108 protein-coding genes, 1 tRNA gene and 2 pseudogenes are annotated in these 111,446 nt (G+C 71.8%); 48 read left to right on the top strand and 63 right to left on the bottom strand.

What is annotated here, in order from left to right; all coding sequences use genetic code 11:
* Positions 1-114: 114 nt before the first annotated feature.
* The 3 genes from ACFYNU_RS08845 (at position 115) to ACFYNU_RS08835 (ending at position 1,554) form a co-directional block, all read left to right on the top strand.
* The gene (locus ACFYNU_RS08845; RefSeq protein WP_356584405.1) at positions 115-1,026 is read left to right on the top strand and encodes a DUF4184 family protein; all 912 of its coding nucleotides are present in this window, start codon (positions 115-117) and stop codon (positions 1,024-1,026) included.
* Positions 1,027-1,094: 68 nt separating this feature from the next.
* Entirely contained in the window at positions 1,095-1,361 is a 267-nt protein-coding gene (locus ACFYNU_RS08840; protein ID WP_356584403.1) for a DUF6400 family protein, read from the top strand.
* Positions 1,345-1,554 carry a hypothetical protein gene (locus ACFYNU_RS08835; RefSeq protein WP_079128281.1) on the top strand — a complete coding sequence of 70 codons (210 nt, stop codon included), beginning with the start codon at positions 1,345-1,347 and terminating at the stop codon, positions 1,552-1,554. Before ACFYNU_RS08840 ends, ACFYNU_RS08835 begins: the two co-directional genes overlap by 17 nt.
* Positions 1,555-1,585: 31 nt before the next feature.
* Here the strand turns inward: ACFYNU_RS08835 and ACFYNU_RS08830 are convergent, their stop codons facing one another.
* The 3 genes from ACFYNU_RS08830 to ACFYNU_RS08820 all read right to left on the bottom strand — a co-directional run bounded on the left by ACFYNU_RS08830 (position 1,586) and on the right by ACFYNU_RS08820 (position 3,975).
* Positions 1,586-2,206: an MBL fold metallo-hydrolase gene (locus tag ACFYNU_RS08830; protein WP_356584401.1), complete on the bottom strand. Its 621-nt coding sequence runs from the start codon at positions 2,204-2,206 to the stop codon at positions 1,586-1,588.
* An 808-nt stretch (positions 2,207-3,014) separates the two neighbouring features.
* A complete protein-coding gene (locus ACFYNU_RS08825) occupies positions 3,015-3,560 on the bottom strand; it encodes a YciI family protein (protein WP_356584399.1) in 546 nt (181 codons plus the stop codon).
* Positions 3,561-3,603: 43 nt separating this feature from the next.
* Positions 3,604-3,975: a nuclear transport factor 2 family protein gene (locus tag ACFYNU_RS08820; protein ID WP_356584397.1), complete on the bottom strand. Its 372-nt coding sequence runs from the start codon at positions 3,973-3,975 to the stop codon at positions 3,604-3,606.
* An 88-nt stretch (positions 3,976-4,063) separates the two neighbouring features.
* Here ACFYNU_RS08820 and ACFYNU_RS08815 point away from each other — a divergent pair, with 88 nt between their 5' ends.
* From ACFYNU_RS08815 to ACFYNU_RS08805, 3 genes are read left to right on the top strand one after another with little or no spacing between them, the layout of a single operon-like run.
* A complete protein-coding gene (locus tag ACFYNU_RS08815) occupies positions 4,064-4,972 on the top strand; it encodes a helix-turn-helix transcriptional regulator (protein WP_356584395.1) in 909 nt (302 codons plus the stop codon).
* Positions 4,917-5,573, top strand: coding sequence for a DinB family protein (locus ACFYNU_RS08810; protein ID WP_356584393.1), 657 nt, complete (start codon positions 4,917-4,919; stop codon positions 5,571-5,573). The genes ACFYNU_RS08815 and ACFYNU_RS08810 overlap by 56 nt, the downstream gene beginning before the upstream one ends.
* Positions 5,570-6,103, top strand: coding sequence for a hypothetical protein (locus ACFYNU_RS08805; RefSeq protein WP_356584391.1), 534 nt, complete (start codon positions 5,570-5,572; stop codon positions 6,101-6,103). Before ACFYNU_RS08810 ends, ACFYNU_RS08805 begins: the two co-directional genes overlap by 4 nt.
* Positions 6,104-6,195: 92 nt before the next feature.
* Here ACFYNU_RS08805 and ACFYNU_RS08800 read toward each other — a convergent pair whose 3' ends face one another.
* Positions 6,196-6,897 carry an alpha/beta hydrolase gene (locus tag ACFYNU_RS08800; protein WP_356584389.1) on the bottom strand — a complete coding sequence of 234 codons (702 nt, stop codon included), beginning with the start codon at positions 6,895-6,897 and terminating at the stop codon, positions 6,196-6,198.
* 177 nt (positions 6,898-7,074) lie between these two features.
* Positions 7,075-7,893 carry an alpha/beta fold hydrolase gene (locus tag ACFYNU_RS08795; RefSeq protein WP_356584387.1) on the bottom strand — a complete coding sequence of 273 codons (819 nt, stop codon included), beginning with the start codon at positions 7,891-7,893 and terminating at the stop codon, positions 7,075-7,077.
* A 243-nt stretch (positions 7,894-8,136) separates the two neighbouring features.
* Between ACFYNU_RS08795 and ACFYNU_RS08790 the strand changes: the two genes are divergently transcribed.
* From ACFYNU_RS08790 to ACFYNU_RS08780, 3 genes are all read left to right on the top strand, one after another.
* Positions 8,137-9,339 carry a helix-turn-helix transcriptional regulator gene (locus ACFYNU_RS08790; RefSeq protein ID WP_356584385.1) on the top strand — a complete coding sequence of 401 codons (1,203 nt, stop codon included), beginning with the start codon at positions 8,137-8,139 and terminating at the stop codon, positions 9,337-9,339.
* 79 nt (positions 9,340-9,418) lie between these two features.
* Positions 9,419-10,216, top strand: a complete 798-nt coding sequence (locus tag ACFYNU_RS08785; RefSeq protein WP_356584383.1) for a hypothetical protein — start codon at positions 9,419-9,421, stop codon at positions 10,214-10,216.
* Between the two features lie 12 nt (positions 10,217-10,228).
* Positions 10,229-10,765: a GNAT family N-acetyltransferase gene (locus ACFYNU_RS08780; protein ID WP_356584381.1), complete on the top strand. Its 537-nt coding sequence runs from the start codon at positions 10,229-10,231 to the stop codon at positions 10,763-10,765.
* A gap of 14 nt (positions 10,766-10,779) precedes the next feature.
* On the opposite strand, the gene ACFYNU_RS08775 is transcribed toward ACFYNU_RS08780, so the two are convergent.
* From ACFYNU_RS08775 to rsmI, 7 genes are all read right to left on the bottom strand, one after another.
* Positions 10,780-11,559, bottom strand: a complete 780-nt coding sequence (locus ACFYNU_RS08775) for a hypothetical protein (protein WP_356584379.1) — start codon at positions 11,557-11,559, stop codon at positions 10,780-10,782.
* Positions 11,556-12,452, bottom strand: coding sequence for a 4-(cytidine 5'-diphospho)-2-C-methyl-D-erythritol kinase (locus ACFYNU_RS08770; protein WP_356584572.1), 897 nt, complete (start codon positions 12,450-12,452; stop codon positions 11,556-11,558). The genes ACFYNU_RS08775 and ACFYNU_RS08770 overlap by 4 nt, the downstream gene beginning before the upstream one ends.
* A gap of 59 nt (positions 12,453-12,511) precedes the next feature.
* A complete protein-coding gene (rsmA, locus tag ACFYNU_RS08765; RefSeq protein WP_356584571.1) occupies positions 12,512-13,339 on the bottom strand; it encodes a 16S rRNA (adenine(1518)-N(6)/adenine(1519)-N(6))-dimethyltransferase RsmA in 828 nt (275 codons plus the stop codon).
* A gap of 143 nt (positions 13,340-13,482) precedes the next feature.
* Positions 13,483-14,775 (bottom strand): ubiquitin-like domain-containing protein, encoded by a 1,293-nt coding sequence (locus ACFYNU_RS08760; protein WP_356584377.1) that lies wholly within the window; start codon positions 14,773-14,775, stop codon positions 13,483-13,485.
* A gap of 167 nt (positions 14,776-14,942) precedes the next feature.
* Complete coding sequence (locus tag ACFYNU_RS08755; protein ID WP_356584375.1) at positions 14,943-15,932, bottom strand: TatD family hydrolase; 990 nt, start codon at positions 15,930-15,932, stop codon at positions 14,943-14,945.
* 42 nt (positions 15,933-15,974) lie between these two features.
* A complete protein-coding gene (locus tag ACFYNU_RS08750; RefSeq protein WP_356584373.1) occupies positions 15,975-16,448 on the bottom strand; it encodes a hypothetical protein in 474 nt (157 codons plus the stop codon).
* Between the two features lie 128 nt (positions 16,449-16,576).
* Positions 16,577-17,491: a 16S rRNA (cytidine(1402)-2'-O)-methyltransferase gene (rsmI, locus tag ACFYNU_RS08745; protein ID WP_356584371.1), complete on the bottom strand. Its 915-nt coding sequence runs from the start codon at positions 17,489-17,491 to the stop codon at positions 16,577-16,579.
* A gap of 97 nt (positions 17,492-17,588) precedes the next feature.
* On the opposite strand from rsmI, the gene ACFYNU_RS08740 reads away from it, so the two are divergent.
* Together ACFYNU_RS08740 and ACFYNU_RS08735 are read left to right on the top strand one after the other, a co-directional pair.
* Positions 17,589-19,310, top strand: a complete 1,722-nt coding sequence (locus tag ACFYNU_RS08740; protein WP_356584369.1) for a phospholipid carrier-dependent glycosyltransferase — start codon at positions 17,589-17,591, stop codon at positions 19,308-19,310.
* A 233-nt stretch (positions 19,311-19,543) separates the two neighbouring features.
* On the top strand, positions 19,544-21,166 hold the full coding sequence (locus tag ACFYNU_RS08735) for a penicillin-binding transpeptidase domain-containing protein (protein ID WP_356584367.1): 1,623 nt from the start codon (positions 19,544-19,546) through the stop codon (positions 21,164-21,166).
* Between the two features lie 126 nt (positions 21,167-21,292).
* Here ACFYNU_RS08735 and ACFYNU_RS08730 read toward each other — a convergent pair whose 3' ends face one another.
* The gene (locus ACFYNU_RS08730; RefSeq protein ID WP_356584365.1) at positions 21,293-21,754 is read right to left on the bottom strand and encodes a VOC family protein; all 462 of its coding nucleotides are present in this window, start codon (positions 21,752-21,754) and stop codon (positions 21,293-21,295) included.
* On the bottom strand, positions 21,751-22,338 hold the full coding sequence (locus ACFYNU_RS08725) for a DinB family protein (RefSeq protein ID WP_356584363.1): 588 nt from the start codon (positions 22,336-22,338) through the stop codon (positions 21,751-21,753). Before ACFYNU_RS08725 ends, ACFYNU_RS08730 begins: the two co-directional genes overlap by 4 nt.
* Positions 22,339-22,398: 60 nt before the next feature.
* On the opposite strand from ACFYNU_RS08725, the gene ACFYNU_RS08720 reads away from it, so the two are divergent.
* From ACFYNU_RS08720 to ACFYNU_RS08700, 5 genes and pseudogenes are all read left to right on the top strand, one after another.
* On the top strand, positions 22,399-23,469 hold the full coding sequence (locus tag ACFYNU_RS08720) for a WYL domain-containing protein (RefSeq protein WP_356584361.1): 1,071 nt from the start codon (positions 22,399-22,401) through the stop codon (positions 23,467-23,469).
* Positions 23,470-23,512: 43 nt separating this feature from the next.
* On the top strand, positions 23,513-24,022 hold the full coding sequence (locus tag ACFYNU_RS08715) for a YbaK/EbsC family protein (protein ID WP_356584359.1): 510 nt from the start codon (positions 23,513-23,515) through the stop codon (positions 24,020-24,022).
* Positions 24,019-24,420 (top strand): annotated as a pseudogene (locus tag ACFYNU_RS08710) (EamA family transporter); the annotation flags it as partial. The gene ACFYNU_RS08715 and the pseudogene ACFYNU_RS08710, both read left to right, overlap by 4 nt.
* A gap of 65 nt (positions 24,421-24,485) precedes the next feature.
* Positions 24,486-25,010, top strand: a complete 525-nt coding sequence (locus ACFYNU_RS08705) for a hypothetical protein (RefSeq protein WP_356584357.1) — start codon at positions 24,486-24,488, stop codon at positions 25,008-25,010.
* A gap of 467 nt (positions 25,011-25,477) precedes the next feature.
* Positions 25,478-25,648, top strand: a complete 171-nt coding sequence (locus ACFYNU_RS08700; RefSeq protein WP_356584355.1) for a hypothetical protein — start codon at positions 25,478-25,480, stop codon at positions 25,646-25,648.
* 6 nt (positions 25,649-25,654) lie between these two features.
* Here the strand turns inward: ACFYNU_RS08700 and ACFYNU_RS08695 are convergent, their stop codons facing one another.
* A complete protein-coding gene (locus ACFYNU_RS08695) occupies positions 25,655-26,575 on the bottom strand; it encodes an aminoglycoside phosphotransferase family protein (protein ID WP_356584353.1) in 921 nt (306 codons plus the stop codon).
* 246 nt (positions 26,576-26,821) lie between these two features.
* On the opposite strand from ACFYNU_RS08695, the gene ACFYNU_RS08690 reads away from it, so the two are divergent.
* The 3 genes and pseudogenes from ACFYNU_RS08690 (at position 26,822) to ACFYNU_RS08680 (ending at position 28,126) form a co-directional block, all read left to right on the top strand.
* Positions 26,822-27,481 carry an MSMEG_1061 family FMN-dependent PPOX-type flavoprotein gene (locus ACFYNU_RS08690; RefSeq protein ID WP_356584351.1) on the top strand — a complete coding sequence of 220 codons (660 nt, stop codon included), beginning with the start codon at positions 26,822-26,824 and terminating at the stop codon, positions 27,479-27,481.
* A gap of 78 nt (positions 27,482-27,559) precedes the next feature.
* Positions 27,560-27,673 (top strand): annotated as a pseudogene (locus ACFYNU_RS08685) (EamA family transporter); the annotation flags it as partial.
* A 42-nt stretch (positions 27,674-27,715) separates the two neighbouring features.
* Complete coding sequence (locus ACFYNU_RS08680; RefSeq protein ID WP_356584349.1) at positions 27,716-28,126, top strand: ankyrin repeat domain-containing protein; 411 nt, start codon at positions 27,716-27,718, stop codon at positions 28,124-28,126.
* 19 nt (positions 28,127-28,145) lie between these two features.
* Here ACFYNU_RS08680 and ACFYNU_RS08675 read toward each other — a convergent pair whose 3' ends face one another.
* A complete protein-coding gene (locus ACFYNU_RS08675; protein ID WP_356584347.1) occupies positions 28,146-29,096 on the bottom strand; it encodes an SDR family NAD(P)-dependent oxidoreductase in 951 nt (316 codons plus the stop codon).
* Positions 29,097-29,304: 208 nt separating this feature from the next.
* Positions 29,305-30,051: a hypothetical protein gene (locus tag ACFYNU_RS08670; protein ID WP_356584345.1), complete on the bottom strand. Its 747-nt coding sequence runs from the start codon at positions 30,049-30,051 to the stop codon at positions 29,305-29,307.
* A 260-nt stretch (positions 30,052-30,311) separates the two neighbouring features.
* Between ACFYNU_RS08670 and ACFYNU_RS08665 the strand changes: the two genes are divergently transcribed.
* Positions 30,312-31,361 carry an aldo/keto reductase gene (locus ACFYNU_RS08665; protein WP_356584343.1) on the top strand — a complete coding sequence of 350 codons (1,050 nt, stop codon included), beginning with the start codon at positions 30,312-30,314 and terminating at the stop codon, positions 31,359-31,361.
* Positions 31,362-31,477: 116 nt separating this feature from the next.
* Here ACFYNU_RS08665 and ACFYNU_RS08660 read toward each other — a convergent pair whose 3' ends face one another.
* Positions 31,478-32,686 carry an FAD-dependent oxidoreductase gene (locus tag ACFYNU_RS08660; protein ID WP_356584341.1) on the bottom strand — a complete coding sequence of 403 codons (1,209 nt, stop codon included), beginning with the start codon at positions 32,684-32,686 and terminating at the stop codon, positions 31,478-31,480.
* Between the two features lie 253 nt (positions 32,687-32,939).
* Here ACFYNU_RS08660 and ACFYNU_RS08655 point away from each other — a divergent pair, with 253 nt between their 5' ends.
* The 4 genes from ACFYNU_RS08655 to ACFYNU_RS08640 all read left to right on the top strand — a co-directional run bounded on the left by ACFYNU_RS08655 (position 32,940) and on the right by ACFYNU_RS08640 (position 39,188).
* Positions 32,940-34,133: a thiolase family protein gene (locus ACFYNU_RS08655; protein ID WP_356584339.1), complete on the top strand. Its 1,194-nt coding sequence runs from the start codon at positions 32,940-32,942 to the stop codon at positions 34,131-34,133.
* 319 nt (positions 34,134-34,452) lie between these two features.
* Positions 34,453-36,210 carry a lyase family protein gene (locus tag ACFYNU_RS08650; protein ID WP_356584337.1) on the top strand — a complete coding sequence of 586 codons (1,758 nt, stop codon included), beginning with the start codon at positions 34,453-34,455 and terminating at the stop codon, positions 36,208-36,210.
* Between the two features lie 95 nt (positions 36,211-36,305).
* Positions 36,306-37,499 (top strand): 4-carboxymuconolactone decarboxylase, encoded by a 1,194-nt coding sequence (gene pcaC / locus ACFYNU_RS08645; protein WP_356584570.1) that lies wholly within the window; start codon positions 36,306-36,308, stop codon positions 37,497-37,499.
* Between the two features lie 120 nt (positions 37,500-37,619).
* Positions 37,620-39,188: an MFS transporter gene (locus ACFYNU_RS08640; RefSeq protein WP_356584335.1), complete on the top strand. Its 1,569-nt coding sequence runs from the start codon at positions 37,620-37,622 to the stop codon at positions 39,186-39,188.
* A 4-nt stretch (positions 39,189-39,192) separates the two neighbouring features.
* Here the strand turns inward: ACFYNU_RS08640 and ACFYNU_RS08635 are convergent, their stop codons facing one another.
* The 8 genes from ACFYNU_RS08635 to ACFYNU_RS08600 all read right to left on the bottom strand — a co-directional run bounded on the left by ACFYNU_RS08635 (position 39,193) and on the right by ACFYNU_RS08600 (position 46,217).
* A complete protein-coding gene (locus tag ACFYNU_RS08635; protein WP_356584333.1) occupies positions 39,193-40,158 on the bottom strand; it encodes an aminoglycoside phosphotransferase family protein in 966 nt (321 codons plus the stop codon).
* 42 nt (positions 40,159-40,200) lie between these two features.
* Positions 40,201-40,593, bottom strand: a complete 393-nt coding sequence (locus tag ACFYNU_RS08630; protein ID WP_356584331.1) for a hypothetical protein — start codon at positions 40,591-40,593, stop codon at positions 40,201-40,203.
* A gap of 67 nt (positions 40,594-40,660) precedes the next feature.
* Positions 40,661-41,473, bottom strand: coding sequence for an alpha/beta hydrolase (locus ACFYNU_RS08625; RefSeq protein ID WP_356584329.1), 813 nt, complete (start codon positions 41,471-41,473; stop codon positions 40,661-40,663).
* Between the two features lie 84 nt (positions 41,474-41,557).
* Entirely contained in the window at positions 41,558-42,343 is a 786-nt protein-coding gene (locus ACFYNU_RS08620; protein ID WP_356584327.1) for an SDR family NAD(P)-dependent oxidoreductase, read from the bottom strand.
* 7 nt (positions 42,344-42,350) lie between these two features.
* Positions 42,351-43,553: a serine hydrolase domain-containing protein gene (locus tag ACFYNU_RS08615; protein ID WP_356584325.1), complete on the bottom strand. Its 1,203-nt coding sequence runs from the start codon at positions 43,551-43,553 to the stop codon at positions 42,351-42,353.
* A 45-nt stretch (positions 43,554-43,598) separates the two neighbouring features.
* Positions 43,599-44,369 (bottom strand): ABC transporter ATP-binding protein, encoded by a 771-nt coding sequence (locus ACFYNU_RS08610; protein WP_356584323.1) that lies wholly within the window; start codon positions 44,367-44,369, stop codon positions 43,599-43,601.
* Positions 44,366-45,127, bottom strand: coding sequence for a cobalt ECF transporter T component CbiQ (gene cbiQ, locus ACFYNU_RS08605; RefSeq protein ID WP_356584321.1), 762 nt, complete (start codon positions 45,125-45,127; stop codon positions 44,366-44,368). The genes ACFYNU_RS08610 and cbiQ overlap by 4 nt, the downstream gene beginning before the upstream one ends.
* Position 45,128: 1 nt before the next feature.
* Positions 45,129-46,217 (bottom strand): energy-coupling factor ABC transporter permease, encoded by a 1,089-nt coding sequence (locus ACFYNU_RS08600; protein WP_356584319.1) that lies wholly within the window; start codon positions 46,215-46,217, stop codon positions 45,129-45,131.
* 224 nt (positions 46,218-46,441) lie between these two features.
* Between ACFYNU_RS08600 and ACFYNU_RS08595 the strand changes: the two genes are divergently transcribed.
* Entirely contained in the window at positions 46,442-46,855 is a 414-nt protein-coding gene (locus ACFYNU_RS08595; protein WP_356584317.1) for an SsgA family sporulation/cell division regulator, read from the top strand.
* 25 nt (positions 46,856-46,880) lie between these two features.
* On the opposite strand, the gene ACFYNU_RS08590 is transcribed toward ACFYNU_RS08595, so the two are convergent.
* Together ACFYNU_RS08590 and ACFYNU_RS08585 are read right to left on the bottom strand one after the other, a co-directional pair.
* Positions 46,881-49,139 (bottom strand): MMPL family transporter, encoded by a 2,259-nt coding sequence (locus ACFYNU_RS08590; RefSeq protein WP_356584315.1) that lies wholly within the window; start codon positions 49,137-49,139, stop codon positions 46,881-46,883.
* 184 nt (positions 49,140-49,323) lie between these two features.
* The gene (locus ACFYNU_RS08585) at positions 49,324-49,896 is read right to left on the bottom strand and encodes a TetR/AcrR family transcriptional regulator (RefSeq protein WP_329078296.1); all 573 of its coding nucleotides are present in this window, start codon (positions 49,894-49,896) and stop codon (positions 49,324-49,326) included.
* 290 nt (positions 49,897-50,186) lie between these two features.
* Between ACFYNU_RS08585 and ACFYNU_RS08580 the strand changes: the two genes are divergently transcribed.
* A complete protein-coding gene (locus tag ACFYNU_RS08580) occupies positions 50,187-53,567 on the top strand; it encodes a S41 family peptidase (RefSeq protein WP_356584312.1) in 3,381 nt (1,126 codons plus the stop codon).
* Positions 53,568-53,684: 117 nt separating this feature from the next.
* Here ACFYNU_RS08580 and ACFYNU_RS08575 read toward each other — a convergent pair whose 3' ends face one another.
* The 4 genes from ACFYNU_RS08575 to ACFYNU_RS08560 all read right to left on the bottom strand — a co-directional run bounded on the left by ACFYNU_RS08575 (position 53,685) and on the right by ACFYNU_RS08560 (position 57,260).
* Entirely contained in the window at positions 53,685-53,870 is a 186-nt protein-coding gene (locus ACFYNU_RS08575; RefSeq protein ID WP_356584310.1) for a hypothetical protein, read from the bottom strand.
* 107 nt (positions 53,871-53,977) lie between these two features.
* Positions 53,978-54,859, bottom strand: coding sequence for an SDR family oxidoreductase (locus ACFYNU_RS08570; RefSeq protein ID WP_356584308.1), 882 nt, complete (start codon positions 54,857-54,859; stop codon positions 53,978-53,980).
* Positions 54,856-55,758, bottom strand: a complete 903-nt coding sequence (locus tag ACFYNU_RS08565; RefSeq protein WP_356584306.1) for an alpha/beta hydrolase — start codon at positions 55,756-55,758, stop codon at positions 54,856-54,858. Before ACFYNU_RS08565 ends, ACFYNU_RS08570 begins: the two co-directional genes overlap by 4 nt.
* Complete coding sequence (locus tag ACFYNU_RS08560) at positions 55,755-57,260, bottom strand: NAD(P)/FAD-dependent oxidoreductase (protein WP_356584304.1); 1,506 nt, start codon at positions 57,258-57,260, stop codon at positions 55,755-55,757. Before ACFYNU_RS08560 ends, ACFYNU_RS08565 begins: the two co-directional genes overlap by 4 nt.
* A gap of 142 nt (positions 57,261-57,402) precedes the next feature.
* Here ACFYNU_RS08560 and ACFYNU_RS08555 point away from each other — a divergent pair, with 142 nt between their 5' ends.
* A complete protein-coding gene (locus ACFYNU_RS08555) occupies positions 57,403-58,101 on the top strand; it encodes a MerR family transcriptional regulator (RefSeq protein WP_356584302.1) in 699 nt (232 codons plus the stop codon).
* Here ACFYNU_RS08555 and ACFYNU_RS08550 read toward each other — a convergent pair.
* Positions 58,086-58,886, bottom strand: a complete 801-nt coding sequence (locus ACFYNU_RS08550; RefSeq protein ID WP_356584300.1) for an exodeoxyribonuclease III — start codon at positions 58,884-58,886, stop codon at positions 58,086-58,088. The two genes, ACFYNU_RS08555 and ACFYNU_RS08550, sit on opposite strands and share 16 nt — an antisense overlap.
* 40 nt (positions 58,887-58,926) lie before the next feature.
* Between ACFYNU_RS08550 and ACFYNU_RS08545 the strand changes: the two genes are divergently transcribed.
* Positions 58,927-59,406 (top strand): GNAT family N-acetyltransferase, encoded by a 480-nt coding sequence (locus ACFYNU_RS08545; protein ID WP_356584569.1) that lies wholly within the window; start codon positions 58,927-58,929, stop codon positions 59,404-59,406.
* An 88-nt stretch (positions 59,407-59,494) separates the two neighbouring features.
* Here the strand turns inward: ACFYNU_RS08545 and ACFYNU_RS08540 are convergent, their stop codons facing one another.
* Together ACFYNU_RS08540 and ACFYNU_RS08535 are read right to left on the bottom strand one after the other, a co-directional pair.
* Complete coding sequence (locus tag ACFYNU_RS08540) at positions 59,495-59,902, bottom strand: rodlin (RefSeq protein WP_356584296.1); 408 nt, start codon at positions 59,900-59,902, stop codon at positions 59,495-59,497.
* 212 nt (positions 59,903-60,114) lie between these two features.
* Positions 60,115-60,525, bottom strand: coding sequence for a rodlin (locus tag ACFYNU_RS08535; protein WP_356584294.1), 411 nt, complete (start codon positions 60,523-60,525; stop codon positions 60,115-60,117).
* A 218-nt stretch (positions 60,526-60,743) separates the two neighbouring features.
* On the opposite strand from ACFYNU_RS08535, the gene ACFYNU_RS08530 reads away from it, so the two are divergent.
* From ACFYNU_RS08530 to ACFYNU_RS08520, 3 genes are all read left to right on the top strand, one after another.
* Positions 60,744-61,157, top strand: a complete 414-nt coding sequence (locus ACFYNU_RS08530) for a rodlin (protein ID WP_356584292.1) — start codon at positions 60,744-60,746, stop codon at positions 61,155-61,157.
* A 285-nt stretch (positions 61,158-61,442) separates the two neighbouring features.
* On the top strand, positions 61,443-61,676 hold the full coding sequence (locus tag ACFYNU_RS08525; RefSeq protein ID WP_356584290.1) for a chaplin: 234 nt from the start codon (positions 61,443-61,445) through the stop codon (positions 61,674-61,676).
* Between the two features lie 148 nt (positions 61,677-61,824).
* On the top strand, positions 61,825-62,739 hold the full coding sequence (locus ACFYNU_RS08520) for a chaplin family protein (RefSeq protein WP_356584288.1): 915 nt from the start codon (positions 61,825-61,827) through the stop codon (positions 62,737-62,739).
* A 278-nt stretch (positions 62,740-63,017) separates the two neighbouring features.
* Here the strand turns inward: ACFYNU_RS08520 and ACFYNU_RS08515 are convergent, their stop codons facing one another.
* Together ACFYNU_RS08515 and ACFYNU_RS08510 are read right to left on the bottom strand one after the other, a co-directional pair.
* Positions 63,018-64,313, bottom strand: coding sequence for an FAD-dependent oxidoreductase (locus tag ACFYNU_RS08515; RefSeq protein WP_356584286.1), 1,296 nt, complete (start codon positions 64,311-64,313; stop codon positions 63,018-63,020).
* A 50-nt stretch (positions 64,314-64,363) separates the two neighbouring features.
* Complete coding sequence (locus ACFYNU_RS08510; RefSeq protein WP_356584284.1) at positions 64,364-65,650, bottom strand: ATP-grasp domain-containing protein; 1,287 nt, start codon at positions 65,648-65,650, stop codon at positions 64,364-64,366.
* 147 nt (positions 65,651-65,797) lie between these two features.
* Here ACFYNU_RS08510 and ACFYNU_RS08505 point away from each other — a divergent pair, with 147 nt between their 5' ends.
* A complete protein-coding gene (locus tag ACFYNU_RS08505; protein WP_388765569.1) occupies positions 65,798-67,030 on the top strand; it encodes a glycoside hydrolase family 26 protein in 1,233 nt (410 codons plus the stop codon).
* A gap of 28 nt (positions 67,031-67,058) precedes the next feature.
* Here the strand turns inward: ACFYNU_RS08505 and ACFYNU_RS08500 are convergent, their stop codons facing one another.
* From ACFYNU_RS08500 to ACFYNU_RS08460, 9 genes are all read right to left on the bottom strand, one after another.
* Entirely contained in the window at positions 67,059-68,267 is a 1,209-nt protein-coding gene (locus tag ACFYNU_RS08500) for a GNAT family N-acetyltransferase (protein WP_356584282.1), read from the bottom strand.
* A complete protein-coding gene (locus ACFYNU_RS08495) occupies positions 68,267-68,983 on the bottom strand; it encodes a lipopolysaccharide biosynthesis protein (RefSeq protein WP_356584280.1) in 717 nt (238 codons plus the stop codon). Before ACFYNU_RS08495 ends, ACFYNU_RS08500 begins: the two co-directional genes overlap by 1 nt.
* Positions 68,984-68,991: 8 nt before the next feature.
* On the bottom strand, positions 68,992-70,179 hold the full coding sequence (locus ACFYNU_RS08490) for a glycosyltransferase (RefSeq protein ID WP_356584278.1): 1,188 nt from the start codon (positions 70,177-70,179) through the stop codon (positions 68,992-68,994).
* On the bottom strand, positions 70,176-70,961 hold the full coding sequence (locus ACFYNU_RS08485; RefSeq protein WP_356584276.1) for a polysaccharide deacetylase family protein: 786 nt from the start codon (positions 70,959-70,961) through the stop codon (positions 70,176-70,178). The genes ACFYNU_RS08490 and ACFYNU_RS08485 overlap by 4 nt, the downstream gene beginning before the upstream one ends.
* Positions 70,951-72,846 (bottom strand): lipid II flippase MurJ, encoded by a 1,896-nt coding sequence (murJ, locus tag ACFYNU_RS08480; RefSeq protein WP_356584274.1) that lies wholly within the window; start codon positions 72,844-72,846, stop codon positions 70,951-70,953. The genes ACFYNU_RS08485 and murJ overlap by 11 nt, the downstream gene beginning before the upstream one ends.
* Complete coding sequence (locus ACFYNU_RS08475) at positions 72,843-74,294, bottom strand: O-antigen ligase family protein (RefSeq protein ID WP_388765565.1); 1,452 nt, start codon at positions 74,292-74,294, stop codon at positions 72,843-72,845. The genes murJ and ACFYNU_RS08475 overlap by 4 nt, the downstream gene beginning before the upstream one ends.
* Position 74,295: 1 nt before the next feature.
* Positions 74,296-75,888 carry a sugar transferase gene (locus tag ACFYNU_RS08470; protein WP_356584272.1) on the bottom strand — a complete coding sequence of 531 codons (1,593 nt, stop codon included), beginning with the start codon at positions 75,886-75,888 and terminating at the stop codon, positions 74,296-74,298.
* Complete coding sequence (locus ACFYNU_RS08465) at positions 75,885-77,084, bottom strand: glycosyltransferase (protein ID WP_356584270.1); 1,200 nt, start codon at positions 77,082-77,084, stop codon at positions 75,885-75,887. Before ACFYNU_RS08465 ends, ACFYNU_RS08470 begins: the two co-directional genes overlap by 4 nt.
* Before the next feature lie 95 nt (positions 77,085-77,179).
* Entirely contained in the window at positions 77,180-78,307 is a 1,128-nt protein-coding gene (locus ACFYNU_RS08460) for a DUF3344 domain-containing protein (RefSeq protein ID WP_388765562.1), read from the bottom strand.
* 230 nt (positions 78,308-78,537) lie between these two features.
* Between ACFYNU_RS08460 and ACFYNU_RS08455 the strand changes: the two genes are divergently transcribed.
* From ACFYNU_RS08455 to ACFYNU_RS08440, 4 genes are all read left to right on the top strand, one after another.
* Complete coding sequence (locus ACFYNU_RS08455) at positions 78,538-78,780, top strand: chaplin (protein ID WP_356584266.1); 243 nt, start codon at positions 78,538-78,540, stop codon at positions 78,778-78,780.
* 182 nt (positions 78,781-78,962) lie between these two features.
* A complete protein-coding gene (locus tag ACFYNU_RS08450; protein ID WP_356584264.1) occupies positions 78,963-79,202 on the top strand; it encodes a chaplin in 240 nt (79 codons plus the stop codon).
* A 325-nt stretch (positions 79,203-79,527) separates the two neighbouring features.
* On the top strand, positions 79,528-80,211 hold the full coding sequence (locus tag ACFYNU_RS08445) for a hypothetical protein (RefSeq protein WP_356584261.1): 684 nt from the start codon (positions 79,528-79,530) through the stop codon (positions 80,209-80,211).
* A 149-nt stretch (positions 80,212-80,360) separates the two neighbouring features.
* Complete coding sequence (locus ACFYNU_RS08440; RefSeq protein WP_356584259.1) at positions 80,361-80,660, top strand: hypothetical protein; 300 nt, start codon at positions 80,361-80,363, stop codon at positions 80,658-80,660.
* A 129-nt stretch (positions 80,661-80,789) separates the two neighbouring features.
* Here the strand turns inward: ACFYNU_RS08440 and ACFYNU_RS08435 are convergent, their stop codons facing one another.
* Positions 80,790-81,446 (bottom strand): vitamin K epoxide reductase family protein, encoded by a 657-nt coding sequence (locus tag ACFYNU_RS08435; protein WP_356584257.1) that lies wholly within the window; start codon positions 81,444-81,446, stop codon positions 80,790-80,792.
* Positions 81,447-81,781: 335 nt separating this feature from the next.
* Positions 81,782-82,288, bottom strand: coding sequence for a DUF5949 family protein (locus ACFYNU_RS08430; protein WP_356584255.1), 507 nt, complete (start codon positions 82,286-82,288; stop codon positions 81,782-81,784).
* A gap of 175 nt (positions 82,289-82,463) precedes the next feature.
* Between ACFYNU_RS08430 and ACFYNU_RS08425 the strand changes: the two genes are divergently transcribed.
* Positions 82,464-83,705: a cytochrome P450 gene (locus ACFYNU_RS08425; protein ID WP_356584253.1), complete on the top strand. Its 1,242-nt coding sequence runs from the start codon at positions 82,464-82,466 to the stop codon at positions 83,703-83,705.
* Positions 83,706-83,732: 27 nt separating this feature from the next.
* On the opposite strand, the gene ACFYNU_RS08420 is transcribed toward ACFYNU_RS08425, so the two are convergent.
* Positions 83,733-84,188, bottom strand: coding sequence for a MarR family transcriptional regulator (locus tag ACFYNU_RS08420; RefSeq protein WP_356584251.1), 456 nt, complete (start codon positions 84,186-84,188; stop codon positions 83,733-83,735).
* Between the two features lie 141 nt (positions 84,189-84,329).
* Here ACFYNU_RS08420 and ACFYNU_RS08415 point away from each other — a divergent pair, with 141 nt between their 5' ends.
* Positions 84,330-85,847, top strand: coding sequence for an MFS transporter (locus tag ACFYNU_RS08415; protein WP_356584249.1), 1,518 nt, complete (start codon positions 84,330-84,332; stop codon positions 85,845-85,847).
* Positions 85,848-85,932: 85 nt separating this feature from the next.
* Here the strand turns inward: ACFYNU_RS08415 and ACFYNU_RS08410 are convergent, their stop codons facing one another.
* Together ACFYNU_RS08410 and ACFYNU_RS08405 are read right to left on the bottom strand one after the other, a co-directional pair.
* The gene (locus tag ACFYNU_RS08410) at positions 85,933-87,138 is read right to left on the bottom strand and encodes a winged helix DNA-binding domain-containing protein (protein ID WP_388765555.1); all 1,206 of its coding nucleotides are present in this window, start codon (positions 87,136-87,138) and stop codon (positions 85,933-85,935) included.
* A gap of 34 nt (positions 87,139-87,172) precedes the next feature.
* On the bottom strand, positions 87,173-88,672 hold the full coding sequence (locus ACFYNU_RS08405) for a TIGR00366 family protein (RefSeq protein ID WP_356584247.1): 1,500 nt from the start codon (positions 88,670-88,672) through the stop codon (positions 87,173-87,175).
* Positions 88,673-88,803: 131 nt separating this feature from the next.
* Here ACFYNU_RS08405 and ACFYNU_RS08400 point away from each other — a divergent pair, with 131 nt between their 5' ends.
* On the top strand, positions 88,804-89,415 hold the full coding sequence (locus ACFYNU_RS08400) for a DUF998 domain-containing protein (protein WP_356584245.1): 612 nt from the start codon (positions 88,804-88,806) through the stop codon (positions 89,413-89,415).
* 80 nt (positions 89,416-89,495) lie between these two features.
* Here the strand turns inward: ACFYNU_RS08400 and ACFYNU_RS08395 are convergent.
* The 7 genes from ACFYNU_RS08395 to galU all read right to left on the bottom strand — a co-directional run bounded on the left by ACFYNU_RS08395 (position 89,496) and on the right by galU (position 94,857).
* Positions 89,496-89,569, bottom strand: a tRNA-Ala gene (locus ACFYNU_RS08395).
* Between the two features lie 60 nt (positions 89,570-89,629).
* On the bottom strand, positions 89,630-90,676 hold the full coding sequence (glpR, locus tag ACFYNU_RS08390; protein ID WP_356584243.1) for a gephyrin-like molybdotransferase receptor GlpR: 1,047 nt from the start codon (positions 90,674-90,676) through the stop codon (positions 89,630-89,632).
* A 142-nt stretch (positions 90,677-90,818) separates the two neighbouring features.
* Positions 90,819-91,442, bottom strand: a complete 624-nt coding sequence (locus ACFYNU_RS08385; RefSeq protein ID WP_356584241.1) for a GNAT family protein — start codon at positions 91,440-91,442, stop codon at positions 90,819-90,821.
* A complete protein-coding gene (locus tag ACFYNU_RS08380) occupies positions 91,439-91,978 on the bottom strand; it encodes a MogA/MoaB family molybdenum cofactor biosynthesis protein (RefSeq protein WP_356584239.1) in 540 nt (179 codons plus the stop codon). The genes ACFYNU_RS08385 and ACFYNU_RS08380 overlap by 4 nt, the downstream gene beginning before the upstream one ends.
* A complete protein-coding gene (gene moaC, locus ACFYNU_RS08375; protein ID WP_356584237.1) occupies positions 91,975-92,538 on the bottom strand; it encodes a cyclic pyranopterin monophosphate synthase MoaC in 564 nt (187 codons plus the stop codon). Before moaC ends, ACFYNU_RS08380 begins: the two co-directional genes overlap by 4 nt.
* Before the next feature lie 71 nt (positions 92,539-92,609).
* A complete protein-coding gene (gene glp / locus ACFYNU_RS08370; RefSeq protein WP_356584235.1) occupies positions 92,610-93,950 on the bottom strand; it encodes a gephyrin-like molybdotransferase Glp in 1,341 nt (446 codons plus the stop codon).
* A 4-nt stretch (positions 93,951-93,954) separates the two neighbouring features.
* A complete protein-coding gene (galU, locus tag ACFYNU_RS08365) occupies positions 93,955-94,857 on the bottom strand; it encodes a UTP--glucose-1-phosphate uridylyltransferase GalU (protein ID WP_356584233.1) in 903 nt (300 codons plus the stop codon).
* 105 nt (positions 94,858-94,962) lie between these two features.
* On the opposite strand from galU, the gene ACFYNU_RS08360 reads away from it, so the two are divergent.
* Positions 94,963-95,547: a 5-formyltetrahydrofolate cyclo-ligase gene (locus ACFYNU_RS08360; protein WP_356584231.1), complete on the top strand. Its 585-nt coding sequence runs from the start codon at positions 94,963-94,965 to the stop codon at positions 95,545-95,547.
* A gap of 42 nt (positions 95,548-95,589) precedes the next feature.
* On the opposite strand, the gene ACFYNU_RS08355 is transcribed toward ACFYNU_RS08360, so the two are convergent.
* The gene (locus ACFYNU_RS08355) at positions 95,590-98,418 is read right to left on the bottom strand and encodes a penicillin acylase family protein (protein ID WP_356584229.1); all 2,829 of its coding nucleotides are present in this window, start codon (positions 98,416-98,418) and stop codon (positions 95,590-95,592) included.
* Positions 98,419-98,687: 269 nt separating this feature from the next.
* On the opposite strand from ACFYNU_RS08355, the gene ACFYNU_RS08350 reads away from it, so the two are divergent.
* The 6 genes from ACFYNU_RS08350 to ACFYNU_RS08325 all read left to right on the top strand — a co-directional run bounded on the left by ACFYNU_RS08350 (position 98,688) and on the right by ACFYNU_RS08325 (position 104,990).
* Entirely contained in the window at positions 98,688-100,304 is a 1,617-nt protein-coding gene (locus ACFYNU_RS08350) for a potassium/proton antiporter (RefSeq protein WP_388765705.1), read from the top strand.
* Positions 100,305-100,683: 379 nt separating this feature from the next.
* Positions 100,684-102,015: an MFS transporter gene (locus ACFYNU_RS08345; protein ID WP_388765703.1), complete on the top strand. Its 1,332-nt coding sequence runs from the start codon at positions 100,684-100,686 to the stop codon at positions 102,013-102,015.
* A gap of 66 nt (positions 102,016-102,081) precedes the next feature.
* Positions 102,082-102,498: an FmdB family zinc ribbon protein gene (locus ACFYNU_RS08340; RefSeq protein WP_356584225.1), complete on the top strand. Its 417-nt coding sequence runs from the start codon at positions 102,082-102,084 to the stop codon at positions 102,496-102,498.
* Between the two features lie 99 nt (positions 102,499-102,597).
* A complete protein-coding gene (locus tag ACFYNU_RS08335) occupies positions 102,598-103,458 on the top strand; it encodes an S-methyl-5'-thioadenosine phosphorylase (protein WP_356584223.1) in 861 nt (286 codons plus the stop codon).
* Between the two features lie 344 nt (positions 103,459-103,802).
* Entirely contained in the window at positions 103,803-104,345 is a 543-nt protein-coding gene (locus tag ACFYNU_RS08330; RefSeq protein WP_356584221.1) for a hypothetical protein, read from the top strand.
* A gap of 165 nt (positions 104,346-104,510) precedes the next feature.
* Positions 104,511-104,990 carry an MscL family protein gene (locus tag ACFYNU_RS08325; protein WP_356584219.1) on the top strand — a complete coding sequence of 160 codons (480 nt, stop codon included), beginning with the start codon at positions 104,511-104,513 and terminating at the stop codon, positions 104,988-104,990.
* A gap of 64 nt (positions 104,991-105,054) precedes the next feature.
* On the opposite strand, the gene ACFYNU_RS08320 is transcribed toward ACFYNU_RS08325, so the two are convergent.
* The gene (locus tag ACFYNU_RS08320) at positions 105,055-105,297 is read right to left on the bottom strand and encodes a hypothetical protein (protein ID WP_356584217.1); all 243 of its coding nucleotides are present in this window, start codon (positions 105,295-105,297) and stop codon (positions 105,055-105,057) included.
* Positions 105,298-105,378: 81 nt separating this feature from the next.
* On the opposite strand from ACFYNU_RS08320, the gene ACFYNU_RS08315 reads away from it, so the two are divergent.
* Together ACFYNU_RS08315 and ACFYNU_RS08310 are read left to right on the top strand one after the other, a co-directional pair.
* Positions 105,379-106,410, top strand: a complete 1,032-nt coding sequence (locus tag ACFYNU_RS08315) for a P1 family peptidase (RefSeq protein WP_356584215.1) — start codon at positions 105,379-105,381, stop codon at positions 106,408-106,410.
* A 146-nt stretch (positions 106,411-106,556) separates the two neighbouring features.
* A complete protein-coding gene (locus tag ACFYNU_RS08310) occupies positions 106,557-107,390 on the top strand; it encodes a DUF6227 family protein (RefSeq protein WP_356584213.1) in 834 nt (277 codons plus the stop codon).
* Between the two features lie 42 nt (positions 107,391-107,432).
* Here the strand turns inward: ACFYNU_RS08310 and ACFYNU_RS08305 are convergent, their stop codons facing one another.
* From ACFYNU_RS08305 to ACFYNU_RS08295, 3 genes are read right to left on the bottom strand one after another with little or no spacing between them, the layout of a single operon-like run.
* Positions 107,433-109,418, bottom strand: coding sequence for a fructose-specific PTS transporter subunit EIIC (locus ACFYNU_RS08305; protein ID WP_356584211.1), 1,986 nt, complete (start codon positions 109,416-109,418; stop codon positions 107,433-107,435).
* A gap of 46 nt (positions 109,419-109,464) precedes the next feature.
* On the bottom strand, positions 109,465-110,436 hold the full coding sequence (pfkB, locus tag ACFYNU_RS08300) for a 1-phosphofructokinase (protein WP_356584209.1): 972 nt from the start codon (positions 110,434-110,436) through the stop codon (positions 109,465-109,467).
* The gene (locus tag ACFYNU_RS08295) at positions 110,429-111,190 is read right to left on the bottom strand and encodes a DeoR/GlpR family DNA-binding transcription regulator (protein ID WP_356584207.1); all 762 of its coding nucleotides are present in this window, start codon (positions 111,188-111,190) and stop codon (positions 110,429-110,431) included. Before ACFYNU_RS08295 ends, pfkB begins: the two co-directional genes overlap by 8 nt.
* Positions 111,191-111,446: the final 256 nt, after the last annotated feature.

Raw genomic sequence — 111,446 nt, 5'->3', positions numbered from 1 at the left:
CACCCCGCACCACCTTGAGCGGCAGGGGCGATCCGCCATAGTCAGTTGGGCGACATATACTCTCGGGTGACATATCCAGTTGCCCGACCTGTCTCGACTCGCGAGGGACTTCCGTTGCCGTTCACGCTGTCCCACCCGGCGGCCGTACTGCCGCTGCTGCGCCCGCCGTTCCGCCCGGCCGCCCTGGTCTGCGGATCCCTGGCGCCGGACGTGCCGTACTTCCTCGTCGGCGCGGACATACCCGTCAGCGCCCAGTCCTGGTACGAGCCGTTCCTCAACGCCACCTACTCCCACACGCCGCTCGGCGGCCTGCTCGTGGCGCTGCCGTTCGCGCTGGTTCTCCTCACGCTGTACGGAGTGATGCGGCGGCCGGTCGCCGATCTGCTGCCGAGACGGCTCGCCGCAGCCGGGACGGCGGCCCGTACGAGCAGCTGTCCGCGCCGGGCCGGCTGGGTGCTGCTGTCCGCGCTCATCGGCGTCGCGACCCATCTGGCGTGGGACTCCTTCACGCACTTCGACGGCTATGTCGTCACCCACGTGAGCGTCCTGCGCTCCCAGGTGGCCGGCGATCTGACGGTCGCGCGCGTGATCCAGCACCTCAGTACGGTCGGGGGCCTGGCCGCCGTCGCCGTACATCTGTGGCGCCGCCCCCGCCGCCCCCGCCCGGCCGATCGATCCCCCGGTCTCCCGGCGGCGATGCGCCGGAGCGCCCTCGCGGCGCCGGCCGCCGCCGCCCTCGTCGGGGCCGCCGTCAACCTACAGACGATGGAGACCTACCGGGGCGGACCCGGCACGACCACCCCGGCGTCGGCCCGAGAGGTGGTGGAGGGGATCTTCGCGGACTCGGCGATCGGCGGGGGCGCCGCGCTGGCCTGCGCGCTCGCGCTGTACGCCGCCGTCTGGTGGGCGGTGAAGTGCGTCACAGCTCCGGGGACGGACCGTGGGCCTCGCGCCCGTAACGACCCACCCCCGCCCACCGATCCGCGTGAACGTGCGGCCGAGCACGCCAAGGGCCGACTTAGGTAACCCTTCCCTGTCGGCGCGAGCGCCTGGTACTGATGGAGATGTTCCAGCGGCACAGCGAAAGTCTCGCCATGAATCAGGACAACAGCACCGACGGCATCTCCGACGACCTCATACCCTTCACGATCGACCTGACCTTCGAGGAAGCCCGCCGACGGGCCGAGGTCGTGACCGCGCTCGGTCCCGAGTGGGACCCCGTCGCCGCCATGCGGGGCGAGGACGAGGCGTACGCGCTGCTCTACTCCGGCCTGGACGCCGAGCAGCAGCGCACCTACGACATGCTGGTGGCGGCAGGAGTCCTGCCCGGGGACGGGCCGGGCCGTGCGGCTGCCCATTGATCCGCAGGCGGACGCCTCCCGGCGGGCCTGGGTGGCCTGCCCCGTCTGCGACGACGCCCGGCACTGCGCGACGTGCGCCAGTCCGCGCAACTGCGGTGAGCACTGGCGCTATCTGATCGCCAACAGCGGTCCTGTGCTCCATCTCCAGTGCCCGCGGTGCACGCATGCCTGGTCGCTGAACACCCGCCCCTGACGGCCGGCTTTCCTCTTAACTGTGGACCTGTTCAGGGCGCGATGTCGGGCGCGACGACTCTTGCGGATGGCGCGTCATCTTCCATTCTCCGTAGGAAGTCGTCCCGCGTCGCTTCGCTGTTGTACTGATATATGTAGGTGAACTGCGGGAGGAAGGTCGACACCGCAGTTACAGCCTCCCCGGGTCCGAGGGCATACGGCGGGTAGAGGGGCAGGAGGGCCAGGTAGATGTCATCCAGCTCCAGCATCTCCGGGGTGGCCTCCGTGGAACCAGCGATGTACAAGCGCAAGCCGGCCACGGTCACCACGTATCCGTTTCCGCGCCCAGGTGGGTGCCATTGCTCGGCTTCTGCGTTGATGCCGTAGGCGGGGATCGCTTCGACCGTAATCTCTCCGACCTCAGCCTGCCGGCCATTCGCAAGGGAGACAGCGTTCTCTCTCAATCCTTCTGGGAGGCTGTCTATGACGTACTGCGGAGCGACGAGTTGTGTCTCATTCTTGAGGAGACCCTCCAGAGTCTCGACATCGAAGTGGTCGTGATGCTCATGCGAGATCAGAACGACGTCAGGCGCTGGGTGGCCCGAGTACCGGTCGCTGCCCCCGGTGGGATCCGAGTAGATGACGCCCTCCGGAGTCTCTATGACAACGCTCATCTGCCTCACCTGGCTAACGGTGACAGTGCCGCTGCCGGAGACGAAGTCGGCCTCGGCGTGCCCGGAAGTCTGCTCCTGACCGGTGGGCGACTGCGTGGCGTCTCCGCCAGTACCGTCGACGCCTTCGGCGGAGCACCCTGCGCCGATCAACAGAGCGACGACAAGGCCTGCGACGGAGAAGGCTTTCGGGAGCGGACGGGTGGATGGGGGCGTCAAACGGCCCGTTGAGCTTCGGCCTGCCGGATTGGCTGCCTTGTTCATCATCGTCTTCGGTGTCCAGTCCTGGGTCTGTTCGCGGCATTTATGGATGCGACACCCGTGGCGTCGGCCTCCTGCGCACAGGCCTTGGGCACCGATCGGTACATAAGTCTACTTCCTCGCGCCGTCTGCGATGTGCCGGTTCGGTGTCAGTGGGTCGGTGACGGCATGTCAGGTTGATATCGCCTTGGGGGGGCAGGTCATGGCGGGATCGAAGGTCCAGGCCGGCACTGGTTGCGCGGCTGTTGGAGCCCGATGCGGCCGGGGCGTTGACGACGGCGCACGTGCGTGCGGGCGCCCAGGTCGGCAAGGTGAATGTGCGCACAGTGTGAAGGAGGTCGGGGCAGGCACCAACGCCGCGAAGGCCGGGTAATACGCGATCTTCTCGGGACGTGCCAAGCTGCGACGGGCCGGCACCCAGCGGCGGTGGATCCGAACCCTCCACGGTGGGGAGCTTGGCCCCGGCCCAGTCCTAGCCCGTTTCGTGTCCGAACGCGGCGTTGCGTGAAATCCGGTGCCTACCCCGCCCTACTACGACCGCCCGTCCGCCTTACGACCGCCCGCCGAACTGCCAGCGGTGGACCTCGATCTCGGCGTACCCCTCCGGGGTCAGTACGGCGCGGGCCGCCGCCGCGTCCGGGGCGCGGACCAGCGCCGCCGTACCCAGCCAGTGCGTACCGTCGTCCGACAGCAGCGGCCCGTACGCGATCAACTCGCCCCGGTCGGACGGCACTTCGAGGTCGACGGCCGGTCCCGCGCCCAGGCCGAGCACCAGATGGCGGTTGCCGTCCTCGGGGCCGCCCGGAAACTCCCACATGGTGCGGCCCAGCGCGTTGCGCCAGCGGCGCAGCGACACGTCCCGGTACACACCGGCCTGGTAGCCGGGCTCGTCGAAGGCGAACGCGCGGGCGGCGGCGGTGGTCGGCAGGTCGAGGATGTGGACGCTGCCGGTGGGGGTGCCGTCGGCGGCGAGGGTCGGGCCGCGGGCGATCATCTCCTTCGCATAGCCGTCCATGTACGACCAGTGCTCCTCCAGCAGTTCCTCGCGCAGCGCGAGGGAGCCGGCACGGTCGCGGTGATAGCAGAAGTACTCCATGCCCCGCAGTCTCCACCCTGGCCGGGGACATGCAGAGGGCGGCTCAGAGGGTCTCCACCGGATTCGGTCCGTCCGCCGGGAGCTGTTCCACGATCTCCCAGCGCTCGGCGATCAGTCCGTCCTGGACGCGGAAGACGTCCGCCACCGCGATGTCGAGCCCGCCCGCGGGCAGCGACCGCCGGGAGAACATCGTGACGTAGTCACCCTCCGCCACGAGACGGCGGATGTCGACGCGCAGATCGGCGAGGGGCAGTATGCGCGCCTCCGCGATCCACTCCGCCTTCGTGGTGGTACGGAACGGGAGCCCGTGATCCGCGTAGTCGTCGCGCAGGAGGGGTGCGACGGCGTCGAGGTCGCCCGCGCCGTACAGCTTCAGGCAGTTGAGGACCAGGTCCTTGTTGCTGTCGTTGCTCATGTGGAGGAGTGTGGCGACACGGGCGGGGGCTGTCGATGAACTCCCAGTTCATGGACCGTCCGCGCGGCACGGGACTAGGGTCGACCACGTGGAGGTCGACCACGTGGAGACGGTGGGCGGGCTGCTGCGCGAGTGGCGGCACGGCAGACAGCTGAGCCAGCTCGATCTGGCGCTGGCGGCGGGCGTTTCGCCGAGGTACGTCAGCCTGGTCGAGACGGGCCGCTCCCGCCCGAGCGCCGACATGGTGCTGCGCCTCGCGGCGCAGCTGGAAGTTCCGCTGCGGCACCGTAACCGCCTGCTGGTGGCGGCCGGATTCGCGCCGCGTTACCGCGAACGGCCCCTGGACGAGCCGGACATGGCGGCCGTCCGGGACGCCGTGCTCAGGGTGCTGCGGGCGCACGAACCGTATCCGGCGCTGGTTATGGACGGGCGGTGGAACGTGCTGATGACCAACGCCCCGGTCGACCACTTCCTCGCGGAGGTCGATCCCGAACTGCTGGCCGCCCCGCTCAACATGGTCCGTCTCGGCCTCGACCCACGCGGCCTCGCCTCCCGGATCGTCAACCTCGCCGAGGTCCGTACGGTCCTCCGTGCCCGGTTGTCCCGGCAGATCGCGAGGACCGGCGATCCGGTGGTGGCGGCCCTGTACGACGAGTTCTTCGCGGCGGACGGACCGGAGGGACCGGCGAGGTCGGGCGGATCGGAGGGGGCGCGCCCGCCGTTGGAGTCGGAGGTCGCCACTCCGATGATCTTCCGCTTCCGGGAAGGGGAGTTGAGCCTCTTCTCGACCATCACGACGTTCGGCACGCCGCAGGACATCACGCTCGACGAGATCTCGATCGAGTCCTACTACCCGTCGGACGCCGCCGGCGCGGCACTGCTGCGCGGCCTCGCCGACGCGCGGGGCCGGGGTGTCGGTGCCGGGTGGGACACTGCGGGGCATGGTCGAATCCAACCCGAAGGCGGACCTTCTCCGCTATCTGCAAGCCGCTCGTGACGCCCTGCTGTGGAAGCTCGACGGCCTGTCGGAGTACGACATCCGCCGCCCCCTGACTCCCACGGGGACCAATCTGCTGGGGCTGGTGAAGCACACGGCCGGCGTGGAGATCGGGTATTTCGGCGTGACGTTCGGACGGCCGTTCTTCGAGGCGGGGCGGGTCCCGGCGTGGTACGAGGAGGAGGCCGAGCCGAACGCGGACATGTGGGCCACGCCGGACGAGTCGCGCGAGGAGATCGTGGGGCTGTACCGACGGGTGTGGGCGCACTCGGACCGTACGATCGCGGCGCTGCCGCTCGACGCGGGCGGCCATGTCGCGTGGTGGCGCGAGGGGCAGCGGGAGGTGACGCTGCACCGCGTCCTGGTGCACGTGGTCGCGGAGACCCACCGGCACGCCGGGCATGCCGACATCGTCCGGGAGCTGATCGACGGGAACGTCGGGATGCGCGAGGGCAACGAGAATCTGCCGTGGGACGGGCGGACCACGTGGGAGACCCACCGGCGCCGGCTGGAGGACGCGGCGCGGGAGGCCCGGGACGCCGGGGAGCCCCGGGAGGCCCGGGAGGCTGGTGAAACCGGTGAAGCCGGTGCGGGCCGGTGAGTCTCGCCGCGCCGGTACGGGCCGAGTTGGACCGGCACGACTGGGCGAGTCTGCGGTGCGGCTGCGACGGGTCCGCCGACCATGTGCCGATGCTGTTCGAGACGATCATCGAGGCCGGGGCACCGGGTGAGATGGCCGGTTACAGCCTCGCCGGCCACCTCGAACGGGAAACGAACCTCTTCGAGGCGTCGGTCCCCGCGGTCGGGGTGATCCTCGCCGCGCTGGCCGGTGACCTGTCGCCCATGGCACGGGCCGAGTTCATGATCACCCTGTGGCGCCTGACGAGCGGGGACTCCCACAGCACGGAGGCGGCACTGGGCCGCACCCTGCTCGGCGACGAGTGCCGTGCGAGGTGCCGAGAGGGATTCTGGGTGGTGGCGCGGATCGGTCTGACGGGCAGCGCGGACGAGGCGGAGACGGTGGCGGACATCGTCGAGTTCATCGACCTGGACGAGGAGAGGTCCGCGTACTACCAGTCGCTCCTACGGGAACGGATACGGGCCAAGTCGAAGCGGGGCCGGGCGATGTGACGCCCAGGTCGAAGCGGCGCCGGGCGATGTGACGCCCAAGTCGAAGCGGGGCCGGGCGGTGTGACGGCCACGTCCCGACAGGCGTGCGGCGCTCAGGCGTCGAGCAGGATCCGGGCCAGCTCATGGGGCTGCGAGAACATCGGCCAGTGGCCCGTGTTCAGCTCCACCAGCCGCCAGTGCTCGCTCTTCAGCAGCTCCGCCACGTCGGGGCTCGGCTCCGGCCAGTCCAGCAGGCACTTGATGTAGATCGCCGGGAGGTCGCCGAGAGGGCGGGTCAGCGTCGCCGGTTCGGTCAGGGTCGCGCCCGGGTGCGGGGTCGCGCCGGAGACGATACGGGCGATCTGCTCGTCCGTGAGGCCCTGCCCCGCGTACTCCTCCGCCGTCAGGGGCGCCCAGAAGCCGCCGTGCTCCGCGATCGACGCCTCGACCGCGGCCCGGCCGTCCGGCCAGGCGGAGACGAACGACTCACCGTCCGCCGGCACGTTCGAGTCGACGAACACCACGCGGGACAGCCGGTCGCCGATCCGCTCGGCGGCCTGGCCCACCGGGATGCCCGAGTAGCTGTGTCCCACCAGGACGACGTCCCGCAGATCGAGGCGCTCGATCGCGTCCACGATGTCCTGGACGTGCGTCTGCTGCCCGACGGGCGCGTCCCGCTGCTCCTGCCGCCGGTCGGCGAGACCGGACAGCGTGAGCGCGTGCGCCCCGTGCCCGGCGTCCCGCAGATCGGACACCACCTCGTCCCACGCCCACGAGCCCAGCCACGCACCTGCCACCAGTACGAATTGAGTCATGCCCGGAATCTAACGCAGGGGTCTGACAACGCCGAGATCCGAGCGCGACCGGGTGACCGGGGGTGAACCATGGCGCCCGGGGTGAACCGTGGCGCCCGGCGGGTGAACCGTGGCGCCCAGGCAGAGGCGGCAGACGTTGCCTGGGCGACCGACCGTCGGTCCACCGGCCCTGCCCCCTCAGTTCGCCGCACGGTCGAGGGCGGCGACCTCCCGTACGGAGTCGGCGACGGCCAGGAAGTCCTTCTTCAGGATCGCGTCGTGATTGCTGGCGACCTTCGCGCTGATCCTCATGTTCGGGTTACGGGCGACCACCCCGTCCAGGCTCGCGCGGATCACCTCCTGCTCGTCGCCCTTGCTCCCGAGAGAGTTGCCCGAAGCCACCACGTACCGCGCCGGGACCGTGATCCGGTCCAGCACCGGACCCAGCGCACTCTCGCGGGCCAGCTTGCCCAGCTCGATGTTGCACTCCGCCATCTGTGCCGCGTTCATCCGCGGGGTCAGACCCGTCGGCCGCAGCAGCGGCATGAACAGGTTCAACCGCCGGAAGGTCTTGCGGATCCGCTCCTCCATGGCGTCGTCCAGCCAGTCGTGCGGCTGCGCGCCCTCCACCAGGACCGCGCCCAGGGCACGCTCCGGATTGCGGGACGCCCAGTGCGCCGCGACGAACGCCCCGTAGGACCAGCCCACCACCAGCGCGCGGTCCACGCCCCTGGCCGCGAGAACGGCGTCGACGTCCCGCACCGCGGCCTCGAAGGAGTAGTCCGCCGACCGCTTCGACTTCCGGCCGCGGGCCCGCTCGTCGTAGGTGATGTGCCGCCAGTCCGGGCCCAGTTCGGCGACGACCCGCCGCCAGTACCCCTGGGTGGCGAACTGACCGTTGAGATAGATCACCGGGACACCTGAACCACCGGTGTCGGTGACGGCCAGCGCCGTGTCGTCCACCGGCACCATGCCGGTCCACGCGGTGGCGGAAGTGCTGTTGTTCGTGATGCTCATCGCTGGTGTTCCCTCTTCTGTGGCTGCCGGGTTGTCCGGCGAACGAGAGCAACGTTAGGACTGTTGCCAGAGCTTTGGCAATAGCTTGCCATGATTGATTGCCAACGAACTCGACCAACCCGCCCCCACCCCGGCAAGAGATTGCCTCGCTATCGGCAAGTGAGTTAAGGTCGGGCGCGACGTACGCCTACGCGGACGTCGGACGTCGGACGTCGTCACCGCCACCCGGGAGTGAGTTCGGACATGATCGAGCAGCCAGTCTTCGGCCGTCGGCTCAGGCAGCTGAGGACCGAACGCGGCCTGACGCTCGCCGCGCTCGCCGGCGAGGGCATGTCCGCGGGCTACCTGTCCCGGCTGGAGTCCGGCGCACGGCAGCCCACCGAGCGGGCCGTGGCGCATCTGGCCGGTCAGTTGGGCATCAGCCCCGCCGAACTCACCGAGACCACGGCCGCCTCACTCGCGCGGAGCCTGACGCTGGCGACCGGACTGGGCCAGGACGAGGCCGGCGAGGCACTCAACGAGGCACTCAAGGCCTCGGGCGGCGAGGACCCGCTTCTGCGCTGGCAAGCGCTCTGGCAGGTCGCCGAGTGGCGCCGACGGCGGCAGGAGTACGCCGAACAGCGGGCGTGCCTCGACGAACTGGTCATGCTCGGCGCGGAGGCCGGACTGCCCGAGCTACGGGGCAGGGCACTGGCCGAACTGTCCCGCTGCATGCGCAACATCGGTGAGATCACCGACGCCGTCGCCGCCGCGACGCACGCCTACGAGCTGGCCGAGAGCGAGCAACTGCCCGCCCGCGTACGGATCGCGGCCCTGCTGGCCCTCGTGTCGGGGCTGGGCGAGGCCGGGCGGCTCCCCGACGCCGCGCGCTACACCGACGAACTGCTCGCCGTTACGGAAGAGGGCTCCCCCTCGCTACGGTCACAAGCTCTCTGGGCCGCGGCCACCACCCGCTCCCGACAGGGCGATCCCGAGGCCGCGGCGGAACTCATGGACCAGGCCTGCCAGGGCTTCGACGGCCGGGACGATCTGACGATGTGGATGCGCGTACGCACCAACGCGGCCCGCGCCGATCTCCTGACCGATCCGCCGAGGACGGAACGCGCCCAACGGCGCGTCGAAGAGGTCCAGGCGGCCCTGCCGTTCGCGGGCGCACCGGCCATCGAGCAGGAACTGCTGGCGGTACGCGCCCGGATCGCGGTCATCACGGGCCGCCCCGACGAGGCCCGCGCGGCACTGGACCAACTGGTCGGCTTCGACGACCGGTTGACGTTCCAGGACCGGATCAGGCTCGACGTACTGCGCAACCGCGTACTGCTCCTGGAGGGCGAACAGGCCCCGGCGCTCGCCGGACTGCGAGAACTTGCCGAACGGGCCCAACAGAGCGGCAACATGGCCCTGACGGCGGAGATTTGGCGGTTCGTCGCCGAAGCGCTCGCGGAGTAGGGCCCGGCGCGGGCACGTGGGCGGCGCCGGGATAATGCCTCACACAAGGCGAATTCGCAGATGAGAGAGGCGTGTCGGGGTGGGGAAGCGAAGACGGCGTACGGCGGTGCTGTGCGCGGTGGTGGTGGGCGTGGGCCTGACCGGGATATCCGGATGCGGTGATTCCGGAGAGGAGTCCCCGAAGGGGTCGCGGCAGGGCGGGACCGAGGTCCAGCGGATGTCCGCGGCGCTGAAGACGCTGAAGGGGTACGACACGGTCCGGATGACCGGCAGCTACTCGCCGGTGGGCCCGGTGGATCTGCGGGTGGACCGGGACGGCAACTGCGTCGGCACCATGGGGTATCCCGGCGAGAGCCGCGTCGAGATCATCCAGGTGGGCGGCGAGCGGGCGTGGTACCGGCACGAGGACGCGTCGCTGGCGAGCGTACGCAGAATGGCCGAGTACATCGGTCCGGGCGCGGTCGCCCGCCACGACGAGGCCGCGAAGAAGGCCCGCGGGAAATACATCGAGTCCTCGGCGGCCGAGGTGAAGGACGACCAGCGCCTGACTCTGTGCGATCTGGACAGGGCGTTCGCCGAGGTGCCCGACTCGGCCAGCAAGGCCAAGGCGCTCAATCCGATCACACAGGACGGCGAGCGGATCGTGGAGCTGGTGGAGCAACCGGAGAGCGACGGGGTCACCGTCCACATCACGGTGAAGGGCGACCCCCTCCCGCGCAAGGTGAAGTTCGAACTGAACGACGAACGCGCGGAGTTGGAACTCCGCGATGCCGACAAGCCCGTACCGGCCACCCCTCCCCCGGCCGCCGAGACCGTCCCGTCCGCCGAGGTGACGGGCCTGTTCCCGGAGATCCCCGAGCACATGCGGGGCGAGTAGGAGCGCACAGCGTTGACCGTCGAACTCCACGTCGATCCCACCCCGGCCGGGCACCCCGCCCTCGATCTCCGTCCGTGGGACGACAGCGACATCCGCCCGCTGATCGACGTCTACCGCGACCCGGTGCTCCGGCAGTGGACCCGGCTGCCCGTCACGGGAGTCGAGGACGCGCTGCGGTGGCTGGAGATCCAGCGGGACGGGTGGCGGTCCGGGGAGCGGTTCAGTTTCGCCGTACTCGAAGGTGATCGGCTCGTCGCCAACGTCGCCCTCAAGCGGGGCGCGGCCCGCCGCGACAGCGCGGAGGTCGGCTACTGGACCGCCGCCGAGGCCCGCGGGCGCGGCATCGCGCCACGCGCCCTGGAGGCCCTGACCGGCTGGGCGTTCAGCGCCCTCCCGGGAGTCAGCCGCCTCGAACTGCTCCACCAGATCGACAACACGGCCTCCTGCCGCGTCGCGGAAAAGACCGGTTACGTCTACCGCCAGACCCTCCCCGCCCGACCACCGTTTCCCCTGGACGGCCACCAGCACGTACGGGAGGCTCCGGAGTAGGGGCGCGGCGGCGGTCAGTTGGCGTACGGGATCGGGACCGCCGTCAGTACGGTGCCGCCGTGGGTGCGGGCGAAGCGGCAGGACTCCGGGAAGTGGAAGAGCATGCGCGCGCAGCCCGTCACGTCGCGGAGGTCGGCCAGGGCGCCGTCGTCTGGGAGGGCGGCGGCCAGCGAGCGGATGACCGGGTCGGTGCTCGTCCTCGCGGTGGGCGCGGAGACCGGGAGTACGTCGGGGCCGGACTCCTCGGGCTCCCGCCAGCCGTCCTCGAAGGCGGAGCTGAATCTCCGTACGTCTCCATCCGCCTCGCGGACCGCGTCGCGCAGGGATTCGGCCGTGCGCCGGATCCAGGCGTGCGGTGAATCGGCCAGGCGTTGCGTGTCGTTCTCGTCGGAGAAGGTGAACACCGGTCCCCAGGCGCCTGTTTCGCGGTCGACGTCGACGTAGACGAAGCCGCCCGCCGAGTCGAGGTGGACGAAGTGGTGGGTGCCGGGGCCGCCGGCCCGCTCCACGTACCAGCTGCCGTCCCAACCGCCGGGCGCCGTGCCCTCGTTGAGCGGTTCGTCGAAGTCGATGTCCGTGAAGAGGTAACCGCCGTCGGTCCTGGACCGGCCGAAGGCGATCCGGATGCCGCCCACCGCGCGCAGCAGTTCGCGTATCTCTTCCGGCACCGGCGCCGCCCAGGTGTCCATCCGGGCGTCGGAGAGTCCGGGGCGCAGTTGTACGAGGCCGTCGGACGCGTCGGCCGTCTGCCGGAGCAGGTCGATCAGCGAGGGGGTCGTGTTCGCGCCGCTCACCGGGCCGGCACCACCCGTGCCCCGGCGGCGGGCGATGAAGTCACCCGCGCCGTACGGCAGTTGCCCGATGCCAGCAGGGCTTCGGCGACCGTCGTCGCGGACTCCTCGTCCTTCGTCAGGAACGCCGTCGTCGGGCCCGAGCCGGAGACCAGGGCCGCCAGCGCGCCCGCCGAGGTGCCCGTGGTGAGCGTCGTCGCGAGGGAGGGGCGCAGGGAGAGGGCCGCGGGCTGGAGGTCGTTGGTGAGGGTGGCGGCCAGGGCCGTCGGGTCGCCGGTGCGCAGGGCCGTGAGCAGGGCCGGGTCGGCGGTGGGGGGCGGGACGTCGGTGCCCGAGGTGAGGCGGTCGAACTCCGCGTAGACCGCCGGGGTCGACAGGCCGCCGTCGGCGACCGCGAACACCCAGTGGAACGTGCCGCCGACGTCCAGCGGCGTCAGCCGCTCGCCGCGGCCGACGCCGAGCGCCGCGCCGCCGAGCAGGCTGAACGGTACGTCGCTGCCCAACTCGGCGCAGATGGCGAGCAGTTCGGCCTCGGACGAGCCCAGCGACCAGAGCGCGTCGCACGCGAGCAGCGCGCCCGCGCCGTCCGCGCTGCCGCCTGCCATGCCGCCCGCGACGGGGATGTCCTTGTCGATGTGGATATGGACGCGCGGATCGATGCCGTGCCGCTCGGCCAGTGCGATCGCCGCCCGCGCCGCGAGATTCGTGGTGTCCAGCGGTACCTGGTGCGCGTCCGGTCCCGCGCAGGTGACGCGCAGTTCGTCGGCCGGGGTGACGGTGATCTCGTCGTGGAGGCCCACCGCCAGAAAGATGTTGGCCAGGTCGTGGAAGCCGTCGGGGCGCGCCGCGCCCACCGCCAGCTGCACGTTGACCTTGGCCGGGACCCGTACCGTCACCCGGTCCCCGCTGACCGCGGCCCCGTTGACCGCGCCCGTGTCGACCGCGCCCGTGTCACTCACGCACTCGTTCCCTTCGACTCCGCGATACGTGCGAACTCCTCCACCGTCAGCGACTCCCCCCGCGCCTGCGGCGAGATCCCCGCCGCCACCAGTGCCTTCTCCGCCGCCGGTGCCGATCCGGCCCAGCCCGCGAGTGCCGCCCGCAGCGTCTTGCGGCGCTGCGCGAAGGCCGCGTCCACGACCGCGAAGACCTCGGTGCGTGTCGCGGTGGTGGTGAGCGGCTTCGGGCGGCGGACGAGCGAGACGAGGCCCGAGTCGACGTTCGGCGCGGGCCAGAACACGTTACGGCCGATGGCGCCGGCGCGCTTGACCTCCGCGTACCAGTTGGCCTTGACCGACGGCACGCCGTACACCTTGTTGCCCGGCGCCGCCGCCAGCCGGTCCGCGACCTCCGCCTGGACCATGATCAGGGTGCGTTCGATCGTCGGGAAGTGCTCCAGCATGTGCAGCAGGACGGGGACGGCGACGTTGTACGGGAGGTTCGCCACGAGCGCCGTGGGTGTCGGTCCCGGCAGTTCGCGTACCTGCATCGCGTCCGCGTGCACCAGCGAGAAGTGAGCCGCGCGGGCCGGTGTCCGGGCCTCGACGGTGCGCGGCAGCGCGGCGGCGAGGATGTCGTCGATCTCGACGGCCGTCACATGCTCGGCCGCCTCCAGCAGCGCCAGCGTCAGCGAGCCGAGCCCCGGGCCCACCTCCACGACCACGTCGTCCGGGCGTACGCCGGCGGTGCGGACGATACGGCGGACGGTGTTGGCGTCGATGACGAAGTTCTGTCCGCGCTGCTTCGTGGGGCGTACGCCGAGGGCCGAGGCCAGCTCGCGGATGTCCGCGGGGCCGAGGAGGGCGTCGGGGGCGGCAGGTGCGTCAGCGGCGGCAGGTGCGTCAGGGGCGTCAGGGGCGGGATGTGCGGCAGGTGCGCCGAAGGCGTCGGGGCCGTCGTCGGGGACTTCAGGGGGCTCTGTGGTGCTCACCCGTGCAGCCTACGGCCGCAGTGCGGCCACGGACTCGCCCCCCTTTGCACATAGAGCTTCTTCGCCCGGAACGTCTGCTCGCCCGCCGAGGCGTCCTGCGGCCGTCCGCTGCCGCCGAGGGACTGCCAGGTGCCGGTGTCGAACTGGTAGAGCCCGCCGTACGTCCCCGAGGGGTCGACCGCGTCCGGCCGGCCGCCCGACTCGCAGGCGGCGAGAGCGGCCCAGTTGAGGCCGTCGGCGCCCGCGACGGAGGCCGGGCGACGCTTCGTACCGACGCTGACACGCTGGGTGACGGGCGCGCGGAGGAGCTCCTCGGAGACCTTGCGCGGCTTCTGCCGGACGCCGTTGACGGCTCGCACGGTGTAGGTGAGGCGGCGCGTGCCCTGCTCGCCCTGGCGGGTGACGACCTCCGTGCCGGTGAAGAGGGTGGGGTCCTCGGTGCGTTCGGTGGCGTACGGGACGGCCTCGTCGCGGACGATCTCGTCGCGGGTGATCCGCATCACGGTGATGGTCTGGCCGTCGCGCGGGAAGCTGTCGGGCGACACGGAGGTGGTGTCCTCGCCGCGCAGGGCGAGCCCGGCGTGGGCCAGGGCCTCGTACACGGTCGCGGCGTTCGTACGGAGGGTGTGTTCACGCCCGTCGGCCATGAACGTGACGGTGCGCTCGGTGAGGACGTCGAGGGCGAGTCCGCTGCGCGGGATCGCGGACGAGCGCGAGACGGACAGGAGGGCGCCCTCCGCGCGTACGCCGAGCTGGCTCAGCGCGCCGTCGACGGTGTCGGCGGTCGTCCAGATCTGCCGACGCCGGCCGTCGAGGGTGAGCATGACGGGGCGGCCGTGGCGGACAACGACCGTGTCGCCGTTGGTCAGTTCGGCGCCCCGGCCGGGGGCGACGAGGTCGTGCTCGCCGATCGCGACGCCCTCGTCGGCGAGGAGTTCGTCCACGTCGTCCGCGAAGGTGTGCAGCGTGCGCGGGGTGCCGTCGACGCTGAGCCGTACGGCCTTGTCGTCGGCGACGAACGCGGAGGTGCCGCCGGCCAGGACGGCGACGACCAGCGCCTGCGGGACGAGGCGGCGGGAGGCGGAGCCGGCGGTGGGCAGCCGCTCCGGCGGCCGGGGCTGCTGGTGCGGGACCGGCAAGATCAGCGTCTCCGGCTGGGCGGCCGGCGGGGCGGGAGGGACGGCCGACGGGACCGGAGGGGCGGTCGGCGGGGTGAACCACGCCACGGTGGGCGCCGGTTCGGGGTGGCGGCGTCCGGCCGCTCGGTGACTGCCCTGCGCACTGTTCACGACGCTCGACGCTCCACAAGTCCGGTCCGGCCCCCATGCGACCCGGCGGACACTAGCGGAGCGGCGGTCACTCTCCAAAGCAGCGCGACTACACAGCGTCCCGACGGGCGGAACGGGACCGATCGGGAGCGACCGGGAGCGACCGGAACCGAACAGGACCGGCCGTCTCAGTACCCGAAAGCGCGCGCCGTGTTGGCCGAAATCGCCGTCGCCATCGCGTCCTCGCCGATCCCGCGCACCTCGGCCATCGCGCGCACCGTCACCGGAATCAAATACGGGGCATTGGGCCGTCCTCGGTACGGAACGGGCGTCAGAAAAGGCGCGTCCGTCTCCACCAGAACGAGTTCGAGCGGAGCGACGGCCAACGCCTCACGCAGTGGGCGCGCGTTTTTGAACGTCATATTTCCCGCGAAAGACATGAAGTAGCCTGCGGCGGCACAGATTTCGGCCATTTCCGCGTCGCCCGAATAGCAGTGGAATACGGTCCGCTCCGGGGCGCCTTCGTCGGCGAGCACGCGCAACACGTCGGCGTGCGCCTCGCGATCGTGGATGACGAGCGCTTTTCCGTGGCGTTTGGCGATCTCGATGTGCGCGCGGAACGAGCGTTCCTGCGCGGCCATGCCCTCGGGCCCCGTACGGAAGAAGTCGAGCCCGGTCTCGCCGACGGCCTTCACCTGCGCCAGCGCGGCCAGCCGGTCGATCTCGGCGAGCGCGTCGTCCAAGGCCGCTTCGCCGCCGGCCTCGCGCTCGCCCTGGCGCGACCAGCCGTCGGGGTCGCCGTGCACGATGCGCGGCGCCTCGTTGGGATGCAGCGCGACCGCCGCGTGCACGGACGCGTGCGCGGCGGCGGTGTCGGCCGCCCAGCGGGAGCCCGGCACGTCGCAGCCCACCTGGACGACGATCGGCACTCCTACGGAGGCGGCCTTGGCGAGGGCGTCCGTGACGGTGCCGCTCTGCATGTCCAGGTGGGTGTGCGAATCGGCGACCGGCACCCGGAGGGGTTCGGGTGCCGGCGGCGCTTCCGCCGTGTTCCTGGCGCTGCTCCTGGCGCTGCTGTTGGCGTTGTTCCCGGTGCTGCTCTTGGCGTTGCTCTTGGCGTTGTTCCCGGTGCTGCTCTTGGCGTTGCTCTTGGCGCTGTTGGGACTCTTCGGGCTCATGGGCACGATCGTACGAGGACGGCCCCCGTCGCCCGCCGCGAATTACCTGCGGTGGAAGGGGTGCAGAAGGTCCGAGAGGTGCCAGTGGTGCGCCGACTTCGCCCGCGCGCTGTCGGCGACGGCCCCGATGGCCGCGCCGCCCGCCTCGTCGGTCACGGGTATCGGCTTGCCCTGCTTGGGCGGCTTCGTCCGATGCGTCCGGTGGGTCCTGGGCGCCTTGGGGGCCTTGGGCTGCTTCGGCGCCCGGGGGGCGGTCATCTGCTGGCTCAGGGCGCGCACCGAGGACACCTGTCCCGAGCGCATGATGCGTACGACGTGGTGTCCGCAGTTGAGGCAGGTCGGGCTCGACAGCGGCGAAGGCACCCGCAGTCCGTCCGCCTTGTAGACGACGAATTGCTGTCCGGAACCGTCCGTGTGGTGCTCTATGTCGTACGCCTGCTCCCAGCCGTGACCGCATCGCATGCAGCAGAACGCATATGCCTCGTGGGCGACGGCGTTGCCCGTGATCTCACTCATGCCAGCTCCTCTCCACTCGATCCAGTGGACGCCTATTCGGGCGGGAGCGCATCAGCGCTGTCGATTAATGGCAGGCTCTTGGCCTCCGCATGCCTAAAGCGCCCGGCACACGGTCTGCGCTTTGCTTTTCAAGATAGTCCTTTACCGTCCCGGGGGCTTGTGCGAGCAGCATTCTTTGCCGCCACCACCGCATCGAAGACTTCCCTCTTGGGCACCCCCGCCTCGGCGGCGACGGCGGCGATTGCCTCCTTACGCCGCTCCCCCGCCTCCTCCCTCACGAGCACCCTGCGCACCAGCTCGGCGGGGTCCGTCACCGGCGCGCGTTCCGGGGCTCCCTCGACCACGACGGTGATCTCACCCCGTACGCCTTCGGCCGCCCACACGGCCAGTTCGCCGAGACCGCCGCGCTTGATCTCCTCGTACGTCTTGGTCAACTCGCGGCAGACGGCGGCCCGGCGCTCGGCGCCGAAGACCTCGGCCATCGCCGCGAGGGTGTCGTCCAGCCGGTGCGGCGCCTCGAAGTAGACGAGGGTGCGGCGCTCGTCGGCCACCTCGCGGAGCCTGCCCAGCCGCTCGCCCGCCTTGCGCGGCAGGAACCCCTCGAAGCAGAAGCGGTCGACGGGCAGCCCGGAGAGCGCGAGCGCCGTCAGCACGGCGGACGGGCCCGGCACGGCCGTCACCTTGATGCCGCGCTCGACGGCCGCCGCCACCAGCCGGTAGCCGGGGTCGGAGACGGACGGCATCCCGGCGTCGGTGACGAGGAGCACGCGGGCACCGCCGGCCAGTGCCTCGACCAGTTCGGGCGTACGGGCGCTCTCGTTGCCCTCGAAGTACGACACGACCCGGCCCGTGGTCTGCACGTCGAGCGCCTGGGTGAGCCTGCGCAGCCGCCGGGTGTCCTCGGCGGCGACGACGTCCGCGCCCACCAGCTCGGCGGCGAGGCGCGGCGGCGCGTCGGAGGTGTCGCCGATGGGGGTCCCGGCGAGCACGAGAACGCCGGTCGGGGCTGCGGGGTCCGTTCCCCGGGAGGGCACAGTAGTCACGTACGCCATCCTCGCAGGGCCGCGCGGGCGCCCGGTCCGCCGCCGTGTCCGTCCGGGCGTGCCCACGGCACACAGCGGCGTTCCCTACGATGGCGCGGTGACCAGTACTGCGCCAGAAGCCCTCCAGGGTCGGGACGCCGAGAACACGCCGCCGTCATGGCCCCAGCGGCTGCGGCGGTTCGGCTATGCGCCGAGACCGGTGATCGGGCTGCGCGAGCGGCTGGTCCCGCCGTACACGGAGCCGTCGGAACGCCTGTGGATCGTGCTCGGTGTGCCGCCGCTGCTCGCCGACCGGCTGACCCGCTGGTCCGCGTGGCTTGGCCCGGCGCTGGTCGCGCTGGTCGCCGGGCTGCTGAGGTTCTGGCATCTGGGCAGCCCCAAGGCGGTGATATTCGACGAGACGTACTACGCGAAGGACTCGTGGGCGCTCGTCCAGCAGGGGTACGAGGCCAGCTGGCCGAAGGACGTCGACAAGCTGATCCTGGCCGACCCCTCGCAGGTCGCGCTGCCGGCCGACGCCGGGTATGTGGTGCACCCGCCGGTGGGCAAGTGGATCATCGGGCTTGGCGAGTTGATGTTCGGCTTCGACCCGTTCGGCTGGCGCTTCATGGTGGCGGTCCTCGGGACGCTGTCGGTGTTCATGCTGTGCCGTATCGGCCGCCGGCTGTTCCGTTCGACGTTCCTGGGGTGTCTGGCGGGCGGGCTGCTCGCCGTCGACGGGCTGCACTTCGTGATGAGCCGTACGGCGCTGCTCGACCTGGTGCTGATGTTCTTCGTGCTGGCGGCGTTCGGCTGTCTGCTGCTGGACAGGGACTGGGCGAGACGGCGCTTCGCGGACGCGCTGCCGGTGGACGCCGAAGGCGTGCTGCGCCCGGACCACGCGGTCGGCGAGGGCCTGCGGCTGGGCTGGCGGCCGTGGCGTATCACGGCCGGGGTGATGCTGGGACTGGCCTTCGCGACGAAGTGGAACGGGCTCTACATCCTGGCCGCGTTCGGTCTGCTCACGGTCCTGTGGGACGTGGGCGCGCGGCGCACCGCCGGGGCCGTGAACGCGTATCTCGCCGTGCTCAAGCGTGATCTGGTGCCGGCGTTCGTCTCGACGGTCCCGGTGGCGATCGGCACGTACGTCGCCTCCTGGACCGGCTGGATCGTCAGTGACAAGGGTTACTTCCGCGACTGGGCCGCCACCCAGGGCGACGGCGGGCTGTGGTCGTGGCTGCCGGACTGGGTGCGCAGTCTGTGGCACTACGAGACCCAGGTGCTCGACTTCCACGTCAATCTGACCTCCGGGCACACCTATCAGTCCAACCCCTGGAGCTGGATCGTCCTGGGCCGTCCGGTCTCGTACTTCTACGAGTCCCCGAGGGGCGGCACCGAGGGCTGTACGGCGGCCCCGGCGGACAAGTGCGCCCAGGAGGTGCTGGCGATCGGCACACCGCTGCTCTGGTGGGCGGCGTGCTTCGCGCTCCTGTACGTGCTGTGGCGCTGGCTCTTCCGCCGCGACTGGCGCGCGGGCGCCATCGCCTGCGCCGTCGCGGCGGGCTGGGTGCCGTGGTTCTTCTTCCAGGAGCGCACGATCTTCCTCTTCTACGCGGTGGTCTTCGTCCCGTTCCTGTGTCTGGCGGTGGCGATGATGATCGGCGCGATGCTGGGGCCGGCGGGCTCGGACGAGAGACGCAGGACGATCGGCGCGGTGGGCGCGGGCGTGCTGGTGCTCCTGATCGTGTGGAACTTCATTTACTTCTGGCCCATCTACACCGGGCAGACGATCCCGATCAGCGAGTGGCAGGACCGGATGTGGTTCGACACCTGGGTGTGAACGGGGGCTGGCGTGCCCGGGGGCCGGCGTGCCCGGGGGCCGGGGCCGATGACCGGGGGCCGGGGCCGATGACCCGGGGCCCGGGACAGGAGACGGGGGCGCGGCGGGCGATCGTCGCGGTCCTGTAACGGGCGCTCCTCTGTTCACCCACGTCACGTAGAGTGCGAAAACGTTGCTCCTTTGAACACGTTCAAACGTGGCCGGGGGCACTCCTGGGGGGAGGGGACCCACGCATGCGCAGTGGAGCGAAAGTCGCCGTCGTCGGCGGCGTGTTCATCGTTGTCGCCGGGGGGATCGGATACGGCGCGTACACCGTCGTCGCCGGGGACGGCGGCACGGGCTCCGCGTCGAAGTCGGCCGAGGTCCGGACCGGGCCGCTGAGCGCGGACGAGATCAAGGACACCGCCGGGGACTTCCTCGCCGCGTGGGCCGCCGGCAAGGATCCCGAGCGCGCCGCCTCCCTCACCAACAACGCCGCCGAGGCCGAGGCGGCCGTCGCCGGCTACAGCGAGCAGGCGCACATCACCGGCGCGGTGATCACGCCCGGAAAGGCGACGGGCGCGAAGGTGCCCTTCACCGTGAAGGCGACGGTGAAGTTCGGGAAGCTGAGCAAACCCCTCTCGTACGCCTCCGAGTTGACCGTCGTCCGTGGGCTGACCAGCGGGAAGCCGCTGGTCGACTGGGTGCCGACCGTCATCCATCCCAAGCTGGAGAAGAACACGCACCTGGTCACCGGCGAGGCCACCACGCCGCCGATCAAGGCGGTCGACCGCAACGGGACCGAGCTGACGGCGGAGAAGTACCCCTCGCTCGCGCCGGTGCTCGACCAGTTGCGGGAGAAGTACGGGGAGAAGGCGGGCGGCAAGTCCGGCGTCGAGACCTGGATCCAGACCGACGGCGAGAAGGTGACCCGCTCGACGGTCCTGACACTCTCCGAGGGCGAGAGCGGCGAGCTGAGGACGACGCTCGACGCCAAGGTCCAGGCGGCGGCCGAGCAGGCCGTGAAGAAGTACAGCGAGGCGTCCGTCGCGGCGGTGAAGCCGAGCACGGGTGAGATAGTCGCCGTCGCCAACAACCGTAAGGACGGCTTCAACGCGGCGATGCTCGGCAAGCAGGCGCCGGGCTCGACGATGAAGATAGTGACGGCGGCGATGCTGCTGGAGAAGGGCCTGGTCGGGGCGGGCAAGCCGGCCGAGTGCCCCAAGACGGTGCTCTACCAGGGCACTTCGTTCCACAACCTGGACAACTTCGACATCAAGGGCGGCACGTTCACCCAGAGCTTCGCCCGGTCCTGCAACACCGCCTTCATCAAGCTGATCGACGACACGAAGGACGACCACGCGCTGCCCGAGGTGGCGGGGCATGTGTTCGGCCTCGGGCTGGACTGGAAGACCGGTGTCGCGTCCGCCGACGGCAGTGTGCCGGACGCGGACGGGGGCGGGGCCGCCGCCCAGTACATCGGCCAGGGCACGGTCCAGATGAACGTACTGAACATCGCGTCCGTCACCGCCACCACGAAGGACGGCACCTTCCGCCAGCCGGTCATCGTCCCGCGCGACCTGGACGACCGCCAACTGGCCGTCGCCGAGCGGCAGTTGCCGGGCGCGGTGGGGCAGCAGCTGCGCGACATGATGCGGGCGACGGCCTCGTGGGGCACCGGTCAGAAGGCGATGGCGGGGCTCGGCGGGGACAAGGGCGCGAAGACGGGCTCGGCCGAGGTCGACGGGCAGGAGACGTCGAACAGCTGGTTCACCGGCTTCCAGGACGACCTGGCCGCCGCCGCGAGCGTCGAGTCCGGCGGACACGGCGGGGACGCGGCGGGACCGGTGGTCGCGGCGGTGCTCTCGGCGGGGTAGGGCGCGCTCAGGGCGGCGTGACCGGCCGGGGCCGCCGACCTCGTACGGAGGGCGTCGGCCGGGGCCGCCGTCTTCGTACGGAGGGCGTCGGCCGGGCATCCCGGCCGACGGGCCCCACCGTCTCTCTCAGTCCAGGCAGAACTCGTTGCCCTCCGGGTCGGTCATCACGATCAGCCCCCTGCTCAGCGGCGGAGCCGGCTCGTCGCGGCGTACGCGGGTCGCGCCCAGTGCGACCAGACGGGCGCACTCGGTCTCCAGCGCCGCCATCCGCTCCTCCCCCTCCAGTCCGGGGGCCGCGCGGACATCGAGATGGACGCGGTTCTTGGCGATCTTGTCCTCCGGCACCTGCTGGAAGAACAGGCGGGGGCCGTCCCCATCCGGGTCCTCGACGGCCGACTTCGTGTTGCGTTGGCCCTCCGGTACGCCGATCCCGGCCAGGAAGTCGTCCCAGGCGGCCAGCGGGTCGGCGCCCTCGGGCAGCTCCACACCGGGCGGACCGGGGTGGACGTAACCCAGGGCGTCGCGCCAGAAGGTCGACAGAGCGGCGGGGTCGTGGGCGTCGAAGGTGATCTGGATGTGGCGGCTCATCGGGTCGCTCCGTTCGTGGTGGCGTGGGTGTGCAGGTAGAGGTCCCGCAGCAGGCAGACCTCGGACAGATGGTGGATCAGCTCCCGGTGGATGTGCAGGACCAGATCCGCCGTGGGCGCGTCCGGGTACGGCTCCTTCTCACCGATCGGCGCCCGGAGCCCGTCGGCTCCGAGACCGGACACCCCGGCCAGCCAGCTGTCGAGCTGGGTCTGGAGCTGGTCGAGCGCGCTGGCCGCGTCGCCGGCGTACTCCCATGTCTCGTACGACACCTCGGGCGCCCCGAAGTGCGCCGCGTTGCGGGTGGCGAGTACGCCGACGACGACATGGCCGAGCCGCCAGGCGATGGTGGTGAAGGGCGCCGGCGCGGGCGTGGGGAAGGCGTAGTCGATCGTGAACTCCCCCGCGCCCGCCTGTACGGGTGCTGTCGAGTCACCGCGCGCCCGCACGCTCCACGCGTCCCGCACCGGGGACCAGAAGTACTCCTCGTCGGTCAGCCCTTCGAGCCTGGCCCGGAGCTGATGGTTCCAGTGGAACTCCCACTGCTCGCGCAGTGTGCGGTTCCAGTCGAGTTCGTCCGTGTTCATGGCTCCACCGTGACACTCCTGGCGGACAGGATCGGTCCGCTTTCTGTCAGGCTTGGCGACATGGAGACGACGAACGGGGCCACCGAGCGGGGTACGACGGAACGGGTGCTCACGCTGCTCGGGCTGTTGCAGGGGCGGCGGCTCTGGAGCGGGCCCGAGCTGGCCGAACGGCTCGGGGTGACATCGCGGACCGTACGGCGCGACGTCGAGCGGCTGCGCGCGCTCGGGTATCCGGTCCATGCCGGTCAGGGGGTCGGTGGCGGCTATCAGCTCGGCCCCGGGCAGGTCCTGCCGCCGCTGCTCCTGGACGACGAGGAGGCCATCGCCACCACCGTCTCGCTGCTCGTCGGCGGGGGCGCGAGCGGGGACGCCGGCGCGGGCCCGGCCGGCGGCAGTGACGCCGCGCTGCGCGCGCTGACCAAGCTCGACCAGGTGCTGCCCGCCCGGCTCCGCCACGAGGTGCGGGCGCTCTCCGGCTCGGTGGCGTTCTTCGGCGGCGGCCGTCCCGCGGTCGACCCGGACGTGCTGATGACGCTGGCCAGAGCCTGCCGCGACGAGGTCGAGACCGGCTTCGACTATCCGGCGGCCGGGGGCGTACGGCGGCGGCGGACCGAGCCGTACCGTCTGGTCGCCTCCGACCGGCGCTGGTACCTCCTCGCCTACGACCTCGACCGCGACGACTGGCGGACCTTCCGTGTCGACCGGATGACGGAGGTGTCGCCGCGGACCTGGCGCTTCCGGCCGCGCGAGGCGCCCGACGCGGCGGCGTACGTACAGGAGGGGGTGGCGAGCCGGGCCTACGCGCACCAGGCGCGCTTCCTCGTGCACGCGCCCGCCCGGACGGTGAGTGAACAGGTCCCGGGGGCGGCTGCCGTCGTACAGCCGCGCGGGGACGACCGGTGCGAAGTGCTCAGCGGCGGCCGGGACCTGGACCGGGTCCTGATGCATGTGCTGCTGCTGGGGCACGACTTCGAGGTGCTGGATCCCCCGGAGCTGGCGAACCGCGCCCACGCGCTGGCCGAGCGGCTCCGGGCGGCCGGGACCAGGAGCGGCTCCGGTGCCGGTGCCGGAAGCGGGGCAGGTCCCGGCACCGACACGGGCACCGGCACCGGAACAGATCCGCGTGCGTGAAACGGGTTCGCCCCCGCCCGCCCCTCCCGCTAGCGTGCCCGCCATGAGCAACCCCGGCGGCACGCCTGACACCCCGGCCCACCCCCGCTTCGTCGAAGCGCTGCGCGAACTGGGCCTCGACCATCTCACCGGCCAGGTCCGCACCTTCCCGGACGCCACCCGGACGGCGGCCGAGGCCGCCGCCGCCATCGGCTGCGGGCTCAGCGAGATCGTCAAGTCCCTGATCTTCGAGGCCGACGGCGTCCCGGTCCTGGTGCTGATGGACGGCGCGTCGCGCGTCGACGTGGAGCGCGTACGGGAGGAGTTGGGCGCCGGTACGGTCAAGCGGGCGCGCGCCGATCTCGTACGGGAGACCACCGGGTACGCCATCGGCGGCGTACCGCCCTTCGGGCACCGCACCCGCACGCGCGTGCTCGCCGACCGGGGTCTGCTCGACCACGACGTGGTGTGGGCGGCGGCCGGGACCCCGCACACGGTCTTCCCGATGGACCCCAAGAGCCTGGTCCGGCACGCGGGCGGCACCCTGGTGGACGTCCGCGAGCGCACGGCGTGACACCGGGCGTCGCCGCCGCCGTCCTGCTGGCCGCCCTCACACACGCCAGTTGGAACGCGATCGCGCACACCATCAAGGACCAGCTGGTCGCCTTCACCCTGATCGCCGGCGGCGGCACCGTGCTCGGCGCGGTCGCCGTGTGCTTCTCGCCGTTCCCGGCCGCCGGCGCGTGGCCGTATCTGATCGCCTCCGCGCTGCTGCACGTCGGCTACCAGGCGCTGCTGATGCGGTCGTTCAGCCTCGGCGACTTCGGCCAGATGTACCCGATCGCACGCGGCACCGCGCCCCTGCTGGTGACCGTCCTGGCCGCCGTCTTCGTGGGCGAGTCGCTGGACCGCTGGCAGGCGACGGGCGTGGCCGTCGCGTCGGCGGGGCTCGTCGGCGTGGCGCTGTGGGGCAGCTGCATGCCAAGATCTTTGCCAAGTCCCAACGATTCCGGCAATGTTACCTGGGGGTAGAACCAATGATCAGTGGCACGCTCAGCCGACGCACGTTGATTACCTTCGCTGTGGCTCTATCCATAGGCGCGCTCGGCAGCACGCCCATCGCCCATGCCGACCCCATGCCATCCGGAATTCACACATGGTCCGGAGACAAGTACGACGGTCTGGGAGGGGGAAGATCTGGTTCCCAATCGACCGCGGCGGGCCTTGAGTTCGACGCCTTTGCCTCATTCGACCACCGAATGATCTCGGTAACGGTCAATCCGAGCTCTGAAGAGTCATGGGGTCTGGACTTTGCCGCACCGAAGGGGCAAGTTCTCACAGAAGGCCGCTACGAAGGAGCTGTGCACCCAAACATCGGGCTTTCAGACAGGCCGGGCCTGAATGTCCAACCGCCGTGGGGTACATCCAGCGACATCACCGGCACCTTCACCGTGACCGATGTGTCCTTCGGGGAGGGCCAGAAAGTGGAGTCCTTCGAAGTCAGCTATGTGCAGGATCGCGAGGGTTTCGAACCACTGACCGGTGAACTCCGGGTCGGTTGAAGCCGTCATTTCTGATCGCACTATCGCCCGCGCAGGGCGTCGGCCTGGTGAGCACCCGGTCGGCCAGGGGGCACGCTTGTCCCCCGCGTGACCTGCACGTTCTCAGGAACTTTCAGGCACGTTGGGGGATTCCCAACCACTTCGAGCGCACTCGGGAACCAAGATCGGCTCCCATTCTGCCCCCACTTGATCTTGATGTTTTCCCAGGTGAGTGCCGCAGGTTTTGTGAGGGCTTGGGATGCGTCCCGCCAGCCGGCCAGGTAGTTCACGCCGCAGACCCACAGCACCGCGTCAGGGCCCAGGTCGTCAGCGTCGAATCCGTCGTCCCCCGGTGCTGTTCATCTCTACAAGTCCCTTTCCCCGCAGGCTGGCTGACCATTGGCTGGGGCTGGCCACGCCGCAGGAGACACGACGACGGCCCCGGTGCCATCGGCACCGGGGTTCGTGATCGTTACCTGGAGGCCGCCGTGACGACCGCCGGCCTTGCCGTCGAGGCAGGCGACGCCCTTCAGTCCGTGCGCTTTCAGCGGTACGTCAGTGACTTCCAGCGTGAGGTGTCGGTCCACGCGCACAGCCCTGTGGTCGAGCAGTTCAACGGCCACGTGCAAGCCGCGATGCAACGCCTGGACGACGAGTAGGCAGGATCAGCCAGGGTTCCAGTCGCGCGGGGCGTCCTCGTCGCGGAGCGAGGCGATACGACGGGTGTACTCCGCCGCTGTCTCGGCGCTCTCCGAGACGTTCTGCATCAACCACGTCGTCATGTTGAACTCCTGCAATGACCGCAAGGTAGGGAACCCAGCCCACGAGCGGAGATCCCGACCGTACGCACCGACGAACGCGCCGTACTCCTGCGGTGTCTGCCAACCCAAGCTGTGATGCTCGGTGGCCGTGACCATCAGGTCCCACTCGGGGTGGTCGTAACTGAACCGCTCCAGGTCGATCAGGATCACCCGGTCAGTGCGGTCCACCATGAGGTTCTGTACGTGGGCGTCTCCGTGCACGGGGCCCCTCTGAGAATCGAAGCGCAACTCTTCCACCCGGCCGCAGAGTTCACGGGCGCGCTTACGCAGGAACGCACGGTCGTCCTCCGGTATCCCGGTCGCCGCGTTGATACGTCGGTCTGTCCGGTCCAGCACCGGATACGGAGGGAGGCTCAGGGAAGCCGGCAGGGTGAGCGAGTGGAGATCGTGGAGGATCGCTCCCAGCTCGCCGTACGTCGGCTTACGGTCGCTCTCCTCGATCAGGTGCCAGAACGTCACCGGGTGACCATCGATGATCACGGGCTGCTCCAGATCGTCGATGACCCGCGTCGCAGGGAAGCCCTCACGGGCCAGCCAGCGGGACACGGCGACCTCACCCCGCGCGGATTCCAGATACTCGGTCGACCGGGCGATCCGGACCACCACCGGGTGTGCCTCCAGGCCGAACAGAGCATTCTCACCCAGGCGGATCAGGTTGGCCCCGTCACCATCAAGCCCCGCTTGCCGACACGCCGCAGCCACCACCCTCGTAGCGACGGCTGAGGTAAAGCCTTGTTCCGCGTTCAGCTCAGCACCAGACGGCATGCCCCCACCAACTCCTCAGATCTGTCGACCTGCCATGCACCAACCCGCACGGCGTCACTACAACATCCATACTGGTAGGACAGCCCCGCAGGCCACGACAGGCGAGAATCCAGGGCGTGACGTTCAGCCGTATACACGGAGACTCGACTGTCCGGCGATCACATGCGGCACGATCACGCCAGAGCTTCCGTCTGACCGCCATGCGTACCAAGATCAACCACAGATCGGCCGATTAGGGTCGGAGGCATGACGACAGCCCCTGCCAGCAGCGCCTTCGACTCGCTCCGCGTCGACGCCGTGCCCAACCAGGAGACACTGCGCCGGGCCTACGAACTCCCCAGTGACGCGGCCGTGCGCAAGCAGATGACCGAACTTACGGAACAGACGAAACGTTTGATCGGATGCTCACCGCTGGTCCTGGTCGCCAGCGCGGACGCCAACGGCAACTGTGACGTCTCCCCGCGCGGCGGCCCAGCTGGGTTCGTCGCCGTCCTGGACACACGGACGGTGGCGATACCGGACGCGACCGGCAACAAGCGTCTGGACACTCTGCAGAACGTCATCGAAACCGGACGGGCCGGGCTGCTGTTCCTCATCCCAGGACGCACCACGACGCTCAGGGTGAACGGCCGGGCCTGCGTCTCCACCCGCCCGGACCTGCTGTCGCAGCTGACCGCCGTGGGCAAGCCGCCGGCCAGTGCGCTGGTGGTGGGGATCGAGGAGGTCTACCCGCACTGCCCCAAGTCGCTTCTGCGCAGCGGGGCCTGGAAGCCGGAGCAGTGGCTGTCGGCTGACGCCCAGCCGACCTCGGCCGAGGTGACGCTGGCTCAACTGCGGATGCCGGAGCTGACGATCGCTGACATCGAGCAGACGGAGGCGGATTCGCTGAAGTACCGGTACGAGTAAAGGACCGACAGCCGCTGGACCACCAGCCCGCCGAACCCCCAAGACCAGCACACCCCAAGATCAATCTCGGCGCAGCCGGTCGTGGGCGCGGCGATAGGCGCGGTGTTCTTCAAGGAACGGTTCGGTATGCCGCGCATCGCGGCTGCCGGGCTGATGGTCGTCGGCATCGGCCTGATGCTGCACACGAGTTGAGCCGGCGGGACGAGACGGTACGGGGACAGGGACGGAACAGGGATGAACAACAGGCGGCGGAAGAAGCTGTCGCGGCGGCTGGTGCTGGCCGCGAGGCTGGGGCGTACGGCCGAGGTCGGCGCGCTGCTGCGGGCCGGTGCCCCCGCGTGGGCGTACGACGCCGAGGGGTCGACGCCCCTGTACGCGGCGGCCGTGCACGGCGACGCCGACTCCGTACGCCTGCTGCTGGCCGCGGGCGCGCCGCCCGACGCCGAGAGCGGGGACGGGACGGAGGGCACGCCGCTGTGTGGGGCCGCGTGCTGGGGCCATGCGGGCGCCGTACGCGAACTGCTCGCGTACGGCGCCGATCCACGGCTGCGCGAGGACGGCGGCGGCGGGCGCTCACCGCTTGAATGGGCGCGGACCGGGCCGTATCCGGAGACGGTGCGGCTGCTGGAGGAGGCGGGGGCGTAAGGGGGGCCGGACGGAGCCGTCAGGCTCGCCCGGCCGAGGCCAGCATGTCGAGCGACACCTGCCACAGGCGCTCGGCCGCGGCCGGGTCCAGGGCGTGCGCGGCGACGCCGCCGGAGTCGCCCTCCCGGTGCGGACGCGCCTCGTTGCAGTCCTCGAAGTACCGGCCGCCGATGCCTTCGAGTCCCGGCCAGGTCGCCACCAACACCGAGGTGGCCGCGCCCTGTTGGGGCGTCTTGAAGGTGTAGCCGGAGGCGATGGCCTTGCTGAGTTCGTCCTGGCTCATATGGCGGGTGAGGTTCGACAGGACCGCGCCGGGGTGGACGGCGTTGGCGGTGATGCCGTCCCTGGCCCAGCGCCGGTTCGCCTCGACCGCGAAGAGCGCGGTGGCCGTCTTGGACTGGCCGTACGCGAGGCGGGTGTCGAACGGCCCTTCGCGGAAGTCGATGTCGTCGAAGTCGACCGCCTGGAGCAGATGCCCGACCGAGGTGAGCGAGACGATCCGCGCCCGGTCCGCGGCGGTGAGCGCCGGGTGCAGGCCGGTGGCCAGCGCGAAGTGGCCGAGGTGGTTGGTGGCGAACTGGAGTTCCCAGCCCTCCGGTGTCCGCAGCTCGGGCGTGTACATCACCCCGGCGTTGTTGATCAGGATGTGCAGCGGCCCGTCCCAGGCGGCGGTGAACGCGGCGACGGACGCCTGATCGGCGAGGTCGAGCGGCGCGACGAGCACCCGGCGGTTGCCGGTGGTGCCCCTGATGTCACCGGCGGTGCGCTCTCCGGCGTCGATGTCGCGTACGGCCAGGGTGACTTCGGCGCCCGCGCCGGCCAGCGCGCGGGCGGTCTCGACACCGATGCCGGAGGAGCCGCCGGTCACGACGGCGCGCCGGCCGGTGAGGTCGACACCGGCGACGACCTCGGCCGCGGTGGACTCGGCGTCGAACGGGGTGGTGACGCGGCCGGTGGAGTCGGTGGTCATGGTGGCTGCCTCTCACGGTGGCTCGTGGGTCTGCGGGGGGGGCGCCGCCGGGATCTTCCGGACATCCCGGTCGGCAACCGCAACCCAACCACCGGACGCGGGCCGTTCGGCGGAGGCGGCCCGTTTCGGTGCGGGAGAGGTTTCCGGGGGGAGGGGTTTCCGGCCAGGGCCGGCCCCCCGGTTCATGGCCCTGGCCGGTGGGGGCTGGTCAGGCCCCCGGTGACCGCCCGGAGTGTGGTCCGGGCGGTGGTTCGGACGGCGGCTTCGGCAGCCGCCAGTACTGGCGTTTCCTCTCGTCCCGGATCGCCAGGCCCAGCCCGTTCAGCTCGTCGCGCAGCGCCCGGACGTCGTCCCCCTTGTCCGTCTTGCGCATCGCGTACGCGCGGGCGCTCAGCAGGGCGTTCGCGCCCACCGGGAGGCCGGGTGTGTCCGGGACCCAGAGACGGAAGTCGGCCTTGTGCGGGTCCTCGTCGGCCCAGTCGTAGCCGTGGGCGGTGAAGGCGGCGGCCAGGGCGGCGCGGTCCAGGTCGAAGGGTTCACGGACCAGTTCCTCGGTGTGGTGGCCGAGCAGTACGAGGAACTTGCCATCCAGGAAGAGCGGGCCGACGTCGGCCCGGCGCAGCTCGCGGGTCTCGTCGCGGATCTTGAGCGTCAGCCGGGTGTCCGACACCCGTACGGTCAGCGACTCGTGCAGCGCGATGAACCCCACCACCACGCCGAGCACCACGCCCGCCGTCACTCCGAGGATGGTCAGCCATGGCTCGGGGATGGAGTTCAGCAGCCTCGCCGGGCCCTTCAGCGGGGCCCAGTCCCAGCCCACCAGCCAGTTGGCGAGCAGCTTGACCAGCCAGCCGACGACCGCCCCGGCGACGGCGAACGCCGGGACGAGCCAGACCGATTGGGCCAGCACGGTGACATCGCCGACCGGCTCCCGGGACTTCGATCGCTTGCTCATGCGCATGCCCCGAGGCTAGGAAGCGGCGGCCGGGGCGGGTATCCGTCGAAGGGATCCGCGGGCGTGACCAAAGTATCGACCTGGCCGGCCTGACCGACCTGGCCTGACCGACCTGGCCCACCCGACCCTGCCGGTCACTCGGCCGGGTCCCCCGTCGGTCGCCCGTCGCGCCTTGACCTCGATCGCACTCCAAGTCCTAGAGTGCCGGCGTACGCCCCACCAGATGTCTGACAATTGCCTGACCAGCAAGGGAGCACGACATGCGTTACCGCACTCTCGGCGGCACCGGTATCGAGGTGAGCGCCCACTGCCTCGGCACCATGATGTTCGGCTCCGTCGGCAACAGCGACCACGACGACTCCGTACGCGTCATCCACTCCGCCCTCGACCGGGGGATCAACTTCCTCGACACCGCGGACATGTACTCCGCCGGTGAGTCCGAGATCATCGTCGGCAAGGCGCTCAAGGGCCGCCGCGACGATGTCGTCCTCGCGACCAAGGTGCACTTCCCGATGGGCGAGGGCCGCAACCGCGGCGGCAACTCGCGGCGCTGGATCGTCAGGGAGGTGGAGGAGAGCCTGAAGCGGCTGGGGACGGAGTGGATCGACCTCTACCAGATCCACCGGCCCGACCACACGACGGACATCGAGGAGACCCTCTCCGCGCTGACCGATCTCGTACGCGAGGGCAAGATCCGCGCCTTCGGCTGCTCGACGTTCCCCGCCGAGGAGATCGTGGAGTCGCACGTCGTCGCCGAGCGCCGGGCGCTTCAGCGGTTCCGTACGGAGCAGCCGCCGTACTCGATCCTGGCGCGCGGCATCGAGTCGGCGGTGCTACCGGTGTGCGAGCGGTACGGGATGGGTGTGCTGACCTGGAGTCCACTCGCCTCCGGCTTCCTCACCGGCAAGTACCGCAAGGGCGGCGCGATCGACATGACGACGGGGCGCGCGGCGCTGAGCCCGGCCCGATTCGACCCGACGCTCCCGGTGAACATCGCCAAGCTGGAGATCGTCGAGCAACTGGCCGAGCTGGCGGCCGACATCGGCTGCTCACTGCCCGAACTGGCGGTGGCCTTCACCCTCGCGCACCCCGCGGTGACGTCCGTCATCATCGGCCCGCGCACGATGGAGCAGTTGGACGGTCTGCTGAAGGGCGCCGCGCTCACGCTGGACGACGCGGCACTGGACCGGATCGACGAGATCGTGGAGCCCGGGACGAACGTCTATCACCCGGACGGCGTCTGGAAGCCGCCGGCGCTGAGGGACGCCTCGCTGCGACGACGCCCGGTCGGCGAACGCGCGGCGGCGTGAGGCGTTGGCGCGGCCAGGCGTGAGGCGTCGGCGCGGCCAGGCCTGAGACGTTGGCGCGGCCAGGCCTGAGACGTTGGCGCGGCCAAGCTGAGATGGGGCGCGGGCGCCGGCGTGGGTCAGACCGTCGACTTCAGCATCGTGGGCGGCGCGAACACCACATCCGTCGGGACGCGCGCCGCCACCATCCGCCGGTAGCGGTCGAGTTGGGACGGGCTGTTCACGCACAGCGCGCCGGTGACGAGCTGTCCGTCCGAGTACACGGCGACGAACTGCCGCTCGGCGAGCATGCCGACGACGACGTGCGGGACACCGGTCGCGACGCCGACGAACTGGATCTCGGTGCCGTACTGCTCCGACCGGAAGTACGGCAACGACTCGAAGGGCATCGGGTACTCACCGTCCGCCAGGAGCGTGTCGGCGGCGGCCCCGGCCTGTTCCGCCGTATCGCTGCGCGGCTCGGCGTCGCCGCCGTCCTCGACCCGCATCACCGCGCCGAACAGCGGGTTGAACCAGCGGGCCACGCTCCCGGCCGCGACGACGCGCGAGGCGCCCACCGCCGCGCACGTCGAGTCCAGGAGCACCCCGTCCGCGATGTCGAGACCGCTGCCGCGCAGCCATTCGGTACGCGGCGCGGGTCCCGCCGCGACGACCACCACGTCGGCGGGTACGAGAGTGCCGTCGGCCGTCACGACCCCCTCGGGGCGCAGGGAGACGGCGCGGGCGCCGGTCGTCATGACCGTGCCGTGGTCGCGGTGCAGGTCGGCGAGGGCGTGGCCCATGTCCTTGCCGAGCACGCGCTCCAGCGGGGCGGCGCGCGACTCGACGACGGTGACGTCGAGTCCGCGGGCGCGGCAGTACGAGGCGACCTCGCAGCCGGTGAATCCGGCGCCGACGACGGCGACCCGTGGGCCGGCGGCGAGCGCGGTGCGCAGTGCGAGGGAGTTCTCGGAGTCCTCTCCGCCGCCGCTCCCGGCATGGTCCTCGAAGGTGCGGAGGGAGAAGACGGCCGGGTGGCCGCCCCGGGGTCCGGGGGGCCGGTGTGCCCCGGCGCCGGTGGCGATGACGAGCCCGTCGGCGTCGAGGGTCCGGCCGTCCGACAGACGCACCGTGTGGCCGGAGTCGTGCGTGAGGTCCAGCGCTTCGGCCGTTGTGTCCGGCAGCGGTTCGGCGTCGAGGTCGGGCGGGGTGTCGTGCCCCGCGTCGACCAGGGTGATCCGGTCCTCGAAGCCCTGGCGGCGGAGCGCGCGGATGGTGCGTGTCCCGGCGTCGGAGGCGCCGACGACGGCGATGTGGCGGAGTGTTCCGTCGATCCCACGGCTCTTCATTCCAGGTCAGACTCCTCTTCGCGTAGCTGTCGCAAGTTGCTGTCGCTCGCTCGACGGGGCACCTACCCACAACCTGTCAAAATGCCCTAAGTATCGGCAATCCGGCCCGCGCACCATTGACAGCACCCGGCCCCGGGGCGAGACTCTGGCCGTCCGAAATCATGAACATTAATTCACCAGGCGAACACCGCACCCGCGCGAGCCGGCAGCCGCGAGCGCCCGCGTGCGCGCCCGCCGCAAGGAGTGAGACCTGATGCGAGACGTGTACGTCGTGGACGCCGTCCGCACGCCGTTCGGCAAGTACGGCGGCGCGTACGCCGGAGTGCGCCCCGACGATCTGGCCGCGCACGTGGTCCGGGCGCTGGTCGACCGTACGCCGGATCTCGACCCGGCCCTGATCGGCGACGTGGTCCTCGGCAACGCCAACGGCGCGGGCGAGGAGAACCGCAACGTCGGCCGCATGGCCGCCCTGCTCGCCGGCCTGCCCGTCTCCGTACCCGGCGCGACCGTCAACCGGCTGTGCGCGTCCGGGCTCGAAGCCGTGATTCAGGCCGCCCGCACCGTGGCCGTCGGGGACGCGTCGGTGGTGATCGCGGGCGGTGTCGAGTCGATGAGCCGGGCGCCGTGGGTGCTGCCCAAGCCGACGCGCGCGTTCCCGGCCGGCCATCAGGAGCTGTACTCCACCACCATCGGCTGGCGCATGGTCAACGAGCGGATGCGGCCGGAGTGGACGGTGCCGCTGGGCGAGGGCGCCGAGCTGATCGCGGACAGGTTCGGCATCACGCGCGAGCGGCAGGACGCGTACGCGCTGGGCAGTCACGAGAAGGCGGCGCGGGCGTGGCGGGAGGGCCTGTACGAGGCGGAGACCGTGCCGTACGAGGACTCCGCCCTGACCGGCACCGACGAGAACATCCGCGAAGGCGGTACGGCGGCGGGCCTCGCCAAGCTCCGGACCGCCTTCCGTGAGGAGGACGCGGGCGGCACCGTCACGGCCGCCAACTCCTCGCCTCTCAACGACGGCGCGGCGGCGCTCCTCCTGGTCGACGAGGACGGCCTGCGGGCCACCGGACGCCCGCCGCTCGCCGTCGTCCGCGCGTCGGCGGTGACCGGGATCGAGCCGCCGATGTACGGCCTCGGCCCTGTCGACGCCATCGGCCGCGCCCTGGAACGGGCGGGCCGGGACTACGCCGACCTGCACACCGTCGAACTGAACGAGGCGTTCGCCGCGCAGGTGCTCGGCTGTCTCGCCGGGCTCCCCGACCTCGACCCGTCCCTCGTCAACCCGCGCGGCGGCGCGCTCGCCATCGGCCACCCGCTCGGCGCCTCGGGCGCCCGTCTCGCGGGGGCCGTCGCGCACCAGCTGGCCGCGCACGGTTCCGGTGCGGGCGTCGCGGCCCTGTGCGTCGGGGTCGGCCAGGGAGTCGCCCTCGTGCTGGAGCAACCGTGACACGACCACCCGGGACATCCTGAGGGACACGAATGAGGGTGTACGACTCCGCACACACCCCGCCCTGGCCGGCGGCGCCACGCCGTCCCGTCCCGCGCGCCCGTCCGGCACATCTGTCCCGTACACCCGTTCCCGCCGCAGGTCCACCGCTCGCCCGACCGCTCGCCTCGCCGGACGCGGCCCGACGGGAGACGCTGTTGGCGAGGGCGGGACCCGCCCCGTCCGGCACGCACCGCCACAGCTACCGCCAGCCACCGCCACCGCCACCGCAGCGATATTCGCGACATCCGACTTCAGTGCGACGAGGAGACGGTTTTCCTTGACCTCCGCTGACCGGTCCACCCCATCCCCCCTGCCGCCCTCCCCCGACGCGGGGCTGCTCTCGCCCGGCCGGGCGGGCTCCGCCGCCGAGGCGGCCACCGGTGACACCTCGTTCCTCCGGGCGATGCTCGACGCCGAGGCGGCGCTGGCGCGCGCGCAGGCGTCGGTCGGTCTCACGCCGGAGGCGGCGGCCGACGCGATCACGGTGGCGGCCGGGGTGGCGGGCCGGTTCGACGTACGGGACGTGGCGCTGCGGGCGCGCGCCGGCGGCAACCCGGTGGTCCCTCTGGTGGCGGATCTGACGGCGGCGGTGGACGAGGCGGACGGGGACGCGGCGCGGTACGTCCACCGGGGCGCGACCAGCCAGGACATCGTGGACACGGCGATGATGCTGGTCGCCACCCGTACGGTGCCGCTGATCCTGGCGGATCTGGACCGTACGGCGAACACGCTCGCCGCACTGGCCACGGCCCACCGCGACACACCGATGGCGGGGCGCACCCTCACCCAGCACGCGGTTCCGACGACGTTCGGGCTGAAGGCGGCGGGCTGGCTGTCGTCGGTACGGGACGCCCGCACCCGGTTGGCCGCCGTCCGGCTGCCGGTCCAACTGGGCGGTGCGGCGGGCACGTTGGCGGCTTTCGCGCCGCCCGACGAGCCGGTGCCCGGCCCGCCGGGCAGTACCTCGACCGCCGCGTCCTGCGAGCCCGTGTACGACCTGACCGGCGCGCTCGACACGACGCTCGACAGCCCTCCCGAGCCGCTGCCGGACTACGCGCCCGCCACCGGCACCGAACCGGGGACCGACGCCGGACCCGAACTCGGCGCCGACCCGGCGCCCGAGGAGCCGGTCTACGACCTGACGGGCACGGGCCCCGGCGCGCCGGCCAAGGACCGGGACCAGGATCAGGACCGGCCCGAACAGGCGGCCGGCGCCGCCGGCGCCCACCCCCGCAGGGACACCGGCGTGCGTCTTCTCGCCGCGTACGCCGCCCAGCTCCGGCTCGCCGAACCGACGCTGCCGTGGCACACCCTCCGTACCCCTGTCGCCGATCTCGGCTCGGCCCTCGCCTTCACCGCGGGCGTGCTCGGCAAGGTCGCCGCCGATGTGCTCGTGCTGTCCCGGACGGAGATCGGCGAGGTCGCGGAGGCGCGCGGCGGCGGTTCGTCCGCGATGCCGCACAAGCGGAACCCGGTGCGGGCCACCCTGATCGCCGCCGCCGCGCGGCAGGCGCCCGCACTCGCCTCCGTACTGCTGGGGGCGCTCGTCGCCGAGGACGAACGCCCCGCCGGGCCCTGGCACGCCGAGTGGCAGCCGCTGCGCGAACTGCTGCGGCTGACCGGCGGCGCCGCCCACGACGCCGCCGAACTCACCGCCGCCCTGCGCGTCTTCCCCGACCGGATGCGGGACAACCTCGGCCTCACCCGGGGCCTGCTGGTCAGCGAACGGGTCGCCGCCGCGCTGGCCACCGCCGTCGGCCGGGAGCACGCCACGCGGCTGGTCACCGCCGCCGCCCGCCTCGCGGCCGGCGCGGGCATCCCGCTCGCGCAGGCGCTGACGGAGACCGACCCGGCGGTCGCCGAGCTGATCGGGGAGGAGCGGATGCGCGCGCTCACCGACCCGGCCGGTTACACGGGGTCCGCCCCGGCGCTCGTGGACCGCGCGCTCGCCGAACACGCCGAACACGCCGAACAGAACGAACCCGCCGAACAGAACGAACGCGCCGCGGAGGACCCACCGGAGGCCCCTCGATGACCGAGCCGCCCGAGCCGCCCGAGCCACGCGACCCGACGCCCGAGCCGACGCCCGAGCCGACGCCCGAGCCGACGCCCGAGCCGATGCCCGAGCCGATGGCGGAGCCGGCCGGCCCGGCGACGGAGCCGGCCCGGATCGGTCTCCCCCACCCCCACTTCCGCCTCGACGGCCCCGCCGACGGCGCGCCGCTGATCCTCGGGCCGTCCCTCGGCACATCCCTGCGCGTGTGGGAGCCCCAGCTGGAAGCCCTCGCCCGCGACCATCGCGTCCTGCGCTGGGACCTGCCCGGCCACGGCGGTTCCCTCCCCGCCGCCGCCCCCGCCGTCTCCGTCCCCGCCCTGGCGAACCAGGTGGTGCGGCTGGCCGACGAGCAGGGCTGGGACCGTTTCGCGTACGCGGGGATCTCGCTGGGCGGCGCGGTGGGCCTGGAGTTGGCCGTACGGCACCCCGACCGTCTCGTCTCCCTCACCGTGGTGTGCTCGTCCGCGTACTTCGGCGCCCCCGACACCTGGCGGGACCGCGCGGCGACGGTCCTCGCCGAGGGCACCGAGTCGCTGGTGGCGAGCCGGCCCGGCGTCTGGTTCGCGCCCGGTTTCGAGCGCACGCCGCCGGGCTCGGCGCTCGTGGACGACCTGCGGGCGGCCGACGACAAGTCGTACGCGGCCTGCTGCACGGCCGTCGCCGACCACGACCTGCGCGACGCGCTGGCCGCGGTGCGGGTCCCGACGCTCGTCGTCGCCGGCCGCGACGACCCGGCCACCCCGCCGTCGCCGCACGCCCGCACGATCGCCGACGGCATCCCGGGCACGAGCCTCGCCGAGATCGCCGGGGCGCGTCATCTGGCGAACGTCGAACGTCCCGCGCCGGTGCTCGCCGCGCTGCTGGGCCATCTGGCGGCGACCGCGCGGACCGTCGGGGACGCGTCCCGGCACGGCGCGGGGATGGCCGTACGGCGCGCGGTGCTCGGCGATCAGCATGTGGACCGGGCGGTGGCCCGTACGTCGGCGTTCACCGCGCCCTTCCAGGACTTCATCACCCGCTACGCCTGGGGCGAGATCTGGACCCGGCCGGGGCTGGACCGCCGTACGCGCAGCTGCGTCACTCTGACGGCGCTGGTCGCCGGCGGGCATCACGACGAGTTGGCGATGCATGTCAGGGCGGCGGTACGGATCGGGCTGAGCCGCGAGGAGATCCGGGAAGTACTGCTCCAGACGGCGGTGTACTGCGGGGTGCCCGCGGCCAACAAGGCGTTCGCGATCGCCGACGACGTGCTGTCGGAGCACCCCTGACGGAGGGACACCCCCACGGTCGAGTCGCATGTCCGGTTCGCCCGATTTAGAGTCAGATCCGGTGAACGGTGGCGTTCCCTGTCCGAGGGCGCGCACCACCCCGTTGCACCACCCTCACCTATGACTGATTCACAGCCTCCACCGCCGGACACCACGAAGTCCGCCGACGCCGCCTCCGACGATCCCGGGGACGGCGGCGGCAACGGCATCGCGCTGGCCATCATCGCCTCCTGCCAGCTGATGGTGGTCCTCGACGTCACCATCGTGAACATCGCGCTCCCGCACATCCAGAGCGCGCTCGACTTCTCGACCCAGAACCTGTCGTGGGTGGTCAACGCGTACACCCTCACCTTCGGCGGGCTGCTGCTGCTCGGCGGTCGCCTCGGCGACATCCTGGGGCGGCGCAGGGTCTTCATGTTCGGCATCGCGCTCTTCGCCGCCGCCTCCCTGCTCTGCGGACTGGCGCAGGAGTCGTGGCAGCTGCTGGCCGCCCGTGCCATCCAGGGCATCGGCGGCGCCATCGCCTCCCCGACCTCGCTGTCGCTGATCACCACCACGTTCCGTGAAGGGCCCGCGCGCAACCGGGCGTTCGGTGTGTTCGCGGCCGTCTCGGCGGGCGGCAGCGCGATCGGACTGCTGGCCGGCGGCATCCTGGTGGAGTGGCTGGACTGGCGGTGGATCTTCTTCGTCAACGTGCCGATCGGGCTGCTGCTCATCCTGCTGACGCCCCGCTTCATCAAGGAGTCCGAGCCGCGCCCCGGCCACTTCGACATCGTCGGCGCGCTCACGGCGACGCTGGGCATGGTGTGTCTGGTCTACGGCTTCATCCGGGCCTCCGAGGAGGGCTGGACCGACGCCCTGACGCTCGGCGCCTTCGCGGCGGCCGTGGTGCTGCTGATCCTCTTCATCGTCATCGAGCGCGGTTCGCGGCAGCCGATCACTCCGCTGTGGATGTTCCGGGACCGCAACCGCGCGGGTGTCTACGGGATGATGCTGAGCCTGGCCGCGGCGCTGTTCGGCATGTTCTTCTTCCTGACGCTCTTCGTGCAGGAAGTCCTCGATTTCAGTCCCCTGCGGGCGGGCCTCGCCTTCCTCCCGGTGAGTGTGGTCATCGCCATCGGCGCGGGCATCGCCTCGCAGCTGCTGCCGCGCTGGGGCCCGAAACCGTTCATGGTGTCCGGCGCGGTCCTGGCCGCCGCGGGCCTCTCGTGGCTGACGCTGACGGACGTGAACAGCACCTACGTGGGCAGCCTGCTGGGCCCGGTGCTGGTCTTCGGCCTCGGCATGGGCTTCCAGTTCGTGTCGCTGACCCTGATGGCGCTCTCGGGCGTCAGCCAGGAGGAGGCCGGCGCGGGCTCCGGTGTCTTCAACGCGACGCAGCAGGTGGGTGGTTCGCTGGGGCTGTCCATCCTGGTGACGGTGTTCGGCACGGCCAGCAGGGACGAGGCGAAGACCCAGCTCCGCGACTTCATGGCCCATGCGACCCCGGCCCAGAAGGCGACGTTCGAGAAGACGCACTCGCTGCCGAAACCGTGGAGCGACGAGGTGCTGGCGCACGGTGTGTCGAACGCCTTCATCGTGGCGGCCGTGTTCGCCGCCGTATCGGCCGTGATCGCGGTGTTCGTGATCCAGGTACGGGCCTCCGACCTGGAACGCCTCCAGGGCGGCATGCCACCGCCCGCCGCCTGATCGGCTAGGTGTTGGTGCTGATCAGCCCGAGGGCCAGGATCAGGGCGGTCCCGGCGGTACGGCGGGTCACGGCCGTCCGCGCGGGCGGGTGACGGCGCGGGACGCCCTCGACCAGCATGATCAGGTACAGGTAGCAGCGGTAGAGCGCCATACGCAGCCGCGCGGCCTCGTCGAAGCCGGTGTCCCCGCCACCCGCCCGGTAGCCGGCCAGCAGCGCCTGGTCGTCCTCCGGCTCGCCGAACAGATTGAGCGAGACGAACTCCGCCAGCGGATCACCCCAGAACATCCGCTCACCATCGACGATCCCGCTGATCGCCCACTCTCCCTCGTCCCGCGCCAGCAGGACGTTGCCCTGCCACAGATCGAAGTGCACGAGCGCCGGCACGGTGACCTCGTCCAGGGCGGGGGCCGCGCCGCGTACCAACGCCCGTACGCGCTCGACGGACACGGGCAGCCGCGCCTCGAACCGCTCGGCGTCCGCCAGCACCGCCTCCAGCATCGCGCTGAACGCCTCCCGCCAGGTGGAGGCGGTGGGCACGGCCTCGGACGGATAGCCGAAGCGCGTGCCGCTGACGGCGCCCAACTGTGCGACGTACGCGCCGAGTTCACCCCGCAACCGGTCGTGCTCCACCTCCCCGAGCCCGCCCGCCAGGCCGGACCACGGCTCCCCCGGCAGCTCCGACATCAGCAGCGAATCGCCCGCGAGACGGACCACCTCGGGCACGGGCACCCCGGCGCCCCGGGCCGCCCGGTAGAACTCGCCCTCGTTGACGAGGAGTTCACCCTCGTACGTCAGACGCGCCGCACCGGCCTCGGGCGGCAGCTTCAGCACCAGCCGCCCGCCGCCGTCCAGATGGACCCGGTAGAGGGAGTTGTACGTGCCTCCCCCCAGCACGTCATGCCCCTCCCCCGCCCCCACCCCGGCGGCTTCGAGAATGACGGCCAGCCGCGCCGCGCTCAGGTCGGACATGTACGGACCCTTTCCCCTCAACTGCCGCACTGCTCGTGTCCCCTAGTTGAGCTGGATCCCGCTGTTCGCCGCGCTGCCGTCGCCGTCCGCCTCGGCCTCACCGGTGTCCGTGGCGCTCGCCTGCACCGGACCGCCCGGACCGCTCGAATCGCCCGCACCGCCCGCACCGCTCGAACCGCCGCGTGTGATACCGGTGTTGGACGTGCCGCCGCTCCGTGCGGCGCTCCTGCCCGTCCGTGTGGCACGGAAGCCGCTGGGCCGCTGTTCCGTGCCGCCGGCGAGGGCGCAGACGATACCGACGACGCCCGCCGACGCGCCGACGACACTGGCCACACCGTCCGCGGTCCCGAGGTCCACCACCGCCCAGACCACCACCATCGCCACGATCAGCGCGCACGAACCGACGATCAGTGCTGTTCTCCGCCATCCCCGCATGGGCGAATTCTCACCCAACACTCCTTATATGTCAGGCGCTTGAGGGACCGCACCCCCCGGGCGCGCGCTACGACTCCGCCAGCACCTTCCGCAGCACCCCCGCGAACTCCCCCGGCACCTCCACGAACCCGCCGTGCCCGCCCGGGAATTCGACCGGGGCCGTGCCGAGACGGGCGGACAGCTCCGTGGACGTGCGGTATGTGACCAGAGGGCCGGACGTCGCGCCGATGCCGATCACGACCCGGGCGGGGCCGGCCGTCAGGGCGGTGAGGTCGGGCAGGTAGCGGGCGGTGCCGCGCAGTTCGTGGCCGAGGAAGCGGGCCCCGTCCGCGAGGTCCTGGGCGGAGGGCTCCTCGGGCTGCGCGGCGGGGGCGCCCTCCTCGCCGGTGTCCATGCCGGAGACGGCCATGAACTTCATGAACGCCGGTCCGGCGCCCTCCCGGTGGAACGTCTCGACGATGTCGTCCATCTCCGCCAGCCGCTCCGCCGCGTCGGGCAGCACCACCAGTACGGGCGGCTCGTGCGCGACCAGTGCCCGTACCCGCGCGGGGTGGCGCGCGACCAGCGCGAGGCCGGTGACGGCGCCGCCGCTGCTGCCGAACACCAGGGCCGACGCCGCGCCGAGGTCGTCCAGGATCGCGGCGATGTCGTCGGCGCGCAGTTCGGGGGTGGAGTCCTGGTCGGGGTCGTCCACCGCGCTGCCGGAGATGCCTCTGGGGTCGTGCGTGACGACGGTGTACTCGTCGGCGAGCGCGTCGGCCAGCGGCGCGAAGTGCGTGGCGCCCATGGGCGCGCCGGTGAGCACCAGTACGGGGCCGGAGCCCCGTACCTCGTAGCGCAGGTGTGCGCCGGGGACGTCGAGGGTGCGGGTGGTGACCATGGTCGGGCCGTCCTTACGTGGGAGCCTGGGGGCATCGCGGTGACGCGGGGCCTACAGAGATACGACCCCGGCGGCCCGTGAAACTCATCGCCCCTCGGCCACCGGCGGGGCGGCGAGCGCGTCGCGCAGCCCCACGTTCGCCGACAGGATCCCGCCGTCCACCGGCAGCGTCACCCCGGTGATCCATCCGGCGTCCGACGACGCCAGGAACGCCACCGCCGACGCGACGTCGTCCGGGAGCCCCACGCGGCCCGCCGGGTAGTGGGGCGCCGCGCGTTCCAGGTTGGCCTCGCGGCCCCGCCAGCCGTCGGTGCGGATCGTGCCGGGGGCGACGAGGTTGACGCGGACCCCGCGCGGCGCCGCGTGGCCGGACAGGGTGCGGGTCAGGCTCGCGAGGCCCGCCTTCGCGGCGCTGTAGGCGTGGTTGCCGAAGTCCTGCTCGCCGTTGACGGAGCCGATGTTCACGATCGCGCCGCGCCCGGACGCCACCAGGTGCGGCAGGGCCGCCCGCGCGCAGCGGAAGGCCCCGGTCAGGGTCAGGTCCAGGTCACGGGCCCAGTGCTCGTCCGGTTCGTCCTCGAAGAGCGGTGCGTCCGGGGTGCAGGAGTACGCGTTGTTGACCAGGACGTCCAGCGAGCCGAAGTGCTCGACGGCGTACGCGACGGCCGCCTCGACCGACGCGCGGTCGCCCACGTCGCACACCAGCGGCACGGCCCCGTCGATCGACTCGGCGGCCCGCGCCGCCCGTTCACCGTCCACGTCCGTGAGCAGCACCCGCGCGCCCTCGGCGGCCAGCCGCCGGGCGATGGCCTCGCCGATGCCCCGGCCGGCCGCCGTGATCAGTACGCCGTGATTCTCGAATCGCCTCATGTGCCGATCATGAAGCCGACCTGACGGCCCGCACCAGGGCCTGTGCGCGGGGATCCGCCGTCACACCCTTGCGCATGCCGTTGGTGACGTAGCCGAAGGCGGTGCCCGACTCGGGGTCGGCGAAGCCGAGCGAGCCGCCGCTTCCCGGGTGGCCGAACGAGCCGGGGCCGAGCAGTGGCGTCCCCGCGCCGTGCAGCATGAAGCCGAGGCCGAAGCGGGTGCCGACGACCAGCACCCGGTCGGGGCCCGCCGATTCCTCGGTCCGGGCGGCGGTCAGTGTCGCGGGGGCGAACAGCCGCGCGCCGGCCCGGTAGCCGCGCCCGGGGCCGTCGACGGGGCCGATCATCGCCGCGTAGCAGCGGGCGAGCGCACGCGCGGTGGAGATGCCGCCGCTGGCGGGCATCTCGGCGGCGCGGTAGGCGGCGCTGTTCAGGTCGGGCAGTGGATCGATCGCGCCGAACGCCCGCCGGGTGAGCGAGTCCGGGTCCTTGTACGCCTCGGCCACCGAGCGCTTCACACGCAGCCGCAGCTCCCCGCCGCCCCCGGTGGGCTCCTCGATCCGGCCGATCCGGCCCACCCGGTGGGCCTCCTCGGCGGGCAGCCCTATCCAGAAGTCCAGACCGAGCGGGCGGGCGATCTCGTCGGCGATCCACTGGCCGACGGTTCGTCCGGTGACGCGTTTGACCAGCTCGGCGATCAGCCAGCCGTACGTGTACGCGTGGTAGCCGTGATCGGTGCCCGGCTCCCACAGGGGCCGCTGCGCGGCGAGCGCGTGGGCGCCCGACTCGCCGTCGAGCGCTTCGGCGGGGCTGAGCGGCCGGTCGAGCACGGGCAGACCGGCGCGGTGCGACAACAGGTGCCGTACGAGCACCCGTTCCTTGCCGGCCGCCTTGAACTCCGGCCAGTACGTGCCCACCGGCGCGTCCAGGTCGATGCGCCCGCGCTGGTGCAGCAGCAGCGGTACGGCGGCGGCGACGCCCTTGGTGGCGGAGTGGACGATCTGCGCGGTGTCCACGGCCCACGGCTCCACGCCGTCGACGTCGCGCGTGCCGGCCCACAGGTCCACGACCTTGTGCCCGTCCCGGTAAACGGCGACGGCCGCGCCCCGCTCACCGCGTTCCTCGAAGTTCCGTACGAAGGCGTCCTTGACGGGTTCGAAGCCCGCGGCCACCGTGCCCTGGACGTCAGCGACGCCTACCATCCCGCTCATACCTCCATGGTGCACGCATCGCGACGCGTGCTGGGCCACCGGGACCTAAGGCGTCACGACCGACCGGGGATCGAAACCGAACGGCAACTCCAGCCGGTGCGCGCCCATCAACTCCGCGTCGCCGAGCAGGTCCCGGGTCGGCCCGTCGGCCGCGATGACGCCCTCGCTGAGGATCACCGCGCGCGGGCACAGTTCCAGCGCGTACGGGAGGTCGTGCGTGACCATCAGCACGGTGACGTCCAACGCCCGCAGGATATCGGCGAGTTCACGGCGCGACGCCGGATCGAGGTTGGACGAGGGCTCGTCGAGTACGAGAATCTCGGGCTCCATCGCCAGGACGGTCGCGACGGCGACCCGGCGGCGCTGCCCGAACGACAGATGGTGCGGCGGCCGGTCGGCGTACTCGGCCATGCCGACCCGGGTGAGCGCCGCGACGACCCTGGCCTCCAGCTCCGGGCCGCGCAGACCGGACGTCGCGGGCCCGAAGGCCACGTCCTCGCGGACCGTGGGCATGAACAGCTGGTCGTCGGGGTCCTGGAAGACGATCCCGACCCGGCGGCGTATCTCGGCGAGGTGCTGCTTCGCGACGGGCAGCCCGGCGACGGTGACGGACCCCGCGCCGGCCGTGTGGATGCCGTTGAGATGCAGGACGAGGGTGGTCTTGCCCGCGCCGTTGGGTCCGAGCAGCGCGACCCGCTCGCCGCGCGCGACGGTCAGGTCGACGCCGAAGAGGGCCTGGTGGCCGTCGGGGTACGCGTAGGCGAGCCCGCGCACCTCCAGCGAGGGCGGCGGCTGTTCCTGGGACTGCGTGCTCATAGGGTCCAGCCAAGCAGACAGACGACGAGCGCGGTCAGGGGGAGGGCGGCTGCGGACGTCCACTGCGCGCGGGACGCCGTCAGCTCGTCGATGACCGGCATCGTGCCGGTGTAGCCGCGGCTCATCATCGCCAGATGCACCCGCTCCCCGCGCTCGTAGGAGCGGATGAACAGCGCCCCGGCGGACTTGCCGAGCACCCCCCAGTGCCGTACGCCGCGCGCCTCGAAGCCGCGTGAGCGACGGGCGATCGACATCCGGCGCAGCTCGTCGGTGATCACGTCGCCGTAGCGGATCATGAACGACGCGATCTGTACGAGCATCGGCGGGAGTCTGAGCCGCTCAAGTCCCAGCAGCAGCGCGCGCAGTTCGGTGGTGGAGGCCAGGAGTACGGAGGCGGCGACGCCCAGTGTGCCCTTGGCCAGCACGTTCCAGGCGCCCCACAGGCCGGGGACGCTGAGCGACAGTCCGAGGAACCGGACCTGGTCGCCGGGCACCACGAACGGCATGAGGACGGCGAAGGCCACGAACGGCACCTCGATCAGCATCCGGCGCAGCAGGAAGCCGGCCGGGACGCGGGCGAGCACGGCGACACCGGCGAGCAGCACCGCGTACAGGCCGAACGCCCACACGGCCTCGCGCGGGGTGGAGACCACGACGAGCACGAAGCACAGGACGGCGGCGAGCTTGCAGTGCGGGGGCAGCGCGTGGACGGGCGAGTGGCCGTGCCGGTAGAGCTTGTGGGCGTGACCGGCGCCCATGTCAGGCCCGCTCGGAGGAGAGCGGCGGGTTCGCGGGCGTACGGCGCCGGTGCACCACGTAGAAGATCCCGCTGCCCACGACGACGGTCGCGCCGACGCCGATGACGCCCGCGAGGCCGCCCGAGAGGCGGGAGTTGGAGATGTCCTTGATGCCGTAGTCGGCGAGCGGTGAGTCGGCGGCGGCGTGCTCCTCGACCTTCTTGTCGATGCCCTTGTCGGCGGCGACCTTCTCCAGCCCGTCGGGGTTGGCGGAGGCGTAGAAGGAGACAACTCCGGCGAGCAGCAGGGCCGTACCGAGACCGGCGGCGAGGAGCCCGCGCGGCGAGCGGGAGGCGGCCGGGGCCGCCGCGGGGGCGGGCACGGCCGCGGGCGCGTCGACCAACTCGCCGTCCACCCGCAGCTTGAGCGGCGCGGCGAGCCCGCGCGCCCCGTGGACCAGGTCCGGCCGTACGGCGATGACGGCGCCGACCGTCAGCGCGGTGATCGCGGCCTCGCCGATGCCGATGAGCACGTGCACGCCGACCATCGCGGTGAGCACCTTGCCGATCGGGATGTGCGTGGTCCCGCCGATCGCGTAGAGGAGGGTGAAGGCCGCGGCGGCGGCGGGCACGGAGACCAGCGCGCCCACGAACGCGGACACGGTCACCGAGCGGCGCCCCCGGGGCAGGATCCGGAGCAGGCCGCGGAAGATCCCGTACGAGACGATCACCGTCACGACGCCCATGACCGTGATGTTGACGCCGAGCGCGGTGAGCCCGCCGTCGGCGAAGAGGATGCCCTGCATCAGCAGCACGACGGCGATGCACAGGACCCCGGTGCAGGGGCCGACGAGTATCGCCGCGAGTGCCCCGCCGAGCAGATGCCCGCTGGTGCCGGCCGCGACGGGGAAGTTCAGCATCTGTACGGCGAAGACGAAGGCGGCGACGAGCCCCGCGAGGGGCGCGGTGCGTTCGGCGCCGTGGCCCTCGGCGAGCGGCCCGGAGCCCAGTTCGCGGCGGGCGCCGCGCAGGCTGACGGCGACGGCTCCCGCGGCGACGACGCCGGCCGCGGCCGAGACCGGCAGGTTGATCATTCCGTCGGGGACATGCATGGGCGGGCTCCGCTTCCGGGCAGGTGTGGTGAACCGCTCGAAGTGAACCGTTCGCATAGATAGTCCTCTCTTGCGAACGAGTTGCAAGAGCGCCTGCCGTGCGAATCGGTGTACGGGCCCCGAACGGCACGGAAAGTTTGAGATTTCCGGGACACTCGGCGTTAAATAAGGGACAAAAGGTATGTTGTGTTGTAAAGCACCACAAGGTAGCAAGGAGCGAAGCGATGCCGGCCGTCGTCGAGCAGCCCGCCAAGGTCCGTCTCATCACGGACGCCCCCCACCACGGGTGCCTGTCGGTCACCCTCCGCTACGACAGCGCCGACCCGCTCGCCGTCCGCGTCGCCTTCCCCGCCGAGGTGTCACGGGACGACGGAGAGGTGGTGTGGGCCTTCGCCCGCGAACTGCTCGAAGCGGGCCTGCGTACGCCCTCCGGCGACGGCGCCGTACGGATCTGGCCCTGTGGCCGCGCCCAGACGATGCTCGAATTCCACTCGTCGGAAGGCGTGGCGCTGACCCAGTTCGACACCGCCGTACTCCGCCGCTTCCTCCGGCTGACACACCAGACGGTCCCGGCCGGTGAGGAGCGCCACCCACTGCGCGCCAAACGCGGCCTGGACCGTCTGCTGCACAACACCTAGGGCACACCGCCCAGGTCAGGTCGGGTCAGACCCGCACCAGCTCCTTCTCGGAGCCCGGACCGGAGTCCGGCCCCCGCCCCGCCGCGGCCGGCTCCTTCTCCAGCATCTTCCGCAGCTGCTCGCCCTCCACGTCCACGTTCGGCAGCAGCCGGTCCAGCCAGCGCGGCAGCCACCAGGCCCGGTCGCCGAGCAGCGCGAGCACCGCCGGCACGATGGCCATCCGGACCACGAACGCGTCGAAGAAGACCGCGATGGCCAGCGAGAAGCCGATCATCTTGACCATGGACTCGCTGGAGCCGATGAAGCCCGCGAAGACCGCCATCATGATCACCGCGGCGGCGGTGACGACCCGCGTCCCGTGCCGGAAGCCGGTGGAGATCGCCTGTCCCGGCCGCTCCCCGTGGACGTACGCCTCACGCATCCGCGTGACCAGGAAGACCTCGTAGTCCATGGCGAGACCGAAGACCACACCCACCATGAAGATCGGCATCATCGACATGACCGGGCCGGTCTGCTCGACCCCGAACAGCCCGGAGAGCCAGCCCCACTGGAAGACCGCGACCACCGCGCCGAGCGCGGCGACGACCGACAGCAGGAACCCGAGGGCCGCCTTGAGCGGTACGAGGATCGACCGGAAGACGAGCATCAGCAGCAGGAACGCCAGACCCACGACGAGCGCGAGATAGGGCAGCAGCGCGTTGTTCATCTTCTCGGAGAAGTCGGTGTTCATCGCGGTGGCGCCGGTGACCAGGACCTTCGCCTCGCTGTCCCCGGCGATCTCGCCGCCCGCGTCACGGATGGCATGGACCAGGTTCTCGGTCTCCACCGACGAGGGGCGGTCCTTCGGGACGACGGTGATCGTCGCCGTGTCGCCCGCCTTGTTGTACGTGGCGGGGGTGACCGCCGCGACGCCCTTCATGTCCTTCACGGCGTCGGTGACCTGGCCGGCGGTCTGCTTGGCGTTGTCGTCGCCCTTGCCGTCCACGACGACCATCAGCGGACCGTTGAAGCCGGGGCCGAAGCCGTCGGACAGCATGTCGTACGCCTTGCGCTGCGAGGTGCTCGTCGGCTGCGAACCGTCGTCGGGCAGCCCCATCTCCAGCGAACCGGCCGGCACGGCGATGATGCCGAGGCCGACGACCGCGGTGAGGAGTACGGCGACGGGGCGGCGCAGGACGAAGCCCGCCCAGCGGGTGCCCATGTTGGGCTTGCCCTCGGCGAGCCTGCCGTCGGCGGACGCGGCCCGCTCCCGGGTGTGCCGCTCGCGCACCTTCTTGCCGTGCACCCGCTTGCCCGCGAATCCCAGCACCGCCGGGACGAGCGTGAGGGCGATGAGGACGGCGATCACGACCGTGCCGGCCGCGGCGGCCCCCATCTTGGTGAGCATCGGGATGTTGACGACGGCGAGCCCGACGAGCGCGATGACCACGGTGAGACCCGCGAAGACCACGGCGGATCCGGCCGTACCGGCCGCCCGTCCGGCGGCTTCCTCCGGCTCCCGCCCCTCGGCCAGCTCCGCCCGGTAGCGGGAGACGATGAACAGGGCGTAGTCGATGCCGACGGCGAGGCCGATCATCATCGCGAGAATGCTGGTGGTGGAGCCGAGGTCCATCACGCTGGCCAGCGCCGTGATGGTCGAGACGCCGATGCCGACGCCGATGAGGGCGGTGAGCAGCGGCAGTCCCGCCGCGATCAGCGAACCGAAGGTGATGACGAGCACGATCGCGGCCACGGCGATGCCGATGATCTCGGTGGCCCCCGTCTCCGGCGCGGCCTGGAGCGCGTCACCGCCGATCTCGACGGTCAGCCCGGCGCCCCGCGCGTCGTGCCCCGTCTCCTCCAGTGCCGTACGGGTCTCCTCGGTCAGCTCCATGGAGCTGACCTTGTAGGTGACCGAGACGTACGCGGTCGTGCCGTCCGCCGAGACGGCCTTGGCCGTGTACGGGTCGGTGACCTGCGCGACCTGGTCCGAGCCGGCCGGCAGCTCGTCGACGATCTTCTCGACCTCGGCCTTGTTGGCGGCGGAGTTCATCGTCTCGCCGCCCGGCGCCTTGAAGACGACCCGGGCGGTCGCCCCGTCGGCGCTCCCGCCGGGGAAGCGCTCTTCGAGCAGGTCGAAGGCCTTCTGGGCCTCCGTCCCGGGAATGGAGAAGGAGCTGGATGTGGCGGTGGACGCGGATGCCGCGCCGACGCCCGCGAGGGCGAGCAGCGCCACCCATACGAAGGCGACGAGATTTCGTCGTCGGAAGGCGAACCGTCCGAGTTTGTAAAGAAACGTGGCCACGAGGCGTACTCCCGGTCTGGGGGTGGATCAAGGGCATGGGGAGCCGACCGACGGCGCGAGAGCGACACGCGTCAGGTGTAGTACCTGGTGCCATGAGGGCATCGGGTACTGCCGGTACTGCTGGGGAGCCCCGGAGGTGGGCGAGCGGCCCAGGGAGGCTTGGCGGCGCGTGGCCGCCGGGAGATCAGACGCCGAGAGCGGGGAGAAGCACGGCGTCGACGTAATCGCGGAGGAAGGCCTGGTCGATCGGCCGGTCCTCGACGAGCTGCCGGGCGACGAAAGCGCCGACCAGCATGTGTGTGACGTATTTCAGCGCGGGCTGGTCCGCGTCGATCTCGCCGCGTTCCACGGCACGGCGCAGAAGTACGCCGATTCCGTTGAGTTCGGGCTCGATCAGCAGGTCGCGCAGCGCTTGGTGGAGATCGGGGTTGTCATGAACGGCATGGACCAGGCCCCGCATCAGCGCGGCGTCCCGCTCCATCTGGCAGTCGTCGGCCATCGAGACCATGGTGTGGAAGTCCCCGCGCAGCGAACCGGTGTCGATCTGGGCGACATCGGCCGGCTTGTTGTGGCGCAGGGCCCGTGCGACGAGCTCCGGCTTGCTCCCCCACTGGCGGTAGAGGGTGGCCTTGCTGGAGTGGGTGCGGGCGGCGACGGCGTCCATGGTGAGGGCGTCGTAGCCGACCTCGCGCAACAGGTCGAGCGTGGTGCCGTACAACTCGCTCTCGCGCTCCGGCGTGAGTCGGGTGCGTGCCACGGTCGACCTCCTGTCGTGGTGTCGATAAGCCAAACGAAACGGTTTCGTACAGTACGAAGATAACCCCACCCCGATCGAAACGGCAACGTTTCGCTTGTGGGCTCCACCACACCCCTGACGACCCGCCCGCGCCTCGTCCGACACCCGGCCCGGCATCCGGCCCAACACCCCGTCCGGCACCCCGTCCGGCACACCGCCCGCTCGCATGACGAGTACCTGCCGAACACATCCGGCCAAGCTGGCTGCTTCCACGAGTTGCCGCGCCCCTCCCGCACGGAAAGCATTGGGGGGTGAGTGACGACGTCGCGTATCTCCGCTATCCGCATCTGCACGACGACTTGCTGTGCTTCGCCGCCGAGGACGACCTCTGGATCGCGCCCCTCTCGTCGGCCAAGCACCGCCCGGACCGTGCGTGGCGGGTGACCGTCGACCGCACGAGAGTGGGGCATCCGCGGTTCTCGCCCGACGGCTCCCAGATCGCCTACACGAGCTGGCGCAGCCTCGATCCGGAGATCCATCTGGCACCGGTGGCCGGCGGCCCGGCCCGGCGGCTGAGCTACTGGGGATCGACCGACACCCGCGTCTGCGGCTGGACCCCGCCGGACAAGGACGGCTCGGCGCAGATCCTCGCCGTCTCCTCGCACGGCCAGCCCTTCTCGTACTACTCCTGGGCCTACAGCGTCCCCACCGACGGCTCCCCCGGCGGGAAACTGCCCTGGGGCCCGGTCGCCGACATCGCGATCGCCGATGTCGGGGGCGAGCGGCGCAGTCTGCTGCTCACCGGCAAGCCGCCGCACGAACCGGCCGCCTGGAAGCGGTACCGGGGCGGCGCCATGGGGCGGCTGTGGCTGCACGGCGAGCGGCTGCTGGAGGATCTGCCCGGCCATCTCGACTGCCCGATGTTCGTCGCCGGGCGCATCGCGTTCCTCTCCGACCACGAGGGCGTCGGCAATCTCTACTCGACGCTCCCCGACGGCACGGATCTGCGCCGGCACACCGACCACGACGCGTTCTACGCACGCCACGCGTCGTCCGACGGACAGCGGGTGGTCTACCAGTGCGCGGGTGATCTGTGGCTGGTGGACTCGCTGGCCCCCGGCGCGATGCCGCGCAAGCTGTCGGTACGGCTCGGCGGCCCGCGCGCCGGCCGCCGCTCCTACCAGGTCCCGGCGGCCCACCACGTCGACTCCATCTCCGTGGACACCACGGGCCGGGCGAGCGCCGTCTCCGTACGCGGCAGCCTGTACTGGCTCACCCACCGCGACGGCCCCGCCCGCACGATCACCGACACCCCGGGCGTGCGGGTCCGGCTCCCCGAGATGCTGGGCAGCGGCGGCAAGGTCGCCTATGTCACGGACGCGGACGGCGAGGACGCGATCGAGATCGCCTACCTGCCGCGCGCGAGCGGGGACCGGCCGCCGACGCGGCTCGCCTCCGGGCGGCTGGGGCGCGTCCACGAGCTGACCGCGGACCCGGACGGCGAGCGGCTGGCGCTGAGCACGCACGACGGAAGGCTGCTGATACTGACGGTCCCTGACGACACGTCGGAAGCGGCACCCATGGAACCGGCCGAAGCCGGCGCAGAAGCCGCCACCGAAGCCGTCACCGAAGAGGCCCCCACCGGCCTCACCGAGCTGATCCGCTCCGTCAACGGCCCCGTCACCGACCTCGCGTTCTCCCCCGACGGCGACTGGATCGCCTGGTCCCACCCCGGCGTCGGCCGCTCGCTGCGCCAGATCAAGATGGCGCGGATCGAGGACCGTACGATCGTCGACGTCACCAACGGCCGCTTCGAGGACGAGAATCCGGTGTTCACCCGGGACGGCCGATATCTCGCCTTTCTTTCCTGGCGCGGCTTCGACCCCGTGTACGACGTGCACACCGGCGACCTCTCCTTCCCGCTGGGCTGCCGCCCCTATCTCGTACCGCTGTCGTCGGCGACACCCTCGCCGTTCGCGCTCCTGCCCGACGGCCGCCCGGCCGCCGGCGGTCTCGACCCGCTGCCCGCCGTCCCGTCCGACGGCACGACCACGGTGGCCGAGGGGACGGTCACGGTCGAGGTCGAAGGGCTTGCCAGCCGCGTCACGCCCTTCCCCGTGTCCGCGTCCAAGTACTCGGCCCTGCAACCCGTCAGCGGCGGCGGCCTCGTCTGGCTGCGCTGGCCGATCTCCGGCGCGCTCGGCGAGACGTTCGCCAACCCGGCCGACACCTCGGGCCGTCCGACGCTCGAACACTTCGACATCACCAAGGCGCGCAAGAGCGAACTCGTCAACCACCTCGACTGGTTCGCGCTCAGCCGGGACGGCTCCCGGCTCGTGGTCGTGGACGACGACGAGCTGCGCGCCGTCCCCGCCACCGAGCCCGGCGACGGCGACTCGACCGTCCAGCTCGACCTGCGCCGCGTCCTGCACGAGGTCGACCCGGCGGCCGAATGGCGCCAGGCGTACGCGGAGGCGGGCCGCATCATCCGCTCGTACTTCTGGGAACCGGACATGTGCGGCATCGACTGGGACGCGGTGCTCGACCAGTACCGCCCGCTGGTCGAACGCGTCGCGTCCCCCGACGAGTTCGCCGATCTGCTGCGCGAGGCGCTCGGCGAACTGGGCACCTCCCACGCGTACGTCACCCCCGCCCGCCGCAACGAGGGGCCGCCGCACTACCAGCGCGCCATGGGCCTGCTCGGCGCCAACCTGGTGTGCCGGGACGGCGAATGGCTGGTGAAGCGGATCCTGCCGGGCGAGTCGTCCGACTCCAAGGCCCGTTCCCCGCTGGCCGGTACGGGCATCCGCGAGGGCGCGGTCCTCACCCATGTCGACGGCCGGCCCGTCGACCCGGTGACCGGCCCCTACCCGCTGCTGTCCGCCGCCGGCGGTACGACGGTCGAGCTGACCTTCCGCCCCGCCGAGGATCTGTCGACCAACGGCGGTACCAGGCACGGCGGTTCACGGCGGGTGGCGATCGTCCCGCTCGTCGACGAACGGCCGCTGCGCTACCAGGACTGGGTGGCCAAACGCCGCGAGGTCGTGCGCGAGATGAGCGGCGGCAAGTGCGGCTATCTCCACATCCCCGACATGGGCGGCTCGGGCTGGGCGCAGTTCAACCGCGATCTGCGCCTTGAGGTGTCCAGGCCCGCGCTGATCGTGGACGTACGGGGCAACGCGGGCGGCCACATCAGCGAACTGGTCGTGGAGAAGCTGACCCGCCGCATCCTCGGCTGGGACCTGACGCGCAACGCCCAGGCGGTCAGTTACGCCTCCAACGCGCCGCGCGGCCCGGTCGTGGCCATCGCGGACGAGGCCACGTCGTCCGACGGCGACATGATCACGGCCGCCTTCCGGCTGCTGAAGCTGGGCCCGGTGGTCGGTCAGCGCACCTGGGGCGGGGTCGTCGGCATGACCGGCCGGCACCGGCTGGGGGACGGCAGTGTGATCACGGTGCCGATGAACGCGGCCTGGTTCGACACCTACGGCTGGTCGGTCGAGAACCACGGCGTGGAGCCGGACATCGAGGCGCTGCGCACCCCGCTCGACTGGGCGGAGGGCCGGCACGCGCAACTCGACGACGCGGTGTGGGTGGCGCTGGAACTGCTGGCGAAGCAGCCGGCGGCGACCCCGCCGGGCTACGGCGACGTCCCGGACCGCCGCCGCCCCCCGCTGCCGCCGCGCGCTTGACGGGACCGGCCGGTGGCCGGTCCGCAGTCAATCGCCGGACAGAGCACGCGGCCCGCGCACGAAGGGGCGCACCCGGTGCCGTCCGCACCGGGTGCGCCCCTTCGTAACGACAGCCGCTCAGGCGTCGTAGTCGTCGGAGAAGCGGTCGCGCGCGTCCTGCGCCCGCTGCCGCGCCCGCTCCGCGTCGTCCGGCGCGGACGAGGACCGCTCCGACGCCTCGTCGTTCTTCTGCTCGTCCGCCCGCCGCTTCGCCTTGTCGGCGAGTTCCCGTGACTTGTCCTTGAACTGGTCGGCGATGCCCATGGAAGCCCACTCCTGGAGGTCCGGTGAGGCCCGCGGAGAGTCCCGGGCCTGGGTCCTGTCCGGACCCAGATCGAGACTTGCACGCCCGGACACGGCACGCATGTCGATCAGTTACGCTGCGTACGCGCCCGCTCGTCGGCCGCCCCGCCCGCGCCGACCAGCCCCTTTCCCACTCCGTCGAGCCGCGGGCCGAGGCTCCGCACATGGCGGCTCCCCACCGTAGCGACGAGGCCCGGCAGATATCCGCGTACGGACTGCATACCGCGCAGCCACCACTGCGCGTACACATGCGCCGAACGCCGCTCGATCCCGGTCACGATCCGCTCGACGGCCGGCCCCGGCGGATACGTCTTGTTCGCCGGCCACGGCAGCCGCCGCCGCATCTCGCGCATCACCTCGTCCTCGTCGGCGCCGCGCACCATGTCGGTGTCGGTCCAGGACAGATAGCCGACCCCGACCCGGACCCCCCGGTACCCGACCTCGGCGCGCAGGCTGTGCGCGAAGGCCTCGACGCCCGACTTGGAGGCGCAGTACGCGGTCATCAGCGGCGCCGGGGTGATCGCGGCGAGCGAGGCGATCTGGAGGAAGTAGCCGCGGCTCTCCATCAGTACGGGCAGGAACGCCCGCGCCGTCACCGCGCCGCCGATCAGATTGACCTCGATGACACGCCGCCAGGCGGCCGGGTCGGAGTCCGCGAACGGACCGCCCGCCGCCACACCCGCGTTGGCGACGACGATGTCGACCTTCCCGAAACGCTGCTTGACCTCCGCCGCGACACGGGTCATCGCCTCGTGGTCGGTGACATCGGCGTACCAGTGCTCGCACTCGGTGTGCAGCTTGCCCGCCACCTCCTTCAACTCGTCGGCCTCCAGGCCCACGAGCGCCACCCGCACACCGCGCGCGGAGAGCTTGCGGGCCAGCAACTCGCCCACGCCGCGCGCCGCGCCGGTGACGACGGCGACCTGTCCGTCCAGTGCGATCCTGCTCATACGGCGCTCTCCTCCTCCACATCGGCCCCGAGGTGGTTCTCCACCAGTTCGCGGATCACGGCGGTCACCGCCTCCGGTGCCTCCACCGGCGTCATATGGCCCATGCCGGTCAGCTCGGTGAGACCGACGCACTCGGGCAGTTCGCCGGCCAGCCGGCGCGCGAGCGACGAGGGGGTCAGCCGGTCGGCCGTCCCGGTGACGACGGCCGTGGGGACCCGCAACTCGCCCACGCCCGCGTCGAGATCGAGTTCGGCGAGCACACGCGCCCAGGCCACCCGTACCGGGCGCGGACACGCGTGCACGATCCGCGCGCAGGCGGCGACCCGGTCCGGCGCCGTGCCGGGGCCCATGGTCCCGTAGCGCAGGATCCGCTTCGAGACGGGCGTGACCGGCCCCAGCGGGGCCCGTGCGCCGAGGATCAGCCGGGTCAGCCGGGTCCGGGCCCGACCGGGGCGCATCGGCACCACGCGCGCCTCGGCCACCAGCCGCGAACTGCCCGTGCTGCACAGCAGCGCCGCCGCCGCGTGCTGCCGGAACGCGGGCCGCGCCGAGGCGGCCATCAGCGCCATACCGCCCATGGAGTGTCCGGCCAGCACCGCCTTCTCACCCGGCGCGAGCGTCGCGCCCAGCACCGCCTCCAGGTCGTCGGCGAGCGCGTCGGTGGTGTAGCCGCCGGGCCCGGCGGCGGGTGAACGCCCGTGCCCGCGCTGGTCGTAGACGATCACGCGGTGGTCGGCGGCGAGGGCGTCGATCTGCGCGGCCCAGAAGAGGGTCGAGCAGGTCCACCCATGGCTGAGGACGACCGCCGGCGCCCCCTCGGGGCCGTACACCTCGATGTGCAGGCGCGCGCCGTCGGCGGAAGTCACGTCGAGCACGCGGGAGTCGGGGGTCGTCGTCATCGAAGGGCCTCCTCGGCCGGTGTGCTGCCCGCCCGTGCGTGGACGACGTCGTACTCCCCCAGGTCGACGGCGCGGGTCGCCCGCCGGAACTCGGTCGTCGTCCCCGGCCAGATGGTGGTGTTGCGTCCATTGGCGTCCAGATACCAGCTGGTGCAGCCACCGGTGTTCCACACGGTGCGCTTCATCCGCTCCTGCACGCGGTGGTTCCAGGCCTCGACGGCCGCCGGTTTCGGGGTCAGCGCGGCGCCCGCGCCGAGGGAGCCGAGCGCGCGCAGATAGCCGCTGAGATAGTTGAGCTGGGCCTCGATCATCAGGATCATCGAGGAGTTGCCGAGCCCGGTGTTCGGGCCGACGACGGTCATCCAGTTGGGGAAGCCGACGGCGGTCGCGCCGCGCAGCGACTCCATGCCGTCCTTCCACGCGTCGGCGAGTGTGATGCCGTCCGCGCCCACCACCCGCTCGGCGATGGGCATGTCGGTGACATGGAAGCCGGTCCCGAAGACGATCGCGTCGACCTCGGTCTCGCTGCCGTCCGCCGCCACGACGGTCGATCCGCGCACCTCGGCCAGCCCGGACGCCACGACGTCCACGTTGGGCCGCGCGAGCGCCGGATAGTACGTGCTGGACAGCAGGATCCGCTTGCAGCCGATCCGGTACGAGGGCGTCAGCTTGGCCCGCAGTACGGGATCCTTGATCGCCCGCGCGATGTTGGCCTTGGCGAGCCGCTCCACGAGCCCCAGCTCGTTGGGCCGCTTGGTGAACGCCTGGACCTGCAACTCCCTGATCCCCCAGAGCAGTTGCCGCCGCGCGGCAGCGGTGACCGGCAGCTTCCGGTGCAGCCACCGCTCGGCCCCGGAGATCACCCGGTCCGTGCGCGGCAGCACCCACGGCGGGGTGCGCTGGAACAGCGTCAGCCGCGCCACGTCGGGCTGGACGGCCGGCACGATCTGGATCGCCGACGCTCCGGTCCCGACCATCGCGACGCGCTTGCCCCGCAGGTCGTAACCGTGGTCCCAGCGCGCGGAGTGGAAGACCTTTCCCGGGAACGAGTCGAGACCGGGCACGTCCGGTGTCTTCGGGTCGGAGAGCGCCCCCGTCGCGGAGACCACGACGTCCGCCGTGAGAGTCCCGCGCGAGGTCTCGATCTCCCAGTGCGCCGCCTCGGCGATCCAGCGCATCAGCCGCACCTCGTGGTGCGTCCGGATGTGCGGCCGGAGCCCGAAGGTGTCGGTGACGTGCTCCAGGTACGCGCGGATGTGCCGTTGGCCCGAGAAGGTGCGCGGCCAGTCGGGGTTGGGCGCGAAGGAGAAGGAGTACAGATGCGAGGGCACGTCGCAGGCGCAGCCCGGATAGCTGTTGTCGCGCCAGGTCCCGCCGACCGAGCCGGCCCGTTCCAGGACGACGAAGTCGGTGATCCCGTCGCGGCGCAGCCGGACGGCGGCCCCCAGGCCACCGAATCCGGATCCGATCACCGCCACCCGTACATGCTCGTGCTTGGCCATACGCCGCCTCCCACCGGAGCGCCTCCACCGAATCGCGCCAGTAATCACTGGCACTGTTTGGGAGGGTAGGGCAGCTCCTTACTCATGGGTAGGGGGCGAACGAGAAAAGTTACCGCCGGTACGAGGACATAGGCTGGCCACCATGTCCGACCAGCAGAGAGCGCGGGAGGAAGTCCGCGAGTACCGCGAGTACCGCATGGAGGAACTGGCCGACGCGGCCGGCATCACGCTGCGTACAGTGCGCTTCTACCGCGAACGCGGTCTGATCCCGCCGCCCCGCAAGGAGGGCCGGATCGCCTGGTACGACAGCCACCACCTGGCCAGACTCCGTACGATCGCCGCCCTCCTGGAGCGCGGCCACACGCTCAACGGCATCGCGGACCTCGCCACCGCCTTCGAGAGCGGGCGAGACCCCGGCCGACTCGCCGAGGTCCTGGGCCTCGGCGAACCGACCGAGGAGACTCCCGTCCGCCTCACCCCCGCGGAACTGGCCGACCACTTCGAGGGCGAGGTCACCGCCGAGAATCTGGCCACCGCCCTCGAACTCGGCTACCTCGCCACCGACGGCGACGACCTCGTCCACATCAGCCGCCGCCTCCTGGACGTCTCCGCCGCCCTGGTCCGCGAGGGCGTCCCGCTCTCCGCGGTCTTCGAGGCGGGCCGCCAGGTCCGCGCCCACGCGGACGCCCTGGCCGAACTCTTCGCCACCACCCTGCGGACCCACGCCGCCGACACGTCCCCCGAGACCCTGCGCCCCCTCGCCAAGAGCGTGGTGGAGGCGGAACTCTCGATGGCGATGGACCGCCGTCTGCGCGGCGAGCGGGCTCAGCCCAGCTCGTAGGCCACGCTCACCGGCGCGTGGTCGCTCCACCGCTCGTCGTGCGTCGCGGCCCGCTCCACCCACGCCTTCACGGCCCGCTCCGCCAGCCCCGCCGTCGCCACGTGGTAGTCGATCCGCCAGCCGGTGTCGTTGTCGAAGGCGCGCCCCCGGTACGACCACCAGGTGTACGGCCCGGTCTGGTCCGGGTGCAGGGCACGGACCACGTCCACGTACGCCGCCTCGTCGAAGACCCGCGTCAGCCACGCGCGCTCCTCGGGCAGGAAACCGGACTCCTTGCGGTTGGCCTTCCAGTTCTTCAGGTCGGCCTCCTGGTGGGCGATGTTCCAGTCACCGCAGACCAGCACCTGACGGCCGTCGGCCGCCGCCCGCTCCCTCAGTGCGCCGAGGTACGCCAGGAACTCGTCCATGAACCGGACCTTCTCGTCCTGGCGCTCCGTGCCCACGTCGCCCGACGGCAGATACAGGCTGGCCACCGTCACACCGGGCAGGTCGATCTCGACGTACCGCCCGCTGGTGTCGAACTCCGCGCTGCCGAACCCGATCCGCACCCGCTCCGGCTCCCGCCGCGAGTAGAGCGCGACACCCGCGCGGCCCTTGGCCGCCGCCGGGGCGAACACCGTGTGCCACCCCTCGGGCCTGCGCACCGCCTCGGTGAGCTGGTCCTCCTCGGCGCGCACCTCCTGGAGGCAGACCACATCGGCCCCGGTCCCGGCCAGCCACTCCACGAAGCCCTTCTTGGCGGCGGCGCGGAGCCCGTTCACATTCACGGAAGTCACAGTGAGCATCCCGGCACCCTACCCAGGCTCTACGATCGATGCCGTGGCCATCCAAATACATCAGGTCCCCTACGACCACCCCGACGCCGTGAAGCTCGACGCCGAGGTCCAGCTCGAATACGCGGCGCTCTACGACAGCGAGGGCGACGCCACCGTGCTCAGCCCCGCGATGTTCGACCCGCCCCGGGGCCTGTATCTCCTTGCGTACGACACCGGAGACCGCCCGATCGCCTCCGGCGGCTGGCGCTCGCAGGAGACCAACGACGAGGGCTACTCCGACGGCGACGCGGAGATCAAGCGGATGTATGTGACGGTCGAGGCGCGCGGCCGGGGGCTGGCCCGGCGCGTTCTCGCGCTGCTGGAGGAGGACGCCCGCGCGGCGGGCCGTACGCGCATGGTGCTGGAGACGGGCACCATGCAGCCGGAGGCCATAGCGCTCTACCGGTCCAGCGGCTACACGGACTGCTCGAAGTTCGGCCACTACCGGCACAACCCGCTGAGCGTCTGCCTCGCCAAGCCCCTCGGGTAGGGAGCGCCCCGGCCGCGCCGGAGAGGTCCCGGAAACGACAGAGCCCGGCCCGGCAGCCGAGCTGCCGGACCGGGCCCCGAGGGGAACGTCAGTGGTTGCCCACGCCGTTCGCCGAGAGGATCGGGATGTCCTCCAGGATGTGCGACAGGGGCTCGTCGCCCTTCGCCTGGGTGGAGTTCTCGGTGCACTGCTGGTTCTGCGGGGACGACAGGACGTTGACGTCCTGGACCGCGATCGGCACGAGGCCCACGAGGGAGCCGACGTTGGCCTTGACGGGCAGACCGATGCAGGGCTTGTTGAGCGTGCCCTGAACGAGGCTGAGCTGGGGGCTCATGTCCCCGTGGGTCTCCGAGTTGCCGAACTCCTGCTCGGCACCGTTGCCACTGAGCGACGTCGTGCCCGTGTCGTTGCCGATCGCCAGCGCCGGCGACGCGGTGGCGGCGAGACCGCCGACCATCGTGGCCGCTACAGCAGCGGTAGCCCACAGCTTGTTCATTTTGTTGCCTTTCCGGAAAGTCGGAACCCCACCGGTGGAGTTCCGATTCGTTCAACTCGCCACACGACGTTTGGTTGCGCCCGTTCCCCCGAACAGCCCATAAGACATACCGGTTCGTCAACGCGCGGGAAAACAACCGGGCCACCGCCGAATTCGACGGTGGCCCGGCAGCGGTGAATCGGCCGCGACAGCCGTGCTATTCAGCCGCGATATCAGCCGTTGCCCGCACCGTTGGCCGACAGGATCGGGATGTCGTTCAGGAGGTGCGACAGCGGCTCGTCGCCCTTCGCCTGCGTCGAGTTCTCGACGCACTGCTGGTTCTGCGGGGAGGACAGGACGTTGATGTCCTGGACCGCGATCGGCACGAGGCCCACGAGCGAGCCCGCGTTGACCTTGGCCGGCAGACCGATGCAGGGCTTGTTGAGCGAGCCCTGGATGAGCGCCATCTGCGGGCTCATGTTCCCGTACGTCGCCGAGTTGCCGTACGACTGGAGGGCGCCGTTGCCGCTGAGCGACGTGGTGCCCGCGTCGTCACCGACGGCGAAAGCGGACGGCGCGGCCATAGCCGACATGCCGACGACGGAAGCAGCGACGGCCGCGGTGGCCATAACCTTCTTGATCACGATGAGTCCCCTTCTGAAGGATGCCCCAAGTCCCCGGGGCGCCATGAGCAACTAGATTCCGCAGGTTTAGTTATCGCGCTTCACTCCAACAGCCCATTAGGCACTCAATCAGCCTGCTCGGGCCGCACAATCCGAACGAGTGAAGGACCGGAACCAAACCCAGGGCATTCGGTTGGTCAGGCCGCACGACCTGCATTTCTTGAGAAAAGGAACTCACCGTGATCAAGAAGATCCTGGCGGCTGCGGCGGTCACCGCCTCCGTGGTCGGCGCCTCCGCCGCCGCCGCGCCGTCCGCCTTCGCCGTCGGCAACGACACCGGCACCACGTCGCTCAGCGGCAACGGCGCCAAGGAGTCGCACGGCAACGCCGCCACCCACGGCAACCTGAGCCCCCAGGCCACCCTCGTGCAGGGTTCGCTCAACAAGCTCTGCGTCGGCCTGCCCGTCAAGGCCAACGTCGGCTCGCTCGTCGGACTTCTCGTGCCGGTCGCGGTCCAGGACATCAACGTCCTGTCCTCCCCGCAGAACCAGCAGTGCGTCGAGAACTCGACGCAGGCGAAGGGCGACGAGCCGCTGTCGCACCTCCTGGGCGACATCCCGGTCCTCTCGGCCAACGGTGCGGGCAACGGCTGACAGCCATAGTCCGTACGGCGCCATTCCGGGCCGAACCGAGGCCGGCCGGGGCGAATTCGCCCCGGCCGGCCTCAGTGTCATATGAACGCCTTCCGTGCCCCTTTCGCCCGAAGAAACGTCAATCCCTGTGGCGATCGAGTGAACCAACAAAGGCCATAAATCAGGGCAGTTTCCTCATAAGCGCGTACTCGTTGGAGTTCCAGCAGCGGCGGTGCGGGCTGAGACAGCCGTGTTCGCGTGGCACGAGAGCCGTGCGCGCGTCCCCGCTGCGGAAAGGGCTCAACCATGAATGCCAAGAAGGCAGCCACCATCGTCGCGGGCGTTCTCCTGTCCGTCGGCGCCGCGGCCCCGGCCGTCGCCGACGCGGGCGCGCAGGGTGCGGCCGTCGGCTCCCCGGGCGTCCTGTCCGGCAATGTCGTCCAGATCCCCGTACACATCCCCCTCAACGTGTGCGGCAACAGCATCAACGTGATCGGTCTGCTGAACCCCGCCTTCGGCAACACCTGCGTCAACGCCTGACGTACGGCCCGCACTGACACGCACTGAAGCGCTCTGAAGGGCGCTCCCGGGGCCGGTCCCGAACCGCGATACGCGTCTCGGGACCGGCCTCAGTCGACAGCGACACACCGACGCACCGGCGACACACCGGCGATATCAGGAGAACCAGATGCGAGAACTCATCGGCAAAGGACTGCTCACCGCCGCAGCGGCGTCGAGCGTGCTGTCCATGACCGGCGGATACGCCGCGGCCACCGACAGCGGCGCCACCGCCGCCGGGTCACCGGGGCTGCTGTCGGGCAACAGCGTCCAGGCACCCGTCGAGGTCCCGGTCAACGTCTGCGGCAACACGGTGAACCCCGTCGGTGTGGGCAACCCCGCCATGGGCAACGGCTGCGGCAACTCGTCCGGTGCGCACGCCTCGCCGGGCAAGCACCGGCCGGCCCACCACGCGCAGCCCGTCGCCCCGCGCGCCGAGCCCGCGACCCACACGGCGCCCGCCCAGGAGCCGCCCGCCGCCCACCACGGCCACGACCGGGACGACGACGCCAGCTCCACGCACGGCGCCAAGCCCCGTGAGCAGGGCGGCCCCGCCGCCCCCGCGAAGGGCGGCCACCACGGCGACCACGCGGACGACGGCGGCTCGTCGGCCTCCGGCGCCGCGACCAACTCGCCGGGCCTGCTGAGCGGCAACCTCGTCCAGGCCCCGCTCGACATCCCGGTGAACGCCTGCGGCAACAGCGTCGACCTGGTCGGTCTGCTCAACCCGGCCTTCGGCAACGGCTGCGCGAACGAGCCCGAGAGCGTGGTCCCGCACACCCCGCCGAAGCCCCCGACGCCGCACACCCCGGTCGACCCGTCGACGCCGCCCTCGCACGGCCCCGGGAAGCCCCCGGCCGTGCCGGTCGCCCACACCCCGCAACTCCCGGAGCAGCCGCGGGTCATCGAGGAGGGCGACATCATCGACCAGCTGGCCGAGACGGGCTCGACCGCCAACCTGCTCGCCACGGCGGCCATGAGCGCCGGCCTGCTGATCAGCGGCGGCATCCTCTACCGCCGCAACACCGCGGCGGCGCGCCGCTAGGGGATCTCCGGAAAGTCCCGTCTGGCCCGCGACGCCTGGCACGGCGCCTCTCTCCCGTGGGCCTCAGGGGGCCACGGGAGGTGCCCCCGGTGTCGGAGTCGGCCGAGTACGCCCGGTACGAGGCCGATCCTCCGCCTTGCGATGCACCGCACCAGCCGCCGCGGGCCCCGCCCTGCGGGCGGACGACGCTACTTTCCGGACACCCCCTAGGGCGTGTCCGATCGCCGGCCGCTCGCACCCGGGCCGGCCGGCGATCGTCGGACGGCGTCGGCCGGGCCTCAGAACCGCTCCATCCAGTTCATCTGTGCCGCACCGGCCGGCGGTGTCTCGCGGGGCTCGCCCTGCCGTACGTACGGGGAGGCCGTGCCCAGGCGCCGTCGCACTCCCCGTACCACCCGGCCCGACGTGTACGTCGCGCCCAGCACGAAGCGCATCGACGGGCCGAACGACGGCGCGCTCAGCAGACCGGTCACGAACAGGCCGGGGTGGGAGGTCTCGAAGACGGCGTCCGTGTCGGGGGCGCCGCTCGTGCCCACCGTGCGCAGCTTCCGGCGCAGCCGCCCGTCGAGCAGTCCGAGCCGGTCCAGGCTCGGGGTGAAGCCGGTGGCGGCGATGACGTGATCGGTCGTGACGGTGTCCACGAGGCCGCGGGTGGAGACCAGGTCGAGCCTTACGCGGCCCCCGGCCGGGACGGCGGCGGCGACGCTCTCGCCGAACCGGACCTCCACCGCCCGCTCGAACCGCTCCCGCAGCCACCAGGCGCCGGCCGGGCCGAGCGCCGAGGTGAAGACACGGGCGCGGGTCGGCGCGGGCAGCCGGCGGAAGACGCCGGGGGTGTGTGCGTAGAGCCAGTTCTTCCAGCCGCAGCCCAGGCCCGTGTGCGGAGCGCGGGCGGCCTCGCCGAAGGGGCGTGCCAGGGGTGGCGGGAGGGTGTTCCAGTTCAGCCGGTGGGACCGGGCGACCACCCGTACGGTCGTGCCCTGCTCGGCGAGGAGCGTCGCGGTCTCCAGGGCGGCCTGGCCCGCGCCGACGACCGTGACGTCCAGGCCCTTGAAGCGCGTCAGGTCCGCGTGGTCGACGCTGTGCGACACCCGCTCGGGCGGCAGGGCGCGCAACGCGCCGGGGATGTCGGTGAAGGGCCGCACACCGACGGCCAGCACCACCGTGCGGGCGAGGAACGTCTCACCGGCACCGGCCGTCCCGTCCTCGACGGTGACCTCGAAGCCGCCCCCGGCACGCGGCCGTACGGCGGTGACCATCCGTTCCTCCACGGGCGGCGCCGCCCGCTCGGCGAACCAGAGGCCGTACGAGGCGAAGAAGCCGACCGGCAGCGGGACCCCGTGCCGGGCCGCCACCCCCTGGGTGGCCGCGTAGGCGGCCAGCCCGTACGCGCCCTCGGGGTCGGACAGGTTCGACGCCCACGGCTCCGACTTCAGGAACATCCCGGGCGGCATGCCGTCCCGCCAGGCCGCCATCGGCCGCCCGAACACACGGGGCTGGAGCCCGGCCGCCGCCGCGTGCGATGCGATCGAAAGACCGTAGGGGCCGGCACCCACAACTACCAAGTCCTGCATGGGAGTTCGCTGCTCTCTCTGTTGCGGAAGGGGTCGGTCGGACAGCTGGATCAGTGCGGGACGGGAGGCGTGGCGCTGTCCGGGGCGCGCCGTCGCTGGCGTACGCCGGACAGAAGCGCCTTCGGTGGCGCGGCCGGGCGCCGGGGCTTCAGCCGGCGTGCGCCCACGCGCGCCGCGTGCCGGAGCCAGGCGGCGGTCATGGCGTACGCGGGCCGGGGGTCGTCCCGCGCGAACCACGCCCTCTCGGTGCCCGCCGCCGCTGTCCGCCGGGCTCCCCGGCCCCGGCCCCGCCCCGACGGCAGCGCCGACAGCGGCGCGTAGTTCTCGACCACGAAGGTCCGGCCGTAGGCGGGCACCAGGGCCGGGACGGGCCGTCCGGTGAGGTCCAGATGCAGCGCCCGTACGACATCGGTGCCCGACGGGTCGGTGAAGAGCCGGAACTGGGCGCCGGGCCGGGGGTTGAAGTCGAGCAGGTGGTACGCGCCGGTGGCGGCGTCGAGCCGAAAGTCGAGATCGAGGATCCCCCGGTACCCGAGCGCGGCGACCACCCGGCCGGCCAGCCGCTCCACGGCGGGGTTGGGCAGCCACCGGCCGACGGCCGTCAGCCCGGCCCCCGCCGGCCACGCCCGTTCCTTGCGGCCGGTCGCGCCGACCAGGAGCGTGCCGTCGGCGCCGCTGTAGCCGTGGAAGAACCAGTCGAGGTCGCGCCCCGGCGGCAGCAGTTCCTGGAGCAGCAGCCGGCTCCCCGCCTCCGCGCTGCGCGCGTACAGCTCCCTGGCCTCCCGCGGCGAGCGCACCACGACGGTGCTGCGCAGCCCGGAGCCCTTGGGCAGCAGCCACGGCCGACTCCACTTCGCGACGACGGGCAGCCCGAGCGCCCACGCCGCACGCGCGGCCTCCTCGTGGTCGCCGGGGACGGCCGTGCGGGGGTGCGGCAGCCCGAGCGTGGCGCAGATCCCGGCCAGCTCCGCCTTGTCGGCGACCCGCTCCGGCAGACCTGACGGCTGCTCAGGCCGGAGATAGCGGCCGGCCAGCTCGGGGCCGAGCCGGGCGAGCGAGATCGCGCTGAGATCGTCCAGCGGAACGAGTACGGCGGGGGTCCCGAGCCGCTCGGAGATCCGCGGCAGCAGAGCGCGCAGGTGCTCCGCGTCCTCGGCCACCGTCGTATCGCGCAGATAGCGGGACCGGGCGACCGGGCTGCGCGCCGACTCGATCACCGCGTGCACCGCGATGCCCGCCCGGCCCAGGGATCTGACGGCGCCAAGGGTTCCGTGGTGAAACGGATTCCGGTCGAGCCGCACGAGCACGGCGGGGACGCTGATGTCAAAGCTCGCCACGGTGTTGTCCTTCAATTTCGATGGCCCATGCGGGGGGTGAAATCCACGAACGGTCTAGTGAAAGGCCGGACCGGATTCCCGATCGGCTCATTAGAAATACTTTTGCGGCAGTGCGACACGGACCGCGTCCCCTCTTGAGGAGCACACATGTCCTATCGACGTCGACGGCTGATCGGCACCTGGCTGGGTGTCCTCACGGCCGGCCTCCTTGCTTCGGGTTCCGCGCTGCCGATGGCGAGTTACGCCGCCGGTCCGGACGCTCCCGGCAGTCCCGAACCGCCGGAGGTGACCTCACCGGCGATGGGCGCCTACCTCGACTACGGCCCCGAGGGTGTCCGCCGTATCACCGGTATGCAGAAGTGGCTGGGCGGTACGGAGCTGCGGGTCGGGCACACGTACCTCCCCGGTGACGTGTGGTCCAACATCGAGGGGAGTCCGAGCTTCGTCCGGGACTGGGCCGAGTGGAAGAAGGCCCGTGCCGGCCGGATGTTCGTGCTCAACGTCCCGATGCTCGAACGCAACGAGGGCCGGGTCCCGGACCCGCTCGTCGCGCGGGAACTGCGCCGGGGCGCGCGCGGGGACTACGACCGGCACTTCGAGGTCCTGGCGCGACGGCTGGTCTCGCTCGGGGTGCCGGACACGGTCGTCGTGCTGGGCTGGGAGATGAACGGCACGACGTACACCCATCGCTGCGGCCCCGACCCGCGGGCGTGGAAGGCGTACTGGAAGCGGATCGTCGGCGCCATGCGCGCGGTGCCCGGCCAGGAGTTCCGTTTCGATTTCGCTCCGAACCGCGGAAAGGACGCCATTGCGTGGACCGAGTGCTATCCGGGCGACGACGTCGTGGACATCGTGGGGATGGACTCCTACGACCAGCCGCCGGGGCGGACGTTCGACGAGCAGGTGAATGAGCCGTTCGGACTCCGTCAGCATGTGGACTTCGCCGCTGAACATGGAAAGGTTATCTCCTATCCGGAATGGGGTCTCTTCCGCAACGGCGACAATCCCGATTACATGCGCGGCATGCTCAAGTGGATCGAGGAGCACCGGCCGCTCTATCACACGGTGACGGATTACTGCCCGCACGGCGTCTGGCAGTGCGCGGAGAATCCGCGGTCGTCGAAGGTGTTCCGTACGGCGCTGTACGGGCTGAAGCCGGAGCCCCGGCCCGAACCGGAGCCGAGCGTCCCGCCCGTCCCGCCGGTCACACCCGACCCGGAGCCCACCACGCCGCCGGAGCCCACGCCCGAGCCGACCACCCCGGCGAAGCCCGAGGCGCCCGCGAACTGCAAGGCGCTGACCTTGAGTTCGTGGATCGAGACCCTGCTGGGGAAGAAGGTCTGTCTGCGCTTCGGCGGCTGGGAGCGCTGGCTCTCCTGACCGGTCGCCGGCCCGGCGGCGGCGAGGGTCAGCCCTTGCCGTCGCCGCGCCGGGTCCGCCGCGCCAGGCCCGCCTTCATCGCCGGCAGCCGCTCGTTGACCAGGACGGCCGCCCGGCCGCGCGCGGCGGCGCGGGCGGCGACCAGCCGCAACGACGGTGCCAGCAGAGCGCGCGCCAGTAGCAGCCGCTGATTGCGGACGGTCTCCGGACGCCAGTGGTGTTTGTACGACTCGTTGCCGCGCAGCATGCTCAGCGTCGCGCAGCCACCGGTGCCGCCGCCGCTGATCCGCCGGGCGCTCCCGCGCAGCAGCATGGTGGCGACGTCGATCTTCCGGTCGCGCAGCGCCGGATCGGCGCCGTACAGATAGCCGCCCGCGAGGCGCGGTGACATCAGGGTGAGGTCGGCGGCCACCACCTCGCCCGCGAGCCGGAATTCGGTGACCACGGCGTCGCCGCACTCGACCATGGACCGCGCCGAGCGGGTCAGATGCTCGGCGAAGCGAGCGCTGAGGTGTTCGGGGGTGACGCCGCGCCCCTGCCACTGGCGGCGGTGCAGACCGAGGAGCCGTTCGACGGCGGTCGGGATCTCCTCGACGGGGACGACGCGTTCCTCGACGCCGAGCGAGTCGATCTTCCGGATCTTGGCCCTGGCGCGCTGGGCGCGGGACGACGGGAGCCGGCCGAGCAGTTCGTCCATGGGTACGGCGGGCAGCTCCAGGCAGAGCGAGTCCGCCAGCCTGTCGCGCGGGCCGTCCCAGCAGTCGTAGACGCGTTCGGCGTCGGCTCCGGGGCGTACCTCCCGCAGATCGATCACGGCGGTGCGGGCGGCGGTGGCGAGGGCTTTCGCGAGCGCCTGGGCCGCGCTGTCGGCGTGGTCGCCGTCGAGCAGGACGTCGGAGAAGTCGGAGATGGAGCCGCCGAGTTGGACCAGCACGGGGAAGGGCCGGTGGACCAGCATCAGCGGGGCGGCGGCGACGAGTACGCCGTCACGCCGTACGAGTACGACACGGAGCCGGCCGGGGGTGCCGTACGACAGCCACCAGGAGTGCAGCCAGGCGTGGCTCTGGAAGGGGGTGGCGGTGGCGGAGCGGCGGTGGAGCGCGGTCCACTCGGCCGCCAGGGCGCCGAACCGGCCGGGGTCCCGGCAGATCTCGGAGGTCAGCGCGGTGAAGGTGCCTCTGCCGACGGACGCGGCGCGGACCGGCCCGGGGCGCTTGGTGGTCGATTCCGTCGCCATCACACGCTTTCCGTCTGGGGCACGGGGGCCGTCGCGGCGGCCGGCGCCGTGGCCGCCGTGGCGGCGGGCGACGGGCCGGGTACGGGTGCGTGCCGCACCTCGGCGGTGCGGCGCTTCGGGCGGACCAGCAGACCGAGTCCGCCGAGCAGTCCGCCGGCGGCGGCGCCGACGAGCGCGGCCAGTGGCGCCGACGGGGACACGGGGCCGGTGGGCTTGACCGCCCGGGAGAACTGGACCACGCGTACGTTCGTACTGCCCTGCATCTGGGTGCCGTTGAGGACCAGCGAGCGCGCGACGCCGTCGGCCATGCTGACGGCGGTCTGCGGGGCGCTCGACGTGGCGGTCACCGAGATCATCGGGGCGTCGGGCGAGGTGACGGTGGTGACGTTCTCCTTGAGGACCTTCGAGGAGACCCCGGCCCAGATCTGGGCGTCGCCGACGGCGGCGACCTGCGAGGCGACCCGCCCGTACGCCTGCGCGAAACCGAGCGCGGCGGCCGGGTCGGTCTTGTCGGTCGGTACGACGAGTACATAGCTGGTGGCGGAGTACTGCGGGGTGCGCAGCGTGCCGTACGCGCCGCCCGCGAGCGCCCCGATCAGGGCGCCGACCGGCACGATCCACCAGACGGGCAGGGCCCTGATCCTCGACAGGACGCGGCGGGTCCGGGTGGCCGCGGGGGTGGTCGCGGGGGGCGGGCCGCTCTCGTTCTCGGTCATCGTCGAACTCACTCCTCGGGGGTGGCCGGGCGGCGGACGGGGCGCTCGGAGGAGCCGCCGTTCCGGCGCAGGGCGTGGTCGTAGACGGACATCAGCTGTTCGGCGCTGCGGGAGATGTCGTAGTGCCGCGCGGCGGGCGGGACCGGCAGTCGGCGGGGGTCGTCACCGGCCGCGAACTGCCGCTGGTACGCGCTCAGTCGCGCGACGAGATCGGCCACCGTCCCGCTGATCTGGCGCGCTCCCGGCGCCGAGTCGGCGGGCAGGTCCGTCAGGGCCGGGCAGGTGGCGTACAGGACGGGCAGCCCGGCGGCCAGGCCCTCGACCACGGCGAGCCCGAACGCCTCGTCCTCGGAGGTGGACACGAAGACGTCCATGGCCGCGAGGAGCCCCGGCAGGTCGGGCCCGTCGCCGAGACGGGGATCGGGCGGCGGGTCCTCGCACGCGCCGTGCGACAGGACGCGGCCGGCCGCCCCCAGCTCCGCAGCCAGGGAGGCCAGCCGGTCGCGTTCGGGGCCCTCGCCGACGAGCAGGAGCCGGGCGCCGGGGAGTGCGGCGACGGCCCTGACGAGGGTGTCGAAACGTTTGCCCGGACTGAGCCTGCCGACGCCGCCGACCACGAACGCGTCGGCGGGCAGGCCGAGTTCGGCCCGTGCCTTCTGCCGGGCCGTCTCGTCGTAGGAGAAGCGGGGCACGTCGATGCCGTTGGGCACGACATGGATCCGGTCGCGGTGTACGCCCCAGCGGCGCAGCCGGTGCGCGACGGTGGTCGAGACGGCGACCGTCGCCGTGCCGAGGCGTTCGCTGCCGAGATAGAGGGCGCGGGCGCCGGTGGTCAGCGGGCGGCCCTCGATCTGGTGGGCGCCGAGGGAGTGCTCGGTGGCGACGACGGTGCGTACGCCCGCGAGGCGGGCGGCGAGGCGTCCGTACACGCAGGCGCGGTAGAGGTGCGTGTGGACCAGGTCGTACCGGCCGTCCCTGATCAGTCGCGTCAGCCGGGGCAGAGCGCCGAGGTCGCGGTTACCCCTCATACCGAGGTCCATGACCCGGAAGCCGTCGGCGGTGATGCCGCGCGCGACGGCGCCCGGGTTGGTGAGCGTGACGACGGCGCTGTCGGTGGGCAACTGGCCGAGCAGCAGGCGCAGTTGCTGTTCGGCGCCGCCGATGCCGAGGCCGGTGATGATGTGCAGCACCTTCACGGGGCGCCGCCCTCAGGCGCGGTGGCCGCTTCGACGGGGGCGGGTCCGTACGCGGCGTAGGGGACCGGCTCGCGGCGGCGGCCGTGCAGCGCGCGCTTCAGGAACAGCCGGGGCGCGGTGTCCTCCTGGCCGATGTGGACGCGCGGCAGGGCGAACAGACCGGTGAGCGGGCCGGGGCTGATGCCGACCGCGTACCGGTAACCGGCGTTCCGTACGGCGGCCATGGCGCGCTCGTCGACCGTGCCGTACGGATAGCAGAATCCGGTCACCTCCTTACGGATGATCGCGCCCAGCGCCTCCCGGCTGCCGCGCGTCTCCTCGTCGAGCAGCACGTCGTCGGCCTCGGTGAGGTCGGTGTGGCGCAGCCCGTGCGAGCCGACCTCCATGCCCGCCGCCGCTGCCTCGCGGATGCCGTCCTCCGTGAGGAGGGGCTTGCGCGGGCCGGGGCTGTCCCATTCGTTGGTGCCGCCGAGACGGCCGGGGAGCACATAGACGGTGGCGGTGAACTCGTACCGGTGCAGCAGCGGCACGGCGTTGGTGAGGAAGTCGGCGTAACCGTCGTCGAACGTCAGCCCGACGAGTCCGCCGTCGCGGCCCGCCGCGCGCGCGGCCAGCAGGCGCTCCATGCTCACGCCGGTGAGCCCCCGGCGGCGCATCCAGCGCAGCTGCCGGTCGAGCCGGCCGGGCGAGACGGTGACCCGGTAGGGGTCGTCGGTCGCGTCGGTGATCGAGTGATACATGGCTGCCCACAGGGGGCCTGCGGAGACCGTGTCAGCGGACATTGGCGAACTTTCGTGTGGCGGAGCGGACGAGGGAGTCGATCTCGGGTGCCTGCAACGCGCGGGCGATGACGAGGAACACGGCGGCGACCACCAGACAGGCGGCGAGCGCCGCCGGCACGGGCGCCGGGATGAGAGCGCCGCAGAGCCAGCCGGCGCCGGTGGCGGCGCCCGCGGCGGCGCCGAGTTTGACGAGCCCGCCGGTCATGTGGCGGACCCGCACGGGAACGCTGTGGCGGGCGACGCCGTGCAGCAGCAGCACGGCGGTCACGGTGATGCCCAGCGCGTTGCCCGCCGCGATGCCGAGGACGCCCCAGACACCGACGAGCAGGGCGCCGCCCGCCGTGGTCAGGGCGAGGCCGAGGAGCATCGCGAGCGCCGGGAACCACAGGGGACGGGCGGCGGAGAAGTAGCAGCGGACAAGGGCACCGACGAGGGTGTGGCCGAGCAGCCCCAGTGCGTACACACGCATCACGGCGGCGGTGGCCGCCGTGTCCGCCCGGTCGAAAGCACCGCGCTGGAAGAGGATTTCGATGATCTGCGGGGCGCACGCGACGACGGTCGCGGCGCCCACGAGCACGATGACACCGGCGAGGGCGAGGTCGCGTTCGACGCGCCGCCCGGCCCGTTCGGTGTCCCCGGCCGCCATGGCGCGCGCGACGACCGGGAAGGTGACCGTGCAGAGCATCAGGGACAGGACCATCGGCATCTGCGCGACCTTCTGCGCGTAGTTGAGATGCGAGATGGCGCCGGCGGGCAGGGGCGCGGCGAGGAAGCGCTCGATGAGGACCTGGGACTGACGGGTGAGGGCGAAGACGATGACGGGGGCGAGGAGTCCGAGGGCGACGAGGGGGCGGCCGGCGCCGCCGGGCTGTTCGCCGGACGGCTCGTGCGCCGTGCGCTCGGTCGTGGCGCGCTCCGCCGTCGCACGCTCGGCCGTCGCGCGCCGCTCGCGCAGTCGGCGCAGGACGACCGGCGCCTGGACGAGGACCATCAGGACACCGCCGACGGCGACTCCGGCGGCTGCCGCCCGCACCCCGAGCCGGTCGCTGAGGGTCAGCATCGTGGCGATGATGCCGATGTTGTACGCAACGTAGATCATCGCGGGCGGTACGAAGCTGCCGTGCGCCCGCAGCGCGGCGCTGCAATACCCGGCGATGCCGAAGCTGAAAGCGCAGGTGGCGGTCAACCGGGTGCATTCGACGGCCAGTTGGGTGTCCGGCAGTCCGGGTGCGAGCAGGGCGACCACCCAGGGCGCCGCCATCATCAGCAGGACGGCTCCCACGCAGAGCGCGAGCAGCAGACTCGGCAGGGTCGTCCGCAGCAGGGCGTGCACGGGGTCGCGACCGGACGCGCCGCTGTCGGGCGGCGCGTCGGCCGCGAGCGGCTCCCGCGCGGCCCGGCGCGCGAGCGCGAGGCTGAAGGCGGGGACGAGGATGAGCGCCATCGCGTCCTCGATGAGCAGCGTCGAGGCGACTTCGGGAACGGTCCAGGCGACGAGGAACGCGTCGGTGCCGGGGCCGGCGCCGTAGAGATGGGCGATGGTCTGGTCGCGTACGAGCCCGAGCAGCGCGCCGGCGGCGGTGAGGAGGGCGGTCAGCAGGGCGGCGCGGGCGAGGAAGCTGTTGGAGAGATAGCCGCCGCGGTCGCTGTCCGGATCGGCTGTCGGGGAATCGGCCTTCTTGTGAGGCGTCGTCTCGACGGGCGCGGGCGGCGTCGCGGGCTCAGGTCCCGGCGGCCCGGCCTCAGCTGCGGGTGGTACGGCCTCAGGTGTGGGCGACGCGGTCTCTGGTGCGGGCGGCGGCGGGCGGCGCCCGGGAACGGCGGGCCCGGCCGCCTTGCCGGGTTCGGCGGACGGCAGTTGTGTCGCGCCGGTCAGATCGCTCATGCCGCACCGGCCCGGTCGGCACGCCCGGCTCCCCCGCCGGCGGCCCGCCGGTCCAGCGCCCACCACGCGGCCAGGCCGAGCATCACGGCGGTGAGCACCGTGGACGGCCCGCCGATGTCCGCGTAACCGAAGTCCACCAGCTGCCAGATCAGCAGTCCGACGCCGACGAGCGCGCAGTCGGCGCCCCTGCCTGTGCGTCGCGCGCCGGGCAGCCGGCGCAGGGCGAGGACGAGCAGCGCCGCCCAGCTCCCGGCCAGTGCCACCAGCCCGACCAGCCCCTGCTCGCTGAGGACCAGCAGATACATGTTGTGCGGCGAGAGCAGCGGCTGGCGCTGGAAGGCCATCCCCGCGCCGGCCGTGTCGCTGCCCGACGACAGCGCGATCGAGGAGTGGCTGTCGCGGTAGGCGGGGAAGGCTTTGAGCCCGACGCCGGTGACCGGGTCGGTGCGCCACATCCCGGCCGCCGCCGCCCACATGGTGTACCGGTCGGTGACCGACCGGTCGGGGGCCTCGGTGACCTCGGTGATGCTGCCGAGCCGCTCGGAGACCAGCTGCGAGCCGATGCCGAGTCCGCCGACGAGTACGACGCCGAGCGCCGCCGCCACGAGCGCGACCCGGGCGGCGCGGCGCGGTCCGGAGAGGGCGAGTTGCAGCGCGACGGCGACGGCCGTGGCGATCCAGGCGCCCCGGCTGAAGGAGAGCACGAGCGGCAGGAACAGCAGTGCGGCGCAGCCGAGCGCGGCGGCGCGCTGCCGCCCGCCGGTGCCCGGTCGCGTGCCGCCGGTGCCTGGTCGCGTGCCCAGGGCCAGACCGACGGCCGTCACCAGGCCGTACGAGACGACGGTGGCCATGCCCATGACGTCGGTGGGGCCGAACGTGCCGACGGCGCGGACGTCCTCGCCCATGTACGAGGCGCCGGTGCCGGTCAGGTACTGGACGACGCCGATGAGTCCCTGCACCAGCGCGAGGGCCACCATCGACCAGGCGACGAGCCGGAAGTCCCGGCGGTTCCTGATCGTCAGCAGCAGCGCACCGGGCACCAGGACGAAGATCTGGAGGTAGCGGGCGACGCCCGGCAGGCTCGCCACGGGGTCGTACGACGTGATGGCGGCGACGCAGACGCCGAACACCGGAAGTCCCAGGACCAGCGCGGCGGTTCGGGTCAGCGGCCGGGCGCGCTCGCGCAGTACCCGTACGAGGCACCAGACGACCAGCAGCGCGGACGCGGCGTCGGCCACCGTCCCGGAGCCGGCCGAGCCGTCCCCGGCCGGGCCCGTCACCGGGACGGCGAGGAGTGCGACGACCGCGAGGACGGGCAGCAGGGGCGCGGCCCGGCGCAGTGCGCCGTCCCGGTCCGGTGGCAGGGGGCCGGTGGCCGGGAGGGGGTCGGCTCCGGCGCGGAGAGGCGGACGGGGAGGCAGCAGGAGCGCGCCCGGGGCGTCGGCCACGTCAGCTCCCCGCCGGGCGGACGAGCGAGAGCGCGGTTCGGATGATGATGCACACGTCCTGCCACAACGACCAGTGGTCGATGTAGTGGTTGTCGAATCGGGAGCGGTCCTCGATGGAGGTGTCCCCGCGCAGTCCATGGACCTGCGCGAGACCGGTGATGCCGACGGGCATCCGGTGGCGGGCCGCGTAACCGGGGTGGGTCTTGCTGAAGTTGGCGACGAAGAAGGGGCGTTCGGGGCGGGGTCCGACGAGGCTCATGTCGCCGCGCAGGACGTTCCAGATCTGCGGCAGTTCGTCCATCGACGTGCGGCGCAGGAGATGGCCGACCGGGCTCATCCGCCGGTCGTTGGCGACGGACCAGCGGGTGGCCGACTCGTGGTCGTCGGCCGGGCGCAGGGTGCGGAACTTCAGCAGGGTGAAGGGGCGGCCGTGCTGACCGACGCGTTCCTGACGGAACAGCACACCGGGGCCGTCGAAGAGCCGTACGGCGAGCGCGCAGGCCAGCAGCACCGGTGAGATCGCGAGCAGCACCGGGCCGGCGACGGCGATGTCGAGGAGGCGCTTGGCGCGGATGCCCCGGCGTGCGCCGGGCGGGTCGACCCGGCGGCAGGTGAAGCCCCAGACGTGCTGGGCCATCGTGCCCCGGCCTTCGTCACCACCGACGAACCAGGTGGCGCAGCCGTACTCGTGGAAGAGCGCGACCAGCCCGGACCGGTCGGCGTCGGTCCCGGCGGTGTCTCGCGGCCCCTCGGCGAACACCGCCTGCTGGACGCCGTTCTGGATGACGGCGCGGTGGATCTCCTCGATGGTGGTCAGCACGGGGAGCGGGTGGGCGGGGGTGTCCGCGTCGCCGTCCGCGTCGGTGTCCGTGCCGGAGGGCAGCTCCTCGCCGCGTACGGGGGCGACGATCCCGACGGGCCGCAGGCCGTACTCGGGATGCCGGGCGAACAGCGCGGCGAGCCGCCGCCCGGCCGGGCCCGTGCCCACGATCAGCGCGGAGCTGAGCCGGTTGCGCGCCGCGCGCCGCCGGCGTGCGTGGACGGCGGCCCGGCAGCCGCAGGCGGCGAGCAACTGGGTGCCGCCGCCGGCCAGCAGGCCGCCGAGGCCGAGCGCGTGCGCGGGGACGAGCGCTGCGAACAGCGCGGCGGCGGCGCACCAGGCGACGAGGATCCGCGCGGCCAGCGCGGGGAGTTCGTCCAGGGCGGTCCACGGTCCCGAGGGACGGTAGAGGCCGGCGTACGCGTTGAGGACGGCGACGTACACGACGAGCTGCGCGATCAGCGCCGGGTGGCGTTGCTCGGGGCTGAGCGCGACGGTGCACAGCAGTGCCGCGGCGACGTCGGAGGCGAGGAGCGGCAGCGCGCGGCGCAGGGGCGCGGCCGTACGGCGGCGGGGCGGCAGCGCGACGCGGTCGGTGGTGTCGCGGCGCGGCGCCATCGAGGCGAACCCGAGCGACGGCTGTCCGGTGGCCGTGACCGTCGCCGGTCCGAGTGCGCCGAGCCCGGAGGGGGCGCCGCGCGCGCCGGGGCGCGCCGGGTGCGCCGTCGGTCCGCGCCCCGACGGTGCGGGGACGCTGGTGCTTTCCGTGGTCACTGGGCGATCGGCTCCCTGCGTTCGGAGCGCGGCACGGCGGCCACGTCGCGGTACACGTCCGCGATGGCGCGCGCGGTCCGCCGCACGTCGTAGGTGTTGAGTACGTGCTCGCGGCCCTGGCGGGCGAAGGTCTCGCGCAGGGGCCGGTCGTTCAGCAGCGCGGTGATCGCACTCGCCGTCGCGGTGTGGTCCCCGGGCGCGGTCAGACAGTGCGCCCGCTGGCCGGGCGGCAGGCTCTCGCTCGCCCCGTCCACGTCGCTGAGCAGTACGGCGCGCCCGCAGGCCATCGCTTCGAGCGGCGCGACCGCCATGCCCTCCCAGCGGGACGGCTGTACGACGAGGTCGGCGGCCCGGTACCAGGGCGCGGGGTCGGGGACGCCCCCGGCGAAGAGCACCGACGGCGGGGCGCCCGCGCGCAGCCGCTCGGCGTCGGGGCCGTCGCCGACGAGGACGAGACGGGCCCGGGGCAGTTGGCGGGTGACCAGCGGCCAGGCCCGGAGGAGGATGTCCTGGCCCTTCTGCCGGCAGAGCCGGCCCACGCACACGACGAGGGGTGTGTCCGGCGGGAGTTGGGCGAGCGGGGCGAGCGCGGCGCGGGCGGTGGCGGTGGCGGTCGCGGCGGGCCCGTCGGCGGTGTCCGCCGGGCGGAAGCGGTCGGCGTCGACGCCGTTGTGGACGACGGACCAGGAGGCCCGTACCCCGGCGCGCGCCCCCCGGTCGCGCTCGGCCTCGCTCACGCAGACGACGCGGGCGGTCCAGCGGGCGGCGAGCCGTTCCCAGCCCCGGGCGAGGGCCGCCGTCGTACCGCTGACCGCCTCGAACGACCAGGCGTGCGGCTGGAACACGGTCGGGACGCGGCCCCGTACGGCCAGGCGTCCGGCGAAGCCGGCCTTGGCGCTGTGCGCGTGCACGACGTCGGGGCGGATCCGCGCGGCCAGTTCGGCGACCCGCCGGACCTCGGCGGGCAGTGTGAGACCCGGGTCGCGGGTCGCGTGCCAGACCTCGGTCTCGGCGCCCAGCGCGGCCACGTCCGTCGCGAGCGGCCCGTGGCCGGGGCAGGCGACGACGACCCGCATCCCGGCGGCGACTTGCGCGCGGACGAGATCGGTGACGACGCGGCCCACGCCTCCGTCGACCGGCTGGACGAGATGGAGCACGGTGAAGCCGGGACCGGGACTGTGCCTTGATGACCGCACGCGCAGCTCACTCCACTCGTGGTCTCTGGTGTCGTGGATCGGAATCAATCCGTTGAACCCGGAAGCGGCGTTGATGCGCCGCCGAGCACGCCGGCTCAGCGCCGCGCGTCCACCGCGAGGAAAAACGCGCCGAGCCAGATCGAGTCGCGCCCGGTCCGGAAACTTACGTTCATAGTGTCGCCTCCCGGGACGAGTGCTTCACGCAAGTCGAAGACATCGGAGTCATATCCGAGAGTGTTCTTGTAAGCGGGTTGTCGCTTAATCAGATTGGAACCTGTATCGCTGATACTGGAATTCATCACATCGTGTGGCGGATTCGAACGATCGCCGATCGAACGTGCTTTCCCGCGCCCCGTTCCGACGGTCACCGAGTCGCCCCGGGTCCCGGGATCCCCGTCGTAGGAGACGATCCCGAGGGAGCCCGCGGCGCGCGAGGGCGTCGGCAGTCGGCCGAGCCCGACCCGCAGTTCGCGATGCCGGTCGTCGAGCGCCTCGAAGCCGTCCCAGACCGTCAGATGACGCAGCGGATCCTCGGGCCTCTCGTACGCGACGACCATCGTCCAGCCGCCCCACGCGCCCGCCGCCGTACGGCCCATCGCGACATTGATCTGCGCCACCGTGTACATGCCGGAACCGGCGGAGCGCACCAGCGGGGTGATGTCCGCCGACGCCTGGTAGACATCGGCCCCACCGGCCGTACGGTGGCCGATCAGCGTGTCGGACAGGACTTCCTTGTACGCGCCGCCGGGCTCGGCGATCAGTACACGGCCGTTGTCCCGCGGCGGCTTCTGCTCACCGACGCGGAGATTGCCGCCCCAGTAGAGCCGCGCGTAACTCACCGTCGCGCCGGACGGCACGCGCAGTTCGCCCCGGGTCGAGTTGTAGGTGTTCGGGTCCTTGTCGAGGTCTGTGTAGAACATGTCGTACCGGTCGTTGGACGCCGTGTCGCTGTCCCGCGCGGCTCTGCACGCGGCGGCGTCGGCGGGGGTGACCGGGGTGAATTCACCCGTGGTACGGCAGGTGATGGCCGAGTTGGCGGCCCGGACGATCCCGCCGTGCTGGACCGCGTGATAGCGCTCGCCGAACGGAATTCGGCTGCCCTCCCCGGCGGACGAGGCAGAGGAAACCGAGGTCGGAGCCATTGCCACCGCGGTCACGGTCACCGTCGCCGTCACGGCGAACAGCAGACCGCGCCTTACAGCATGAACCGCGCTATCGCGCATAGAGACTCTCCGACCCGAGGAATGAATCGCCAGTGCACCCTTACAGAGCGCGGACTGAAAATCACGTGAGACGCGCGGACCGTACCAAAGCACAGTCGCTTTCCCGGAATCAGGCCGATCTCAAACCGCGTTCCACGGCCTTTTGAATCTCATCGGGCGCCCGCGCGTTTCCCGAACGGCCCCCGGTCGTTGAGCCTGTCGCACCATTGGTAAATCGAAAGGATATGGTGATGAAGCGAGTCGCTAAGTCCGTCGTCCTGGCAACGTCGAGCACCGCCCTTCTCCTCGCCGGCGCCGGCATGGCTTCCGCCTCCGGCGCCTCGGCCGAGGGTGTCGCGGCCAACTCCCCGGGCGTCCTCTCCGGGAACGCCATCCAGATTCCGGTCCACATCCCGCTCAACATCTGCGGGAACACGGTGGACGTCGTCGGCCTGCTCAACCCGGCCTTCGGCAACACCTGCGTCAACGCCTGACCTCCGCCGGAGCTCCCCCCGAGCGCTCCTCCGGCCACGGCGGGTCCGGCGGCACCGCCGCCGGACCTGAACCGTTTCTTCACTCATTCGGACCGCAACCGATCAGCACGCCCCGCGTTGATCGGTAAGTCGGGCAACTGCGCCCGTGACGCCATTCCCTTAAGACCGAGGAGCTCATCCCCATGTCGCGTATCGCCAAGGCTGTTGTTCTGTCCTCCGCGGCTGCCGCCGCCGTCATCGGCACCTCGGGTGCCGCCATGGCCGACGCCGGTGCCCAGGGCGCGGCTATCGGTTCCCCGGGTGTCATCTCCGGCAACGCCATCCAGGTCCCCGTGCACGTGCCCGTGAACCTCTGCGGCAACACCATCAACGTCGTCGGCCTGCTCAACCCGGCCTTCGGCAACACCTGCGTCAACGCCTGAATCTGACCCCGGTCAGACCTGCCGTCTCCACGGCAAGAGCCGCTCTCCCCAACAGGGGTGGGCGGCTCTTCCGTCGTACGCGCTCGTACGCGCCCTTCGTCGTACGCGTGGGCCGCCGGGATACGGCGGGGACCAGCCCGGCCACCCTTTCGGCGGCGACACGCGTCCCGGACGGGTGAGAATCCACGGCGGTCCGGTCCAGGTCAGCGGGGTCGAAGCGGCCGATTGGCGGACAACGGGCGGTGCCCCCGCACAGTTGCGGGCCACCGCCCCGCGACTCACGGTGAAGACGAAACCCCCCGACGTGTCCTGAAAGGACCTTTTCATGCGTTCCCTCGTCTCATCCCGCGCCGCAGCCGCCGCCGTCTGCGCCGCCCTCGTGCTCGGCACCGCCGGTACCGCCGTCGCCACCACCACCCACGAGACCCCGGCCCGGTCCGGTGCCGACGTGGCCGACGCCCCGGTCGCCGACGTCGAGGCCCTCAGGCAGCAGACGCAGACGCTCAGCTCCCTGTCCGGCGCCATCACGCCGGTCACCGAGCTGCTCAACGCCGTGCTCAAGGTGGACAACGGCCAGCTCCCGGCCGCGGACGTGCAGAAGCACCAGACCGCCATCAAGAAGGCGCTGGCGGCCGTGCGCGACAACGCGCAGGCCAAGCCCGCCAAGCCCACGGAGAACGCGGCCCACGCCAACCCGGTCAACGCCGTGGGCGCCGACCACAAGGCCCCGGCCGCGGCCGACCTGACGTCCGCCGCCGTCGCCTCCGTACAGAAGTCGACGGACGCGCTGCTCAAGGCGTCCGCCACCAAGGACGCGAAGGCCGTCGCCACCCAGTCCGAGGCCGTCGTGACCTCGCTGGTCAACCTCGCCGCTGCCACGGTCATGAACGGCGCCCTGCCGGCCCCGAACCTGCCGGGTCTGCCCGAGCTGCCGAAGCTGCCGGGCGCCGAGGCTCCCGCGCCGGCCCCCGAGCTTCCGGGTGTGCCGTCGACGCCGCAGCAGCCGTAACACCCTCGTACGCCGCGATGGCCGTACGGACCCCGTCAACACGGGTCCCGTACGGCCGTTCGTCGTGTCCGGCGCGGCCGGAGATCGTTACTGAGGACGAGGTCAGGCAAGCGAGAACACCGTTGAAAGAAGGACTCACCATGAAGCCCATGAAGCCTACGAAGGTCGCCGCGGTCGTCGCCGGTTCCGTGCTGGCGCTGGGCGCCGCCGCCCCGGCGTTCGCCGGCGAGAACCTCCCGATGAGCCTGAACGGCGGACTGGGGCAGGCCGCCGAGACGGTGACCAACCAGGAGCGGCTGGACCCCACGGTGGTGAACACGAACGCGCTGGACCGGCGGAACGACGGCTCGCTCGTGAACAGCCTGAGCGACGTGGCGAAGGGGCTGGGCGGCGGCAAGGGCGGCGGCAAGGGTGGCGCGATGCTCGGGGGGATTCCGCTCGGGAAGTAGTCCGGCCGGCCTTCCGCCGGCCCGGCGCCAGGGCGCGTACGGTCCCAACTCCCGTACCACCGACGGCCGCCCGGAGCCGCTCGCTCGGCGAGCGCGTTCTCCGGGCGGCCGTTCGCCGTGTGTGCCGGGTCAGCTGGTCCAGAAGTCCCACCAGCGCGTGAGGATGAGCATCCCGATGGTCCCGGTCCACAGCACCGGCAGCACCCAGGGGAACTCCCCCACCGCCGTGCGCAGTCCGGCGGGCGCCGGCAGGATCCGCCGCGTGATGTTGTACGTGGTGACGTAGGAGAACATGACGATCGTGGCCACCCACGCCAGCGAGCACCACAGACAGAGCGAGCCGATGTGGTAGAGCGACTGGTACTGGAGCCAGGTGCAGAAGCCGACTCCGAAGAGCATCCCGGCGTTGAGCCCCAGCCAGAACCACCGCCGGTAGCGCGCCCCCGCGAGCAGTCCGGCGCCGGCGCACATCACGACCGCGTAGGTCACCAGCCCCAGCATCGGATTGGGGAAGCCGAACGCCGAGGCCTGGTCGCTGGTCATGATGTTCCCGCAGGACACCACCGGGTTCAGGCTGCACCCCGGCGTGAACCCCGGATCCTCCAGCAGCTTGAACTTGTCGATCGTGATCACCCACGAGGCCAGCACACCCGCCGCGCCGGTCACCACCAGCAGCCACGCCAGTGCCCGTCCCGCCCCGAAGAGACCGGGGGCGCCGGGCGCGGGCCCGTCCTCGTACCTGTGCGCGCCGGACGACGACGCGTTGTCGATCAATGCTGTTGACATGGTGTCCACTCCACCGGTTCGGTCACGCATTCGAAGTAGCGTTTCGGCTGTCCCCCTCGACACGCCCAACACAGTGACTCCGGAGTCAAGTACGGCGTTGCCTGAGCATGAACTCCGTCCGAGCACCCCGATGGCAGCGCCTCTCAGTGGTGCCCGAGCTCCGTGCCGAAGCGGTTCCCCCTCCCTCTCCGCCGATCCCGCCGCCGCCCACCGCCGTACCGGTCCCCACTCCCATCTACAGCGCTCTGGTACGGGAGTGGGGCGCGGCGGGACGTGCGGTGCCCGCGAACGGCGGCTGATCCCGGGGGCGACGCGCGGGCGCGCGGGGGCGGCGCTCAGCCGCGCAGGCTGCTCACCGGCACCAGGCAGTGCGCGGCCCCCGTCAGCACGGCCTCGTCGCCGACGAAGGCACGCAGCGCCTCCTCGCTCACCGGCTTGCCGGGGGTGCCCTCGGGCCACGGCTGGGTGGCGATGATGAAGTACACGGCGCCGGTCCGGCGCGCGTCCTCCTCCCACTCCGGCGGGACGGCGCACTGGGCCTTGAGATACGGCATGGTCAGCACGGCCCGCCCGGCCTGCACCAGCAGCGTGATCGGGACGCCCGGCGACTTCGCCACATCGATCAGACCGGCGCCGGCCTTGAGACCGACCTCCTTGATGACGGCACGCATCGCCTCTTCCCCGGCCGCCGCGCCGTCACGGCCGTCGCCGAGTGAATAGGCCAGCAGGAAAGGCGGGTTGCGCTCGTCGTCGGACGGCTCACTGGTCCAGGGAATTACCGTGAGGGTGCCGAGCAGAGGGGCGTATTGCAGGCTTCCCTGCGCGGTGTTGGTAGAGGTCATGCTTCGGCACAGTAGCGGCCCGTGGGCGTCGTAGGTGAGTTCGCGTCACCCGGGTGGCGGAGCGTTCGTCCCTCTGTGCGACGGCCGTCGTTCGATACCCCCGTCTGCCTTACGTCCGGCATCCGCCGATGCCTTGTCGCCCGTGGGAAGCTCGAAGCCACGGAAGGAATGAACAATGACGCCGAATCTCGCCGATCCCTCGTTCTGGCAACTCCCGCATTCCGAAAGGCTGGCGGGTTTCGCCCGGCTCCGCGCCGCCGGGGCGCCGCGGTACTTCGTGGAGCGGCCCGGGGGCAGGCTGCGGCCCGAGCGGGGCTTCCACGCGCTGGTCAGGCACGCGGACGTGGTGGAGGCCAGCCGTGACGCGCGGGTGTTCGGCAGCGCGCCCGGCGTCACCACCCCGGAGCCGGCCCGCTGGGTGCGGGCGCTCTTCGGGGAGTCCCTGGTCAATCTCGACGAGCCGCAGCACACGCAGCTGCGCCGTATCGTCTCCCGTGCCTTCACTCCCCGAATTCTCGCCGCGACGGAGGAAGATGTCCGCTCGGTGGCGACCCGCATTGTGGACGACATGCTCAGGGAGCGTCCGGCGGATTTCGTCACCGCGGTCGCTTCGCGTATGCCGTTCGAAATCATCTGCAATCTGATGGGTATCCCCGAGAAGGAACGCCCCTCGATCCTCGCGCAAGTGAATCGGGCGTCCGTCGAAACAGGGGTGGCGCGCACGGTACGGCAGCGAATTCGCGTCCCCGGAAAGGGACTTCGCGCACTGGCGTCCATGCAGGGAATGGTCGCGGACCTCGGGCGGCAGCGGCGCAGGAATCCGACGGGGGATCTCATCTCCGCGCTCGTGAACGCCGACATCGACGGCCAGTCGCTGAACGGCCGCCAACTCGGTTCGTTCTTCTCGCTGTTGATGGTCGCCGGTGTGGAGACCACGCGGAACGCCATCGCGCACGGCATGTCGCTGCTGACCGACCATCCCGAGCAGCGGGCCCTGCTGCTCGACGACTTCGACCGGTACGCGGACGGCGCCGTCGAGGAGATCGTGCGCCACTCGACACCGATCATCCAGTTCCGGCGCAGGCTCACCCAGGACCACCGGCTGAACGGGCACGACTTCCGGCGGGGCGACCGGGTGGTGCTGTTCTACGCCTCCGCCAACCGCGACGAGGCGGTCTTCACCGACCCGGACCGCTTCGACATCACCCGCAGCCCCAACCCGCATGTGGGGTACGGGGGCGGCGGGCCGCACTACTGCCTGGGCACGTTCCTGGCGAAGCAGGAGATGAAGGCGCTGTTCCGGGAGTTGCTGACCAGGTCGCCCGAACTGCGCACCGTGGGCGCGCCGGTGCTGGTGCCGTCGAACTTCGACAACCGGGTCCGCTCGATGCCGTGCGCGTTCGCTGGAGGCCACTGAGCACGCCGGTCGGACGGGTGCGCGTCGTTACGCGACGGCGCCCGCCGCCTCGGTCTCCACGTCCGCGAGACGCGTGAGGAACTCCGCGATCGTGGTGAGCTGCGCCTCGTCGTAGTCGGCGAGCAGCGCGCGCAGCCGCTTGAGCCGGGGGGCGTCCTCCCGCTCCAGCCACTCGGTGTTCAGCGACACGATCACCCGGCGGCGGTCGTCCCGGCAGCGGGCCCGGGTGACGTAACCGACCTGCTCCAGGCGGTCGATGACGCCGGTGATGGTCCCCGATGAGCCGATCCCGGCGAGCTTGCCCAGCTGTCCGGGGCTGAGCGGGCCGTGCAGCCTCAGCAGATTGACGAAGTTCGCCTCCCAGGTGCTGAGAGTCACGCCCGCCTGGGCGCCCACCTCGTGGTCGAACCGCGCGGACGCCGCCGCGTGCCGGAGCGCCGCGGTCTGCATGCGGTCGCACAGCGCGGCTGACGGGTTTGTCATCGACGGCCTCCATGCCTAATCTGTCGTCTGCGCGACTTACTCGCCCTGACGACATAGTCGACTCGGCGAGTCTCTCGCCGCGCTGCCATTTTACGCCGCCGGACCGGACAACCACCGGGCCGGACAACCAGGGGGGCAGTCATGACCGCCGAGAAACTGGCCGTACGGCCCGAGGGACCGGAGGGACCCGAAGGCGAGGGGAAGGGCGAGGACCGGGGTGGGGGCGCGGGCGGCACCGGGCAGGCGCCGTACCCACGGCGCTGGGCGGCCATGGTCGTCCTGATCCTGGCCTTCATGCTGGACCTGCTGAACGTCACGATCGTCAACGTCGCGCTGCCCGCCATCCAGCGTGATCTCGACGCGAGTTCGACCCAGCTGGAGTGGATCTCCGCGTCGTATCTGCTGGCCTTCGCCGCCGCGCTGATCACCTTCGCGCGGGCCGGCGACCTCTGGGGCCGCAAACGGGTCTTCCTGCTGGGGATCGTCGCCTTCGGCCTCACCGGACTGTGGAGCGGCTTCGCGGACGGCCCGGAGGAGCTGATCGCCGCCCGCGCCGCGCAGGGGCTGGCCGCCGCCGCGCTCGCGCCACAGGTGATGAGCATCCTGTTCACACTCTTCCAGGGCCGCGAACGGGCCACGGTCTTCGGCACGTTCGGCATCGTCGCCGGGCTCGCCCAGGCCGGCGGGCTGCTGCTCGGCGGTGTCCTGATCGGCGCGGACGTCGCCGGGTTCGGCTGGCGCGCGGTCTTCCTGATCACCGTGCCGGCCGCCGCCGCGCTCGTGGCGCTCGGGGTCTGGCTGGTGCCGGAGAGCAGGGTGCCGGGCAGCGCGCGGCCCCGCTGGCTGTCGACCGGGGTGCTCACCGCCGGGCTGGTCGCGATGGTGTTCCCGCTGATGGAGGGCCGTACGTTCGGCTGGCCCGCGTGGATCTGGATCTGCCTGGTCGCGGGCGTCCTCGCGGTGCTCGGCCTGGCGTTCGCCGAACACCGCAGGCCGGCCTGGCGGGCGGGGGCACTGCTGCCGATGGAGCTGTTCCGCAACCGGCTGGTCGTGACCGCGCTGGCCGTGCAGTTGGTGGCCTTCGCGGCGTTCACCGGCTTCCTGCTGGTGTTCGTGCTGTGGCTCCAGAACGGGCACCACTACTCGGCGCTGGACGCCGGTGTGCTGACCATCGCGTTCTCGGCGGGCGGTCTGGCCATGGCGGGCTTCGTGGGGCGCCTCATCGTCCGGTTCGGCCGCTCGGTGGTGGTGACCGGATGCCTGCTGGCCGTCGCGGGCACGCTGGGTGTGCTGTACGGGGCACCGTCCGGGTCCGCGGCGCCGGGGAGCGCGGACAGTTGGGCACTGGTGCCGGGTCTGGCCGCGATCGGCATCGCCATGAACCTCGTCATGCCGACGCTCAGCACCCTGTTCTTCTCGACCGTGCCGCCCGAGCACGCCGGTTCGGCGTCGGGCATCTACAGCACCAGCCAGCAGTTCGGGGCGGCGCTGGGGGTGGCCGGCATGGGCACGATCTTCTTCACCGCGGTGGACGGGGACGGGAGCGGCGAGGCGTACGCGACGGCGCTGACGGCCAGCGTCCTGACGGCGACGGCGGCGCTGCTGCTCAGCGCGGCACTGAGCCTGGCACTGGGCCGTCCTCCCAAGGAGGGCGTCTAGGGGGTGCTCTGAAAGTGACGTCGTCCGCCCGCGGGGAGACTCCGTGCCGGGCGTCGCGGGCCGGACAGGGCTTTCCGGGCACGCCCTAACCCCGTCCCCGGCCCGCCAGTTCGTCCTCCAGCCAGGTGCGACCGCGGGTACGGGGGCTCAGCCGGACCTCACCCAGAGGTTCGGCGAGGCGCTCGGCCTCGCGGCGTACGGCCGCCTTCGCGTCCGCGCCGACGTCCTCCAGGAAGCGGCACACGATCTCGCCGCCGCCGTCCTGCGCCCAGCCGCCGACGATCCGGCCGTCCCACCACAGCGAGGGGCCGATGTTCCCGGCCGTGTCGAAGAGGCGGGGGCCGTGCTCGCCGAGGAACCAGTCGCGGTCGTGCCAGCCCATCGGCGTGGAGTCGAGCGCCGGCAGCAGCGCGGCCCACGGCTCCGGCGCGGCGGTCGGCTCCAGGTCGTCGGGCAGCAGCAGTCCCGTCGCACCGCCGCCGAGATCGGCCTCGACCGGCTTCAGTTCGGTCAGTACCCGCTTGACCTGGGTCTTCGTCCACCCCGCCCACCAGCGCAGATCGTCCGCCGTGGCCGGGCCGAACACCCGTAGCCAGCGCCGGGCCAACTCCTCTTCCGCGCGGTGGGTGTCCCACGGCGCGAGGCCGTCCGGGGACCAGTCGGTCAGCGGCGCCCACCGGTACTGGTGCGAGGTCCACGAGCCGCGCGGCCGGCCGCGTACCACCCGGCCCTCGGCGGCGAGCAGGAGCAGCAGCCTGCTCGCGACCTTCTGGGTGCCCTCGTAGTGCTTGCCGGGCGAGAGCACCACCTCCGTACTGAGGCGGGGGTCGTCGCCCGCGAGTTCGGCGGCCGTGGACTCCCCGCGCGCGGCGAGCGCGCGCACGGCGATGTCCTCGGTCTCCGCCAGCCACTCCCGTACGCCCGCCTCGTCGTCCGCGACCCCCGACGCGGCCAGGAACCCGAGGAGCTTGCGGCGTTCGCGCACGGCCACCGCGTGCGAGCAGGCGGCCTGCACGACGGGGGCCACGTCGAGGGAGGTGACGAAGACGGTACGGCGCATACCGAGGAGCCGGATGAGGGAGCGGTCCTCGTACAGGGCGCGTTCCACGTCCCGTACCGCACCGCCGTTCGTCCGCGCCCAGACGGCGACGTACACGGAGGACGGGTCGGTGCTGTGCAGCGCCACGAGGGCGCGTGCCACCTCGACGGGACCGTCCGCGCGGGCGGCGACCGCCAGCCGGTGCCGTACGCCGAGCCGTGCCCGTCGCTCCGCCACGTCGATGTGCCGCACGCCGACCGCTCCCTCCGAGACCCGTCCCTCTTGTCTACGGGAAGGGAAGCGTACGGGCGAAGAGCGTCACCAGGATCAGCACCGCCGGGAAACAGGCGAGGAACATGGCGAAGGTGTACCCCATGATGTCGCGCGCCTTGAGCCCGAGGATCGTCAGCGTGGGCAGCATCCAGAACGGCTGGAGCAGGTTGGCGCTGGCCTCGCCGAGGTCGTACACGACGACGATCCAGCCCTGGTTCACCTGGAGCTGGTTGGCCGCCTCCAGGACGTACGGCGCCTCGATGACCCACTTGCTGCCGCCGCTGGGCACGAAGACGCCGAGAACCATGCTGTAGATCCCGATGAAGGCGGGATAGAAGAACTCGTTCGACACCGAGACCAGCCAGCCGGCGATGGTCTTGCTCAGCCCGGTGAAGGCGATCATCCCGAAGATGCCGCCGTAGAGGGGGAATTGGAGCAGCACGCCGGACGCGGCTGGCGTGCCCTCCTTGACCGCCTGGGCGAGCCGGACGGGGCGCCAGTGCAGGATCAGGGCCAGCAGGATCAGGATGAGGTTGACGGTGTTGAGGTCGAGCGCGTTGAGCGGGTCGCCCTCGGCGAGGGCGAAGTGCCGTACGAGATACCAGGCGCCGAGCGCGAACAGCAGGATCGCGAAGACGGGGCTGTACTCGATCCACTCCCCCGGCCGGCCGCGCCGGGTCTCCGTCCGCTTCTCGGCGACGCTCGGGCCCAGCTCGATACCCAGCTGCTCCGCGGTCCTCGCGCGCTCGGGGGACGGGGAGAGGAACCAGGCCATGACGACCGCGATGACGAAGATGATCGCCGTGGCGACCATGCCCTGCCACAGGAAGATGGTCTCGGTGAGCGGGATGAGCCCGTCGCCGCCGCGCCCGTCCGCGATGACCTCCTGGACCGCGGGCGGACTCGACGCCTCACTGGCGACCTGGAGCGCGGCGGACCCGGACAGGCCCTGTGCCCAGACGGTCCCGAGCCCGAGGAAGGCCATCGCGCCGAGCGCCCGGTAGTCCACGCCCTGGACCCGGCGGGCTATCTCCTTGGCGAGGATCGCGGTGAAGATGAGACTGAACGCCCAGTTGAGGTACGAGGTCCCCATCGCGACGGCGGCCGTGAACGCGATGGCGCCGCGCGGGGTACGGGGCACGCGCGCGATCCTGGCGATCAGCCGGCTCATCGGCGGGGAGACGGCCACCGCGTACCCGGCGATAATGATCATCACCATCTGGAGCGTGAAGGTGATGAGCGACCAGAAGCCCTGCCCCCACGCGTCCACCAGCCCGAACCCGGCGGTGTCGGCGGGGTCGGCGGGCCGCCCGTACAGCCCCTCCCCGGTGGCGAGTCCGAGCGCGAAGACCGCGAACGTACCGACGAGGACGAACCCGAGCGCGTCGGGCAGCCACTTCTCCGTGAACGCGGTGAAACGCAGCGCCATGCGCGCGAGCCAGTTGTCCTTGCCCTGCGGGCCGCCGCTCGTCGCCGCCTGCGGTTCCGGCTGTGGTGGGGGCGCTGTGGCCATGACGATTCTCCTGTGGGGGGTGGCGGCCTGGGCCGCGGATCTCGTACAGGAGGCACGGGGGCGGGATCGGGTTGGTTCAGGTGATGGTGTGTCATCGGGGAGGGACGGCGGGCGCTGTTTACGGTGGCCTGATGCGACGTGCCCCCTGGTGGGTGCTGCTCTCCGCGAGCTGCGCCCCTGTGCTCCTGGTCGGTGCCTCGGCGATCGCGCAAGTGCTGCAAGGACCGGCCTACAACCCCGCGGTGGAAACCCTCAGCATCCTGGCGTCCTACGGCGCCCGCGGCTACTGGCTGATGACCGGAATACTGATCGTGCTCGGAGCCTGCTACATCGCCACGGCCCACGGCCTGCGCGAGGCGGCGCTCCCCGGCCGCCTCGCCCTGGCCGGCGGCGGGGTCGCGGCGATGGCCCTGACGCTGGTCCCGGCGCCGCTGCGGGGCGGGGCGCTGGGCCACGGGGTGGTGGCCGCCATCGGCTTCGTCCTTCTCGCGATCTGGCCCGCGCTGGCCGCGAGCCGCCGGCGGCGGCCGGTGCCGTGGGGTCTGCGGTTCAAGGTGTCGGTCGTGGCGAGCGTGCTGATGTGCCTGTGCGCGCTGTGGTTCGTGTTCGAGCTCCAGAGCGGGAAGGCACCGGGCCTCGCGGAGCGCGTGGTGACCGTCGTCCAGGCCATCTGGCCCCTGGTGGTGGCCGTCTCCTGCCGGGTGTGGGCCGGCCCCGGCGAACCGGCGACGGCGGAATCCTGACGGACAGTCGCGGACGAGATCCGGCGGCAAACGAAGATCCCGCCCGATCGTGATGATCGGACGGGATCTCGTGAACGCGGTGGACCTGTGGGGATTTGAACCCCAGACCCCCTCGATGCGAACGAGGTGCGCTACCAGACTGCGCCACAGGCCCTTGCGACGAATGAAACTTTAGCACCCCCGTCGGGCTGCTTGGAAATCCGTTCCTCGCTGGTCACTCGTTGGCGGCGCGGGGGCGGTCGTCCTCGTCGAACTGGTCGAACAGGGGGGTGCGGCCGAGGCCGCGGTCGCGGGGGCGCTGCGGTGCCGGGGGCTCGGCCGCGGGCGGTTCGGCGGGGGTGGGCTCCGCCGTGGAGGAGCGGGCCGCGCTCCAGGTCTCCGGGTCGCTGACGTTCACGCCGCCCGTGGCACGCGGGGCGACCGGCGCCGTCACATACGTCGGGAGGGGGACCGGGACCGGCTCCCAGCTGTCGCCGCGGGCCGGGCCGCGCTCGCGCTGCTGGTCGACCCACTCCGCGTGATCCGTCTGCTCGACCAGGGCGCGGCGGCCCGCCTCCTGCGGGGACGGCCCCGGGGCGGGGCGGGGTTCGGGCTGCTCGTCCGGGTCGGCCGACGGGGAGGACTTGTGGTGGCGGGGGCGGTTCTCGCGCAGTCGCTGTGCGGCGATCTCGGCCCGGCGGCGGTCCATGGTGAAGACGAACCGGCGCCGTTCCTGGGCGCGCAGATGCACGATGTACGCGCTGAGGAGCACGGCGGGGACGGCCGGTGCCCACAGGAAGGCGAGTCCCTGGACGCCGGCGAAGACCGCGCCGGTCGTGAAGGCGAGGAAGAGGACGACGGTGGTGCGCCGGCGGCGGGCCAGGACCTGGGAGCGCTGGGCGCGGCGGGCGCGTTCGGCCGCGGCGCCCGAGGGGCGCGGGCGGCGCTCCGGCGCCGGGACCGGGGCGGGTGCCGGGATCTCCAGGCGGGCCTCGGTATGGGCCGCGGGCGCGGAGAAGGACCGGACGTCGACGGAGCTTGTCGGCTCCGCCGCGACGTCCGGTGCGCCGTCGGGCCCGGCCTCCTCGGTGGTGCGGTCCTGCAACTCCTTGGCGTACCGGCGCTCCATCGCCGCCCGTCCGGACAGCAGCCGGATGGCGGTGCTGAAGCGTTCCGTCGGACGGGCTTCGTTCAGCTCGTCCTGCCTGCGGAGCCACATCGGTACCAAGTAGGCGGCCCAAGCCCCGACGATGACTGCGTAAATGAGGCCGCTGCTGCTCACGGTTCACACCGTAGAGGTGTTCGCGCGAGGGGATCCGCCAATTGAGCCGGTGTGTCGCACGATCTGGCTGATATCACTGACTTTTTTTGTGATTGTTCGGATCGCCTGATGGTCGGATGGCGATTCATTTCGAACGCTTGTTTTATTTCTGGGGAGTACCAGGTCGCGCCTGGTGCCAGCGGTACAGAAGTCCTTCCGGCACTTCCTCGGCCGTGAGCGCGAAGACCAGATGGTCCCGCCAGGCTCCGTCGATGTGCAGATAACGGGGCCGGGTGCCTTCCTCGCGGAATCCGAGTTTCTCCACGACGCGGCGGCTCGGCCCGTTCTCGGGGCGAATGCAGACCTCGATCCGGTGCATCCCGACCATACGGAAACAGTGGTCGACGGCGAGTGCCACGGCCGTCGGCATGACACCGCGCCCCGCGACGTCCCGGTCCACCCAGTAGCCGACATGCCCCGAACACATGGAGCCCCAGGTGATCCCGGCCACCGTCAACTGGCCGACCAGGCGCCCCTGGTACTCGATCACGAACGGCAGCATCCGCCCCGCGTTCGCCTCCGCGCGCAGATGACGGACCATCTGCCGGTACGTGGGGCGCTGGGCGACCGGCGCGCCGGGGGGAGGCGGCGGGATCGTCGCCTCCCAAGGACGCAGCCACTCGCGGTTGCGCCGGTTCACCTCGCGCCAGGCCCGCTGGTCGCGCATCTTTATGGGGCGGAGGACCACATCGCCGTCCACCAGTGCCACGGGCCAGAAGGGGTTCATCCGTCGGTACGGGGGTGGTCGCCGCCGTGGATCTGGTCGACGGCGTGGACGAGCAGCCGGTCGAGGACGGCGAGCCCGTCCCGTACACCCCCGGAGGATCCCGGCAGATTCACGATCAGGGTCCGGCCCGCGACGCCGGCGACCCCCCGCGAGAGCGCGGCGGTGGGGACCTTGCGGGCGCCCTCGGCGCGGATCGCCTCGGGGATACCGGGGATCTCCATCTCCAGGACGCGGCGGGTGGCCTCGGGGGTTCGGTCGGTGGGCGAGACGCCGGTGCCGCCCGTGGTCAGGATGACGGCGTACGAGGCGGCCACCCCCTCACGCAGTGCCCGCTCGACCGGGTCCCCGTCGGGCACGACCAGCGGTCCCTCGACGGAGAAGCCCAGTTCTGTCAGGGCGCCCGCGATGATCGGGCCTCCGGTGTCCGCGTACACACCGGCCGCCGCGCGGTTGGACGCGGTGACGACCAGCGCGCGGTACGGCCGCCGCGCCCGAGGCGCGGGGGCCGCCGTGCCGCTGTCGGCGGGATCGCTCATGCCGTGCCCCTCTCCGCTGTCCCGTCGGGATGTTCGGGTCCGCCCGGTGCCCGGCGGGTCCAGTGGCCGGACCGGCCGCCGGTCTTCTCCTCGACCCGCACGTCCGTGATGACCGCGCCCTTGTCGACGGCCTTCACCATGTCGACCACCGTCAGCGCCGCGACCGAGACCGCGGTCAGGGCCTCCATCTCCACGCCCGTGCGGTCCGTCGTCCTGACCGTGGCCAGGATCTCCACCGCGTCGTCCGCGACGGCGAGGTCGAGCGTGACGCCGGAGACCGCCAGCGGATGGCAGAGCGGGATCAGGTCCGGGGTCCGTTTCGCGCCCATGATGCCCGCGATACGGGCGGTGGCCAGGGCGTCTCCCTTGGGGACGCCGTCGCCGCGCAGCAGTTCGACCACGTGCGGCGACACCAGCACCCGGCCGCTCGCGCTCGCGGTGCGCGCCGTGACCTCCTTGGCTGAGACGTCGACCATGCGGGCCGCGCCCGCCTCGTCGATATGCGTCAGTCGGCCTGGTCGAGAAGGTCCGGGGGTCTCCCCCCGGGAAAACGCAGTCATCGCTGTGGCGCTCCCGGTCCGGGCCCGGCGGGGCCTGTTAGGCAGGACACGCTACCGCCACCCGGCGGGCGTCAGCCGAGCAGCACCACGTCGACCTCGCTTCCGGGCTCCACCGAGGTGGTGTCCTCGGGGACCACGATCAGCGCGTCGGCGTGCGCGAGGGCGGCGACGAGATGGGATCCGGCGCCGCCGACGGGGGCGGCGGAGCCCGTCTCGGCGTCGTACGTGCCCCGCAGGAACTGGCGCCGGCCGGCCGGGGACGTCAGCGCCTTGTCGGCCGCGAGGATCGCGCGGACCGTCGGGCGGTGGACGTCCTGGCGGCCCATCAGCGCGCGGATCGCGGGGCGTACGAACAACTCGAAGGAAACGTACGACGAGACGGGATTGCCGGGGAGGGCGAGCAGCGGGGTGTGGTCGGGGCCGATGGAGCCGAAGCCCTGGGGCTTGCCCGGCTGCATCGCGAGCGTACGGAAGTCGATGCCGCTGCCCGGCTCGTCCTCGTCTCCTACGGAGGACAGCGCCTCCTTGACCACGTCGTACGCCCCGACGCTGACGCCGCCGGTCGTCACGATCACATCCGCGCGGATCAACTGGTCCTCGATGGCGGCGCGCAGGACCTCCGCGTCGTCGGTGACCGCGCCGACCCGGTAGGCGATGGCGCCCGCGTCGCGGGCGGCGGCGGTGAGCGCGAAGCTGTTCGAGTCGTAGATCTGGCCCTGGCCCAACGGCTCGCCCGGCTGGACCAGTTCACTGCCGGTCGACAGGACGACCACGCGTGGGCGCGGGTGGACCCGGACCGTGGCGCGGCCGATGGCCGACAGCAGGCCGATCTGCGGCGGGCCCAGGATCGTCCCGGCCTCCAGGGCGAGATCCCCGGCCTGGACGTCGCTGCCGCGCGCGCGGACGTGGGCGCGGGGCTCGACGGGGCGGTACACCCTGACCTCGCCGCTCGCGCCCTCGGGCGCGGAGCCCGCCGGCCGCATGGAGGTGGCGGCTCCGCCGCCCGTACCGCCGTCGGTCCATTCGACGGGGACGACGGCCTCGGCGCCCGGCGGGAGCGGCGCCCCCGTCATGATCCGGGCGGCCTGGCCGGGGCCGACGCGGGGCAGCGAGTCGCCGCCGGCCGCGACGTCGCCGATGACGGTCAGGACGGCGGGGAACTCCTCGTCGGCGCCCGACACGTCGGCCGTACGGACCGCGTAACCGTCCATGGAGCTGTTGTCGAACGGCGGCAGGGCCACCGGCACCGTGACGTCCTCGACGAGGACGCAGCCCTGGGCGTCGGGCAGTTGCAGCTCGATCGGGTCGAGCGCGCGGACCGTGGCGAGGATGTCCGCCAGGTGCTCGTCCACCGTCCAGAGCCGTCCTTGGCCCGCGACGGACGTCGGTGCCGGTGTGGCCGTACCGCTCAAGGTGCTACATCTCCTCGTTGACGTAACTGCGCAGCCAGGCCCGGAAGTCCGGTCCCAGGTCCTCACGTTCGCACGCGAGTCTGACAATGGCACGCAGATAGTCGCCGCGGTCACCCGTGTCATAGCGGCGTCCCTTGAAGACGACTCCGTGGACCGGGCCGCCGACCTTCTCGTCCGCGGACAGCTGCTGGAGCGCGTCGGTGAGCTGGATCTCACCCCCGCGGCCGGGCTCGGTCTGGCGCAGTATCTCGAAGACCGCGGGGTCGAGCACGTAGCGGCCGATGATGGCGTAGTTGCTGGGCGCGTCCGCCCGGTCGGGCTTCTCGACCAGGTCGTGCACCTTGACCACGTCGCTGTAGGCGGTGGGCTCGACGGCGGCGCATCCGTACAGATGGATCTGGTCGGGCTCGACCTCCATCAGCGCGATGACGCTGCCGCCCTCGCTCTCCTGGATCTCGACCATGCGGGACAGCAGCGGGTCGCGCGGGTCGATCAGGTCGTCGCCGAGGAGGACCGCGAAGGGCTGGTCGCCGACGTGCGGGGCGGCGCACAGGACGGCGTGGCCGAGGCCCTTGGGGTCGCCCTGGCGGACGTAGTGCATCGTCGCCAGGTCGCTGGACTCCTGGACCTTGGCGAGACGTTCGGTGTCTCCCTTGCGGGAGAGCGCCTCCTCCAGCTCGTAATTGCGGTCGAAGTGGTCTTCCAGGGGACGCTTGTTGCGTCCGGTGACCATGAGAACGTCGGAGAGCCCTGCCATCACGGCTTCCTCGACCACGTACTGGATCGCGGGCTTGTCGACGACCGGCAGCATCTCCTTGGGAGTGGCCTTGGTGACAGGCAGGAAACGTGTGCCGAGGCCGGCGGCGGGGATGACAGCCTTGCTGATCCTGGGGGGCGACTGAGTCATGGTGAGAACCATATCCGCCACGGATGAGGGGAAGATGTGGCTCCGGTTAACTTTCCCTCCATACATACGCATACGAGAGATTTGCGAAGCCCAGTGAATTACGACATGTCAGGAAAGGCCGCTCGTCGGCGGGAACTCCTTGCCGCGCGGCGCCTGCTGTCCGAGAAGGACGCGCGGAACGCCTCCGCGGTTCTCGCGCGGCGGGCACTGGAGCTGCCCGAGATCGCGGACGCCGGGACCGTCGCCGCGTACGTCTCCGTAGGACGCGAGCCCGGCACGCGGGCACTGCTCGACGCGCTGCGGGAGCGGGGGGTGCGGGTCCTCCTGCCGGTGCTGTTGCCGGACAACGACCTGGACTGGGCGGCGTACGAGGGGGCGGAGCGGCTGGTGCCCGCGGGGCGCGGGCTGCTGGAGCCGGACGGCGCGCGGCTGGGCGTGGACGCGGTGCTCCAGGCGCGGGTGGTGCTGCTTCCCGGGCTCGCCGTGGACGGGCGCGGGATGCGGCTGGGGCGGGGCGGGGGGTCGTACGACCGGGTACTGGGCCGGCTGGAGCGGGCGGGCGCGGGGGCCGCGCTCGCGGTGCTGCTGTACGACCACGAGGTGGTCGAGCGGGTCCCGGAGGAACCGCACGACCGCCCCGTGCACGTGGTGGTGACTCCGGGCGGGACCAAGCGCTTCGAGAGCCTGTGAGCCCCCGCCGCGGGCCTCACGGCCCCGCGGCGGGTGCTCCGCCTACGGCGCGAGCGTCAGGGTGTCCCCCGTGTTCTCCTCCACGGCCCTGCTGCTGAACGGCCAGTCGAGCAGCTCGCCCTTGGCCCATTTCTCCGTCTGATCGGTGTAGTTCGGGCTGTACGCGTGCCCCGAGGCGCCCGTCAGATTGATCCAGCGGGACTTGTCCCAGTCGTCGACGTTGATCACCATCCGCATCGACGGCACCCACATGACCTCGTAGCCGCCGGCCGCGTTCCAGCCGGTGGCGTTGACCGTGGCCTCGCCGCCGCCCAGGTTCCACGGGCCGCGGTTGAGCAGGGTCTGCACGATGCCGGGACCCTCCGTACCGAGGGTCTGGTTCTTGAGGTTCAGCTGGTGCAGCCGGCCCCAGCTCCAGCTGGAGACGTCCTTGCCCAGCTCGGCGGTCAACTCCCAGCGCGCGTCCGTGAGGGCGCGCAGCAGGAGTTGGTCACGGGTCTTGGCGGCGCCCTGGAGACGGGTCTTCGGCGCCTGCCACCACTCGTTGTCCTCGTCCTTGAGGATCTTGCGGGTGATCTCGAACCAGCGGTCCCCGCCGTCGGGCTGCGCCGAGTCGGCGGAGCGCTTGCCGCACTCCCGTACCAGCTCTTCGAGGTCGTCGGCCGGGCCCGTGCTGTCGGCGGGGCGCACGTTGAGGCACTCCCCCTCGACGCGCATCTCCTTGGGAAGCTTGTTCCCGAAGGCGAGTTTGAGGACGTTGCGCCAGACCGCGTTGAAGTACGCCGCCGCCGCCGAGTCCGGCTCCTGGGAGCCGTCCCAGCCTTCGAGGAGCTTCTGGGCCTCCCGGATGGAGGGGTCCGAGACGTCGACCTTCAGCAGGTACGGCATGAGCAGCGTGGCGATCTCGCTGCGGTTGTCGGTCTGCATCGTGCGCATGTCGTCGGTGGAGATCTTGCCGCCGTCCTTGATCTTCGACTTGATGAGGTCGTTGATCCGCTGGCTGCGGGCGCCGTACCCCCAGTCCTCGGTCAGCGGGTACGGGTAGTCGGCCTTGTCGATCACGGCCTGGTTGGCGGTGACGATGTAGCCGCGTTCCGGGTTCTCCTCGTAAGGAAGCTCGTCGAAGGGGATGTAGCTCTCCCAGCGGTACTTCGGGTCCCAGCCGGGGGCCGGCATCGAGCCGTCGCCCTCGGCGCGGATCGGGATCCGGCCGGGCGCCTGGTAGCCGATGGTGCCCTTCGCGTCCGCGTAGACGAGGTTCTGCGAGGGGACCTCGAAGTTCTCGGCCGCCTTGCGGAACTCCGGGAAGTTCTTGGCCTTGTTGAGCGCGAAGACCGCGTCCATGGACTTGCCGGGCTGGAGGGCGGTCCACTGGAGGGAGACCGCGTATCCCTCGCCGCGGTCGGGGGCCGCGTTGTTGACGGGGGCCTTGTCGCCGACCGTACGCAGCTCGCTGTCGCGGTCGGAGACCACGGGGCCGTGTCCGGTCTCGCGGACGGTGATGGTCTGGCTCTTGCCCCCGGCGACCTTGATCGTTTCCTTACGGGTCTTGAACTTCTTCTGTTCGTTTCCGTACTGGTAGGTGTCGCCGCTGACCTTCTCCAGATACAGGTCGGTCACGTCGGCGCCGAGGTTGGTCATGCCCCAGGCGATGTCCTCGTTGTGGCCGATGATGACGCCCGGCATACCGGCGAAAGTGTAACCGGCCACGTCGTACTGGCAGTCCTTGGTGGAGCTGCGGCAGTGCAGGCCCATCTGGTACCAGACGGAGGGCAGTTGGGGCGCCAGGTGCGGATCGTTGGCGAGCAGCGGCTTGCCGGTCGTCGTGTACTTGCCGGAGATGACCCACGAGTTGGAGCCGATGCCGCTGCCGCTGGGGCCGAGGAGGGCCGGGATCGCGTCGAGGGTGCCGGAGAGGGCGTCGAGCTGGGACTCCAGGCCCTCGACAGCGCCGCCGGGGTCGGTGCCGGTGCCGGTTCCTATGCCCGTACCGGCGCCTGTGCCGGTGCCGGTGCCGGTTCCTGTACCCGTACCCGTACCCGTACCTGTCCCGGTGCCCGTGCCCGTGCCCGTACCGTCGCCTGTCGCGTCGCCCGGTTCGGCCTCGGGGTCGAACTCCTCCGCGAGCGGGTCGACCGCGCCCTCGGTGACGATCGGCTGGTTCCTGTCGTACGGATACGACGGATACAGGTCCTTGATCTGCTTCTCGTCCATCCTGCTCGTGAGCAGTGAACGGTCGATCTCGTCCTGCATGTTGGAGCGCAGGTCCCACGCCATCGCCTTCAGCCAGGCGACCGAGTCGACGGGGGTCCACTTCGCGGGCTTGTAGTCGTTGACGAAGCCCAGCGCGGCGTACTCGACGGAGATGTCCTTGCCGTCGCGGCCCTTGAGGTAGTCGTTGACGCCCTCCGCGTACGACTGGAGGTTCTTCTTCGTCTCGTCGTCCAGCTTGTCGTCGTACTCCTCCTGGGCCACCTGCCGCCAGCCCAGCGTGCGCAGGAACTCGTCCGTCGCCACCTGCTCCTTGCCGAACATCTCGGAGAGCCGGCCGGAGGTCATGTGGCGCCGGACGTCCATCTCCCAGAAGCGGTCCTGCGCCTGGACGTAGCCCTGCGCGCGGAACAGGTCCCGGTCGGTGTTCGCGTAGATCTGCGGGACGCCGTAACTGTCGCGCTTGACCTCGACCTGGCCGTCGAGACCCGGCAGTTTGATCGTGCCGGTGGTCTGCGGGAGGGAGGCGCGCACGGTGCTCACACCCCAGTAGGCGCCGTAGCCAACGCCTGCTACCAGCGCCAACACCAGGACGATCACGACAAAGCGGGCGCGTCGCCCCTTCTTTTTGGTGGCGGGGGGCGTTGAGTTGGCGGGCATCGCTGTCCTTCGAGGGGCAGGGTGGTCCTGGAATGCTGGAGCAACCATAGGCGCAGCGCTTCACCCGTCCCGACGCGGTGTCACCACTACGACCCCGCGGACACCCGGACCGCGGCCCGACGGGACTCCTCGGACGATCACACAGGAAATCACGGGATCGATCGCACGAACGATCGATCGCGTCAAGAAAACGTTAAAGATTAGGTAAGGTAACGAAGTGCCGACTGCCGGAGAAACGATCCGGTGTGCGCGAGGGGAAGGATCGGCCGCTGACTGTCCACCAGCTCAATGAACTCCTGCTCATCTGCTCGCTCGTGCTGCTGATCGCCGTCGCCGCGGTACGGATCTCGTCCCGGAGCGGGCTGCCCAGCCTGCTGCTCTACCTCGGGATCGGCGTCGTCATAGGCCAGGACGGCATCTTCAACGTCAAGTTCGACAACGCCGAGCTGACGCAGGTGATCGGCTACGCCGCCCTGGTCGTGATCCTCGCCGAGGGCGGTCTCGCCGCCAAGTGGAAAGAGGCCAAGCCCGCGCTGCCGGCCGCCGTCGCGCTGTCGACCGTCGGTGTCGCCGTGAGCGTCGGCGTCACCGCGACCGCCGCGCACTATCTCGTCGGTCTGGACTGGCGGCAGGCGCTGATCATCGGCGCCGTCGTCTCCTCCACGGACGCCGCCGCCGTCTTCTCCGTACTGAGGAAGATTCCGCTGCCGTCGAGGGTGACGGGCGCGCTGGAGGCGGAGTCGGGCTTCAACGACGCCCCCGTGGTGATCATGGTCGTGGCGCTGTCGACCGTCGGACCGGTGGAGCACTGGTACGTACTGGTCGGCGAGATCCTTCTGGAGCTGGCCATCGGCGCCGCCATCGGGATCGCGGTCGGCTGGCTGGGCGCCTTCGGGCTCCGGCATGTGGCGCTGCCGGCCTCCGGTCTCTATCCGATCGCCGTGATGGCCATCGCCGTCGTCGCGTACGCGGCCGGGGCGATGGCCCACGGCAGCGGGTTCCTCGCGGTGTATCTGGCGTCCATGCTGCTGGGGAACTCCAAGCTGCCGCACGCGCCCGCCACCCGTGGTTTCGCGGAGGGGCTCGGCTGGCTGGCGCAGATCGGCATGTTCGTACTGCTGGGACTGCTGGTGACGCCGCACGAGCTGGGCGACGACTTCCTGCCGGCGGTCATAGTGGGTCTGGTGCTGACCGCCGTGGCGCGGCCCCTGTCCGTGCTGGTCAGCCTCGCGCCGTTCCGTATCCCCTGGCAGGAGAAGGCGCTGATGTCGTGGGCGGGGCTGCGTGGCGCCGTACCCATCGTCATGGCGACCATCCCGATGGTCTCGGGGATCGAGGGCAGCCACCGGATCTTCAACATCGTCTTCGTGCTGGTCGTCGTCTACACGCTCGTGCAGGGGCCGACGCTGCCCTGGGTCGCCAGGACCCTGCACCTCGGGGATCCCTCGGAGGCGGCCGACCTGGGGGTCGAGTCGGCGCCGCTGGAGCGGCTGCGCGGTCATCTGCTCTCCGTGGCCATCCCGGACCGGTCGAAGATGCACGGCGTGGAGGTCGGCGAGCTGCGGCTGCCGCCCGGGTCGGCGGTCACGCTGGTCGTACGGGAGGACAAGAGCTTCGTGCCGGGGCCGTCCACCGTGCTGCGGCGGGGGGACGAACTGCTGGTCGTCGCGACCGATCCGGTACGGGACGCGGCCGAGCGGCGGCTGCGCGCCGTCGGGCAGGGCGGAAAGCTGGCCGACTGGCTGGGGACGAGTGGGACGAGTGGGAGCGGAAGCGGAAGCGGGAACGGGACGAGCGCGGCGAACGGTGCGGGGGGCGGCGGTGGGCCGGGCAGGATCAGGAAGCCGGGCAGCGGGGTCGGCGGGATCGGGCGGGGGCCCGGCTGAGTGGCTGTCGGCCGGGTGCGACTGTCGGCGGCCGAGTGGCTGCTGGCGGGGTGCGGCTGAGGAATCGAAGGCCGCGCCGCCCGGAGGCGTCAATCACAGGTGCGGGCCGGGATCTTCCTGGTATTTCCCGGGTACGATGAGGCCTGTGCCTGTCGCGTCGAAGTGGCGTGGCGCACCGACTTGATCGACCAACTCTGCCTGACGCAGAGCTGGCGCGACCGTATGGCGGCCGTGGTGTCCCCTTCAGTGGACCCGGGTATCTACCGCAGTTCCGCGCAAGAGGACAGCTCTCGGCAGCCCCCGCACGTCCGGGGCGCCACCAGGCGGCAGAAAGGCAAGGACCGTGTCCGACACGGTCGACACCACCGCCGGCGCCTCCGTGGGAACGGCTCCGCCGCGCCGTCCGGGGTACGGGCAGTTGCTGCGTACACCCGGCGCCTGGACGTTCCTGCTTCCCGGCTTCGCCGCGCGGCAGCCCTTCGCGATGCTGACGATCGGCATCGTCCTGCTCGTCGAGCACACCTCCGGTTCGTACGGCAGCGCGGGCATCGTCGCCGCCGTCACCGGTGTCTCCATGGCGCTCTTCGCGCCGCAGAACGGCAAGCTCGCCGACCGGTTCGGGCAGCGGGCGGTGCTGGTGCCCGGCGTGCTGCTGCACGCGGCGTCCGTGACCGCGCTGATCGTGCTCGCGCTGGCGGGCGCGCCCCTGTGGGCGCTGTTCGTCGCCGCCGTACCGACAGGCGCCTCGATCCCCCAGGTGGGGCCGATGGTGCGGGCCCGCTGGGCGGCCGTGCTCGGCGGCTCCGAGGAGCGCGCGCGGCTGCTGCCGACGGCCGCCGCCTTCGAGTCCGTCACGGACGAGTTCACGTTCGTCATCGGGCCTGTCCTCGCGACCGCGCTGTGCACCGGCGTGCATCCGGCGGCCGGTCTGGTCGCCGAGGGGGCGCTGACGCTGGCGGGCGGGCTGCTGTTCGCCGCGCAGCGCCGTACGCAGCCGAAGTTGCCGCAGCGGCGCGAAACGGCCGGTTCGGGCTCTGGTGCGGCCGGTTCGGGCGCGGTGGGGGCTGGTGCGGGCTTCGGGGGCGCGCGCGTTTCGGCGCTGTCCGTGCCCGGCGTGCGCGTACTGGCCGTGGTCTTCCTCGGTATCGGCTCGGTCTTCGGCGGTATGCAGGTCTCGCTCACGGCGTTCGCCGAGGAGATCGGCAACCCCGGTGTGAACGGTCTTCTGTACGGAGTCTTCGCCGCCGGCAACATGCTCGCCGGTATCGCCTGCGGTGCCATCGCCTGGAAGTCCGGCCCCCGCCGCCGCCTGATCAGCGGCTACGTCGGTCTGACGCTGGCCGCCTCCGGGCTGTGGGCCGTGCACTCGGTGCCGCTGCTCGCCGGGCTCGGCCTGCTGGTCGGGCTCTGCATCGCGCCCGCGCTGATCAGTGGCTACACCCTGATCGAGGCGCTGGTCCCGGCCGGGGCGCGTACGGAGGCCTTCACCTGGCTGACGGGCGCGGTCGCCCTGGGCCAGGCCGGGGCGGTCTCGGCGGCCGGTCAGCTGGCGGACGCGCACGGTGCGAGCGCCGGATTCGTGGTGCCACTGGTGGGTACGGCGCTGGCTCTGACCACGCTCCTCGTACTGCGTTCGCGGCTCACGCCGAAGGCGTCCGGGCTCGTCGCGGCGCGTGGAATGGGTCACCGCGTGCCGGTGGCAGTGGACTGATCCAGCGGAATACGTCACTATGGAGCGTCGTTAGCACTCATTGAGTGAGAGTGCCAGGAGGAACAAGTGCCGACCTATCAGTACCAGTGCACCGATTGTGGCGAGGGCCTTGAGGCGGTGCAGAAATTCACCGACGATTCCCTCACCGTGTGCCCCGCGTGCGACGGACGCCTGAAGAAGGTGTTCTCGGCGGTCGGCATCGTTTTCAAGGGCTCCGGTTTCTACCGGAACGACAGCCGAGGCGCGTCGACCAGCAGCACGCCGGCCAAGGCGGGCGCGTCGAACGGCTCGGGTGACTCGGGCGGTTCGGGCGACAAGTCGTCGTCCTCGGGCTCGTCCTCGTCGGACTCCAAGGCCGCGTCGACGTCCGCGTCCACGTCCGGCTCGTCGTCGAACGGCTCCTCGTCGGGCTCCGGTTCAGCCGGCTCGAAGTCGGGCGCGTCAAGCGGCAGCTCCGGCTCCAGCGGTCCAGCCGCCGCCTGATCCTCTGATACCTCCTCCGGGACCCCGCCGTTCGGTACGGCGGGGTCCTCGGCGTTCCCGTACGACGGGGCGGGGGCACGCCCGGCTAGGGTGATCGTCATGGCGACCAAGGCGAACGCAGAGGGCTCGGAGACCGCGGAGATCGGCGTCATCGGCGGCTCGGGCCTGTACTCATTCCTCGAAGACGTGACCGAGGTCACCGTCGACACCCCCTACGGGCCGCCCAGCGACTCGCTGTTCCTGGGCGATGTCGAAGGCAGGCGCGTCGCGTTCCTGCCGCGCCACGGGCGCGCGCACGACATCGCGCCGCACTGCATCAACTACCGCGCCAATCTGTGGGCGCTGCGGTCCGTCGGCGTGCGGCAGGTGCTCGGCCCGTGCGCGGTGGGCGGACTGCGGGAGGAGTTCGGCCCGGGGACCCTGCTCGTGCCGGACCAGTTGGTGGACCGTACGAAGGCGCGCACGCAGACGTTCTACGACGGTGTGCCGCTGCCGGGCGGCGGGGCGTCGAAGGTCGTCCACATCTCGCTCGCCGACCCGTACTGCCCCGAGGGGCGCCGGACGGCGCTCGCCGCGGCGCGTGGGCGTGACTGGGAGCCGGTGGACGGCGGGACGCTGGTCGTCGTCGAGGGACCGCGTTTCTCGACCCGTGCCGAATCGCGGTGGCACGCGTCGATGGGGTGGTCGGTGGTCGGGATGACGGGGCACCCCGAGGCCGTGCTCGCGCGTGAACTGGGGCTCTGCTACACGTCGTTGACGCTCGTGACCGACCTGGACGCGGGGGCCGAGACGGGTGAGGGGGTCTCGCACGAGGAGGTGCTGAAGGTCTTCGCCTCGAACGTCGACCGGCTGCGTACGGTGCTGTTCGACACCGTGGGCGGGCTCCAGGCCGGCGAGACGCGGGACTGTCTGTGCTCGCACGCGCTGGACGGCATCGATACGGGGCTTGAGCTGCCGTAAACGCCTGGGACGGGCCTCGTTCGGGTGAGCGAGATATCCACAGCCGGGTAGTTGTCCACAGGCTTCGGCGGGATCTCGGCCGGGCGTGGATCGTGAGGAGCGCCAGCAGAGATTCCTCACGGCAGGTGGTGGTTGCCATGTCCCGATCGTCTTCGCGTACGCCTCCGCGTACTTCCTCCCGTCCCTCTTCGCGTTTCCTTCCTCGTTCCCCATCCCCATTCTCGTCCTCGTCCTCGTCCTCGTCCTCGCCCTCATCCCCTTCCGCGCCTCGCTCCCCGGCCCGGTCCCTCGTCACCCGTCCCTCGGATCCTCCGTTCCTCCCGCCCGCGCGGGTGCCCGCGCCGGTGGTCGCCGCGCCCGCGCCGTGCGGGGTGCCGGCGTTCGATCCGCTGCGTGTGGGCGGCGGCGGGCAGCGGCTGCGCAGGGCGCTGCTGCGGAAGCGGCGCGCGTGCGCGGCCGGACTGGTCGTGACGGCGGTCGCGCTGGCGGCGGCGGGGGCGAGCGGGCCCGGTGACGCGGCCGGAGCGGAGGACCGCGCCGAGGCCGCGGCCCGCGCGGCGGCAGGCGGTGCGTCGGGGGCGGCTGCTCAACCGGGCGCCGCGAAGGAGCGGTTGGTGACGGCTCCGGTGCGGATCGCGGATGTGGCGACGGTCCGGCTGCTGCGCCCCGGCGACCGGGTCGATGTGATCGCCGCCGCCCACTCCCCCGGCGGCGAGGAGTCGGACGCCCGGGTGCTCGCCACGGGCGCGCGGGTGGAATCCGTCCCCCGGGCGCTGGAGAGCCCCGCTGACGGCGGTGCGCTGGTGCTGCTGACTGTCGCGCGTGATGTGGCTGCCGAGTTGGCGGGGGCGGGCACCAACTCCCGGCTGGCGGTGACGCTGTGCTGAGCCGGGCTGTGCCGGTCCGCACGTTCAGCCGTCGTACTGATGAGCAGACTGGTCACACGAAAGCATGGGCGGATTGGACAGCCGGGGCGCGAGTTGCCCATGGTGTCCAGGCGATTGGTGGTCCCGGTCGCCGTCCCCATGGCACATACGACGAAGGGCTCACTGGTGAGCGACAAGAAGGAGAGCGTGCTGGAGGGCTTCAAGGCCTTCCTGACGCGAGGCAACGTGATCGACCTCGCGGTCGCGGTGGTCATCGGCGCCGCGTTCACCAATGTGGTGAACTCCCTGGTGAAGGGCGTCATCAACCCGGTCGTCGGTGCGTTCGGCACCAAGGACCTGAATCACTACAGCTCGTGTCTCAAGGCCCCGTGCAAGACGAACGCCGCGGGCGAGGCCGTGTCGGGTATCCCGATCCTGTGGGGGTCGGTCCTCAGCGCGACGCTCAGCTTTCTGATCACCGCCGCCGTCGTGTACTTCCTGATGGTCCTGCCGATGGCGAAGTATCTGGCCAGGCGCGCCAGGCAACAGGCCGCCAAGGAGCAGGTGGAGGAGGTCCTGGAGGTCAGCGAGCTGGAGGTGCTGAAGGAGATCCGGGACGCGCTGGTGGCTCAGCGTCGTGGACCGGAGCAGAGCGGCACTCCCTGAGCCCGCTGGTCCGACGACCCGTCGCGCGACGGAGCCCGGCCGGTGCGGTCGGGCTCCGGGGGCGTCAGATGTGGTGGGGCGGCTTCTCGTCCAGGAAGCGGGCCAGGTCGGCCGCGCTGTCGCCGCTCGCGGTCGGCCGCTCTCCCCAGCCTGCGTCGGTGTCGTCGGAGGACTGCCGGTCCAGCGGGTCGTCGAAGACGAGCGGGGGCTTGGGCGGGCCCGGCTTCGGGGGTGCCGGCTTGGGCGGGGCCGGTCGCGGCGGTTCCGAGACGGTGTCATGCGGTCCGGGTGTGCGGGCGGTGCTCATACCTTCAGGGTACGGCGGTGGGCGTGGCGGACGCGGTGATCCGCCGTGGCGGGGCCGGGCTCCGTGGTACGCATGGGGTCCATGGCAACCAATGACGCATTGACGGATGTGGCGGGGATCCGGGTCGGCCACGCGCGGGTGGACGGAGACCGGGCGCTCAGCGGTACGACGGTCGTCCTGGCGCCGGAGGGCGGGGCGGTCGCCGCCGTGGACGTACGGGGCGGTGGCCCCGGCACCCGGGAGACCGACGCGCTGGATCCCCGCAATCTGGTGCAACGGGTCGAGGCGGTCGTGCTGACCGGCGGCAGCGCGTACGGGCTGGACTCCGCCGCCGGTGTGATGGCGTGGCTGGAGGAGCGGGGGCGGGGTGTGCGGGTCGGGCCCGACCCGGCCCAGGTGGTGCCCGTCGTGCCCGCCGCCTGCGTCTTCGACCTGGGGCGCGGCGGCGACTGGCGGGCCCGTCCCGACGCCGCCACGGGCCGCGCGGCGGTGGAGGCGGCGGCCCGTGCCGAATCGGGGGCGCCGTTCGCCGAGGGTGGCGTGGGCGCCGGGACCGGGGCCCTGGTGGGGCAGCTGAAGGGCGGGGTCGGTACGGCGAGCGTGCTGCTGCCGTCCGGGATCACCGTCGCGGCGCTGGTCGTCGCGAACGCGGCGGGCTCCGCGGTCGATCCGCTGACGGGTGTGCTGTACGGGCGGTACTTCCAGGGCCGTCCCCGCTTTCCGGAGGCCGGTGTGCACGAGGCGGCCCTCGCGCGTCTCGCCGCGTTGCGGGAGGGTGGCGGGCCGCCTCCGCTGAACACCACGCTCGCCGTCGTGGCGACCGACGCCGACCTCTCCAAGGCACAGGCGCAGAAGCTCGCGGGGACGGCGCACGACGGCATCGCGCGCGCCGTCCGTCCTGTACATCTGCTCAACGACGGCGACACGGTCTTCACGCTCGCCACCGGGGAACGCACGCTCGACCCGGCGGGTCCGCTGGCGCTCAACGAGTTGCTCGCGGCCGGCGCCGACGCCGTGACCAGGGCGATTGTGCGGGCGATGGTGGTGGCGGAGGGGGTCGAAGGACCGGGCGGTACGTTCCCCTCGTACCGCGATCTGTACGGGACGGACTGACCGACGGCGCAAGGGAGTTGAGGGGGGCTCGAAGGAACTTCTCGCGCGCCCCCAATCGTTTTACCGAACTTGGGACGCAATGTCAGTCCAAGGGGCTACGTTATGCAATCACCAAGTGACATGTGGCGACGGCCTGGAGACCCACCTTGAACGATCCGTATGAGACAAGCGAGACGCATCTGGAGCGTCTCCTGGGTCGGGCGCTCAACTCCTTCGATCTGCCCGACACCGTGATCGAGCGGCTCGACTCCGCTCTGGCACACGCCAGTTCATTGCGTTCCTCGCACCACAGTGCGGGACTGCATCGCGAGACATACCGGCACACCTACCTGCTTGCCGACAGCACCGCCCTCACCCTCTGGGAGCTGGTCCACAACACCGGGCGCGACGGCGCCGAACAGCACGAGCTCTACACCGACGAGTACGAGGTCCGCCTGGCCGCCTCCCGGCTGCGCCGTCCCTCGCCCGATCCCCTCGATCCTCTCGATCCCGGGGCCATCGATCCCACCGCCCCCGCCGACCCGCTCTTCGGGTCCCGTTTCGAGTCCGGCCTCGGCGTCAGTCTCGACCCGAGCTTCGAGTCCGACCTCGCGGCCGATCTCGACCTGCTCAGCGGCCTGCTGACAGCGCCACAGACACCGCTGCCCCGGATGTATCTGCCGGACAACTCCGCCGACCACGCGCGCCGTGTCCTGCGCCGCGCGGAGAACGTGGACCGGCCGGGCGAGGAGGTCGCGGGACCGCTGCGGGCCGCCTTCGCCCACCACATCACCCAGGTCTTCGGCAGACACGGCCATGTCGAGGGCAAGGACGCGGGGTTCACGCTCTACGAGCACGCGTTCCTGCTGCTCGACGGCACGGAGACAAGCCTGTGGGAGGTGGAGCACACGGCGACACCCGACGGCCGCCACATGTGCGAGGTGTACGCCGCGCAGAGCACCGCGCGCGAAGCGATGGAACTCCGCGCTCGGGTCAGATGACCGGGTGAGGGCGGCTGCCCGTACCGCTGCCCGTACTCACGCTCAGACGGTGGCCGGGACCTTGGGCGCGGTCCCGGGCTCCGTGGCGGGCGCGTCCGCCACGGCCTTGCCGTCGCCGCGCCCGCCCATGCCCTTCAGCAGGATGACAAGCGCGGCACTGACTCCCGTACCGGCCAGGATCGCGATCAGATAGAGCACCGGATTGCCGATCAGCGGGAGCACGAAGATCCCGCCGTGCGGGGCCCGCAGGGTGCACTCGAAGAGCATCGACAGCGCGCCCGTGACCGCGCCGCCCGCCATGGCCGACGGGATGACGCGCAGCGGGTCGGCCGCGGCGAACGGGATGGCGCCCTCGGTGATGAACGAGGAGCCGAGCACCCAGGCGGCCTTGCCGTTCTCGCGCTCGGTGCGGTTGAACAGGCCGCCCCGTACGACGGTGGCCAGCGCCATGGCGAGCGGCGGGACCATGCCGGCCGCCATCACGGCCGCCATCACCTTCAGGCTGCCGTCATTGGGGTTGGCGAGGCCGCCGACCGCGAAGGCGTAGGCGACCTTGTTGAGCGGCCCGCCCAGGTCGAAGCACATCATCAGCCCGAGGACGACGCCCAGGATGATCGCGTTGGCGCCGGAGAGTCCCGACAGCCAGTCCGTGAGGGCCTTCTGGAGCTCGGCGATCGGCTTGCCGACCACCAGGAACATCAGGAAACCGACGACGGCGGAGGAGATCAGCGGGATGACGACGACCGGCATGATGCCGCGCAGCGCGGCGGGCACCTTGACCCGCTGGATCGCCATGACGGTGCCACCGGCGATCAGACCGGCGGCGAGACCGCCGAGGAAGCCCGCGTTGATGGTGAGCGCGATGGAGCCGCCGACGAAGCCGGGGACCAGACCGGGGCGGTCGGCCATCCCGTACGCGATGTAGCCCGCCAGGACCGGGACCAGGAAGCTGAACGCGAGACCGCCGACCTGGAACAGCAGGGCCGCCCAGCTCGTGGAGTCCGTCCAGACGAAGTGCTCGGCGACGGAGGGCGCCTTGTCGACGGTGTAGCCGCCGATGGCGAAGCCGAGGGCGATCAGGAGTCCGCCCGCCGCGACGAACGGGACCATGTAACTGACGCCGGACATCAGCCACTTGCGCAGCTTGGTGCCGTATCCCTCGCCCGCGTCGCCCGCCTCGTCGACGGGTGAGCCGGTGCCGGCCGAGGCCGTGGTCTCGCCGCGGGCGGCCTTGTCGCGGACCTCGGCGATCAGTTCGGCGGGGCGGTTGATACCGGCCTTGACGCCGACGTCGACGGTGGGCTTGCCGGCGAAGCGTTCCTTCTCCCGTACCGGTACGTCGTGGGCGAAGATCACGCCGTCGGCGGCGGCGATGACGGCGGGGTCGAGCCGGGTGAATCCGGCGGAGCCCTGCGGTTCGACAGTGATCTCGACACCCTCGCCGGGGCCTGCCTGTTCGAGGGCCTCGGCGGCCATATAGGTGTGGGCGATGCCGGTGGGGCAGGAGGTGACGGCGACGATACGGAAGGGGGCGGGCGGGGGTTCTTCCGTGGCCGCGGCTTCCGGCTCCGGCGCCGCCGGGGGCGGTGTGTCGCCGCTGATCAGACGCGCGGTCGCCGCCGGGTCCGTCGCCGCGCGCAGCGCCGCCGTGAAGTCCGGGTCCATCAGCCGGCGGGCCAGGGCGGACAGGATCGTCAGATGCGCGTCGTCGGCGCCCGCCGGGGCCGCGATCAGGAAGATCAGGTCCGCCGGGCCGTCGGGCGCCCCGAAGTCGATGCCCTCGGCCGGGCGCCCGAAGGCCAGGGTCGGTTCGGTGACGTGCTCGCTGCGGCAGTGCGGGATGCCTATCCCGCTGTCGAGCCCCGTGGGCATCTGCGCCTCACGGGCGGCCACGTCGGCCAGGAAACCGTCCAGGTCGGTGACCCGGCCCAGGGCCACCATGCGTTCGGCCAGCGAGCGGGCCGCGGCTTCCTTCGTCTCTGCGGCCAGGTCGAGGTCGACCAGGTCCGCGGTGATCATGTCGCTCATCGCGGGCTCCTTCGGGAGGGACGGTTGGGGGACGTACGGCCAGGGGTCATGGGGCGGGCTCCGAGAGGGGACGGTCCAGGGGGATGTCGGCGGACACGGTGACCGCCCCCGGGTCGAGGTCGGCGGGCGACGGCATCACGCTGCCCGGCAGTTGGACGGCCGCCGCGCCGTGGGCGACCGCCGATGCCAGCGCCCGCGGACCGGTGCCGCCGGCCGCGAGGAAACCGGCGAGGGAGGCGTCGCCGGCACCGACGTTGCTGCGGACGGCCGCGACGGGGGCGTTCGCGAAGTGGGCGCCCGTGCCGGAGACCAGGAGCTGGCCGTCGGCGCCGAGGCTGGCGAGGACGGATCCTGCGCCGTACGTGAGCAGTTCCTCGGCCGCCTTCAGCGCGTCGCCGACGGTGGCCAGCGGGCGGCCGACGGCGGCTGCCAGTTCCTCGGCGTTGGGCTTCACCACGTCCGGGCGCTCCTTGAGCGCCGCCAGCAGTGAGGCGCCCGAGGTGTCGAGCGCGATGCGGGCGCCGGCGGCGTGGGCGCGTTCGACGAGTTGGGCGTACCAGCGGGGGTCGAGCCCGCGCGGCAGGCTGCCGCAGCAGGCGATCCAGTCGCCGGCCCCGCCCACGTCGTGCGCGCGGAGCGCGGACAGCAGCGCTTCGGACTCGACCGGGGTGAGTTCGGGGCCCGGCGCGTTGATCTTCGTCAGCGTGCCGTCGGGTTCGGCGAGGGCGATGTTGGAGCGGGTCGCGCCGGTGATGGGCACGGGGGCGACGTCGATGCCCTGGCCGGCGAGGAGTTGGGCGACGAGCGCGCCGGGGGCGCCGCCGAGCGGGAGCACGGCGACGGTACGGTGCCCGGCCGCCGCGACCGCCCGCGAGACGTTGACGCCCTTGCCGCCGGGGTCCATCCGCTCGACGGTGGCGCGCAGGACCTCGCCCCGGGCGAGGGCGGGTATCTCGTACGTACGGTCCAGGCTGGGGTTCGGGGTGACGGTGAGGATCGTGGGACCCGGACTAGACACTGAGCACCTCCGTGCCGGTCGCCTCGATCGCCGCGCGGGCGGCGGGGGGCAGCTCCTTGTCCGTGATCAGCAGATCGACGTCAGCCAGGCCGCCGAAGCGGGCGAAGTGCTGCTGGCCGTGCTTGGCCGAGTCCGCCAGCAGGACGACGCGGCGGGCCGCCGCGACCAGCGCGCGTTTGACGGCCGCCTCGGCGAGGTCGGGGGTGGTGAGGCCGCCGTCCGGCGAGAAGCCGTTGGTGCCGAGGAACAGGACGTCGGCGCGGATCTCGCCGTACGCGCGCAGGGCCCACGCGTCGACGGCGGCGCGCGTACGGTGCCGGACCCGGCCGCCGACCAGGTGGAGGTCGATGCCGGGGTGGTCGGCGAGGCGCGCGGCGACGGGCAACGCGTGGGTGACGACGGTGAGTTCGCTGCCCAGCGGGAGTTCGGCGGCGAGCCGTGCGACGGTCGAGCCCGCGTCGAGGATCACGCTGCCGGTCCGGGGCAGTTCGGCGAGCGCGGCGTGCGCGATGCGGTCCTTCTCGTCCGCGGCGGTGGACTCGCGTTCGGCGAGGTCGGGCTCGAAGTCGAGACGGCCGGCGGGGATGGCGCCGCCGTGCACGCGGCGTACGAGACCGGCGCGGTCGAGGGCCTTGAGGTCGCGGCGTACGGTCTCGGCGGTGACCTGGAACTCCTCGGCGAGCGACAGCACGTCGACGCGACCGCCCTCACGGGCGAGGCGCAGGATCTCTTGCTGCCGCTCCGGTGCGTACATGTGGGTTTACGTCCGTTCGATGCCCGAGTCTGTGGTTTCTGGGTCAGATTACGGGCGCGGGTCGTGGAAGTAAACATGTACGGGCAGGTCGGCCTGCTCAACGGGGTCGCGGGGTTCGCCTGCGGCGCGCTGGGTGGGTTGCGGTTGTCGGTTGACGGTCGGGGTGCGGGGTCTTCGGAGGGGGGTGTCCGGACGGCGTGACTTACGCCGCGTGCAACGCTCGTTGGACCCGACGACCCGGGTCGTTCACGCGACA

It is taken from the genome of Streptomyces sp. NPDC006643, from assembly GCF_042870175.1.
Classification (GTDB): domain Bacteria; phylum Actinomycetota; class Actinomycetes; order Streptomycetales; family Streptomycetaceae; genus Streptomyces.
This window is presented reverse-complemented; position numbering and strand designations above follow the sequence as displayed.

What these genes read in the sequence shown, in the direction of transcription:
- ACFYNU_RS08840 (WP_356584403.1), top strand. Translation starts at nt 1,095, where the DNA reads ATGAATCAGGACAACAGCACCGACGGCATCTCCGACGACCTCATACCC.
- ACFYNU_RS08830 (WP_356584401.1), bottom strand. Translation starts at nt 2,206, where the DNA reads ATGAGCGTTGTCATAGAGACTCCGGAGGGCGTCATCTACTCGGATCCC.
- ACFYNU_RS08825 (WP_356584399.1), bottom strand. Translation starts at nt 3,560, where the DNA reads ATGGAGTACTTCTGCTATCACCGCGACCGTGCCGGCTCCCTCGCGCTG.
- ACFYNU_RS08820 (WP_356584397.1), bottom strand. Translation starts at nt 3,975, where the DNA reads ATGAGCAACGACAGCAACAAGGACCTGGTCCTCAACTGCCTGAAGCTG.
- ACFYNU_RS08810 (WP_356584393.1), top strand. Translation starts at nt 4,917, where the DNA reads ATGGTCGAATCCAACCCGAAGGCGGACCTTCTCCGCTATCTGCAAGCC.
- ACFYNU_RS08800 (WP_356584389.1), bottom strand. Translation starts at nt 6,897, where the DNA reads ATGACTCAATTCGTACTGGTGGCAGGTGCGTGGCTGGGCTCGTGGGCG.
- ACFYNU_RS08795 (WP_356584387.1), bottom strand. Translation starts at nt 7,893, where the DNA reads ATGAGCATCACGAACAACAGCACTTCCGCCACCGCGTGGACCGGCATG.
- ACFYNU_RS08790 (WP_356584385.1), top strand. Translation starts at nt 8,137, where the DNA reads ATGATCGAGCAGCCAGTCTTCGGCCGTCGGCTCAGGCAGCTGAGGACC.
- ACFYNU_RS08755 (WP_356584375.1), bottom strand. Translation starts at nt 15,932, where the DNA reads ATGAGCCCGAAGAGTCCCAACAGCGCCAAGAGCAACGCCAAGAGCAGC.
- ACFYNU_RS08750 (WP_356584373.1), bottom strand. Translation starts at nt 16,448, where the DNA reads ATGAGTGAGATCACGGGCAACGCCGTCGCCCACGAGGCATATGCGTTC.
- ACFYNU_RS08735 (WP_356584367.1), top strand. Translation starts at nt 19,544, where the DNA reads ATGCGCAGTGGAGCGAAAGTCGCCGTCGTCGGCGGCGTGTTCATCGTT.
- ACFYNU_RS08730 (WP_356584365.1), bottom strand. Translation starts at nt 21,754, where the DNA reads ATGAGCCGCCACATCCAGATCACCTTCGACGCCCACGACCCCGCCGCT.
- ACFYNU_RS08725 (WP_356584363.1), bottom strand. Translation starts at nt 22,338, where the DNA reads ATGAACACGGACGAACTCGACTGGAACCGCACACTGCGCGAGCAGTGG.
- ACFYNU_RS08720 (WP_356584361.1), top strand. Translation starts at nt 22,399, where the DNA reads ATGGAGACGACGAACGGGGCCACCGAGCGGGGTACGACGGAACGGGTG.
- ACFYNU_RS08715 (WP_356584359.1), top strand. Translation starts at nt 23,513, where the DNA reads ATGAGCAACCCCGGCGGCACGCCTGACACCCCGGCCCACCCCCGCTTC.
- ACFYNU_RS08705 (WP_356584357.1), top strand. Translation starts at nt 24,486, where the DNA reads ATGATCAGTGGCACGCTCAGCCGACGCACGTTGATTACCTTCGCTGTG.
- ACFYNU_RS08695 (WP_356584353.1), bottom strand. Translation starts at nt 26,575, where the DNA reads ATGCCGTCTGGTGCTGAGCTGAACGCGGAACAAGGCTTTACCTCAGCC.
- ACFYNU_RS08690 (WP_356584351.1), top strand. Translation starts at nt 26,822, where the DNA reads ATGACGACAGCCCCTGCCAGCAGCGCCTTCGACTCGCTCCGCGTCGAC.
- ACFYNU_RS08680 (WP_356584349.1), top strand. Translation starts at nt 27,716, where the DNA reads ATGAACAACAGGCGGCGGAAGAAGCTGTCGCGGCGGCTGGTGCTGGCC.
- ACFYNU_RS08675 (WP_356584347.1), bottom strand. Translation starts at nt 29,096, where the DNA reads ATGACCACCGACTCCACCGGCCGCGTCACCACCCCGTTCGACGCCGAG.
- ACFYNU_RS08670 (WP_356584345.1), bottom strand. Translation starts at nt 30,051, where the DNA reads ATGAGCAAGCGATCGAAGTCCCGGGAGCCGGTCGGCGATGTCACCGTG.
- ACFYNU_RS08665 (WP_356584343.1), top strand. Translation starts at nt 30,312, where the DNA reads ATGCGTTACCGCACTCTCGGCGGCACCGGTATCGAGGTGAGCGCCCAC.
- ACFYNU_RS08660 (WP_356584341.1), bottom strand. Translation starts at nt 32,686, where the DNA reads ATGAAGAGCCGTGGGATCGACGGAACACTCCGCCACATCGCCGTCGTC.
- ACFYNU_RS08655 (WP_356584339.1), top strand. Translation starts at nt 32,940, where the DNA reads ATGCGAGACGTGTACGTCGTGGACGCCGTCCGCACGCCGTTCGGCAAG.
- pcaC (WP_356584570.1), top strand. Translation starts at nt 36,306, where the DNA reads ATGGCGGAGCCGGCCGGCCCGGCGACGGAGCCGGCCCGGATCGGTCTC.
- ACFYNU_RS08640 (WP_356584335.1), top strand. Translation starts at nt 37,620, where the DNA reads ATGACTGATTCACAGCCTCCACCGCCGGACACCACGAAGTCCGCCGAC.
- ACFYNU_RS08635 (WP_356584333.1), bottom strand. Translation starts at nt 40,158, where the DNA reads ATGTCCGACCTGAGCGCGGCGCGGCTGGCCGTCATTCTCGAAGCCGCC.
- ACFYNU_RS08630 (WP_356584331.1), bottom strand. Translation starts at nt 40,593, where the DNA reads ATGCGGGGATGGCGGAGAACAGCACTGATCGTCGGTTCGTGCGCGCTG.
- ACFYNU_RS08625 (WP_356584329.1), bottom strand. Translation starts at nt 41,473, where the DNA reads ATGGTCACCACCCGCACCCTCGACGTCCCCGGCGCACACCTGCGCTAC.
- ACFYNU_RS08620 (WP_356584327.1), bottom strand. Translation starts at nt 42,343, where the DNA reads ATGAGGCGATTCGAGAATCACGGCGTACTGATCACGGCGGCCGGCCGG.
- ACFYNU_RS08615 (WP_356584325.1), bottom strand. Translation starts at nt 43,553, where the DNA reads ATGAGCGGGATGGTAGGCGTCGCTGACGTCCAGGGCACGGTGGCCGCG.
- ACFYNU_RS08610 (WP_356584323.1), bottom strand. Translation starts at nt 44,369, where the DNA reads ATGAGCACGCAGTCCCAGGAACAGCCGCCGCCCTCGCTGGAGGTGCGC.
- cbiQ (WP_356584321.1), bottom strand. Translation starts at nt 45,127, where the DNA reads ATGGGCGCCGGTCACGCCCACAAGCTCTACCGGCACGGCCACTCGCCC.
- ACFYNU_RS08600 (WP_356584319.1), bottom strand. Translation starts at nt 46,217, where the DNA reads ATGCATGTCCCCGACGGAATGATCAACCTGCCGGTCTCGGCCGCGGCC.
- ACFYNU_RS08595 (WP_356584317.1), top strand. Translation starts at nt 46,442, where the DNA reads ATGCCGGCCGTCGTCGAGCAGCCCGCCAAGGTCCGTCTCATCACGGAC.
- ACFYNU_RS08575 (WP_356584310.1), bottom strand. Translation starts at nt 53,870, where the DNA reads ATGGGCATCGCCGACCAGTTCAAGGACAAGTCACGGGAACTCGCCGAC.
- ACFYNU_RS08570 (WP_356584308.1), bottom strand. Translation starts at nt 54,859, where the DNA reads ATGAGCAGGATCGCACTGGACGGACAGGTCGCCGTCGTCACCGGCGCG.
- ACFYNU_RS08565 (WP_356584306.1), bottom strand. Translation starts at nt 55,758, where the DNA reads ATGACGACGACCCCCGACTCCCGCGTGCTCGACGTGACTTCCGCCGAC.
- ACFYNU_RS08560 (WP_356584304.1), bottom strand. Translation starts at nt 57,260, where the DNA reads ATGGCCAAGCACGAGCATGTACGGGTGGCGGTGATCGGATCCGGATTC.
- ACFYNU_RS08555 (WP_356584302.1), top strand. Translation starts at nt 57,403, where the DNA reads ATGTCCGACCAGCAGAGAGCGCGGGAGGAAGTCCGCGAGTACCGCGAG.
- ACFYNU_RS08550 (WP_356584300.1), bottom strand. Translation starts at nt 58,886, where the DNA reads ATGCTCACTGTGACTTCCGTGAATGTGAACGGGCTCCGCGCCGCCGCC.
- ACFYNU_RS08540 (WP_356584296.1), bottom strand. Translation starts at nt 59,902, where the DNA reads ATGAACAAGCTGTGGGCTACCGCTGCTGTAGCGGCCACGATGGTCGGC.
- ACFYNU_RS08525 (WP_356584290.1), top strand. Translation starts at nt 61,443, where the DNA reads ATGAATGCCAAGAAGGCAGCCACCATCGTCGCGGGCGTTCTCCTGTCC.
- ACFYNU_RS08520 (WP_356584288.1), top strand. Translation starts at nt 61,825, where the DNA reads ATGCGAGAACTCATCGGCAAAGGACTGCTCACCGCCGCAGCGGCGTCG.
- ACFYNU_RS08515 (WP_356584286.1), bottom strand. Translation starts at nt 64,313, where the DNA reads ATGCAGGACTTGGTAGTTGTGGGTGCCGGCCCCTACGGTCTTTCGATC.
- ACFYNU_RS08505 (WP_388765569.1), top strand. Translation starts at nt 65,798, where the DNA reads ATGTCCTATCGACGTCGACGGCTGATCGGCACCTGGCTGGGTGTCCTC.
- ACFYNU_RS08500 (WP_356584282.1), bottom strand. Translation starts at nt 68,267, where the DNA reads ATGGCGACGGAATCGACCACCAAGCGCCCCGGGCCGGTCCGCGCCGCG.
- ACFYNU_RS08495 (WP_356584280.1), bottom strand. Translation starts at nt 68,983, where the DNA reads ATGACCGAGAACGAGAGCGGCCCGCCCCCCGCGACCACCCCCGCGGCC.
- ACFYNU_RS08485 (WP_356584276.1), bottom strand. Translation starts at nt 70,961, where the DNA reads ATGTCCGCTGACACGGTCTCCGCAGGCCCCCTGTGGGCAGCCATGTAT.
- murJ (WP_356584274.1), bottom strand. Translation starts at nt 72,846, where the DNA reads ATGAGCGATCTGACCGGCGCGACACAACTGCCGTCCGCCGAACCCGGC.
- ACFYNU_RS08460 (WP_388765562.1), bottom strand. Translation starts at nt 78,307, where the DNA reads ATGCGCGATAGCGCGGTTCATGCTGTAAGGCGCGGTCTGCTGTTCGCC.
- ACFYNU_RS08455 (WP_356584266.1), top strand. Translation starts at nt 78,538, where the DNA reads ATGAAGCGAGTCGCTAAGTCCGTCGTCCTGGCAACGTCGAGCACCGCC.
- ACFYNU_RS08450 (WP_356584264.1), top strand. Translation starts at nt 78,963, where the DNA reads ATGTCGCGTATCGCCAAGGCTGTTGTTCTGTCCTCCGCGGCTGCCGCC.
- ACFYNU_RS08445 (WP_356584261.1), top strand. Translation starts at nt 79,528, where the DNA reads ATGCGTTCCCTCGTCTCATCCCGCGCCGCAGCCGCCGCCGTCTGCGCC.
- ACFYNU_RS08440 (WP_356584259.1), top strand. Translation starts at nt 80,361, where the DNA reads ATGAAGCCTACGAAGGTCGCCGCGGTCGTCGCCGGTTCCGTGCTGGCG.
- ACFYNU_RS08435 (WP_356584257.1), bottom strand. Translation starts at nt 81,446, where the DNA reads ATGTCAACAGCATTGATCGACAACGCGTCGTCGTCCGGCGCGCACAGG.
- ACFYNU_RS08430 (WP_356584255.1), bottom strand. Translation starts at nt 82,288, where the DNA reads ATGACCTCTACCAACACCGCGCAGGGAAGCCTGCAATACGCCCCTCTG.
- ACFYNU_RS08425 (WP_356584253.1), top strand. Translation starts at nt 82,464, where the DNA reads ATGACGCCGAATCTCGCCGATCCCTCGTTCTGGCAACTCCCGCATTCC.
- ACFYNU_RS08420 (WP_356584251.1), bottom strand. Translation starts at nt 84,188, where the DNA reads ATGACAAACCCGTCAGCCGCGCTGTGCGACCGCATGCAGACCGCGGCG.
- ACFYNU_RS08415 (WP_356584249.1), top strand. Translation starts at nt 84,330, where the DNA reads ATGACCGCCGAGAAACTGGCCGTACGGCCCGAGGGACCGGAGGGACCC.
- ACFYNU_RS08405 (WP_356584247.1), bottom strand. Translation starts at nt 88,672, where the DNA reads ATGGCCACAGCGCCCCCACCACAGCCGGAACCGCAGGCGGCGACGAGC.
- ACFYNU_RS08400 (WP_356584245.1), top strand. Translation starts at nt 88,804, where the DNA reads ATGCGACGTGCCCCCTGGTGGGTGCTGCTCTCCGCGAGCTGCGCCCCT.
- ACFYNU_RS08385 (WP_356584241.1), bottom strand. Translation starts at nt 91,442, where the DNA reads ATGAACCCCTTCTGGCCCGTGGCACTGGTGGACGGCGATGTGGTCCTC.
- ACFYNU_RS08380 (WP_356584239.1), bottom strand. Translation starts at nt 91,978, where the DNA reads ATGAGCGATCCCGCCGACAGCGGCACGGCGGCCCCCGCGCCTCGGGCG.
- moaC (WP_356584237.1), bottom strand. Translation starts at nt 92,538, where the DNA reads ATGACTGCGTTTTCCCGGGGGGAGACCCCCGGACCTTCTCGACCAGGC.
- galU (WP_356584233.1), bottom strand. Translation starts at nt 94,857, where the DNA reads ATGACTCAGTCGCCCCCCAGGATCAGCAAGGCTGTCATCCCCGCCGCC.
- ACFYNU_RS08360 (WP_356584231.1), top strand. Translation starts at nt 94,963, where the DNA reads ATGTCAGGAAAGGCCGCTCGTCGGCGGGAACTCCTTGCCGCGCGGCGC.
- ACFYNU_RS08355 (WP_356584229.1), bottom strand. Translation starts at nt 98,418, where the DNA reads ATGCCCGCCAACTCAACGCCCCCCGCCACCAAAAAGAAGGGGCGACGC.
- ACFYNU_RS08335 (WP_356584223.1), top strand. Translation starts at nt 102,598, where the DNA reads ATGGCGACCAAGGCGAACGCAGAGGGCTCGGAGACCGCGGAGATCGGC.
- ACFYNU_RS08320 (WP_356584217.1), bottom strand. Translation starts at nt 105,297, where the DNA reads ATGAGCACCGCCCGCACACCCGGACCGCATGACACCGTCTCGGAACCG.
- ACFYNU_RS08315 (WP_356584215.1), top strand. Translation starts at nt 105,379, where the DNA reads ATGGCAACCAATGACGCATTGACGGATGTGGCGGGGATCCGGGTCGGC.
- ACFYNU_RS08305 (WP_356584211.1), bottom strand. Translation starts at nt 109,418, where the DNA reads ATGAGCGACATGATCACCGCGGACCTGGTCGACCTCGACCTGGCCGCA.
- ACFYNU_RS08295 (WP_356584207.1), bottom strand. Translation starts at nt 111,190, where the DNA reads ATGTACGCACCGGAGCGGCAGCAAGAGATCCTGCGCCTCGCCCGTGAG.